Origin of the sequence: Sphingomonas sp. SORGH_AS_0950, from assembly GCF_030818415.1 — a bacterium.
Lineage (GTDB): Bacteria > Pseudomonadota > Alphaproteobacteria > Sphingomonadales > Sphingomonadaceae > Sphingomonas.
In genome coordinates this window covers 2,539,810-2,655,152 of sequence record NZ_JAUTAE010000001.1, presented here as the reverse complement: position 1 = coordinate 2,655,152, position 115,343 = coordinate 2,539,810, and the positions used below count along the sequence as shown (strand labels likewise).

The 115,343-nt window shown below is 66.2% G+C and carries 103 protein-coding genes, 3 tRNA genes and 2 pseudogenes; 54 read left to right on the top strand and 54 right to left on the bottom strand.

Features of this window, described 5'->3' with window-relative positions:
* Positions 1–38 precede the first annotated feature (38 nt).
* From gltB to QE385_RS11745, 4 genes are all read right to left on the bottom strand, one after another.
* The gene (gltB, locus tag QE385_RS11760) at positions 39–4,553 is read right to left on the bottom strand and encodes a glutamate synthase large subunit (RefSeq protein WP_373424722.1); all 4,515 of its coding nucleotides are present in this window, start codon (positions 4,551–4,553) and stop codon (positions 39–41) included.
* A gap of 47 nt (positions 4,554–4,600) precedes the next feature.
* The gene (locus tag QE385_RS11755) at positions 4,601–6,052 is read right to left on the bottom strand and encodes an NAD(P)-dependent oxidoreductase (RefSeq protein ID WP_307102023.1); all 1,452 of its coding nucleotides are present in this window, start codon (positions 6,050–6,052) and stop codon (positions 4,601–4,603) included.
* A 153-nt stretch (positions 6,053–6,205) separates the two neighbouring features.
* Positions 6,206–7,015 carry an undecaprenyl-diphosphate phosphatase gene (locus QE385_RS11750; RefSeq protein ID WP_307102021.1) on the bottom strand — a complete coding sequence of 270 codons (810 nt, stop codon included), beginning with the start codon at positions 7,013–7,015 and terminating at the stop codon, positions 6,206–6,208.
* A 93-nt stretch (positions 7,016–7,108) separates the two neighbouring features.
* Positions 7,109–8,041: a complex I NDUFA9 subunit family protein gene (locus QE385_RS11745; protein WP_307102020.1), complete on the bottom strand. Its 933-nt coding sequence runs from the start codon at positions 8,039–8,041 to the stop codon at positions 7,109–7,111.
* 106 nt (positions 8,042–8,147) lie between these two features.
* Between QE385_RS11745 and QE385_RS11740 the strand changes: the two genes are divergently transcribed.
* Positions 8,148–8,234 (top strand) — tRNA-Leu (locus QE385_RS11740).
* 519 nt (positions 8,235–8,753) lie between these two features.
* On the opposite strand, the pseudogene QE385_RS19865 reads toward QE385_RS11740, so the two are convergent.
* The 3 genes and pseudogenes from QE385_RS19865 to QE385_RS11725 form a co-directional block, all read right to left on the bottom strand.
* Positions 8,754–9,779 (bottom strand): annotated as a pseudogene (locus QE385_RS19865) (recombinase family protein); the annotation flags it as partial.
* 435 nt (positions 9,780–10,214) lie between these two features.
* The gene (locus tag QE385_RS11730) at positions 10,215–10,745 is read right to left on the bottom strand and encodes a hypothetical protein (protein ID WP_307102015.1); all 531 of its coding nucleotides are present in this window, start codon (positions 10,743–10,745) and stop codon (positions 10,215–10,217) included.
* 727 nt (positions 10,746–11,472) lie between these two features.
* Positions 11,473–12,117 carry a hypothetical protein gene (locus QE385_RS11725; RefSeq protein WP_307102013.1) on the bottom strand — a complete coding sequence of 215 codons (645 nt, stop codon included), beginning with the start codon at positions 12,115–12,117 and terminating at the stop codon, positions 11,473–11,475.
* 236 nt (positions 12,118–12,353) lie between these two features.
* Here QE385_RS11725 and QE385_RS11720 point away from each other — a divergent pair, with 236 nt between their 5' ends.
* Positions 12,354–13,031, top strand: a complete 678-nt coding sequence (locus QE385_RS11720) for an ion channel (RefSeq protein ID WP_307102011.1) — start codon at positions 12,354–12,356, stop codon at positions 13,029–13,031.
* Positions 13,032–13,140: 109 nt separating this feature from the next.
* Here the strand turns inward: QE385_RS11720 and QE385_RS11715 are convergent, their stop codons facing one another.
* Entirely contained in the window at positions 13,141–14,058 is a 918-nt protein-coding gene (locus QE385_RS11715) for a hypothetical protein (protein ID WP_307102010.1), read from the bottom strand.
* 67 nt (positions 14,059–14,125) lie between these two features.
* Entirely contained in the window at positions 14,126–14,848 is a 723-nt protein-coding gene (locus QE385_RS11710; protein ID WP_307102009.1) for a hypothetical protein, read from the bottom strand.
* Between the two features lie 328 nt (positions 14,849–15,176).
* Here QE385_RS11710 and QE385_RS11705 point away from each other — a divergent pair, with 328 nt between their 5' ends.
* The gene (locus tag QE385_RS11705; RefSeq protein ID WP_307102007.1) at positions 15,177–17,273 is read left to right on the top strand and encodes a hypothetical protein; all 2,097 of its coding nucleotides are present in this window, start codon (positions 15,177–15,179) and stop codon (positions 17,271–17,273) included.
* A 388-nt stretch (positions 17,274–17,661) separates the two neighbouring features.
* Here the strand turns inward: QE385_RS11705 and QE385_RS11700 are convergent, their stop codons facing one another.
* From QE385_RS11700 to QE385_RS11645, 12 genes are all read right to left on the bottom strand, one after another.
* Positions 17,662–18,402, bottom strand: coding sequence for an ImmA/IrrE family metallo-endopeptidase (locus QE385_RS11700; RefSeq protein WP_307102005.1), 741 nt, complete (start codon positions 18,400–18,402; stop codon positions 17,662–17,664).
* Positions 18,399–18,749, bottom strand: coding sequence for a hypothetical protein (locus QE385_RS11695; RefSeq protein WP_307102002.1), 351 nt, complete (start codon positions 18,747–18,749; stop codon positions 18,399–18,401). The genes QE385_RS11700 and QE385_RS11695 overlap by 4 nt, the downstream gene beginning before the upstream one ends.
* Complete coding sequence (locus tag QE385_RS11690) at positions 18,746–19,375, bottom strand: hypothetical protein (RefSeq protein WP_307102000.1); 630 nt, start codon at positions 19,373–19,375, stop codon at positions 18,746–18,748. Before QE385_RS11690 ends, QE385_RS11695 begins: the two co-directional genes overlap by 4 nt.
* 148 nt (positions 19,376–19,523) lie before the next feature.
* On the bottom strand, positions 19,524–20,018 hold the full coding sequence (locus QE385_RS11685) for a hypothetical protein (protein WP_307101998.1): 495 nt from the start codon (positions 20,016–20,018) through the stop codon (positions 19,524–19,526).
* 118 nt (positions 20,019–20,136) lie between these two features.
* On the bottom strand, positions 20,137–20,760 hold the full coding sequence (locus QE385_RS11680) for a hypothetical protein (protein ID WP_307101996.1): 624 nt from the start codon (positions 20,758–20,760) through the stop codon (positions 20,137–20,139).
* Positions 20,760–21,296 carry a hypothetical protein gene (locus QE385_RS11675; RefSeq protein ID WP_307101995.1) on the bottom strand — a complete coding sequence of 179 codons (537 nt, stop codon included), beginning with the start codon at positions 21,294–21,296 and terminating at the stop codon, positions 20,760–20,762. Before QE385_RS11675 ends, QE385_RS11680 begins: the two co-directional genes overlap by 1 nt.
* A gap of 202 nt (positions 21,297–21,498) precedes the next feature.
* Positions 21,499–21,924, bottom strand: coding sequence for a hypothetical protein (locus QE385_RS11670; RefSeq protein ID WP_307101993.1), 426 nt, complete (start codon positions 21,922–21,924; stop codon positions 21,499–21,501).
* Entirely contained in the window at positions 21,921–22,376 is a 456-nt protein-coding gene (locus tag QE385_RS11665) for a hypothetical protein (RefSeq protein WP_307101991.1), read from the bottom strand. Before QE385_RS11665 ends, QE385_RS11670 begins: the two co-directional genes overlap by 4 nt.
* 12 nt (positions 22,377–22,388) lie before the next feature.
* Positions 22,389–23,027 (bottom strand): hypothetical protein, encoded by a 639-nt coding sequence (locus QE385_RS11660; protein ID WP_307101989.1) that lies wholly within the window; start codon positions 23,025–23,027, stop codon positions 22,389–22,391.
* Positions 23,028–23,167: 140 nt separating this feature from the next.
* Entirely contained in the window at positions 23,168–25,012 is a 1,845-nt protein-coding gene (locus tag QE385_RS11655) for a S8 family serine peptidase (protein ID WP_307101988.1), read from the bottom strand.
* Positions 25,009–25,422: a hypothetical protein gene (locus QE385_RS11650; protein WP_307101986.1), complete on the bottom strand. Its 414-nt coding sequence runs from the start codon at positions 25,420–25,422 to the stop codon at positions 25,009–25,011. The genes QE385_RS11655 and QE385_RS11650 overlap by 4 nt, the downstream gene beginning before the upstream one ends.
* A 329-nt stretch (positions 25,423–25,751) precedes the next feature.
* A complete protein-coding gene (locus QE385_RS11645; RefSeq protein ID WP_307101983.1) occupies positions 25,752–27,794 on the bottom strand; it encodes a MobA/MobL family protein in 2,043 nt (680 codons plus the stop codon).
* Positions 27,795–28,010: 216 nt separating this feature from the next.
* On the opposite strand from QE385_RS11645, the gene QE385_RS11640 reads away from it, so the two are divergent.
* From QE385_RS11640 to QE385_RS11585, 12 genes are all read left to right on the top strand, one after another.
* Positions 28,011–28,676 (top strand): hypothetical protein, encoded by a 666-nt coding sequence (locus QE385_RS11640; RefSeq protein ID WP_307101981.1) that lies wholly within the window; start codon positions 28,011–28,013, stop codon positions 28,674–28,676.
* A complete protein-coding gene (locus tag QE385_RS11635) occupies positions 28,669–28,884 on the top strand; it encodes a hypothetical protein (RefSeq protein WP_307101978.1) in 216 nt (71 codons plus the stop codon). Before QE385_RS11640 ends, QE385_RS11635 begins: the two co-directional genes overlap by 8 nt.
* Complete coding sequence (locus QE385_RS11630; RefSeq protein ID WP_307101976.1) at positions 28,881–30,314, top strand: hypothetical protein; 1,434 nt, start codon at positions 28,881–28,883, stop codon at positions 30,312–30,314. The genes QE385_RS11635 and QE385_RS11630 overlap by 4 nt, the downstream gene beginning before the upstream one ends.
* Positions 30,315–30,472: 158 nt before the next feature.
* A complete protein-coding gene (locus tag QE385_RS11625) occupies positions 30,473–30,631 on the top strand; it encodes a type II toxin-antitoxin system Phd/YefM family antitoxin (protein WP_307101974.1) in 159 nt (52 codons plus the stop codon).
* A gap of 65 nt (positions 30,632–30,696) precedes the next feature.
* Complete coding sequence (locus tag QE385_RS11620; protein ID WP_307101971.1) at positions 30,697–32,313, top strand: DNA cytosine methyltransferase; 1,617 nt, start codon at positions 30,697–30,699, stop codon at positions 32,311–32,313.
* On the top strand, positions 32,313–32,729 hold the full coding sequence (locus tag QE385_RS11615) for a very short patch repair endonuclease (RefSeq protein WP_307101969.1): 417 nt from the start codon (positions 32,313–32,315) through the stop codon (positions 32,727–32,729). The genes QE385_RS11620 and QE385_RS11615 overlap by 1 nt, the downstream gene beginning before the upstream one ends.
* The gene (locus QE385_RS11610) at positions 32,729–34,204 is read left to right on the top strand and encodes an ATP-binding protein (RefSeq protein ID WP_307101967.1); all 1,476 of its coding nucleotides are present in this window, start codon (positions 32,729–32,731) and stop codon (positions 34,202–34,204) included. Before QE385_RS11615 ends, QE385_RS11610 begins: the two co-directional genes overlap by 1 nt.
* Positions 34,205–36,847, top strand: a complete 2,643-nt coding sequence (locus tag QE385_RS11605; RefSeq protein ID WP_307101966.1) for a Z1 domain-containing protein — start codon at positions 34,205–34,207, stop codon at positions 36,845–36,847. It begins immediately after the preceding gene.
* Complete coding sequence (locus QE385_RS11600; protein ID WP_307101964.1) at positions 36,840–37,802, top strand: PD-(D/E)XK motif protein; 963 nt, start codon at positions 36,840–36,842, stop codon at positions 37,800–37,802. The genes QE385_RS11605 and QE385_RS11600 overlap by 8 nt, the downstream gene beginning before the upstream one ends.
* Positions 37,799–39,856 carry an AIPR family protein gene (locus tag QE385_RS11595; protein WP_307101962.1) on the top strand — a complete coding sequence of 686 codons (2,058 nt, stop codon included), beginning with the start codon at positions 37,799–37,801 and terminating at the stop codon, positions 39,854–39,856. Before QE385_RS11600 ends, QE385_RS11595 begins: the two co-directional genes overlap by 4 nt.
* Positions 39,857–40,056: 200 nt before the next feature.
* Positions 40,057–40,359, top strand: a complete 303-nt coding sequence (locus QE385_RS11590) for a hypothetical protein (protein WP_307101960.1) — start codon at positions 40,057–40,059, stop codon at positions 40,357–40,359.
* A gap of 36 nt (positions 40,360–40,395) precedes the next feature.
* A protein-coding gene (locus QE385_RS11585) for an IS3-like element ISGbe2 family transposase (protein WP_307101958.1) occupies positions 40,396–41,603 on the top strand; the annotation gives its coding sequence in 2 pieces (ribosomal slippage) (positions 40,396–40,720 and positions 40,720–41,603; 1,209 coding nt in all).
* Positions 41,604–42,148: 545 nt separating this feature from the next.
* On the opposite strand, the gene QE385_RS11580 is transcribed toward QE385_RS11585, so the two are convergent.
* A tRNA-Gln gene (locus tag QE385_RS11580) sits at positions 42,149–42,222 on the bottom strand.
* Between the two features lie 160 nt (positions 42,223–42,382).
* Between QE385_RS11580 and QE385_RS11575 the strand changes: the two genes are divergently transcribed.
* Entirely contained in the window at positions 42,383–43,426 is a 1,044-nt protein-coding gene (locus tag QE385_RS11575; RefSeq protein WP_307101956.1) for a Ppx/GppA phosphatase family protein, read from the top strand.
* Positions 43,423–44,118, top strand: coding sequence for an RlmE family RNA methyltransferase (locus tag QE385_RS11570; RefSeq protein WP_307101954.1), 696 nt, complete (start codon positions 43,423–43,425; stop codon positions 44,116–44,118). The genes QE385_RS11575 and QE385_RS11570 overlap by 4 nt, the downstream gene beginning before the upstream one ends.
* 471 nt (positions 44,119–44,589) lie before the next feature.
* Here the strand turns inward: QE385_RS11570 and QE385_RS11565 are convergent, their stop codons facing one another.
* Complete coding sequence (locus QE385_RS11565) at positions 44,590–44,952, bottom strand: response regulator (protein ID WP_307101952.1); 363 nt, start codon at positions 44,950–44,952, stop codon at positions 44,590–44,592.
* Positions 44,953–44,988: 36 nt separating this feature from the next.
* Here QE385_RS11565 and QE385_RS11560 point away from each other — a divergent pair, with 36 nt between their 5' ends.
* From QE385_RS11560 to QE385_RS11545, 4 genes are all read left to right on the top strand, one after another.
* Positions 44,989–45,276: a DUF3572 family protein gene (locus QE385_RS11560; protein ID WP_307101950.1), complete on the top strand. Its 288-nt coding sequence runs from the start codon at positions 44,989–44,991 to the stop codon at positions 45,274–45,276.
* Positions 45,273–45,899, top strand: coding sequence for an HAD family hydrolase (locus tag QE385_RS11555; protein WP_307101948.1), 627 nt, complete (start codon positions 45,273–45,275; stop codon positions 45,897–45,899). The genes QE385_RS11560 and QE385_RS11555 overlap by 4 nt, the downstream gene beginning before the upstream one ends.
* Before the next feature lie 45 nt (positions 45,900–45,944).
* A complete protein-coding gene (locus QE385_RS11550; RefSeq protein WP_307101946.1) occupies positions 45,945–46,409 on the top strand; it encodes a RidA family protein in 465 nt (154 codons plus the stop codon).
* A 206-nt stretch (positions 46,410–46,615) separates the two neighbouring features.
* On the top strand, positions 46,616–47,746 hold the full coding sequence (locus QE385_RS11545) for a GNAT family N-acetyltransferase (protein WP_307101944.1): 1,131 nt from the start codon (positions 46,616–46,618) through the stop codon (positions 47,744–47,746).
* Positions 47,747–47,749: 3 nt separating this feature from the next.
* Here the strand turns inward: QE385_RS11545 and QE385_RS11540 are convergent, their stop codons facing one another.
* The gene (locus tag QE385_RS11540) at positions 47,750–49,414 is read right to left on the bottom strand and encodes a hypothetical protein (RefSeq protein WP_307101942.1); all 1,665 of its coding nucleotides are present in this window, start codon (positions 49,412–49,414) and stop codon (positions 47,750–47,752) included.
* 836 nt (positions 49,415–50,250) lie between these two features.
* Between QE385_RS11540 and QE385_RS11535 the strand changes: the two genes are divergently transcribed.
* The gene (locus tag QE385_RS11535) at positions 50,251–51,063 is read left to right on the top strand and encodes a PQQ-binding-like beta-propeller repeat protein (protein WP_307101940.1); all 813 of its coding nucleotides are present in this window, start codon (positions 50,251–50,253) and stop codon (positions 51,061–51,063) included.
* A gap of 87 nt (positions 51,064–51,150) precedes the next feature.
* On the opposite strand, the gene QE385_RS11530 is transcribed toward QE385_RS11535, so the two are convergent.
* Positions 51,151–52,371: an argininosuccinate synthase gene (locus tag QE385_RS11530; RefSeq protein WP_307101938.1), complete on the bottom strand. Its 1,221-nt coding sequence runs from the start codon at positions 52,369–52,371 to the stop codon at positions 51,151–51,153.
* Between the two features lie 160 nt (positions 52,372–52,531).
* On the opposite strand from QE385_RS11530, the gene QE385_RS11525 reads away from it, so the two are divergent.
* A complete protein-coding gene (locus QE385_RS11525) occupies positions 52,532–52,909 on the top strand; it encodes an EF-hand domain-containing protein (RefSeq protein ID WP_307101936.1) in 378 nt (125 codons plus the stop codon).
* A 282-nt stretch (positions 52,910–53,191) separates the two neighbouring features.
* On the opposite strand, the gene QE385_RS11520 is transcribed toward QE385_RS11525, so the two are convergent.
* From QE385_RS11520 to QE385_RS11505, 4 genes are all read right to left on the bottom strand, one after another.
* Positions 53,192–54,559 (bottom strand): ammonium transporter, encoded by a 1,368-nt coding sequence (locus QE385_RS11520; protein WP_307101934.1) that lies wholly within the window; start codon positions 54,557–54,559, stop codon positions 53,192–53,194.
* 16 nt (positions 54,560–54,575) lie between these two features.
* On the bottom strand, positions 54,576–54,914 hold the full coding sequence (locus tag QE385_RS11515) for a P-II family nitrogen regulator (protein ID WP_042488306.1): 339 nt from the start codon (positions 54,912–54,914) through the stop codon (positions 54,576–54,578).
* Between the two features lie 287 nt (positions 54,915–55,201).
* On the bottom strand, positions 55,202–56,632 hold the full coding sequence (gene tldD, locus QE385_RS11510; protein ID WP_307101932.1) for a metalloprotease TldD: 1,431 nt from the start codon (positions 56,630–56,632) through the stop codon (positions 55,202–55,204).
* A 283-nt stretch (positions 56,633–56,915) separates the two neighbouring features.
* Positions 56,916–57,149 (bottom strand): zinc-finger domain-containing protein, encoded by a 234-nt coding sequence (locus tag QE385_RS11505; RefSeq protein ID WP_307104697.1) that lies wholly within the window; start codon positions 57,147–57,149, stop codon positions 56,916–56,918.
* Between the two features lie 88 nt (positions 57,150–57,237).
* Between QE385_RS11505 and QE385_RS11500 the strand changes: the two genes are divergently transcribed.
* Positions 57,238–58,170, top strand: coding sequence for an ABC transporter ATP-binding protein (locus tag QE385_RS11500; protein WP_307101930.1), 933 nt, complete (start codon positions 57,238–57,240; stop codon positions 58,168–58,170).
* Between the two features lie 261 nt (positions 58,171–58,431).
* On the opposite strand, the gene QE385_RS11495 is transcribed toward QE385_RS11500, so the two are convergent.
* A complete protein-coding gene (locus QE385_RS11495) occupies positions 58,432–59,178 on the bottom strand; it encodes an energy transducer TonB (RefSeq protein ID WP_307101928.1) in 747 nt (248 codons plus the stop codon).
* 118 nt (positions 59,179–59,296) lie between these two features.
* Here QE385_RS11495 and nadB point away from each other — a divergent pair, with 118 nt between their 5' ends.
* The 5 genes from nadB to QE385_RS11470 all read left to right on the top strand — a co-directional run bounded on the left by nadB (position 59,297) and on the right by QE385_RS11470 (position 67,068).
* Complete coding sequence (gene nadB, locus QE385_RS11490) at positions 59,297–60,874, top strand: L-aspartate oxidase (RefSeq protein ID WP_307101926.1); 1,578 nt, start codon at positions 59,297–59,299, stop codon at positions 60,872–60,874.
* A gap of 146 nt (positions 60,875–61,020) precedes the next feature.
* Complete coding sequence (locus tag QE385_RS11485; RefSeq protein WP_373424721.1) at positions 61,021–62,160, top strand: serine hydrolase; 1,140 nt, start codon at positions 61,021–61,023, stop codon at positions 62,158–62,160.
* A 145-nt stretch (positions 62,161–62,305) separates the two neighbouring features.
* On the top strand, positions 62,306–62,614 hold the full coding sequence (locus QE385_RS11480; protein ID WP_307101924.1) for a DUF2251 domain-containing protein: 309 nt from the start codon (positions 62,306–62,308) through the stop codon (positions 62,612–62,614).
* Between the two features lie 127 nt (positions 62,615–62,741).
* Positions 62,742–65,516, top strand: coding sequence for a DNA polymerase I (gene polA / locus QE385_RS11475; protein ID WP_307101922.1), 2,775 nt, complete (start codon positions 62,742–62,744; stop codon positions 65,514–65,516).
* A 37-nt stretch (positions 65,517–65,553) separates the two neighbouring features.
* Complete coding sequence (locus QE385_RS11470; protein WP_307101920.1) at positions 65,554–67,068, top strand: lipopolysaccharide biosynthesis protein; 1,515 nt, start codon at positions 65,554–65,556, stop codon at positions 67,066–67,068.
* 138 nt (positions 67,069–67,206) lie between these two features.
* On the opposite strand, the gene purH is transcribed toward QE385_RS11470, so the two are convergent.
* From purH to QE385_RS11450, 4 genes are all read right to left on the bottom strand, one after another.
* The gene (gene purH, locus QE385_RS11465; RefSeq protein ID WP_307101919.1) at positions 67,207–68,826 is read right to left on the bottom strand and encodes a bifunctional phosphoribosylaminoimidazolecarboxamide formyltransferase/IMP cyclohydrolase; all 1,620 of its coding nucleotides are present in this window, start codon (positions 68,824–68,826) and stop codon (positions 67,207–67,209) included.
* Between the two features lie 271 nt (positions 68,827–69,097).
* The gene (locus tag QE385_RS11460; RefSeq protein WP_307101917.1) at positions 69,098–70,840 is read right to left on the bottom strand and encodes a heparinase II/III family protein; all 1,743 of its coding nucleotides are present in this window, start codon (positions 70,838–70,840) and stop codon (positions 69,098–69,100) included.
* Between the two features lie 5 nt (positions 70,841–70,845).
* Entirely contained in the window at positions 70,846–71,502 is a 657-nt protein-coding gene (rpe, locus tag QE385_RS11455; RefSeq protein WP_307101915.1) for a ribulose-phosphate 3-epimerase, read from the bottom strand.
* Positions 71,503–71,535: 33 nt separating this feature from the next.
* A complete protein-coding gene (locus QE385_RS11450; protein WP_373424658.1) occupies positions 71,536–72,882 on the bottom strand; it encodes an RsmB/NOP family class I SAM-dependent RNA methyltransferase in 1,347 nt (448 codons plus the stop codon).
* A gap of 66 nt (positions 72,883–72,948) precedes the next feature.
* Between QE385_RS11450 and QE385_RS11445 the strand changes: the two genes are divergently transcribed.
* On the top strand, positions 72,949–73,110 hold the full coding sequence (locus QE385_RS11445) for a DUF1674 domain-containing protein (RefSeq protein WP_307101913.1): 162 nt from the start codon (positions 72,949–72,951) through the stop codon (positions 73,108–73,110).
* 213 nt (positions 73,111–73,323) lie between these two features.
* Here QE385_RS11445 and argB read toward each other — a convergent pair whose 3' ends face one another.
* Positions 73,324–74,223 carry an acetylglutamate kinase gene (gene argB, locus QE385_RS11440; protein WP_307101911.1) on the bottom strand — a complete coding sequence of 300 codons (900 nt, stop codon included), beginning with the start codon at positions 74,221–74,223 and terminating at the stop codon, positions 73,324–73,326.
* Between the two features lie 49 nt (positions 74,224–74,272).
* Complete coding sequence (locus QE385_RS11435) at positions 74,273–74,926, bottom strand: queuosine precursor transporter (protein WP_307101909.1); 654 nt, start codon at positions 74,924–74,926, stop codon at positions 74,273–74,275.
* Between the two features lie 242 nt (positions 74,927–75,168).
* On the opposite strand from QE385_RS11435, the gene QE385_RS11430 reads away from it, so the two are divergent.
* Complete coding sequence (locus QE385_RS11430; protein ID WP_307101907.1) at positions 75,169–76,566, top strand: M20/M25/M40 family metallo-hydrolase; 1,398 nt, start codon at positions 75,169–75,171, stop codon at positions 76,564–76,566.
* Between the two features lie 79 nt (positions 76,567–76,645).
* Here the strand turns inward: QE385_RS11430 and QE385_RS11425 are convergent, their stop codons facing one another.
* Positions 76,646–77,674: a hypothetical protein gene (locus QE385_RS11425; RefSeq protein WP_307101905.1), complete on the bottom strand. Its 1,029-nt coding sequence runs from the start codon at positions 77,672–77,674 to the stop codon at positions 76,646–76,648.
* A 135-nt stretch (positions 77,675–77,809) separates the two neighbouring features.
* Here QE385_RS11425 and QE385_RS11420 point away from each other — a divergent pair, with 135 nt between their 5' ends.
* The 3 genes from QE385_RS11420 (at position 77,810) to QE385_RS11410 (ending at position 78,882) form a co-directional block, all read left to right on the top strand.
* On the top strand, positions 77,810–78,268 hold the full coding sequence (locus QE385_RS11420) for a GNAT family N-acetyltransferase (protein ID WP_307101903.1): 459 nt from the start codon (positions 77,810–77,812) through the stop codon (positions 78,266–78,268).
* 96 nt (positions 78,269–78,364) lie between these two features.
* The gene (locus QE385_RS11415) at positions 78,365–78,610 is read left to right on the top strand and encodes a BrnT family toxin (RefSeq protein ID WP_307101901.1); all 246 of its coding nucleotides are present in this window, start codon (positions 78,365–78,367) and stop codon (positions 78,608–78,610) included.
* Positions 78,607–78,882 (top strand): BrnA antitoxin family protein, encoded by a 276-nt coding sequence (locus QE385_RS11410; protein WP_307101899.1) that lies wholly within the window; start codon positions 78,607–78,609, stop codon positions 78,880–78,882. The genes QE385_RS11415 and QE385_RS11410 overlap by 4 nt, the downstream gene beginning before the upstream one ends.
* A gap of 145 nt (positions 78,883–79,027) precedes the next feature.
* On the opposite strand, the gene rpoZ is transcribed toward QE385_RS11410, so the two are convergent.
* Positions 79,028–79,372 carry a DNA-directed RNA polymerase subunit omega gene (gene rpoZ, locus QE385_RS11405; protein ID WP_042486773.1) on the bottom strand — a complete coding sequence of 115 codons (345 nt, stop codon included), beginning with the start codon at positions 79,370–79,372 and terminating at the stop codon, positions 79,028–79,030.
* Between the two features lie 92 nt (positions 79,373–79,464).
* On the opposite strand from rpoZ, the gene QE385_RS11400 reads away from it, so the two are divergent.
* A complete protein-coding gene (locus QE385_RS11400; RefSeq protein ID WP_373424657.1) occupies positions 79,465–80,709 on the top strand; it encodes a phosphatidylserine/phosphatidylglycerophosphate/cardiolipin synthase family protein in 1,245 nt (414 codons plus the stop codon).
* Between the two features lie 90 nt (positions 80,710–80,799).
* On the opposite strand, the gene QE385_RS11395 is transcribed toward QE385_RS11400, so the two are convergent.
* Complete coding sequence (locus QE385_RS11395) at positions 80,800–81,414, bottom strand: class I SAM-dependent methyltransferase (protein WP_307101897.1); 615 nt, start codon at positions 81,412–81,414, stop codon at positions 80,800–80,802.
* 147 nt (positions 81,415–81,561) lie between these two features.
* Between QE385_RS11395 and QE385_RS11390 the strand changes: the two genes are divergently transcribed.
* The gene (locus QE385_RS11390; protein ID WP_307101895.1) at positions 81,562–81,897 is read left to right on the top strand and encodes an antibiotic biosynthesis monooxygenase; all 336 of its coding nucleotides are present in this window, start codon (positions 81,562–81,564) and stop codon (positions 81,895–81,897) included.
* A gap of 239 nt (positions 81,898–82,136) precedes the next feature.
* Here QE385_RS11390 and QE385_RS11385 read toward each other — a convergent pair whose 3' ends face one another.
* Entirely contained in the window at positions 82,137–84,428 is a 2,292-nt protein-coding gene (locus QE385_RS11385; RefSeq protein WP_307101893.1) for a CDC48 family AAA ATPase, read from the bottom strand.
* 263 nt (positions 84,429–84,691) lie between these two features.
* Between QE385_RS11385 and QE385_RS11380 the strand changes: the two genes are divergently transcribed.
* On the top strand, positions 84,692–85,582 hold the full coding sequence (locus QE385_RS11380) for a LysR substrate-binding domain-containing protein (protein WP_307101891.1): 891 nt from the start codon (positions 84,692–84,694) through the stop codon (positions 85,580–85,582).
* Positions 85,583–85,855: 273 nt separating this feature from the next.
* On the opposite strand, the gene rpmG is transcribed toward QE385_RS11380, so the two are convergent.
* On the bottom strand, positions 85,856–86,023 hold the full coding sequence (gene rpmG / locus QE385_RS11375) for a 50S ribosomal protein L33 (RefSeq protein WP_007407030.1): 168 nt from the start codon (positions 86,021–86,023) through the stop codon (positions 85,856–85,858).
* A gap of 203 nt (positions 86,024–86,226) precedes the next feature.
* On the opposite strand from rpmG, the gene QE385_RS11370 reads away from it, so the two are divergent.
* The 3 genes from QE385_RS11370 to QE385_RS11360 all read left to right on the top strand — a co-directional run bounded on the left by QE385_RS11370 (position 86,227) and on the right by QE385_RS11360 (position 87,738).
* Entirely contained in the window at positions 86,227–86,565 is a 339-nt protein-coding gene (locus QE385_RS11370) for a hypothetical protein (RefSeq protein WP_307101888.1), read from the top strand.
* A gap of 12 nt (positions 86,566–86,577) precedes the next feature.
* Positions 86,578–87,129, top strand: a complete 552-nt coding sequence (locus tag QE385_RS11365; protein ID WP_307101886.1) for a TMEM165/GDT1 family protein — start codon at positions 86,578–86,580, stop codon at positions 87,127–87,129.
* 111 nt (positions 87,130–87,240) lie between these two features.
* Positions 87,241–87,738, top strand: a complete 498-nt coding sequence (locus tag QE385_RS11360) for a Dps family protein (protein WP_307101883.1) — start codon at positions 87,241–87,243, stop codon at positions 87,736–87,738.
* A 65-nt stretch (positions 87,739–87,803) separates the two neighbouring features.
* Here QE385_RS11360 and QE385_RS11355 read toward each other — a convergent pair whose 3' ends face one another.
* Positions 87,804–88,535: a Crp/Fnr family transcriptional regulator gene (locus QE385_RS11355; RefSeq protein WP_307101881.1), complete on the bottom strand. Its 732-nt coding sequence runs from the start codon at positions 88,533–88,535 to the stop codon at positions 87,804–87,806.
* Positions 88,536–88,686: 151 nt separating this feature from the next.
* Here QE385_RS11355 and QE385_RS11350 point away from each other — a divergent pair, with 151 nt between their 5' ends.
* Positions 88,687–88,872, top strand: coding sequence for a DUF1328 domain-containing protein (locus QE385_RS11350; protein WP_007407044.1), 186 nt, complete (start codon positions 88,687–88,689; stop codon positions 88,870–88,872).
* Between the two features lie 7 nt (positions 88,873–88,879).
* On the top strand, positions 88,880–90,472 hold the full coding sequence (locus tag QE385_RS11345; RefSeq protein WP_307101879.1) for a cisplatin damage response ATP-dependent DNA ligase: 1,593 nt from the start codon (positions 88,880–88,882) through the stop codon (positions 90,470–90,472).
* Here QE385_RS11345 and QE385_RS11340 read toward each other — a convergent pair.
* A pseudogene (locus QE385_RS11340) lies at positions 90,469–91,447 on the bottom strand (IS481 family transposase). The gene QE385_RS11345 and the pseudogene QE385_RS11340 sit on opposite strands and share 4 nt — an antisense overlap.
* 323 nt (positions 91,448–91,770) lie before the next feature.
* Positions 91,771–92,298, bottom strand: a complete 528-nt coding sequence (locus QE385_RS11335; RefSeq protein WP_307101877.1) for a DUF2306 domain-containing protein — start codon at positions 92,296–92,298, stop codon at positions 91,771–91,773.
* A gap of 152 nt (positions 92,299–92,450) precedes the next feature.
* Here QE385_RS11335 and QE385_RS11330 point away from each other — a divergent pair, with 152 nt between their 5' ends.
* Positions 92,451–93,224: a LytTR family DNA-binding domain-containing protein gene (locus tag QE385_RS11330; protein WP_307101875.1), complete on the top strand. Its 774-nt coding sequence runs from the start codon at positions 92,451–92,453 to the stop codon at positions 93,222–93,224.
* A gap of 135 nt (positions 93,225–93,359) precedes the next feature.
* On the opposite strand, the gene murA is transcribed toward QE385_RS11330, so the two are convergent.
* A complete protein-coding gene (gene murA / locus QE385_RS11325) occupies positions 93,360–94,640 on the bottom strand; it encodes a UDP-N-acetylglucosamine 1-carboxyvinyltransferase (RefSeq protein WP_307101873.1) in 1,281 nt (426 codons plus the stop codon).
* A gap of 208 nt (positions 94,641–94,848) precedes the next feature.
* Between murA and QE385_RS11320 the strand changes: the two genes are divergently transcribed.
* Positions 94,849–95,538 carry a Crp/Fnr family transcriptional regulator gene (locus QE385_RS11320; RefSeq protein WP_307101871.1) on the top strand — a complete coding sequence of 230 codons (690 nt, stop codon included), beginning with the start codon at positions 94,849–94,851 and terminating at the stop codon, positions 95,536–95,538.
* A 1-nt stretch (position 95,539) separates the two neighbouring features.
* Here the strand turns inward: QE385_RS11320 and QE385_RS11315 are convergent, their stop codons facing one another.
* Both QE385_RS11315 and katG read right to left on the bottom strand, forming a co-directional pair.
* On the bottom strand, positions 95,540–95,887 hold the full coding sequence (locus tag QE385_RS11315; protein WP_307101869.1) for a DUF393 domain-containing protein: 348 nt from the start codon (positions 95,885–95,887) through the stop codon (positions 95,540–95,542).
* Positions 95,888–95,946: 59 nt separating this feature from the next.
* Positions 95,947–98,208 (bottom strand): catalase/peroxidase HPI, encoded by a 2,262-nt coding sequence (katG, locus tag QE385_RS11310; protein ID WP_307101867.1) that lies wholly within the window; start codon positions 98,206–98,208, stop codon positions 95,947–95,949.
* 314 nt (positions 98,209–98,522) lie between these two features.
* Here katG and QE385_RS11305 point away from each other — a divergent pair, with 314 nt between their 5' ends.
* Entirely contained in the window at positions 98,523–99,464 is a 942-nt protein-coding gene (locus QE385_RS11305; RefSeq protein WP_307101866.1) for an NAD(P)/FAD-dependent oxidoreductase, read from the top strand.
* Positions 99,465–99,497: 33 nt separating this feature from the next.
* On the opposite strand, the gene clpS is transcribed toward QE385_RS11305, so the two are convergent.
* The 4 genes from clpS to QE385_RS11285 all read right to left on the bottom strand — a co-directional run bounded on the left by clpS (position 99,498) and on the right by QE385_RS11285 (position 105,722).
* Positions 99,498–99,854, bottom strand: a complete 357-nt coding sequence (gene clpS, locus QE385_RS11300; protein WP_307104689.1) for an ATP-dependent Clp protease adapter ClpS — start codon at positions 99,852–99,854, stop codon at positions 99,498–99,500.
* A 114-nt stretch (positions 99,855–99,968) separates the two neighbouring features.
* On the bottom strand, positions 99,969–103,262 hold the full coding sequence (locus tag QE385_RS11295; protein WP_307101864.1) for an error-prone DNA polymerase: 3,294 nt from the start codon (positions 103,260–103,262) through the stop codon (positions 99,969–99,971).
* Positions 103,263–103,516: 254 nt separating this feature from the next.
* On the bottom strand, positions 103,517–105,070 hold the full coding sequence (locus QE385_RS11290) for a DNA polymerase Y family protein (protein WP_307101862.1): 1,554 nt from the start codon (positions 105,068–105,070) through the stop codon (positions 103,517–103,519).
* Complete coding sequence (locus tag QE385_RS11285) at positions 104,961–105,722, bottom strand: ImuA family protein (RefSeq protein ID WP_307101860.1); 762 nt, start codon at positions 105,720–105,722, stop codon at positions 104,961–104,963. The genes QE385_RS11290 and QE385_RS11285 overlap by 110 nt, the downstream gene beginning before the upstream one ends.
* A gap of 131 nt (positions 105,723–105,853) precedes the next feature.
* On the opposite strand from QE385_RS11285, the gene QE385_RS11280 reads away from it, so the two are divergent.
* Positions 105,854–105,928: transfer RNA gene (locus QE385_RS11280), tRNA-Gly, on the top strand.
* Positions 105,929–106,123: 195 nt separating this feature from the next.
* Positions 106,124–106,606, top strand: coding sequence for a GNAT family N-acetyltransferase (locus QE385_RS11275; protein WP_307101858.1), 483 nt, complete (start codon positions 106,124–106,126; stop codon positions 106,604–106,606).
* Here QE385_RS11275 and QE385_RS11270 read toward each other — a convergent pair whose 3' ends face one another.
* On the bottom strand, positions 106,607–107,356 hold the full coding sequence (locus tag QE385_RS11270; protein ID WP_307101856.1) for an SDR family NAD(P)-dependent oxidoreductase: 750 nt from the start codon (positions 107,354–107,356) through the stop codon (positions 106,607–106,609).
* Positions 107,357–107,505: 149 nt separating this feature from the next.
* Between QE385_RS11270 and QE385_RS11265 the strand changes: the two genes are divergently transcribed.
* The 6 genes from QE385_RS11265 to ribA all read left to right on the top strand — a co-directional run bounded on the left by QE385_RS11265 (position 107,506) and on the right by ribA (position 113,091).
* Positions 107,506–108,177, top strand: coding sequence for a DsbA family oxidoreductase (locus QE385_RS11265; RefSeq protein ID WP_307101854.1), 672 nt, complete (start codon positions 107,506–107,508; stop codon positions 108,175–108,177).
* 21 nt (positions 108,178–108,198) lie between these two features.
* Complete coding sequence (gene msrB / locus QE385_RS11260) at positions 108,199–108,660, top strand: peptide-methionine (R)-S-oxide reductase MsrB (protein WP_307101852.1); 462 nt, start codon at positions 108,199–108,201, stop codon at positions 108,658–108,660.
* A gap of 112 nt (positions 108,661–108,772) precedes the next feature.
* Positions 108,773–110,167, top strand: a complete 1,395-nt coding sequence (locus QE385_RS11255) for a carbohydrate porin (RefSeq protein WP_307101849.1) — start codon at positions 108,773–108,775, stop codon at positions 110,165–110,167.
* Between the two features lie 67 nt (positions 110,168–110,234).
* Complete coding sequence (locus tag QE385_RS11250) at positions 110,235–110,867, top strand: outer membrane lipoprotein carrier protein LolA (protein WP_307101847.1); 633 nt, start codon at positions 110,235–110,237, stop codon at positions 110,865–110,867.
* Positions 110,868–111,211: 344 nt separating this feature from the next.
* Positions 111,212–112,045: an exodeoxyribonuclease III gene (locus QE385_RS11245; protein WP_307101845.1), complete on the top strand. Its 834-nt coding sequence runs from the start codon at positions 111,212–111,214 to the stop codon at positions 112,043–112,045.
* Positions 112,042–113,091 carry a GTP cyclohydrolase II gene (gene ribA / locus QE385_RS11240; protein ID WP_307101842.1) on the top strand — a complete coding sequence of 350 codons (1,050 nt, stop codon included), beginning with the start codon at positions 112,042–112,044 and terminating at the stop codon, positions 113,089–113,091. The genes QE385_RS11245 and ribA overlap by 4 nt, the downstream gene beginning before the upstream one ends.
* A gap of 117 nt (positions 113,092–113,208) precedes the next feature.
* On the opposite strand, the gene QE385_RS11235 is transcribed toward ribA, so the two are convergent.
* The gene (locus QE385_RS11235; protein WP_307101840.1) at positions 113,209–113,877 is read right to left on the bottom strand and encodes an HAD family phosphatase; all 669 of its coding nucleotides are present in this window, start codon (positions 113,875–113,877) and stop codon (positions 113,209–113,211) included.
* On the bottom strand, positions 113,874–114,533 hold the full coding sequence (locus QE385_RS11230; protein WP_307101839.1) for a YggS family pyridoxal phosphate-dependent enzyme: 660 nt from the start codon (positions 114,531–114,533) through the stop codon (positions 113,874–113,876). Before QE385_RS11230 ends, QE385_RS11235 begins: the two co-directional genes overlap by 4 nt.
* 22 nt (positions 114,534–114,555) lie before the next feature.
* Here QE385_RS11230 and QE385_RS11225 point away from each other — a divergent pair, with 22 nt between their 5' ends.
* Complete coding sequence (locus QE385_RS11225; RefSeq protein ID WP_307101837.1) at positions 114,556–115,065, top strand: thiamine phosphate synthase; 510 nt, start codon at positions 114,556–114,558, stop codon at positions 115,063–115,065.
* The last annotated feature ends 278 nt before the right edge of the window (positions 115,066–115,343 follow it).

Sequence of the window (115,343 nt, the reverse complement as noted above, 5' to 3'; positions counted from 1 at the left end):
ATCCCCCTCCCCTTGCAGGGGAGGAAAAATATGGTCCGTTACTCCGCCGCGACCGCCTCGACGCTGTCATCGAGCGGGTGCGCCAGGCGGGTCAGCATTTCCTTCGGGCAGACCTGCCAGAAATGCCCGGCGACCCGGTCCCAGTCCTCCAGCAGACCCTTGGACCATTTGCTGTCGGTCGCGGCGGCATGCTGTTCGACCAGGTCGCGCAGCACGCCTTCCCAATGCGCCGACGCCAGGCGCTGCCACACGATATTCTCGGGGTTGGCGCGGCGGGCGAAGCGATCCTCTTCGTCATAGATGAACGCCATGCCGCCGGTCATGCCCGCGCCGAAATTCGCGCCGACCTGACCCAGCACCACCGCGACGCCGCCGGTCATATATTCGCAGCCATTCGCGCCGCAGCCCTCGACCACCACGGTCGCACCCGAGTTGCGGACCGCGAAACGCTCGCCCGCCTGGCCCGCTGCGAACAGCTTGCCCGAGGTCGCGCCGTACAGGACGGTGTTGCCGATGATCGTGTTCTTCTGGCTGGCCAGCGGCGAGCTGACCGCCGGGCGCACGATGATGGTGCCGCCCGACAGGCCCTTGCCGACATAGTCATTGGCATCGCCGAACACTTCCAGCGTCACGCCCTTGCACAGGAACGCGCCCAGCGACTGGCCCGCGCTCCCACGCAGCCGCACGGTGACGTGGCCGTCGGCCAGCTTGCTCATGCCGAACTTGCGGGTGATCTCCGACGACAGGCGGGTGCCGACCGCGCGGTGCGTGTTGCGCACCGAATAGGTCAGCTGCATCTTCTCGCCGCGCGAGAAGACGGCGCTCGCGTCCTTGATGATCTGCGCATCCAGGCTGTCGGGCACTTCGTTGCGGAAGGTCGACAGGCTGAACCGCCGCTCGGCATCGGTCGCATCGACCTTCGCCAGCACCGGGTTGAGGTCGAGATCGTCGAGATGCTCGGCACCGCGGCTGACCTGGCGCAGCAGCTCGGTGCGCCCGATCACCTCGTCCAGCGAGCGCACGCCGAGGCGCGCCAGGATGTCGCGGACTTCCTCGGCGATGAAGGTCATCAGGTTGATGACCTTTTCGGGCGTGCCGGTGAACTTGGCGCGAAGCCGCTCGTCCTGCACGCAGACGCCGACCGGGCAGGTGTTGCTATGGCACTGACGCACCATGATGCAGCCCATCGCGACGAGGCTCAGCGTGCCGATGCCGAACTCTTCCGCACCCAGGATCGCCGCGATCACGATGTCGCGCCCGGTCTTGAGGCCGCCGTCCGCCCGCAGGCGGATACGCCCGCGCAGACCGTTCAGGGTCAGCGTCTGGTTGACCTCCGACAGACCCATTTCCCAGGGCGTACCGGCATATTTGATCGAGGTCTGGGGCGAGGCGCCCGTGCCGCCGACATGGCCCGACACCAGGATGACGTCGGCATGCGCCTTGGCCACGCCCGCCGCGACCGTACCGATGCCCGCCGAGCTCACCAGCTTCACGCAGACGCGCGCACGCGGGTTGATCTGCTTGCAGTCATAGATGAGCTGCGCGAGATCCTCGATCGAATAGATGTCGTGGTGCGGCGGCGGCGAGATCAATGTCACGCCCGGCGTCGCATGGCGCAGCTTGGCGATGAACTCGGTCACCTTGAAGCCGGGCAGCTGCCCGCCCTCGCCGGGCTTGGCACCCTGCGCGACCTTGATCTCGATCTCGTCACAGGCGTTCAGATATTCCGCCGTGACGCCGAAGCGACCGCTCGCGATCTGCTTGATCGTCGAGTTGGCGTTGTCGCCATTATCGTATGGCTGATAGCGCAGCTTGTCCTCGCCGCCCTCACCCGACACCGCCTTCGCGCCGATCCGGTTCATCGCGATCGCCAGCGTTTCGTGCGCTTCCGGCGACAGCGCGCCCAGCGACATGCCCGGCGTCACGAAGCGCTTGCGGATTTCGGTGATCGCCTCGACCTGGTCGACCGGCACGCCCTCGTTCGGGAAGTTGAACTGGAGCAGGTCGCGCAAATAGACCGGCGGCAGGTCGCCGACGCCGCGTGCGAATTGCAGGTACGTCGAATAGCTGTCGGTCGCGACCGCCGTCTGCAACAGGTGCATCAGCTGCGCCGAATAGGCGTGCGTCTCGCCGCCATCGCGCTGGCGATAGAAGCCGCCGATCGGCAGCGTCGCGACATGCTGGTCCCAGGCCGCTTCGTGACGGACCATCGCCGAGTAATGGAGCGAGTTATAGCCCTCGCCCGAGATCTTGGCAGGCATACCGGGGAACAGGTCGTTGACCAGCGCACGCGACAGGCCGACCGCCTCGAAGTTGTAGCCGCCGCGATAGCTGGAGATCACCGCGATCCCCATCTTGGCCATAATCTTGAGGAGGCCATCCTCGATCGCGGTGCGATGGTTGGCCAGGCACTGGTCGATGGTCAGGTCGCCGAACAGCCCGCGGCCATGCCGGTCGACGATCGCGGCTTCGGCCAGATAGGCGTTCACCGTGGTCGCGCCGACGCCGATCAGCACCGCGTAATAATGGGTGTCGAGGCATTCGGCCGACCGGACGTTGATCGAGGCGTAAGAGCGCAGGCCCCGGCGGACGAGATGCGTGTGCACCGCCGCCGCCGCCAGCACGCCCGCGATCGCGACGCGGTCTTCGGAGACATGCTCGTCGGTCAGGAACAGCTCGGAGCGCCCTTCGCGCACCGCCTGTTCGGCCTGGTTGCGGATTCGCTGGATCGCGGCGCGCAGCCGGTCGGGACCGCCATCGGCCTCGAAGGTGCAGTCGATTTCCGCCGCCGAGCGGCCGAAATGCGTCTTCAGCCTATGCCAGTCGGCGCCGGTCAGGACCGGGGACGGCAGCACCAGCACCCGCTCGCGCCGATCCTCGGTGTCGAGGATGTTGGCGAGATTGCCGAACCGGGTCTTGAGCGACATCACATAGCGTTCGCGAAGCGAGTCGATCGGCGGGTTCGTCACCTGGCTGAAGTTCTGGCGGAAGAACTGGCTGATCAGGCGCGGCTTGTCGGAGATGACGGCGAGCGGCGTGTCGTCGCCCATCGAGCCGATCGCCTCCTTGCCGCCCTCGGCCATGGGCGACAGGATCAGTTCCATATCCTCCATGGTCTGACCGGCGGCGACCTGACGGCGCAGCATTTCGGCACGCGGCATGCGCACCAGTGCTTCTTCTTCCGAAGGAGCGGGCAGCTGGTCCATGGTCAGGAACTCGCCGATCATCGCGGCATAGTCCTGTTCGCCCGCGATCTGGTCCTTGATCGCGCGGTCGTCGTACAGCTTGCCCTCGGCCAGATCGACCGCGATCATCTGCCCCGGCCCCAACCGGCCCTTGGCGGTGACGGTCGCCTCGGGCACCACCACCATGCCGCTTTCCGACCCGACGATCAGCAGCCCGTCGGCGGTCAGCGTGTAGCGAAGCGGGCGCAGCGCGTTGCGGTCCATGCCCGCCACCGCCCAGCGGCCATCGGTCATCGCCAGCGCGGCGGGGCCGTCCCACGGCTCCATCACCGAGGCGAGATACTGGTACATCTCGGCATGCGCCTTGGGCGTGTCGAGGTCCTTCTGCCACGCCTCGGGCACCAGCATCAGCTTGGCGGTCGGCGCGTCGCGGCCCGACCGGCAGATCGCCTCGAACACGGCATCCAGCGCGGCCGTGTCGGACGCGCCCGCCGGGATCACCGGCTTGATGTCCTCCGAATTGTCGCCGAACGCGATCGAGGCCATCCGGATCTCGTGGCTGAGCATCCAGTTCTTGTTGCCGCGGATCGTGTTGATCTCACCGTTATGCGCCAGGCAGCGGAAGGGCTGCGCCAGCCACCATTGCGGGAAGGTGTTGGTCGAATAACGCTGGTGGAAGATCGCCACCCGGCTCTCGAACCGGTGGTCCTGCAGGTCGGGATAGAAGACCGACAGGCTCTCGGCGAGGAACAGCCCCTTGTAGATGATCGAGCGGCAGGACAGCGAACAGATATAGAAGCCGCTGATCTGCGCCGCGATCACCCGCTTTTCGATGCGGCGGCGGACCAGGTACAGGTTCTTCTCGAACTCGGCGGCATCAACCTCGTCGGGCATCGGCCCGGCGATCATGATCTGCTCGATCTCCGGCCGGGTCGCCTGCGCCTTCAGCCCGATGACCGAGACGTCGACCGGCACCTGGCGCCAGCCATAGATGGTATAGCCCGCCTCGATGATGACGCTCTCGACGATGGTGCGGCAGGTCTCCTGCGCGCCCAGATCGGTGCGCGGCATGAAGATCATGCCGACCGCCAGCCGGTTGGGCAGCACCTTGTGCCCCGACGCGGCGATCGCATCGTCGAAGAAGCGGTGCGGCAGGTCGACATGCAGGCCCGCCCCGTCGCCGGTCTTGCCGTCCGCATCCACCGCGCCGCGATGCCACACGGCCTTCAGCGCGTCGATCGCCGACTGGACGACCCGGCGCGAGGGCTGGCCGTCAGTGGCCGCGACCATGCCGACGCCGCACGCATCGCCCTCGAATTCGGGGCGGTACATGCCATGCTCGGCGAGATATTGGCGCTGGTCGGTCATCATGTCTTGTCCTGCTGGAACGTCCTGCATCGGGGTGGCGTCGCGCATCATGCCGCCACCTTCTCGCGCGTCGCGGTCTTCGCCCGCGCCTTCAGCCACTTGTGCATCGCCTTGGCCACGTCGCGGCCGTCGCGGATCGCCCAGACCACCAACGAGGCGCCGCGCACGATGTCGCCCGCCGCGAACACGCCGTCCAGGCTGGTCATCAGCGTGCGGCCGTCGACCAGCACCGTGCCCCAGCGGCTGACGCCCAGTTCGGCGGTGCCGAACAGGCTCGGCAGGTCCTCGGCATCGAAGCCCAGCGCCTTGATGACCATGTCGGCCTCGAGCAGATGGTCGGCACCCGGCTCGGCCTCCGGCGCGCGGCGGCCGCTGGCGTCGGGCGCACCCAGCCGCATCTTGGCGGCGCGCACGCCCGTCACCGTCTCGCCGCCCTCGAAACCGAGCGGCGCGGAGAGCCAGACGAACTCGGCGCCTTCCTCCTCGGCGTTCGCCACTTCGCGCTGCGAGCCGGGCATGTTGGCCCGGTCGCGGCGATAGAGGCACTTCACCGACTTGGCGCCCTGGCGGATCGCGGTGCGGACGCAGTCCATCGCGGTGTCGCCGCCGCCGATCACGACGACATTCTTGCCCTCGGCATTGAGCGAGCCATTCTCGAACGCCTCGACCGTATCGCCAAAGCTCTTGCGGTTCGACGCGGTCAGATAGTCGAGCGCGGCGATCACGCCATTCGCGCCTGCGCCATCCACATCGACATTGCGCGCCTTATAGACGCCGGTCGCGATCAGCACCGCGTCATGGCGGCGGCGCAGATCCTCCAGCGTGGCATCCTCGCCGACTGCAAAGCCTTCGTGGAAGACGATGCCGCCCGCCTTCAGCCGCTCGACCCGGCGCATGACGACGGGCTTCTCCAGCTTGAAGCCGGGGATGCCATAGGTCAACAGCCCGCCCGCCCGGTCGTGCCGGTCATAGACATGCACCTCGTATCCCGAGACGCGCAGATATTCCGCCGCCGTCAGGCCCGCAGGCCCCGCGCCGATCACCGCGACCGACTGGCCGCGCGCGGGTCCGGGGACCAGCGGCTCGACCCAGCCTTCTTCCCAGGCGGTGTCGGTGATGAACTTCTCGACCGATCCGATCGTGACCGCGCCGTGGCCCGAAAACTCGATGACGCAATTGCCCTCGCATAGCCGGTCCTGCGGGCAGATGCGGCCGCAGATCTCGGGCATGGTCGAGGTGGCGTTGGACAGCTCATAGGCCTCGCGCAGACGCCCTTCGGCGGTCAGGCGCAGCCAGTCGGGGATATGATTGTGCAGAGGGCAATGGACCGAGCAATAGGGCACGCCGCATTGCGAGCAGCGCCCGGCCTGATCCTCCGCCGCCGGGGGCGCATAACGCTCGGCGATCTCGCGGAAATCCTCCGCGCGCGCCTCAGCCGCCCGCTTGGCCGGATAAGCCTGCTCGCGGCCTACAAACTTCAGCATAGAATCGTTCGCCATATGCGCCTCCGAAGATGCGGATATTGCGCGAACGACCCCATGTCACGGGCAAATCGACACATAGGACAGTAACTGCGCCCTATTTAACCCCTTAATTACGGCTGGCACGCCCTTATTGCGAGCGACCCGCAAGTAAATGGGTCCGATCCGGCATCAATGCAGCGTCAACAGCGCCAGCGCGATGCTGCCCGCGACGATTCGATACCAGGCAAAGGGGCCGAAGCCGTGCTTGCCGACGATGCCGACGAACCAGCGGACGACCAGCAAGGCGACCACGAACGACACGACGAAGCCGACACCGATCTCGATCGGCCCGACGCTGCTTCCGCTACGCATCGCATCCATATGCCCCGCCGTCTCGACCACGCTGGCGCCCAGCATGGTGGGGATGGCGAGGAAGAAGCTGAACTCGGCCGCCGTGCGCCGCTCGACACCCAGGGTCAGCGCGCCCAGGATCGTCGCGCCCGAGCGGCTGACGCCCGGAATCATCGCCAGACACTGGAGGAAGCCGACGCCCAGCGCCGTCCTGGCCGGGACGGCCGCGATGCCGCGCGTCGTGCCGGGCTTCACCAGCCGCTCGATCACCAGGATCGCGATGCCGCCGACGATAAGCGCGATGGCGACGACCTTGGGCTGGAGCAACAGCGCCTCGATATGCTTTTTCGCCAGCACGCCGATGACGGCGGCGGGGATGAAGGCGATCAGCAGGTTGCGCACGAAGCGGATCGAGCCCGGATCGCGCTTGAACAGCCCCTCCAGCACGGTCCAGAAGGTCCGCCAGTAGAGGACGACGACCGCCAGGATCGCGCCCAGCTGGATGACGATGTTGAACATCTGCCACCGCGCATCGTCATAGCCGAGCAGCGCGCCCGCCAGGATCAGGTGTCCGGTCGAGGACACCGGCAGGAATTCGGTGACCCCCTCGACGATACCGAGGATGATGGCGGCTAGCAGATCGTTCACGAGCGTCCCCAAAAAATTGGCCCCGCCGCCATAGGACGACGGGGCCGACAGGGAAACGCCTAAGCGGCGACCCGTGGGGCGTTATGGGACGGCTCAGGCCGCCAGCGTCTGCGCCCGCCGCCCGAACCGGCCCGCCTTGCGGAAACGGATCAGATATTCGGGCGCGACGGTCGCCAGCGGCGCCGGGGTGACGCCCAGCGCGGCGAGACCCGGCGCACCGGCGGCGGCGACATTGTCCTGCTGAAGCATCAGCCACTGGTCCCAGCTGATCGGCGATCCCGGCAGCCGGGCGAGCAGCGCGCCCGCAAAGTCGGGCAGTTCGACGAAGTTCGGCTTGCGGCCCAGCGTCGCGGCGATCCAGCGGACCAGCTCGCCCATCGACAGCACGTCCGGCCCGCCGAGCTCATAGGTGCGGCCGCCATGCGTCTCGCCGTCCAGGATCGCCGCGACGATCGCCTGGCCGACATCGCCCGCGAACACCGGCTGGAACTTCACGCCCGCGCGCAGGATCGGCACGATCGGCGCCGACACCATGCCCGCAAAGCGGTTCACGAACTGGTCCTCGCGCCCGAACACGATCGAGGGGCGCAGGATCGTGGCGTTCGGGAAAGCCTGGCGCACCGCATCCTCGCCCTGCCCCTTCGACCGGGCATAGGCCGCCGCGCCGTTCGAATCGGCGCCGATGGCCGAGACATGGGCCAGCGCCTCGACCCCCGCCGCGCGCGCGGCCTCGGCGACGGTGCGCGCGCCGTCGACATGGATGCGCTGCATATTGCCGCCCATCACGCCGACCAGATTGACGACGGCATCCGCGCCCTCGACCGCCCGCGCAACCGTGTCGGGCCGCGCGATATCGGCCGCGACGAACTGCGTCTGGCCCAGCCCGCCCTGCGTGCGCAGGAAATAGGCCTGACGCGGATCGCGCTGCGCGACCCGCACCCGCGCGCCCGTGCGCATCAACTCGCGTGCGACATAGCGGCCCAGAAAGCCCCCGCCGCCAATCAGCGTCACCAGCTTGTTCGTCATGACCGTCCCTATTTTTTCGAGAAAAATCGTCTTTCGCCCCTTTGCCTCGCAAAAAAGCCGTTGACAAGGATTCGAACCCTACCCTAAAGGCGCGGGCCTACCCCGTGCCCAGATGGCGGAATTGGTAGACGCACCAGCTTCAGGTGCTGGCGATCGCAAGGTCGTGGAGGTTCGAGTCCTCTTCTGGGCACCACTCCCGGTCAAAGATGGGCACTGCGCCCTCTTTGACGGGAAGTCCGACAGAGACGCCATTTTCCAGGCTCGACATAGGGCCCAAGATGACGACCTCGTGATCCGACACGCTGACGTTCGAGACGAACATCCTAAGGTAAGACGAACGGAGCGAACTGTCGTCGCCTCGCATTTTGTCACGCAGCATGTCGCCGAAACGATCGATCGTTTGCTCGTCGATCCTGCGCTTGCCCTTCGCCAGTTGCGCTTCAAGCACATCGATCCGGCTTGATACCGCCGCCAGTGCCGCTCGGTTGGCCGCCATGCGCTCGACAAACGCGGGATCTCGCGCGCTCATCGTCCCTTCTTCGATCAGGATAAGCAGATTGCTGATCGCGGTGTTCAACCGCGTCCGCTCAGAGCGGCTTCGGGTAAGCTCCGCCTCACGTTCCGCCTGCCGGCTTTGGGAGACATCGAGAACGCCCGCGAGCAATGTGCGCAGCCGATCTCGCGCCAGCAACCTCGCCTCGATCGCATCCAGAACCATGCCATCGAGCTTTTCGCGCCGGATGCTCGGACAGGCGCAGGTGCCGCCACGGTTCACCCGGTCGTTGCAGACGTAGTAGGTATAGCGGCCACCTTTTCCGGTGCGGATCGTCATACCGCTTGAACAGCCGGGCATACCGCAGCGGGCGACGCCGGTGAGTAGCGTGGTGCCGGCGGCGACATGCGGCGCCATTCGCCTGGGATTGCGTGTTGCCCGCATAGCGGCCACGCGATCGAACTGATCCCGGGCAATGATCGGGGGACAGGTGACCGCGATAGCATCTTCCACGTCCGGGGTGATCCCATCGTCGTCGGCAGTACGATCGTGATAGACGCCGGTATAGACCTCGCGAGCCAGAATGCCGGCAACATTGCTGTTGGCGAACCTCGCACCTCGGAGGGTCCGCCCCGCTTCGTTCAACTGCTTTACGATCCAGCGCCCGCCACGCCCGACATCGGCCCAATCGAAGATCTGGCGTACGATCGCCGCTTCGGCTTCGACGATCGCCAGCTTTCGCCGTTCCTTCTCGCCGTCCTGCCGGGCGACATAGGTTTGGTAGCCAAACGGCACCGGACCGCCATTGTAAAAGCCTTGCCGCGCATTCTCTCTGCGGCTCTTCCGGGTGAGGATTGCCGCGTCGCGCGCCTGCTCCTCGTTCATCATCGCCGTGATCGTCCGGCCGATCCGCTGGCCACGGCCTTGGCCGAAATCCTCGGTGATCGACCGGACCTCGACGCCTGCGTCGTCCAGCTTGCCCACTACGTCGAAGAACAGACGCATGTTTCTGGCCATACGGCTGAACATGAACATCAGTACCAGATCAACCGGATGATCGGGCGCGGTAGCCTTTTGCACCAGCCGCTGAAATTCGGGGCGCTTGTCGGTCTGGCCGCTGAAGCCAGCGTCGGCAAACTCCTCAACGATCATAATGTCATGCTTGGCCGCGTAGGCGAGAATGGCACTGCGCTGGGCATCGATACTCTGAGGTGCACCGCCCTCCTTGTCGACCGACAACCGCATATACGCGAAAGCCCTGGTCCGGCTGCGGGTGGCTTTTGCCAATTTTCCTGTCCCTATCTGTGTTCGAACAGTGAATCGAATTCACCGGCGAGCGCGTCGAGCACGAGCATGCATTCCCGCCGGGTGACGGCGGGTTGCCCAGACGAAGGCGGCATGTCGAGGCAGCATCGAAGCAGCGCTTCGACGTTCGCTACCTCTCGTTGTTCGTGATCGCTTTCGCCTGCCATCCGCTAGCGATGGCGGATCGCAGGATTCCAAGCGTCAACTTAGCCAGACTAAAAAACTGCTTCCGCTCGCGCCGTGTACAACGTCTCGACCGTACGACTTTATCGGAGTGAAAAAGACCCAGTTTTGGACATTCACCAGTCATTGGGGCTCGCTCAAATCTGGACGCTCGTTCAGCCGGTCGGAGCAGGCTCGCCTGCTCACTGCGACCTACCGCATCGCGCCTTCGCTGGTCAGCTGGTGCTCCCAGAAGATGATCGCATCCATTAGAACGCCACCCATCTTACGGGTTTCGTTGCCTGACACGACAACCGCATCGGCGACGAGCTGATTACCCTTGGGTCGTTCGGAGACATCCGGCGCGATCATCTCGGCGGTGACCGAGCGATCGGATATGACGTGCTTGGTGCCGTTGCAGATCGACTGGCAGACCGCGAGCGACGAGCATTCCCGGAGCGCCCACTTGACCACATCGTCTTTCTCCATGGGACGGCCGCTGACGCCGAGGATAGCCGCAACGGCCATCGAATGCCTGTCGTGCGCCGCGATGCCGGCCCAAACCCACTCGCTCATGTGCCACAGCGTGATGGCGCAGTTCAGCGCTGCGTCGATGCGGTCGCCGGTCGTCCTAGCGGCCTTGAACCGTTCATAGTCCCGCCACGCCTTGTGAGCCATAGCGGCGGCCGTGTTCAGGCCGAACGTCGAGGTCGCACTCCATAGCGTCGTGTGCATGACCGTCATTCGTTTCTCCCGCTGCTACCGCCGCGCCGTCGCAAGACCCGAGCCACCTCAAGCAGTAGACGGTCGTCATCAATCGCGTCGCCGCTAGGGCGACCCGGGCGGCGTGGGTTTTCGGTCATTGGCAACATCCTCAGTTCTCAACTGCCCTTAGTTCCGACATCCAGTGGCCGTTGCGCAATGCACTGAAGTTGGAAGAAAAGCTGTCGCGAGGTCGGTTGCCCAGAGGCCCGGTCGCTTCCGCGAGGAACTCGCGGAGAACCGGCTGCGACTTCTTCGACGCTTCGCCGGCGCGCAATGTGCGCCGCGCTCGAACTGGTGACGTACCCCTCTCGGCTGCCCGATCAATTGTTCGGCCGATACCAAGCCCCATAACCGGCCTTTCAGGTTGCACTTGTGGTTTGCCTAAAGCAGACGCCGGTTCAGGTGGATTTCCCCGCTTGCCAATAACAATCTCTAGGCTAGGCAAATTTCTCAAAATGATTGAGTACTATGGAATATTTAGGTATAATATAAAACGGCTCAAACTAGGGGTTTATGCGCTTGCAATCCCTGAACACGGTAGTGAGAATCTGGCCGCAACTGTTTTCTAGTAAGTCGAAAAAAGTGAATATTGCACGACGTCTCTAGGCGGCAGGCGGAAAGATCGGATCGGCTTGGGCACTTTATGAAAGCGTGCGTTTGCAATTACCATGTGCCGCTAGTGCAAAACGATGCACCAGGTAGCTCGTCAGAGTAGGTCCGCGTTCAATCGAACTTTCAGTCCGTCTGGACCGCCCGGTTCGGAAGCGACCCTTCCACCGCCTCCCCTATTCATCAGCCTCAGTCCGCTCGCCCGATCATATAGGGTCTCCTCCTCAACCTCGCGCAGCCATTGCAGCATGCGGGGGAAGTGCCGGTTGGCACCGACGTTCAAACGCCGCCGCCAACCCAAGCCGTCCATGGTCCGCGCGACGACGTTCCGAAGGAAGACGGTCAGGTCCATGTCGACAAACGCATCCTTTCGCGCTCGGTCGGCGGCTTCGGCGTAGATCGCGTCCTTGAAGACGTTCGGAGGGACGTCGTCGATGTCGTGCAGATCCTCGCCCTTCGTGACGGCGGCGCTGTCCGAGAGGAGGTCAGCCAGTGCGGGATCCGCGGCCGCCGCGGACTTAAGGTCTCCCTGTATGGTTCGACCGGCCTTGCCGCGTATCAGGTTTCCATACAGGCTGACCGCGTCTTGGTAACGCTGCTTTGGCGGACCCGACAAGGTGGGCATCTCCTGACCACCTTCCTTGAGATAGAGTTCTCCAATGAACCTCGTGGCCGCCCCGTAGGTGCGCACACACCCGTCGACGAAGTCGAGGCGACCACCTTGCTCATTGTTTGCCATCATCCGTCGATCCTGATCGTCATCGCCAATCCACTCCCGTCATCGTATGACCCTTATCTATGCTTGATCGGAGTATCTTGGGAAGTGCGCCGGAGGACACATCAGCGGCGAATTGCAGGTCGGACGCTCTATGCTGAAGTCGAACGAGACATGGCGGAAGGCGCTCGGCAGCGTCGTCGAGCGGCACGGTTGCGTGTATGGACCATGGATGCAGTTCGACGTGGAGACGATGCTTGGCAATGACTGACGAACCTGCCGAAGATCAAGACGGGCGGCCGCTACTAGCGTGGCTGGTCATCTTCATTTCCTGGACCTTTGCGCTCGCCGAGTTCCGGAAGGCGGGCCGCAAGGGTCCAGACCGGACGGCCGTAATCGTGCAGATGAACAGGATCTACTTCGTCGCCTCGGCGGCGTTGGTTGCGGCGATCATCGTCGCGTCGGGTAACACTATCGCGTGCCTGCAGTGGAACCCGTCGAACGACGGCACGATTTTCCGGAGCGCGACCTTCCTGCTCGCTACCTATTGCCTGTCGCGCTGCATCGAGGTCTTCTACGCCTTCTTCCGCGACGCCTTCGACCGGCTCGCGGACAGGGAGCCGGGCAGCGATCTCCAAGGCAGGCGACGCATTGGCCTCGCGCTCACGAGTTACGCCGAGATGATCCTGAATTTCGGCATGCTGCTGTCACTTGTGACGGCCGAGGCGTGGCAGACCACGAACGCCAATCCGCCCAAGCATATCACCGACGTGCTGTTCTACAGCGCCTCGACTATCACGACCAGCGGCGGTGGCGGGTTCGTGCCTAAGGGCGCGATCGTCCAGGCGCTAACCGTCTTCGAGATCGCGTGCGGCCTAATCCTGCTGGTCGTCTGCTTCGCCATCTATGCTGGCGGTCGGATGCAACGGCCGGAAGCCTGAAGCGGTGGCCAAACACCTTGCGCTCATTTCCAAAACGGGGACGACCTTTAGCTGCTCCGGCCGATCCGATCGGGCAACCTCGCCGCTAACCTCTCCGCGACATCATATCCTAGAGAAAGTCTAAGGAGGTATCGCGATTGGGAACCCCGGGCATGTCGTGGACGATCTCCTCGACGATGTTGCGCGAGGACGAGAACCTCAAGTGCTTCTCCCGCTGGAACTCCTCGATGAGCTTAGGCCGATCAGCGCGATAGAACAACGCTTCGCGCGCATAGATCTGAACGACCTTGTTCAGCGCCTCGGCCTCGTCGGCACCGATGACAAGCGTCGAGAGGCGCGGTTCGACGGTGTAGCTCCGCGGAATGGCATAGAGCACCGCTAGGCGCGGCGTGAGCGGCGCCAAGATCCGTGGCGATGACGGCGCCATGCCGCCCGACGTCATGTTGTGGTAGAAGCCGTCGCCAAAAACAAACTCCCGATCCGGTGAGAGAATCGCGGTCGCCTTGCCTCGCTCGCTCACCGCCTGCTTGGCTCGGCGATGCATGTCCCGCAGGTTGGCCGTAATGAGCGTGTTGCGCTCTCGCTCGGGCAGTGGTCCCCGTAGCCGCTCGGCGATCGACACGGCGGCCTCGCGTGTCATCGGGCTCCGGATCGCGAGCGACGTCAGCGACTCCACCATCCGGCGGAACTGCTCGTCGGTCGCCGGCTGCGGTACGAAGCGGTCGCGGCGGACTCTGTCTGGCCGAGCCTTGAAGTCGAGCCCCTCCAGCCAAGAGATGACCGCAGGGAACTGCCCATCGGCGTCTTGGAACTCGTCCTCGAAGTTCTGGTCCCACACCGTCGTCTCGCCCGCAGTGCGCGACAGCTTGATGTAATGGCCGTTGCCAATCACGCCGAAAGCGTCCGGTCGCGCGCGGCGCTCACTTCCGTCCGGCAGCAGCCACGTCACGCCGCCTGCACCGTCAGCCCAGCGCACCGATACGCATTCCGGCCACCAGTGGTGGCGCTCCGACTTGGTCTTTCCCATGCGGGACAGATAGGATTAGCACGCCCGATAGCCAACGCGTCGACGGTCGGAGTCGCATCGCGAGATGCTAATCTTTGGATGGTGGCCGACGCGGAAGACCCTTCGCCGCGCGATCCTCCTCCATCGATAGCTCATAGCTTGCCCGATCGAGTCCCTCGGAGGCCATCCTGCGGATTGGCAGGTTCAAGATATTAAGCGCCGAGGCTGCGCGCAGCAACACCACCTCGGGCGGGGCAAAGGCTGGTCGCCGTTTCCGCTTCACGATCTCCCACTGCGACCGCGTGATGGTGAACGCGGCGAAGTCCGCAAGTTGCAGGCCCGCGAGATCCGAGGATCGACGGAAGCAGGCCCTCGGCCCCGCGATCGCGGATTCCCAATTTGGCAACGGTCGGTCCCGCCCAGCGGGAAGCAAGCCTTCGTCCACAAAGAGCGGCAGGGGCAGGTCGAAGTCCGTCGGTCCCTTTGCCTTCAATTCGATCAAGTGCCTCGATACCATCGAACACAATGTGAGCAGACCAAAGTGGTCGATTCGGTCCAGTTTCCACTCCCCTGCGCGCGCACCGACGAGCGAACGTCTGAAGGCCGGATGGTCTTCCAGCGTATCATCGCTGATGGTCTGGTGGACGACAGGGAACGAAAATGCCTCCATGAGGTCCGCCATGATCCCGATCACCTTGGCGCGGTCGCCGGGATCGACTCCGTCCCACGGCCCGACTCCGCTCCATATCTCGGTAAAGTGCAGCTCGTCGGCACCGTAATCCCGGAGCACTCCGGCGAGGAAGATGCCCATCCTATCCTCGACCTGAGCGGCGACAGACGACGGCACGATCACGGCCGTCCACGACTTGCGCGTCGAAGGCAGGAAGTCCGACCCCGATTTGACGCCGGGGTTGCCGGAATCATCAACGTAGATCGCACCGTGCCCGCTAGGGTGAGGCGTGGCGCTGGCAGTTCTACTATTCATACCGCCATTTTCGCACACACTGATCAAGTTACCAACGATCAGGCTCGACTGCGGGTAGCCCTGCGATGAGTGAAGCCGAACCAATGATCAGCGGCCTTGGCCAGCACCAACCCCACAGCTAAAACAGCGCGGGCACATTGCTTTGGAGACGGAATTGCCGGCACTCACCCCAAATATCGAGAACCGCGTCCGGAAACTCCCAAAGCCGTCGAATGCGACGCAGAGCCTGCAGCCGCTGTTCGAAGCGGTTAGCAACGCGATGTTCGGGATCGAGGATCGCTACGGAGACGACGTCGGCAAGGGCCGGATCGACATCACAGTCTCGGAGCTGTCGAATCCCAGTGCGATCTCAATCGTCGTCGCGGATGACGGCATCGGCCTCGACGCCGACCGTTACGCGGCCTTCTGCGAGATCGACACCGACTTCAAGAAGAGCAAGGGCGGCAAGGGGGTTGGAAGGCTGTTCTGGCTCGATGCGTTTGACCAGATAGAGGTGGACAGCACCTACGGCCTCGCCGGCGCGACGGCCAAGCGGGCATTCTCTTTCGCTCTCAATAACACCGAGCAAGTCGTTCCGACCATCCAAGATCAGGTCGTTTTGCCTGAGGAGAACCGCGGCACGCGTGTGCACTTCCGGGGCATCCGGACGAAGGAATACGCGGACCCGTTCCCAAAGCGCGCCGACACGTTCTTGCGTTACTTCAGCGCGCACTTTATCGCCGACTTTCTGATGGGTAGCGGCCCGACGATACTGCTCGACGTCGATGGCGATGCCGCCGAATACCCCAAGGCGGTCTCCGATCTGGTGGTCGGCACGAAGATGGAGACCACGGCGGTAAGCGAGGAGTTCGGCGAACTACGCATCGTCGGATTCATCTGCCGCCCCGAAGCCAGCACCGGCTTGGAAGGGCTGCATCAGCTTCATCTGCTGGCGAACGGCCGGACGGTCGAGACTCGCAAGGTCGACAACCTGCTGGGCGTCGAGTCCCTAGAGCGCGACGGGGAGACGGACCTAGCCTTTCATGGGTGCGTCTCGGGCGACTACCTCGACCTGCGGGTCAACGAGGGGCGCACCGCGTTCAACCTGACCGAGCGCACACTCAAGCAGATCAGCCGACTTTGCATGGACGCAATCCGGGAGCGGATGCTTCCCGACCAAGTCCGCAAGTTCGTAGAAAAACGGCGCAAACGGTACGAGTCATTCGTCGAGCGCTACCCTACTTACGGCTTCGACGACGACGACACTCAACTCGGACGCGTCCCGCTCCATGCAACGACGCCGGAGGAATTCGCGTCCTATCTAGTCAAATTTCAGATACGGCGCGACGAGGAGCGGCAGGACACGCTGCAGCGGCTCATCGACGCTCTCGACAGCGACGGGCGCTTCAGCTTCCAAGACTCGATCGTTGAGGCGGCTCGCGGGATCCAAGCGTCAGAGCAGCTCGCCCTCGCCCAGCACGTGGTTCGCCGCAAGCTCGCGCTGGAGCTGCTGGAGAAGCTAATAGCCCGGATCCGCGTCCGAGAGGGAACTTCGGACGACTTCCATCTCGAGCGCACGCTCCACTCTTTCATCTGCCCAATGAATGTTCGCGGTGACGACCCCACCCGGCTCGAGGGCCGCGCCCACGAACTCTGGATCGTCGACGAGCGACTGGCGTTCACGCGTGCATTCTCGTCCGACAAGCGGCTCGACGACATCTTGGTAAGTGCGGGATCGGCGGACCGACCGGACCTCTTCCTGTGGGACCTCGCGCACGGACTAGGTTCAACAGACCCCGACCAGTCGGACGCCGTCGACCTATCGGAGCCCCTAAGCAGCGTGATGGTGGTTGAGTTCAAGAAGCCCGGCCGCCGGACCTACAGCGGCGCCAAGGACCAGATCGAGCAGCAGATCACACGCTACCTTGCCCAGCTTCAGGGCGGCGAGATCGAGTCGTTTGGCCGGACGCGCGTCAGGATAGCGAGGGACTGCGTGTTCCACTGCTACGTCGTCGCCGACATCGTCGGCGACCTCGTCCTCCAACTCTCGGGGTGGGACACGACCTCCAACGGTCAAGGACGCATCCGCCAACTGAAGGGTGACTACCGTGGTCAGATCGAGGTCGTACAATGGCAGGATCTCGTCAACGATGCCTGGATGCGCAACCGCGCCACGCTGCATGCCGCTGGGCTGAGCCGGAAGCGCCTGACGCCGCTCCAAACCCAGCCTAGCCATTCCGAGGCGATCGAAGACGGCGAGCCGGTCGATTGACGCTGGGATGATTGGCCTGCGTGATCCGGTCTGCGGCACGTGCCCTTGGGTTGCCAATGGCTCGCTGCTTGATCAGTCCCTCATCGCAGATGACGCTAAACATCGCGAGCGTCCCCCTTCGATCTCTATCGGTTGGTCTTCCCGAATCCCCCCATCGCGTGGCTGTCTTCGCGGATCAGCACGTCGCCGCAGCTCTCCCGCGCCCTGACGGCCTCGAATATTGCGCCGCCAGTCAGGCGTCGCCGACGCACGCACCCCTCAGGCTCGTCGACCAGAGTAAGGACAAAGGCGATCGACACACTCGGAACGAGCGTCCGCTAATGCGATCTGAATGCCGAAGCGGACTGGTAGCGTCCCACCAAGGTATCTTCTGTAGCTCACTCTCGGACTATATCACCAAAATAAGATGGATTGCCTGACCGCATGCCATCCGGTCGATGGCGTAGAGCGCTTGCGCGTCTTTAACGCCATGACCCAGGAACCATTGCTGCGCCCGTACGGCGAACGGGAAATTCGGAAGAGGCAATCCACGGTGATCGGCCGTCATGCTCATGTCTGAAACTGTCGACCGGACGAACCAACGATGATTCAGGGCGGCTGACCGTCTGAACCATCGGCGCCCGCCCACTTCTTCGACGACGAGGGCGAATGCCGCAGGATGAACTTCAGCAAGCCGCAAGGCAGCAGCCATCGTGCTGACGCCGAACATGGCGACAACTTGATAGACGAGATCGAATGACATCGGGATGTCAGCGACCAATGGTTCCAGCATAAAGCGAGGCATGAGCAGGCCGGCAGCATACCCGTCCGCCTCGCGCTCGCAGCCCGCCGCTCCGTCCTGTTGTTCGGCGGCGCCATGACAGATCAGCCGTTGGCCGCGATGATGGTGCCAATGACCGAGTTCATGCGCGACGGAGAAACGCTGCCGGACGCGGCTGGCCCGGTCGTCGACCGTGATGATCGCTCGGTCGCCCAGACCGACGATCCGCGCATCGCCAACGCCAAGACGACGATAGCGCACCGCCGCGCCCACGGCATGGGCGATGACCTCGACATCGATCTCGCCCGGTTCAGTGATGCCGAGGTCATGCAGCAGACGTTCGGCAGGCGGATCAACCGCGTCCGTCACGCAGGGCGGTCGCCTGCTTCGTGGTCGAGTTCGGCGAGATCATCGATCAGGTCGTCGATATCATGGTCATCGTTGCCACGGGCGGCGAGCGTCATGCGCAGGTCGGCATCGCCCGACATGGCTTGCTGCAGTTGTGCCCGGAGACGCGCCCGATCGATCGGGACGACCCGGGCGTCGGTGCCGGCATCGAGTTTGGCGCGGATCGCGCGCAGGTTCGCCTTCTTCACTGCCAGCTGTGCCTGGGCGATCTCGGCCTGCAGGTCGGCCAGTTCAGGTTCGACATCCTCACCGTCGAGGAAGTCGTCCAACAGGCGCAGCTGCATCAGTTCGTCCACATCGGTGGTCATGGTATGCTCCTGTCCTTGGCGGCGGCCGCCAGCTTGCGCTGCAATTGCTTGCGCAACGATGCGAGGCCCTTCGCGTCGAGCCCCAGCCGGTTCTGCAAGGCGATGCCCTTCTCGCCATCGAGCACCGCATCCAGTAAGGTGACCAGTTGCGGGTCGTTCCCGATCGACTGCTGGATCGCGGCCAGGGTCCGCCGGTAATGCAGCGCATCATGCCCGACCTGCTCCGGGCTGGGCGCCAATGAGGCCATCGCCAGCGTATCGTCGTCGAGGTCGAGCGGGACCGGGTGCAGGCCGTCGCGTTCGGCTTCGCGTTCCTGCGAGGTCAGGCTGCGCATGATCCCGATCAGGAAGTGGACGATTTGATAGCCTCGCCGACATTGGCGACGACCATCAAGCGCCCGGACGAACGCCTCCTGCCGCAGGTCACTGGCAAGCATGTAATGCCCCTGCGCCAGATAGAGAGACCGCCGCCGCAGGTAGCTGTGGTCGGTTGTCGTCATTGCCTCCAGCATCGCATTAACCTCGGCAGTCGAATAGACATCGGCGGGCGGCTGAACCGGTGTTGCTGTCGGTGTGACGGCTGAGATGACGGCCTCCCCTACTCTATAAAGCGGACGGCTCGGCATTCTCGGACAGAAGCATGAAATATTTATTGGCCGCTGTCCGAATTTGTGAGGTCGTCCGCTTTATAGGTAGAGAGGTTCTGTCACCGGGGTGTTGAGCCGTAAGGATCGGCCGACGCGATGATCGGCCGACAGTGTCAGTCAGTTTGGATCAGGCCGCCAGCGGTCGGGTCCGGACGGCAGCACGATCGGTGAAGATTGCGTCGCGAGCGACCAGCTTGGCGAGCCGCGCCTCGGCGCGGGCGATGCCCTCATCACGGTCAGCCGGCTGGTGGGCCAGTTGGATCAGTTCGCCCGGCGCCAGTCGGTACGCCTTGCGGATGCCGGGCTGCGGCAGAATGATCGCACGCGATCCATTGCGGCTCAGATACAGGCGGCAGTCGGTCTGCAGGTGGCAAATGCCGTCGCGAACGGCGCACAGCGTGATGCTGGACAGGTGATAGCCGTCTTTGCCATCGGCAAAATCCAGATACACCAGATCGTTGCCGCTGCTGTGCGCGATGGCGCCCATCCGCAGCCGCCCTTCGGCTCCGCCCATTTCGCCGGCGAGGATCGCCGCGCCGGGCTTCATCGTGCGGCTGCCGACCAGCATCTGAGCGACAGCTTCGGTGTAGCGGCGGATGATCGCGGTCTTGTCGGTCGTCATTATCGTCTTCTCCATTTTCATCCCCGGATCGGGGACCGTCCTCCTTCCTTCGTCTCTTGCCCCCGGCAGGCGGGCGGGACCGCTGCGGATCCCGCCCTCAAGGGGTCAGCCATCGCGGCTAGCGTGGCACCCAGATGTCGTAAAAAGCTTCCCATTCTTGCTGGAAGTCCAACTGCGCGTTATTGGCGGTGAGGTCCGGATGCACCTCGCCCCAGCCCGACGAGCGATGAACGCGCGACAGGCACACGACATGAGCGTGGGGCCGGCGGGCGGACAGTTCGTCGCCCGGCATATGGACGACCGTCAAGCTGGTCAGCCGCCGCTGCAGCGCCAGTTTTTCTAGCGCGTACGTGCCGACCAGCGACAGGATGTCGGCGGGTTGCCAGCTATGCGGGAAACGGTACGTCAGCACGACCGCCAGCAATTTCTGATGCGCTTTCGCTTTGGCGTCGTAGTCGTGGAAGATGCCCTCCAACACGCCGGGTTCGACCGCGACACCGGGCGCCGTGAAGATGCGGTGTGATGCGCAGGTGATCGGCCATAGGCCATCCGCTAGCCAGTCGTGGTCGTTCGGTTTGCTGGGTTGGAGTTTTGCGCGGGCCAGATCAGCGACTAAATTGGTCTTTCCCTTTGCCGTTTTGCGCAGCAAGGCGTAGCCAAAATCCGGCATCGACCCCATTGGATCATCGTAGAGCATGTCGTCGGCGTCCGACGGGCTGATCCAGGGCAGCGGCTTGCTCATCAGCAATCCCCCCATACGGCAGCGAGGAAAGCGTCGGCCCTCGCCAGTCCCGGCGCGAGATCGCAGACGCCATCGGCGGCGGACAGCCGGGCCGGCATCATCGGGCGAAGACGTCCGGGGGAAAGGCGGAAAACCGCGCCGCTCTCGTCCGGCTCCGCCGGGTCAGGCACCAGCCAACCGTCGTTGCTGCGTGACAGCCACAACCTACGCGCGTGGTGCCAGACGGTGCCGTGGCGCTGCCATTCGCCGACGGCACAGTAGATGGTCCGATGGCCGATACTCGACGCTTTCACCACCAGTGCGTCGCACCTGGCGACGCGGGTTCCTCGCTCGACGGTGTCGAGATCCCCGCGTGACGGCTCGATCGACGGCACCAGCAGCAATTCGGCGGCGGTGAAGTGAAGGAAATTTCGGAAAGGGATGGGCAGGATCGGCACCGAACGGTCGATCCGCCAACTGGCGCGCTCGGCGATGGCGAGCGCGGCGGATAGCGCGCGCGCCTTTGCGAGCTCGCGCTCTCGATTTACGATGTACATGGAAGTCCTTGATATTGTGCGGGAGCGGCGGGCTGCTCGCCGGCCCCGCACCATCATTTCGCCTCTACGGCACAGCCGCAGGCACCTTCCAAACCATCATCCCGGCCGGGCCGGCCGGTCTACCTTCGCCTTCGCGATGAAGGCGCATCGTCATTCGACCGAATGCAGGAAAAGGTTGGTCAAACCTTCGTGATCATCAGGATTACGAGCCGCAGATCATCGATCCGCGCAGCCGGATCGTCACGTTGCGATGGGTGACGATCAGTACCGCGTCGGTAGTGACCGTTTCGTAACCCATCGCCCGAATCCGGGCGGTATCCACGACTCGCATGGTCAGGTCATCGGCCCGCCAAGCGTCATGGGTGAACGGGAAAAGGGGCTTTGCATCGCGTCGTGGTTTCAGGATGACGATGCGACCGCCGACTTTGGTCATCGCCGTGTTACCGGCAGCGACGAAGTGGATCGGTCCGCCCCGACGCGGCGACCAGTAGCAACCGGTCCCGTCGAGTTTGGCCGACCGCCAGTCGGCCATCGTCGTTGCCTCCAGCACGACCGGTCGAGGTGCGGCAGCCACTGTGACGGTGGGTATCAATACCGCGACTATGCGCAGCGTCAGCTGATACCTCATGCGTCCACCTCAATGATGCTGCGCTCGCCCATGATCCGGTGCGAGCGGGCGACCTGCGCGCCGAGTGCCCGCTGCACCAGCCAGAAAAAGGCGGCAGTCGCCGCCTGCGGCCACTCGGCAGTCAGCCAGCGGTCGATACGGAACCCAGCCGCAACCAGACCCAGGACGAAAGCGATGCCGGCCCACCACATTGCCAGCCTGGCGGCGAGATAGACGCCGTCGACGATCCACAGCCGGAAGCGCGACGCCGCCGGATGCCAGATCGCCCAGCCGAACAACGCCAGAGGCGCAGCCGCCGCAGCGCCATGGGCCATCGTAGGGTCCAGGTTCGCCGCCACCAGACGATAGGCGAGGAACGCGACCCCGCCCAGCAGCAGCGCTGCGCCCGCCGCGCGGAAGAACCCGATCCGCCCGAGCACATCGCCGAGGATCATGCCGATGAGGTAGGGCATGTGCCGCTCCGCTTAAAAAGAGGTGCCGACCGCGCCGAGCCGGGCCGTCACCGCCCGGTCGACCAGCGCGCGGGCTTCACGGTCCGCCGCGCTGCTTGGCGACAGCGTCAGGCGCATGCCGGTCGAGTCCACCTCGAGCGACATCGTCTCGCCGAGCTTGCCCTGCGGTGCGATCAGTACCCGTTGGCGCGGGCCATAGATCGACGGTCCGTAGCGCGCGATCACCCCGGCGCGGATCTGCTCGTGACTGCGGCCAGCTTGCGGCGCCCGATATTGGACCAGGCCGACCCGGCCACCGTCCGGCGTCGGGGTGACATTGAGCGAGACGCTCTCTTCGCCCTTGCCGGCGCTATAGCTATACACGCCGGATCTTGCGGAGTTCGGCGGCATCTGATCGCGCCGTCGGGCAACCGCGTCCGCTACGACCTCTGCCCAGCTGTCGCCAGGATTGGCACGCACTGTCCACCCCGTCCGCTGCAGCAGCGCCACTGCGTCGGCCGTCTTCATGCCGGGGCGGATGCCGGCAATGTCGAGCGTCTTGGCCGGCTTGGGTGCCATCTTCACCGGCTGTGCTGCGCTCGATACGCTGACCGTACCGCCTATCGCCAGCAACATCATGGTCGGGATCGCCATCGTTCTGATCATCGTCATCTTCACTTTCCTCGTTCGTTGGACGCGCGACATCGTTCGCTGGGAAGCCGTGCCGACGTCGCAAGTTTTGGTGGTGTTCGGCTTTGTCGCCGACTGGCGGCGTCAGCCCCCGGGCGGTGCGCGTGCGGCGAGGTGGCAGGTCATCGCAGCACCAGCATCACGTATCCTGCCGTGTCCGTCGCACCTGCGATATGTCCGGCATCGAAAGCGCGGGCGATGCCGAAGCGCAGCGACGACATCGGCGAAAGTGCCGCCGACCAGCCCAGTTCGATGTCGAGTTCACGCGCCGATGGGACCAGATCGACCACCGCCATCCGCGTTGCCAGTGCTCCCGACATCAAGTCGTAGGTCACCGGTACCAGCATAGTGGCCCGCGCGCGTTCAACACGAAGGGGTGAGGACAGACCGAGCGTTGCCATACCACCGAGCAGGCCGCGCGAGCCTTCGAATGCGAAGGCAGTGCTCAACAGTGGCTGGTCAAAGCGCATCATGGACGATCCGCCCGAAACGTGGGTGGTGGCAGCCGTTGACCGCACCGAAAGCGCCACCCCCGCGATGGTATGCCGCATCGTCAGCGTCGCCATCGTCGTCGTGGCACCCTCCAGTCCGAGGTCCAAGCCGCCGCTCATCCCCAGCGCCCGGCCATGCTCGGCAAGGTTGGTCAGCTCCACGCCGATCCCAAGCGGCGTCGTCACTGCGATAGTGCGCTGCCCGGTACGACGATCGCGCGAGATGCCGGAGGCGAACGATGCCGACCAGCCCGAGCCGCTCCAGCTCGACGTCATTCCGACCGGTGTCGCGCCGATCCCGCGCAACGGCGTTCCGGTAAGGCTGGCACCTCCGTCAATCGCGACGTTCGCGCCCAGCGTGACCATCTGCCCCCGTGCCGGAGAAAAGGAGGCAAAAGCCGGGCGGTTGGATCGCGCGCCCTGCCAATAACCCGTGGTCGTCGCCGGCGATACAAAGCCGAACCTTGCATCGGTCGGGTTAGGCGTCAGCCAAGGCGGATCGACCGGCGTCAGCATCGCACCGGCCAAGAGCCCAGAGCTCTGCGCGCGGATGCCGGATGCACCCGTCATGTGGAAGTCCCGGCCATAACGGTCGAGCACTGTCATGCCGGAAACCTTGTCGCCCAACGCCGCCGCACCGGCGCCACCACCGAACGGACCCGAGACGGTAAGCGAGGAGTAGCGGGCCAATACGGTCTGCGCGGCCGCGAAGGCAGCAGCAGGCGCCTGCGCCTGCATCGCTTTTTCGATGTTGAGAATGCCAGCGCCAAAGATCGGATCGACGCCCGGCGCACCGGCGTCGGTGGCGGTGTCGAGCAAGATGCGGCTGATCGCCTTGCCGCCAAGCTGCGGCCAATATTGCTTGAGTAGCGCCGCCGCACCGGCGACTGCGGGAGCAGCGAAGCTGTTGCCGGTCACCGTCACGATCGCGCCGTTTTCATCCATGGTCTGCACGGCGTTACCGCCCGCTGCGATCATGCGATCGGCGAGCGGGCCTGGGTTTCCGTTGGCGCTACGCGGATCGCCGTTGCGGTCGACGCCGATCGCGAACAGGAACCAGTCCTTGTTGGCACGATCAGCGCCAATGAGGTTCTCGGCGAATTGACCGGTGAAGCTGTCTTCGTCGGTGAAATTCGAGATGGACTGCACGAACAGCCGATCGGCCTGTCGCACGGCGTCCATCGCTGCACGCTGGTCGATCGCCTGCTGTCCGGCGACGCTCCCGTTGGCGCTCAGGTTGATGACGAACGCCCCCTTGTCGAGAGCGTAGCGGATGGCGGGCGCAAGCAGCGCGGGGTTCGGCCCACTTCCTTCCGGCACGGCGCCGGATGTGGGCGTCACGTTCGACATGTCCGGCCCGCTGATCTTGAGCGCCAGGATCGTGGCATCAGGCGCCACACCCTGAATCCCATTGCCGTCGCGGGCACCGGCGGCGACGCCGGCAACCCTCGTGCCGTGACCAATCACATCCTTCACTTCGAAGCGGATCGTCTCAGCGGCGCAGGTGCCGCAGCGGGCATCTTCTGGTCGAAGGCCGTACTATCCGCCGAGATGCGGCCGGAGAATTCACGGCCGGAGGTATCGATGCCGGTGTCAAGGATCGCGATCGTCACGCCCTTGCCGGTGATCCCTCGATCATAGGCATAGGCGGCTTTGGCGGACACAACCGAACCCGACGCCTGATATTCTGCGCTGCTGGCGGAGGATGTTGGCGTCGGCGACGGCGTGGGGGTCGGCGATGGCGTCGGACTGGGCGAAGGCACCGTCCCGGACGAATTGATGCCGCCGCCTCCACCGCATGCGGCGAGAAGCACCGCCACGGAAGCGGCCGTCGAATTTTTGATGATGGCAAGCCGCCTATTGCGGCTTTCAATAAGTCCACCCACGCCCGAACCCCCGTCCGCGTGGTACCGATCGGCGTTCCCAGCCGGCGGCACCGCCCTGTAAAAACGAGGCGGTGCCGGCCCGTGAGCCGGAGATTGGAAACCTGCGGAAAGACAGGCGCGAGCGTCTTTAGGCCCCGAAGAGCCTTGGACATACACGCCCGCTCCCCGGCCGAATGAAATTCGGGCCGGGCATACGGCGACTTTCCGACGAGGTTTCCACGCCTCGGTCCGCCTGCTGGCGAACGCTTCGACTCTACCCTGGGCAGGTTAACAATCTCAAGCGACGATCGTACCGCCTCGCTGATCGCGAACAAAATGGTCCGCCAGAATCACCGTTCGTGTTCGGACTTTTGGGGGATCGCCGGTGTTTGGCCCTTATCGCCTCCCTTCGGTCGAGCGCGTGCCTGCTCGGGGTCGACGCTCTCCGCCTGCGCGAACACCCCACGCTGCTTGGTCGCCGTGGAGACTGGCAACAGGTCATCAGGCGGCGAAGCTGGTTCGGCTTCCGGAATGGTGGGATCGAGCGGGGCGGTCGCTGACGGCAGCGGAGATGCGCCCGTTACTCGTTCAACCGCATCTACATCGAGTACCCCCGTCAAAACCGACTGCTGTTGCACTGTATGGAGGTCCGCCAGATCGCTTTGCGCTTTCACAGTGGATTTGAGGCGCTGCCACACGCCCCGTTCGCGGGTCGGCAGGTCAGCATCGTCGATGTCGTACCGACCGTCGGCGTCCAGCCACACGCGACCGCGTTTTCTCCGCAGCATCGCCAGCGCCTCATCATAGATTTCGCGCTGACGGCGCAGAGCGGCTTGATGTCGCGCCGCCTGCATCTCGCCGACGATTGGACTTGGCGGGGGCGTCGGGGTCACGAAGGTTTCGCCATCCGTGCTCGAAGTCCGGTCGCCGCCGACCGTTCGCCCGGTATCGTGCTCGATAGCGATGGGGTGCTGCGGGATCGCTGCAACCGATGTGGCGATGTCGGCGACCGTCTGCACGGTGTGCGACCGCATACCCGCAAGATGAGTTCCCAGGACCTCACGGCGATTTGCCAACTCGGATGCGCCCGCGGTTGCGCCGAGATCATGGCGCATCGACGTCAATCTCTGGCTGACTGCCGATCGCGCAGGCGTGAGTTTGGCTCGAGCAGCGCGGGTCGCCTGATCGGCGACGGACATTTGTCGTTCGAGATGATCCCGCATCTTCGCTTTCAACGCGGCGGGCGATGGCATGATCGCCTCAGCATCCGATAGCTTGATGGCCATGCCCAAGCAACGGCGCCGCACGATCGCCCCGGCGCTGCCGAGCCATTTGGCGGCGTCGACCAAGCCGGTGCGGACCTGCCGGAGCTGATCCTGCAGGATCAGAAGCGAGGCATGACGGTCGTCAGCGGCCGCCAAACGCCGCGCCGCCCAGGTTGCTTGCTGTCCGACCTTGCCCCGGATCGGCTGCGCCATACCGCGGTCGCGATTGGACAGCGGCGTGTAGCGCTTGTCGATGCCGGCTTCCCGCAGCGTCTCGTTGATCGCGACCACCACGGCACAACGACGGTGCATGATCCCGGCCGGGGTGTTGATCTCGGTCCGCTTGGTGACGGCGAACTGCCATTCATAGGGTGCCACCCGCTGACAGGGCCGCATCGAATAGACCAGGTGCAGGTGGAAATTGCGTTGATCGCCTGCTGCGTCGGGCAGGTGAATGCCGACGGTATAGGCCAGCCCCAGCCTGTCCAGCTGGCGGCAGATGCGCTTGACCGCCTGCCGCCGTTGCTCGGCGGTCAGTTCGGCGGGAAGCGCGATGACCTCGACGAGATAGACGTTCGCATTGGCCCGGTCGTGTGCCTCGAGCGCCTCCGACGCGCGGTAATGGGCGACGAGTTCGTTGCGATCGTCAGCGACATTCGACCACCAGCCGAGTTCGCCACCCTCCAGCGCTTCCTCGCGCACGCTATACAGCACGGCGCGCGCGGCTTCGCCAGCACGCCAGCGACGACCATTCTTCGAGCTGAATCCTCGTGCGGTGAAGGCGAAGTGGATCGAGTGACGGCCATCGGGCCCGCGCGCGTTGGTCACACCGACCGTCCCCTTTAGCATCTGCTCCACCATGCGGGTGTACAGTTTGCGCGGCGTGCGTAATCTCGTGCGCGGGCGGTCACCTTCGGGCATTTTGATGTGCAGGCGGCGGCTGAGAAACGCCTCAGCCTCGCGGTCGCTCATCGCCTTGCGCCGCCGCCTGGCACCTTCGTCTGCACGCTCGGCACTCACTTCTTCACGCTTGCGGCGACTGGTCAGATGTCGAGCACTGCGGGCATCGGCAAGCGCTTGGGCGGCTTCCCTGTTACCTGCCTTCAGCTCCGCATAGTCGATCGCCACTGCCACACTTCCATCGTTCAATCAGGAGGGGGTGGGCGGGTCGTTGTTCGGCTTTGGCCGAACAACACTTTATCGCGCACCACCCCCTCTAACCTGTCACCTTCTGCCTTGCTCCTGCTGGTGTCTCGTCAACTCAGCCCCGGAAAGATGCGCGCGGCGTCGATCAACTTTGTGCCACTAGGTTGACGCTTGGCGGCGACGGTCGTGGGTACCGCGATGGGCATGACCACCGCCCAAACCACTGCTGATCGCCTCCGCGATCTGGCTACCAACCTTGCCGCGAGCGAAGATCGCATTGCGGGCGAGGTCGCGATCGCGGCCATCAGCGCCGCCGAACTGCGGCGGCAATATCGCGCAGCGGACAAGCGGCGCGGCGGGCCGGGATCGGCCGATGCCCGGAAGTACGCCCTCGGCTCGGCCCTCGTGCTGGTCGGGATCGACGGCAGCGACGACACCGCCTTGCTCGGGCTGATGGCGCATCCGGAACGGATGGCGCGCTGGATGCAGTCCGCCACGGCGGCCAGCGCCGGGCCAACGTTCGGCGATATCGTCCGCTGGATCTTCAGCGATCCCGCACGCCTGACCTGGTGCCAACAGTGGGGCGTGATCCTGCAATGGCGCAGGCGCGCCGCGCTCTACGAACAGGAAGTGCGGCGCTTTATCGAGACCGGGCCACTCGACCCGCGCGCGTCGTGGCGGCGCAAGCCGATCACCATCGGGCAGGCCGCGCTCATCGATGCGCTGGTCGGCCTGCTCGGCGAACCCGCCCCCGATCTCGCAACCCGTGGCGCTGCTTTCGAATGGCTCCGCGCGCGCGGCGGCAATCCCACTTTCTGGCGCGAGCCTGCGCTCCCGCCCCATCTGGAGGAAGACGATGAATGACGAACATCAATCGATAGACGAGGCATATGCTGCCCACCTGCACCTCGAACGGCAGTTCAAGGACGCCATGGCCACGTTCGACGCGGAGATCGCCGCAAAGCGGACCGGCCATGACGCCTATCGTCACGCCGAGGGACTGTGCAGGCAACTGGCGGAAAGCGCCGCGGCGCTTCTGGCGCAGATCGACGATATGGTCGGCAAGCTGTGACCCAAGTCCGGGTCAGCCGCAAGGAGCGGCGCAAGCAGCAGGCGGCCTTCGGCCAGCAACGCTACGAAGGAAGCTATCGTCAATTTCTCGACACCGCGGGACGCAAGACTGACGTCGATACGCTGCTCGCCGGTGCGATCGCCAGTGATGGCGACCTCACCAAGCTGGTCAGCGACATGCATGGCCGGATCTATGCCGAAGGCATCGCAGAGGCAGATTACGGCCGACGTCTGTTCGCGCCCACCCTCAACGACATCCGGTCGCTGCCCGCAGCGATCCTCGACGCCAAGGAAGAACTGCCCCCGCTCGATCTGATCCCGACCGATCGCCCAGCGCTTCAGGCATTCCTGCGCGGGCTGATAATGCGCAATGGCGCAACCAACAATACCGACGTCATCGTCAGCGGCTGGGCAGGGAAGGTTGCGCCGGAAAAGGCGTTCAACCTTCATGTTCAGGCATTGGCGACTCTGCGTGATCACGACCAGCAACTCTACAAAGCCTTGGTGGGTGGGCGATTTGGTTCGGTGATCCGCCGCTTGCGGATTCTGGCAAGCAACGATCCTGCCTCCATGCCGAAGTTGCGCAATCTGCTCGTCGTACAGGCGTTGATCTGGTGTGCGCATGACGTGCAAATGGTCGGCGCGCGGCTGATGAAGGCCCCGTCGTTCGGTTATTTGGTGCCTGGGTCCAGCCAGTCGATGGCACCAGAACGGGCGCTCAACCAGATGCGGGCGCGTCGCACGGCGATAGAGACCGCGCTCGACCTGTACTTTGGCTCGGGCGACTGGCGCGTTGGCGAAAGCGCATGCGTGCCGAGCGGCGTAAACCTGCCGCTGACGAAGCACGCCGATCCGCTCATCCGGATGATTGCGAAGCGAATTCGCAAGCATCCCGATATGCCGGAACACAGCGGCGAAAGCCTCGATCTGCCCCGCCTAATGCAGCACGTCGCGGGACGTCTTCGCGAAGACGATGCGCTGATGGCGCGAACCGCGACGCCGCAGACGCGCGGCGCTGGGGCCAGGGTGTTCGCAACCGAGTGGTATGGACTGCCGCTGCTCGCGGCCTTGGCCGTTACCATCCGCCGCTTCATCCAGGCAGAGCAGCAACTGCCGGCAATGGTCGACGCCCTGATCGCCGGCACCGTACTCGCGACGCCGTTGGGCCCGTATGACGGTGAACGACAGGTTCGCGGGTCCGTGAGCCGGTTCGAAGACCTACTGGTATTCTATCGAGAAACGCTGTTCGGTTATGAAGGGGACTGCCGGGATACCGCCACCCGACCTTGGAAAGCCACCAAGGCGTCACGCGATTTCCTTGTAGAACGAGGGGATCGCGCACTGGGAGATCATCATGGCGCTTCAACGGACTCGCGACGGCCGTTTTATTTGCTTGATGTAATCCCCGAACATCGCTTTTCGATCGGCTGACGGTTTCCTTCTCTATCCATCATGCTCGCGGTTCAACTTAGCATGCAGCAAGGGTTCGAGCTGGCAGATGCCGACGAAGTTTGCCTCAGTTCCAGATATGTTTCCTGTTGCGCCAACTGGCGGTGTAGCTAAAATAGCCACAAGTCGGGGGAATGAGCATGAAGACGATGTCGGCGAAGGAGGCGAAGAACAGCTTCGGCGTCCTGCTTGACGCCGCTCAGGCCGCCCCCGTGCAGGTGCAGAAACACGGTAGGCCGGTAGCCGTGGTCATGAGCATTGAAGAGTACCGCAGGCTGTCCCGTCAAGGCACGGAATGAGAAGGGAGAGCTGGCGCAGGCGAGTCGCTTCGCTAGCCAAAACGCGAATGGCTGAAAGAAAATTGTTGCGCCTGAAGGGAACAGTTGCCGCCACTAGGCCAACGCCAGAGGCGTCGCCGGCAGCACATGCCGGCCATCTTTCGTTGCCGTATCCGGTCATCGACCTGTTCGCCGGCCCCGGCGGCCTCGGTGAGGGCTTCTCGTCCCTTGTTGACGAAAAGGAACGCAACCGGTTCAGAAGCGCCGTAGCGATCGAGCGGGACGAGTTCTCTCACAAAACGCTCCTGATGCGGCACTTCCTGCGGTCCTTCCCTGACGGAGAGGCTCCGGATGATTACTACGATTTCCTCGCCGGCGACCTGACGGCGGTCGAACTCGCGTCGCGCTACCCAAAGGAATGGATAGAGGCGGAGCACAGCGCCCTGAGGATCTCACTTGGTAGCGAGTCCCACGATCAGGTCAGGGGCATCATTCGGAAGCGGCTGGGGCGCACGCGGAAATGGGCTCTCGTGGGAGGCCCCCCCTGCCAAGCGTATTCGCTGGTCGGGCGCGCGCGCATGATGGGGCGGCCCAACTTCGAGAGCGATGAGCGGCATACACTGTATCTGGAGTACCTCCGGATCATCGCAGACCACGAGCCGCCGATCTTCGTCATGGAGAACGTCAAGGGGCTCCTGTCGGCAACCATCGAGGGCAAATCGGCCATCACGCGCATCGTCCAAGACCTTTCGCGGCCGGCGAACGCAATACCTGGCGCGAAACAGGACCTCGCCTACCGTCTCTTTTCCCTTTCCGAGGAAGAGATGGCGGAGGGGGAAGTTGATCCGCGCCTGTTCATCGTCCGAGCCGAGGAACATGGGATACCCCAAGCCCGTCACCGGATGTTTATCGTCGGCATCCGGTCCGATCTGGATGTGAAGCCGGGTACGCTGCGCAAAATGCGCGCGCCCAGCGTGCGGGAAACCATTGGTGGCCTCCCCGCCGTGCGTAGCACCCTCTCCCGGGGGCTAGACAGCTTCGCGGACTGGATCTCGGAAATCCGCAAGGTCTCGGGAATGAACCTAAGACAGCAGATGAACGGCGCTACCTATGCCGGCGCCGTCGCAAAGGGCATCGAACTGGACAGCCTGATTGCCCTGCAAGCCCCGCGTCTCAGTTCGTCCACCCGCTACACTCTAAGAACACCGAGTCACGAGGTTTTGCGCAAACTGTACGACGCACGTCTGTCGACGCTTACCGGGCACGAGGCCCGGGGCCACATGGCCTCGGACCTTCGGCGTTATGTATTTGCCGCCGTGTTCGCGGAAAACACGGGCCGCAGCCCGAAGCTCTGCGACTTCCCGGCGTCGCTTCTGCCGGATCACCAGAACGTCGGGCCGGGCAGGAATCGCGCGATGTTCGCGGACCGGTTCCGTGTTCAGTTGGCCGACCGGTGCGCGACCACCATCACCTCCCATATCTCGAAGGACGGCCACTACTTCATCCACTACGATCCGGCACAGTGCCGCAGCCTGACAGTCAGGGAGGCTGCGCGACTGCAGACCTTCCCAGACAACTACTTCTTCGCTGGGCCGCGAACCGCGCAGTATCATCAGGTCGGAAACGCTGTTCCCCCGCAGTTGGCCCGGCAGATCGCGGAGATTGTCAGCGAGGTTCTCGACGCCATCCCGGGTGAGGCGTGATGGTCGATACGATCAGCGCAGAACGACGCAGCTGGAACATGTCCCGAATACGGGGCCGGAACACCGGCCCGGAGGTTCGCCTGCGCTCCCTTCTGCACCGCGCCGGCTTGCGCTTCCGCATTCATGTAAAGGACCTTGCCGGCAAGCCGGATATCGTGCTTCCGCGCTATCGCACGGCGATCTTCGTGCATGGCTGTTTCTGGCACAGGCATGAAGGCTGCCGGAACTGTACCACGCCCTCCACCAGGCCCGAATTTTGGCAGGAGAAGTTCGCCGGCACCGTCGCGCGCGACAGCCGGAACGAGATTCGGCTGCGTGAGGAGGGCTGGACCGTGCTGACTGTCTGGGAATGTGAACTTGAACGCGATGCCGATGCCGTCGTCGCTCGTATTAGAGACTCGTTGAGGGAGGCCTGATGGCAAGGTCGTATCCCCTTCCGCCCAGCGCCGCCAGCCTTTCAGCTTCCCTGCGCGACCTAGGCTACTCGCTGGAAACGGCCGTCGCCGATCTGATCGACAACAGCATCTCCGCGGGTGCGACGGACATCCGCATAGTCTGCGACGTGGCCCGGAAGGAGCCCGCGCTGGTGATTGCGGATAACGGTCACGGAATGACGGAAGAGCGGCTCATCGCCGCGATGCGCCACGGTGCGACGCATCCCAATGCAAAGCGCGCCTCCAGTGACCTTGGGCGCTTCGGCCTAGGCCTAAAGACCGCCTCCTTCTCGCAATGCCGGCGGCTGACCCTGATCAGCGCGCGGGATGGACAGAGGTGCGGCGCCGAGTGGGACCTGAACAAGGTCGAAGCGGACGATGATTGGTCCATCTCGATCCTCGATCGGGACGAGATCGCGGGCCTGCCTTTTGCCGATCTGCTCGGCGAGACTGGCACGCTCGTCATCTGGCGCGATCTTGACCGGCTGTCCGAGGATGAAACCGGCCAGAAGCGTGACGAGATCGTCAGCGACAAGCTTGTTACGGTCGAACGGCACCTAGCGCTCGTGTTCCACCGCTTCCTATCAGGCGAGATCAAGGGGCGGAAGAAGCTCGCCATCAGCGTCAACGGTCATCCAGTGGCACCATTCGATCCGTTCTGCAGAAAGAATGCGGCGACGCAGGTTTTGCCAACCGAGACGGTCTGGGTCAATGATGCGGCGATCACGATGCAGCCGTACATTCTACCGCATCACAGCCGGCTGTCGCCGACCGAGTACGACTACTATCAAGATCGCAGCGACTTCATATCGAACCAAGGCGCCTACATCTACCGCAGCGGACGTCTGATGGCATGGGGCGACTGGTTCAGGCTCGTTCCGAAGGGGGAGGCGACCAAGTTGGCCCGGGTGCAGATCGACTTCCCGAACGGTTTGGACGAGGCGTGGACCATTGACATCAAGAAGTCGCGCGCACGACCGCCGCATGCTGTGCGGGAGCGGCTGCGGCAGATCATCAACAAAATCACCGCCCGCAGCGTGAGTGTCCATCGCGGCCGGGGCCAGAAGCTGTTTCAGGACGCGGCGGCCCCGCTCTGGGAACGCTATGCCGACCACGGTGGTATCCGGTACGCGCTGAACCTCCAGCACCCCCTCGTGACTTCGCTCGCCGGCATGCTGCCGGCGGATGGTGGTGCGTCTCTTGAGCTTCTTCTGAAAGCTGCGGCAGCAGCCCTGCCGGTGGAGATGATCTATTCCGACTACTCCACCGCGCCGCGCGAAATTAGGCAGTTGGACACGGACGAGGCGGATACGCTGAAGAGCCTGCACGTGCTCAGGACGCTCCTGTACGGAGAAAGCGGGGGCACGGCTCAGCAGTTCCTCGAATTGGTCCGTTCGACGCGTCTGTTCGAGGGCCGGCAGAAAATTGTTGAGGACTATGTGGGAGGGGCTTTCTGAATGGGAAATCCGGCTGATATCGAAAACAGCGTCGTCACCGCGCTCGTAAACGTACTCGGGAACAAGGAGCCCGTTCCGACGAGGGAAGAGGTTCAGACCGCCGCTGGCGTGATCGGGCCGATGAGCGGCTGGAACGGGCCCCTTGACGGTATCATCGATCAGGTGCTGATCAGGATCGACACTCGGATGGGCGCGGGCGTTTCGCTGGTCGACATCGACGCCGGGCATGACGACCAGTGGGTCGCGAAGCGGGACAACATCACTTGGACCTACGCCCAAGCGTATGAAGCCTTCCTGAGGGGGGAAGGCTGGGCGCCCCGCCTCGTCCAGTCGCTGAGCGACGTAACGACCCGCGTTTTAGGGCACCTACAGGACCCGACCAGCGAGGGCACCTGGGACAGGCGCGGCCTCGTGATCGGCCATGTTCAGTCAGGCAAGACCGCGAACTACACCGGCCTGATCGCGAAGGCAGCCGACGCCGGCTACAAGTTCATCATCGTCGTGGCTGGCATCCACAACAACCTGCGCAAGCAAACGCAAGAGCGGATCGACGAGGCCTTCATCGGCCGGTCGAGCGATCCGGACGACCGCCAATCTATCGGGGTCGGGCTGGAACCCGGCTATCCGAACCCGGCGACACTGACGAACATCCGCGAGGACTTCAACAAGGACACGGCCGGCAAGAGTGGCTGGAAACTGAATGACTTCAGCAAGCCCGTCATTCTGGTCATCAAGAAAAATGTCACCACCTTGAAGGCACTACACAAGTGGCTGAAGGAGATGAACGCACAGGGTACAGGTCAGATCTCTGATGTCCCGATGCTCATGATCGACGACGAGGCCGACAATGCATCGATCAACACGAACAAGGAGGATGTGAACCCGACGCAGACGAACGCGATGCTGCGCCGGATTCTTAGCCTGTTCGCAAAATCGTGCTATGTGGGCTATACGGCAACGCCGTTCGCCAACATCTTTATAAATCCCGAAGCATATGACGATGATGTGCGGGAGGAATTGTTCCCACGCGACTTCATCTATTGCCTCGATGCGCCGACGACCTATTTTGGCGCGGAAAAAGTTTTCCTGAACGACGATAGCAGCCGGGTCATTCTTGAGGAGATCCAAGACTGCGAGGACTACATTCCGTTCTCGCACAAGCGGGACGACAACGTCCCCGAACTGCCGCCCAGCCTGTATCGCGCGCTCGACGAGTTCATTGTGGCCCGTGCCATCCGCAACCTGCGCGGCCAAGCTGGCAAGCACTGTTCCATGATGGTCAACGTGTCCCGCTTCGTCTCTGTCCAGAAGACGGTGCGGGACTTCCTGAGCCTGCGCATCAGCAAGATCAGGGATGCGGTCCGCGCGAACTACGCCATGCCGGAATTCTCATCCTCACAGAACGGGTACATGCAGCGGCTGAAAGCCGCATGGTCCGCGGAGTATTCAGACACCGGGCATGCGTGGGACGAGGTCAAGGCTGCTCTCAACAGCGTATTCGATCACCTGAACCTGTTCGTCATCAACAGCAAAAGCGACGAGGTTCTGGACTATACGAGGTACGAGAAGGAGGGCGTCGGCCTGACTGCAATCGCGGTCGGTGGTCTAAGCCTGTCGCGCGGTCTGACCATCGAAGGCCTGACTGTCAGCTACATGTATCGGAACACGAAGATGTACGATACGCTGATGCAGATGGGCCGCTGGTTCGGATACCGGCCCGGCTATGAAGATCTGTGCCGCGTCCACCTCTCGCGAGACTCGATCAACTGGTACGCTCATATCGCGCAGGCGGCCGAGGAGCTGACCCAGCAGGTCAAGCGGATGCGCCGCGACGGGATGAGCCCGAAGCAGTTCGGTCTCTACGTTATGTCCCATCCGGACACCCTACTCATTACGGCATCCAACAAGATGCGGACGGGCGAGAAGGTCATGTTCCGCCAAAACTTCAGCGGCCGGCTGCTCGAAAGCTATATCGTCTCCACTGACCCGGACGTGAATACTGAAAACTTCGGCTTGATCCAGCGTTACTGGCAGGAGGGCTTTGGCGGGCACGAGGCCGACGATACCGGAAAGGGCCTGATCTTTAGGGATGTCCGGGTCGAGCAGATCGAAGACTTCCTGACTGCTTTTCAGGCGCACAGCCAGTTCAATGACCGCAAGTCCGACACCATAGCCTATCTGCGCACACTCACCGACCGCCATCCTGTCGGCGACGTGCTGTTAATCTCTCCCGGGGGCATCGAGGAGGACTGGACGCTCAACCGACAGGTCCGCATCGCGGCCGGCGTTGCGGGCACGGCGTGGCGCCTGAACAAGGATCGCGTAGCATCGCGGGGTGACGAGAAGCTTGGTCTATTTCCTGAACAGCAGCAGGTGGCCGAAGACTTGGCGCTGAACGGCGAAAAAGCGGGCGCGGTATCGGACTATCACTACCGCGAGGTCCGGAAGAAGCCACTTCTGATGATCCACAGCCTGCAGCCGCGCGACAATCCGGCCGTGACGGGCCCAGTCGCGGCTTTCGGCATCAGCTTCCCGCCCGGCCACTACGATAAGGAAATCGAGGTTGTCGCCAACAAGGTCTGGCTCGACGCGATGCAGGGCGCGCCAGACGATCCGGACGAGGATGAGGATTACGATGCCTGAGTCGACACCGTGGGACGACATCGCCGTACCGGATACCGACTTTAATGTCCGCCAGGTGGGCGGCCAGCGCGCCGTGCCCTGCAACTGGGGCCGCAATACCGACGGCGAATGCCTCTTCCTGATCGATCTGCTGGGCGACCACACCTCGCAGTACCGGCGAAACGTCGCGACTGTGAAAGGCATCGGCGTCGATCTGCGGTCGGCCGGTCTAGGGCTGCAGCGGCTTGTGCTGACCCTCGAGCGGCATGTTGACCGCGACCTGTTCGCCGGGCTCTGCCGTACGCTGTCCGCTTCGCTCGCGGACGCGCCAGATTCCGCGAGTGCGCTTGGCATAGCCCTGACCCACATTCGCCGGTGGAAGCACTTCTTGTCGGGCCGGGGCTCGCACCTGTCTCCTGAGGAGGTGCGCGGGCTGTTCGCGGAGCTTCAGTTCTTGAGCGAACTGATCGGCCGGCAGGGCGCGGCCGTGGCCGTGGCGGCTTGGCTCGGCCCCGAGCGATCACATCAGGATTTCATATTTGGCAACACGGCTATTGAGGTCAAATCCCTTTCGGGCACGGAGCGGAACAGCGTCAGGATATCGTCGGAGGACCAGCTGGAGTCCCTGAACGACCGGCTGCTCCTGAGGATCTATCGGCTCAGCAGCGGGTCCGGCGGACCTCAACTCCTGTCGCTCAACGGGATGGTCGCCCGGGTGCAGGGTCTGATCACTGATCCGGACGCAGCCGACACATTCGAGCGCAGGCTGGTAACGCACGGCTACGCGCCGCTACCAGAATACGACGAGCCGGCCTTCGTCGTCAGTAAAACGACCACCTATCACGTGCGCGAGGGCTTTCCGAGGATGACCCGTTCGGGACTGCCCGACGGAATCATGAATGTCGGCTACGAGATAAAGCTTGAAGCCATCGCCGATTATGAGTGCGATGAGCGCGCGGCTCTGGAGGGGGCATGACGGAACAGACGACTGAAGAGTTTTTCCACGACTTCCGGCAGGAGATGCTCGCCGAAGCCGACAGCACGTTTCAGCTGGAGGCGTTCATGGAGATCGTCTCTGGCGAGCTGATCGAGACTGGATTCATTGAGGGATTCGAGCACTGCCCCTTCAAGGCCCCGCGCGGCATGCGGGTGGACGGGTACTGGTTCAACGACGAGGGCACGATAGACATTTTCGTCGCGGACTTCGACTGCCGGCGCGATCTTCAGACCCTGACCAAGACGGAAATGGACGCCGCTTTCAGGCGCGTCGTCAACTTCTTCGAGGCAAGCCTCAAGGGGGCACTTGAACCGGACGTGACAACGCCTGAATACGGGCTGGTGCGCCAGCTTATGGACCGGCGGCCGCTGCTCCAGCAGGTCAATTTCTTCCTCGTTTCGGAACGGGTCCTGAGCGACCGGATTCAGGCGCTTCCGGACAACGAGGTCAGCGGCATCCGGGCAACCTATCATATCTGGGATATCGCACGCTTCCAGCGCCAGCGCAGCTCGCGCGGGCACAAGGAGGCGCTTGATATCGATTTCGTGAAAATGTTCGGCCACGGCATCAAATGCCTGCCCGCCAATCTCGGCTCTGACTCGTACCAGTCCTATCTGATCGTCATGCCGGCAACAGTTCTGGCGAAGCTCTATCATGAATATAGCGCTCGCCTGCTGGAGCAGAATGTCCGCACGTTCCTGCAGGCCCGGGCGCAGGTCAACAAGGGCATCCGCGCCACGATTATAAACGAGCCACGGATGTTCTTCGCCTACAATAACGGCATCACCGCGACAGCGCAGGACGTCGAAACCGTGCTGACGGACGGCGGTCTTGAAATCCGCCGGCTGACGGACCTGCAGATCGTCAATGGCGGGCAGACCACGGCATCGCTGTTTCACACGCAGCGCAAGGACAAGGCCGACCTCTCCGACATCTTCGTGCAGATGAAGCTGTCAGTGATCGACAGCGAACAGAGCGAGATGGTCGTTCCCCGCATCTCGGAATACGCTAACACACAGAACCGGGTGAACGCGGCCGACTTCTTTTCCAACCATCCCTTCCACGTTCGCATGGCAGAGTTCTCGCGCCGCATCTGGGCGCCCGCGCTGCAGGGCGCGCAGCGCGAAACTAAGTGGTTCTACGAGCGCGCGCGCGGGCAGTATATCGATGCGCAGTCCAAGCTCAGCCAAGCCGAGCAGAAGCGGTTCAAGGCGGAATACCCCAAGACACAGATGTTCACCAAGACCGATCTCGCCAAGTTCGAGAACGTCTTCGATGATCATCCAAGGTGGGTGAATCTCGGCAGTCAGAAGAACTTCGCCCGCTACGCGGCGCGGATTGGTAAGGAGTGGGACAAGTCGGCCGACACCTTCAACGAGTTCTACTACAAGCGGGCGATTGCGCGGGGTATCCTGTTTCGGGCAACTGAGAAACTCGTATCGGCGCAGCCTTGGTACAATGGCGGGTACAGGGCCAACATCGTGGCCTACACGCTTTCAATGCTGGGGAGGATCGCCGCCGACCGCAAGCTGTCGGTCGACTATCAGCGCATCTGGAATGCGCAGGCCGCGGACGAAACGCTGTCCGGCGCGCTGGCAGTCATCGCAAAAGCGGTCAGTGACGACATCACGCAGCCGCCCGCCGGCATCTCCAACATCTCGGAATGGTGCAAAAAGGAAAGCTGCTGGGGCCGTCTCTCCGAGCGGTCGTCGCACATCGCCGACCTGCTGGACGACGCGTCCTGGTCCGCGCTGATCGGCGCGGACGACAACCGCGAGGAAGCGAAAACCGCGCGGCAGACCCAGAAGATCGACAACGGAATCGAGGCTCAGAAAAGGGTCTTTGAGACGCCCACTGCGTACTGGTCAAAGATCCTACGCGAGGCGGGGCTGCGCAAAATACTGACTCCCAAGGACATCGGCATCCTGAAGATCGCGGAACAGATACCGGCGAAAGTCCCGACGGAGCGGCAGAGCGCGCTACTGGTTCAACTTCTCGACAGGGCGCAGCAGGAGGGCATCCTTCCGGATTGAGACTGCCTCGCACTGATTACGACGCCGGCCCGCAATAGCACAGCTAGACTGGTATCCCGCCCTCGCAGTCTTTGCCGATGTTCCCGGCCCCGTCTCTTCGGTCAAAGAAACTTCAACTGCGTGGAATGGAAATTCTCCAATGATCTGAGTGCCCACCTTCGTTCTTTGTGGGGCACCACTTTCCAACATTGGTGGAAAATGTGAGGCGGCTGTCGAAAGACAGCCGCCGACACGTGTTTGCCCCGATGCTTTGGCATATCGCGCGAAATCATCGCGCCGTCTTTTTCGATCCCGACCGCCATGCCGATGACGCCGAGACTTTGCTTGCCGATATTCGACCCTTGGGGACGATTGTCTTGGAGGAAGCGGCCTCGAACGGCAGCCCCCTGCCTCCATCACGCATCGCGACGATACGCGACGCCACCCACGCCGGGCGCACGACCGGATTTGCGAAGAAGCCACCTGAGCTGGCCCCCATTTCGACCGGACGGATTCAAGCCTAAGAAGGAGGCTTGGGGCTATCCCCTAAGCATAGGCTTATGTCCGTGTCCGAAATCATCACCGACGGCGGTCGTCGCCGTCACTGGAGCACGCCTGAGAAGCTGAGGATCGTCGAGGAGACGCTCGATGGTCGCGAGAGCATATCGGTGGTGGCACGCCGCAACGGCGTGGCGCCGAACCTGCTGTACCGCTGGCGGCGGCTGATGCTGGAGGGCGGGAGCGTCGCGGTCGCCGGCGACAACGACGTGACCAGCAATCGCCAGGTCCGCGAGATGGAGACCCGCATCCGCGAACTGGAGCGCCAGCTCGGCCGCAAGACGCTGGAGGTCGAGATCCTGAAGGAGGCGCTGGAGCGCTCACGCCCAAAAAAAGCGAGCTTGCTCATGCACTCGCCGTTGCCGGAGACTATCCGGTGAGCCTGGTCGCCAAGACGCTCGGGGTCGGGCGCTCGACGGTGTACGACCGCCTGACCGGCCGCACCCGGACGCGCGGGCCGTACGCCAAGGCCGACGACGCGGACCTGCTGCCCCGCATCCGCCAGATCGCCGCGCAGCGGCCCACCTACGGCTACCGCCGCATCGCGGCGGTCCTCAATCGACAGCTTCGCGCCGAAGGACTGGCGCCGGTCAATCACAAGCGCGTCTACCGCATCATGGCAGCGGACCGCCTGCTGCTGGCGCGGCGCTACACCGAGCGGGCCGACTATGGCCATGACGGCGTCGTGGTGGCGATCCGCTCGAACCTGCGCTGGTGCTCGGACGGCTTCGAGTTCACCTGCTGGAACGGCGAGGTCGTGCGCGGCGCCTTCATCATCGACGCCCATGACCGCGAGATCATCGCCTGGCGCGCGATCGCCAATGCGGGCATCAGCGGCTCGGACGTGCGCGACATCATGCTGGAAGCCGTGGAAACCCGCTTCGGCGGTATGCGCGCGCCCGTGCCGGTCGAGATGCTGTCCGATAACGGCTCGGCCTATACTGCCCGCGAAACACGCACCTTTGCCCGGCAGCTGGGCCTCAAACCCTGCTTCACGCCCGTTCGCAGCCCGCAGTCCAACGGCATCTCGGAGGCCTTCGTTCATACCCTCAAGCGCGATTACGTCCGCGTCTCGCCGCTGCCTGATGCTCCCACCGCGTTGACATCGCTTGCCGGATGGATCGAGGACTACAACGACAACCACCCCCATTCAGGGCTCAAAATGCGTTCACCGCGCGAACATCGCGCACTGGTTTCTGCAACCGCCTGAATCCGTCCGGTGAAACGGGGGCCAGATCACCACCCCGGCAAATGATCGACGACGGGAAGCGCACGGCGACGTCCAGGATTCGCGCGCGACCCGTGTCGATGGTGGGGTAGAACGATTCGCTACGAAACAGGCCGAGACGGCCGACATGCTCGCCTAGGACCGATCGACATTCAGCGATGCCTTGTCCTTCCCTCGCCCCTCGCAGAGGGGAGAGGGTTGCGCAGACTTGGTCTTTGCGTAGCAAAGGCTTAGTCGGAGCTGGGTGAGGGGTGCATGCGCGCAGCGCGCGAGCCTTTGGGCTCGCTCAACCCCTCACCCAAGCTGCGCTAGCCAGCAGGCTGGCAAGCTTCGCTAACCCTCTCCCCTGTCCAGGGGAGAGGGGAAGAAGAAGCAATTCCGAATGTCGATCCGACCTAAGTCATCATCCACAGCCGTGCGAAGCGATGGCAGGCGGCGCCGATCATCAGCGTAACATTTTATAGCAGGGAAATGGGGCGGGTGTTTGCCCGGCCTGTGGATCAGATCGCCTGATCCCGGCAAATGTCTGGATGCCCCGTGAGGATTCGAACCTCAATTAACGGAGTCAGAGTCCGTGGTCTTACCTTTAGACGACGGGGCACCGAACAGGGGCGTGCCTCTAGGCGGGCTAGCGGGGCTTGTCAACAGGCTTTGATGCGGTGCGTCTTGTCGCACGGGCACCGACCCGCTACCTTGGGGACCAAGCACCGGCGGACGCTCATGTCCGTGACGGATAGAACAGAATAAAGCGAGATACGGCGATGGGGGATCAACCCACCCGACGGCCGTACCGGCAGGCCAAGCCCCCTGCCCGTCCGGCACCGCCCCGGCCCCAGCGTGGCCGGTGGTCCGATGCGCAGGCTTATGCCGCGCTCGACCTTGGCACCAACAATTGTCGGCTGCTGATCGCGCGGCCACAGGGCGGCGGCTTTGCCGTGGTCGACGCCTTTTCGCGCATCGTCCGGCTGGGCGAGGGGCTGGCCACCACCGGCCGCCTGTCCGACGCCGCGATCGACCGCACCATCGCGGCGCTGCGCGTCTGCGCCGACAAGCTGCGGCGCCGCAACGTCACCCTTTCGCGCGCGGTCGCGACCGAGGCCTGCCGGCGGGCGGCCAACGGCCCCGCCTTCATCGCGCGCGCGCTGGCGGAGACGGGCATCCATCTGGACATCATTTCGGCCGAGGAAGAGGCACGGCTCGCCGTGCTCGGCTGTCACGCGCTGATCGAGCCGGGCGAGGACCCCGCTCTGGTCTTCGACATCGGCGGCGGTTCGACCGAACTGGTGCTGGTCGACACGCGCGGCCCCAGCCCCCGCATCCTCGACTGGCATTCGGCCCCCTGGGGCGTCGTCTCGCTCACCGAAAGTGCGGGCGGCGGCGAGGGCGAGGCGGGGCGGCTGGCGGCCTATGCGCGGATGCGCCAGATCGTCGCGGACAGCTTTGCCGGTTTCGCCGCACGCCTGCCGCGCGACCTGAAGCGCCCCCGGCTGCTGGGCACCAGCGGCACGGTGACGACGCTGGGCAGCGTCCATCTGGGGCTCAGCCAATATGACCGCGCCGCGGTCGACGGGCTGATCGTGCCGACGGCGGCGATGCGGGAAATCAGCACCAGCCTGTCGCGCAAGAGCCTGGCCGCGCGCGGCAAGGTGGCGTGCATCGGCCCCGAGCGCGCCGACCTGGTGGTCGCGGGCTGCGCCATCCTCGAGACGATATTGGACCTCTGGCCCGCCGAGCGGCTAGGGATCGCCGACCGTGGAATCCGCGAGGGGATTTTGCGGCGTTTGATGGGAATCACCAGACCGTGAGCAGAGGAAATTCGGGGCTGCACCAGCGCGTGCGCACCGCCCGGAACCGCACCGCGCAATCGACCCGCTGGCTGGAGCGCCAGTTGAACGATCCCTATGTCCGCCGCGCCAAGGCGGAGGGGTATCGCAGCCGCGCGGCCTATAAGCTGATCGAGCTGGACGAGCGATTTGGCTTCCTGCGCGGCAAGAAGCGGATCATCGACCTCGGCATCGCGCCGGGCGGCTGGAGCCAGGTGGTGCGGCGCAAGGTGCCGAACGCCAGCGTGGTCGGCATCGACCTGTTGCCCGTCGACCCGATCGACGGCGTCACCATCTTCGAGATGGACTTCATGGACGATGCGGCACCCGACAGGCTGATGGAGGCGCTGGGCGGCGCGCCCGACCTCGTCATGTCGGACATGGCGGCCAATACGGTCGGCCATCCGCAGACCGACGCGCTGCGCACCATGGCGCTGGTCGAGACGGCGTTCGCCTTTGCCTGCGACGTGTTGTCGCCCGGCGGGGTGTTCGTGTCGAAGGTCTTTGCGGGCGGCGCCGATTCGCAGCTGGTTGCCGAGATGAAGCGCCACTTCGCCACCGTGAAGCACGCCAAGCCGCCGTCGAGCCGCAAGGGATCGGTGGAATGGTTCGTCGTGGCGCAGGGGTTCAAGGGGCGCAAGGCCGCGCCGGTCGGGGACGATTCGGAGGATTGAGCCCGGAGCGTCGGGGGGCGCTCGCGCCCACTAACGGACATGGTTGTATCCATTGGCAGGGGCGGGGCTTGGGGGTAGATTGCTCACGTAATGAAGCGGAGCACTCTCTTCTGGCTTATAGTGGCCGTGGTGTTTTGGGGCTTAATGTTCGCCTCGAACGCTCGCCAAGCTTCTATAGCATTTGTATTTTCAGCAATCCTCGGGATTGTTGTTGCGATCGGGCTGTTGGGCTTTCACATCATCCGGGCAAGGCGTGGTCGGTAGACGCGCTACGCGAACGTTCCGAAGCGCGTCAGCGTCCGATGACCACCAAAAATAGACATCTCGCTCGCCCCTTTCTCCGTTCAGCCTGAGCGAAGTCGAAGGCCACGGGATGACGCCCGTGGCAGAGGTTCGGGGCGTGCACTTCGACTTCGCTCCGTGCGAACGGAGGGCGGGGAGCGGGGCGAACGGAGGTGGGGTCCAGCCCCCTCACAGCAACGCGTTCACCGCCTCCATGAATCGCATCAGGCTGATCGGCTTGGAGACATAGGAATCCGCCCCCGCCGCGCGGATCCGGTCCTCGTCCTCGCGGCCCGCATAGGCGGTGACCGCCATCACCGGGATGCGGCGCAGTTCCTCGTCCGCCTTCAGCTCCAGGATCAGCTCATAGCCGGTCACGTGCGGCATCTGGATGTCCATGATGATCAGGTCGGGTTCGACCTCGCGCGCGCGTGCGACCGCCTCGCGCCCGTCGCGGACCGGCTCCGCGATGAAGCCGTGCGCGCGCAGGAGGTCGCAGAAGAGTTTGAGGTTGAGTTCGTTGTCCTCGACAACGAGCACCTTTCTTGTCACGCCCGTTCCACCATTGACCATGAGTGACGATAGGCAATGCCCGGACCGGATACAATCGAACCCGCACGCATCGAGACGGCCGGGGCGCTGGCGTTGCAGGCGCTCGTCTGGACGCTGCAAAGCCAGAGCCGCGCCGAACGGCTGCTGGCGCTGACCGGCCTGTCGGTCGAGGAACTGCGCGGCGGGGCGGGCGAGCCCGGCGTGCTGGCCGCCATCCTGTCCTTTCTGGAGGGGCATGAGGCCGACCTGATCGAATGCGCCGATTCGCTGGGCGTGCGTCCCGAGGCGCTGGTCGCCGCGCGGCGGACGCTGGAGGCCGCATGAAGCCGCTGCTGATCTGCGACTGCGACGAGGTGCTGGTCCATATGGTGCGGCACTTTCGCGACTGGCTGGACGAGGCGCACGACATGGAGTTCGCGCTGGACCGCCACGACTTTTTCGGATCGCTGTCCCGGCGCGGCGGCGGCCCCGCCCCTACCCATGACGAAGCCTGGGAGCTGCTGCACGGCTTCTTCCCCGGCCAGATGGAGCGCCAGACCCTGGTGCCCCACGCCGCCGAGGCGCTGGCCGCGCTGGCGAAACAGGCCGACATCGTCATCCTGACCAATCTGGTCGAGGAATGCCGCCAGCCCCGGATCGAGCAGCTGGCGCGATTCGGCATCACCCACCGCGTCCAGTGCAATTCCGGCCCCAAGGGCGTGCCGGTGGCGAGGCTCGTCGCCGAGCATGGCCATCCCGTCACCGTCTTCGTTGATGATCTGGCGCAACACCATGCCTCGGTCGCGGAGCATGCGCCGCAGGTCCACCGGCTGCACATGGTGTCGGAGCCGGAGATGGCGCCGCACGTGCCGCCCGCGCCCGCCGCGCATGCCCGGATCGACGACTGGCGCCGCGCCGAGACCTGGATCGCCGCGCGATTCGCCGAGGGGCACGCCGCGCCGGGCTGACGGGATACTTGACCGGCGGGGCCGCGCCGCGCCATGTCTCGCGCCATGACCACCCATATCGATCGCGCGCTCGAGCAGCTCGGCCTCACCCTGCCGGAGGCCGCCGCCCCCGTCGCCGCCTATGTCCCCGTCGTCGAGGCGGGCGGGCTCCTCCATATCTCGGGCCAGCTGCCCTTCATCGACGGCCAGCTCGTCACCGGGCGGCTGGGCGAGGGCGTCTCGCTGGAGGACGGGCAGAAGGCGGCGCAGGCGTGCGGCCTGATGCTGGTGGCGCAAATCAAGAAATATCTGGGCGGCGACCTCGGCCGCGTGAAGCGGATCGTGAAGCTGGGCGTGTTCGTCAATTCGGCGGGCGACTTCACCGACCAGCCCAAGGTCGCCAATGGCGCGTCGGAGCTGATGGTGACGCTGTTCGGCGAGGCGGGCCGCCATGCACGCTCGGCCGTCGGCGTGCCGGTACTGCCCCTGGGCGCGGCGGTCGAGGTGGACGCGATCGTGGCGCTGGCCTGATCCTTTCGGGCGGGGTCGCCTGTGGCCCCTGCCCTCCCCCACCCCCTCCCGCCTGCGGGAGGGGAGCGGCCAGAAGTTAGCGAGGAATCCTATAACTCGCCCCATCGCACGCCCCTCCCGCAAGCGGGAGGGGATGGGGGAGGGAAAGCCACAAGCGAACCGCCAGCCCTTGTCCCGCCCCGCCCCAAACCGCATATCCCACCGCGATGACCACCGCCGTCGCGCGTATCCTGTCCGGCGTCGCCGCCCTGTCCCCCGACCAGTGGGACGCCTGTGCGGGCACCGCCAATCCCTTTGTCAGCCACGCCTTCCTGAGCGCGCTCGAAACCTCGCACAGTGTCGGCGGCCGATCGGGATGGACCCCTGCCCCCATAGTGATCGACGGCCCGGACGGACAGCCCGCCGCGATCGCGCCCGCCTATCTGAAGGCGCATAGCCAGGGCGAATATGTCTTCGACCATGGCTGGGCCGATGCGTGGGAGCGCGCCGGGGGCCGCTATTATCCCAAGCTCCAGATCGCCGCGCCCTTCTCGCCCGTGCCCGGCCCTCGCCTGCTGCTGCGCGACCCGGCGCTGGCGCCCGCGCTGATCGCCGCGATCGAGGCGGTGACCGACCAGAACGCGCTGTCCTCGGCGCATGCCAGTTTCGTCGCGCCCGAGCAGGTGCCGCATTTCGAGGCGGCGGGGTGGCTGATCCGCGAGGGGGTGCAGTTCCACTGGCGCAATGACGGCTATGCCACCTTCGACGATTTCCTGGATGCGCTGGCCAGCCGCAAGCGCAAGGCGATCCGCAAGGAGCGCGCCGCCGCCGTCGAAGGGCTGACCATCCGCCATCTGACCGGCGACCAGATCCGCCCCGAACATTGGGACGCGTTCTGGACCTTCTATCAGGACACGGGCAGCCGCAAATGGGGCCAGCCCTATCTCACCCGCGCCGCCTTCGACCGGATCGGCGAGCGGCTGGGCGACAAGGTGCTGCTGATCCTCGCGATGCGCGAGGGGCAACCGATCGCGGGGGCGCTGAACCTGATCGGCGCGGACACGCTCTATGGCCGCTATTGGGGCGCGGTCGAGGACGTGCCCTTCCTCCATTTCGAGCTATGCTATTATCAGGCGATCGATGCCGCCATCGCGCGCGGGCTGTCGACCGTGGAGGCGGGTGCGCAGGGCGAGCACAAGCTGGCGCGCGGCTATGCCCCGGTGCCGACCTACTCGGCGCATTACATCCCCCACCCCGCCTTTCGCCGCGCCGTCGCCGAGTTCGTAACCCGCGAGCGCGAGGCGATGGCGGCGGAGAGCGAATATCTCGGCGAGCTGACCCCGTTCCGCCGGGGTTAGCCCCTATCGGTCGTCCTGATCGGCGGTCGCCTTGCGCCGGGCGGGGACGCGCTTTTCCTCTTCGGGCGAAGGGCGGCTGAGCAGCTCATAGGCCGCCGGGTCGATGATCGGACGGCGATCGTCGATCCGGTACAGCACGTCGCGTCCCGACCGCCAGATCGGCGTCAGCCCGCGGGTCAGCCGCTCGTCATAGCGCGGCGGATGGACCAGCCAGACATAGTCGAACGCATCGCGCGGCAGCAGCTTGAGCGCAGTGTCGATCGGCCGCCACCATTGCCCGCGACAGCGGCGCGCGGTCACGATCTCGGACGGGTCGTGCGCGAAACGCTTGGCGGGGGCATAGCGCACGGTCAGCAACTGGCCGCCCGCCATCGACCATTGGTCGTTGGCATAGGCCAGCTTGCGCTCCAGCGCGAGGCCCGCAACATGCTCCAGCCGGCTCGACGGCCAGACATCGGCGCAATATTGACGGCCCACAAAGGTCAGCAGCCGCGCGCGCGGCGGGACATGATCGAGCGCGGTCAGCACCCGGTCGTAATCGTTGCTGTACATCACATAGCTGACCGTGGTGGCGCCGATCCGCACGACGAAGAACACCAGCCCGATCACCGCCAGCGTCGACGCGCCGCGCAGCGACAGCCCGCGCCGGGGCCTGAGCGCGATCAGCGCGATCGCCAGGACATAGGGCGCCAGCCGCATATCGGCATAGGCCGAACCGAACACGATGCGCGGCAACAGCAGATAGACGACCGCCAGGAACGCCGCCGTCAGCACCAGATTGCGCGAATATTCCACCCGCTCGTCGCGCACGCCCTTGAGCAGCACGAGGAACAGCACCGTGACCGAGGCCAGGTCGAACGCCATCCAGCGATCGCGCAGGACCATCGTCACCCAGTTGATCTTCCACCGCCAGTTGAACCAGTCGGTGGTCTGCCCGGTGACATGCTCGCCCGAGCGCCACAGCACCATCAGCACCATCGGCAGCGCGAGCGGGATACAGCCGATCCCGGCATGGATGGCGGATTCGATCCACCCCTTCACCCCATGCGCGCCCCTGGCGCGGCGCATGTCATGCTGGCGGATCAGCTCGGCCGAAAAGGCCAGCACGCCCAGCACGCCCCAGCCGAAGGTGTGCGCGACCCAGAGCAGGCAGGACAGCGGCACGAAGACGATGCCGCGCAACCGCACCGCGCCCAGCCGACCCATGCGCAGCCACAGCGCGAACAGGTTCAGCGCCAGCGCCATCGCCAGCGCGAAGTTCACGAACCCGAACTGGAAGGGATAGCTATAGGCCAGCGGCAGCGCGAACAGCGCGGTGGCCGGGATCCGCCCCTGCACCTCGCGCGCGATCCAGAGCAGGCCGGTGACGGTCAGCACGGGGATGGCGATGACGATCAGCTTGACCGCCAGCTCCAGCCCGAAGATCGGCGCCAGCGGCTCGATCAGCAGGTCGATGCCCAGATTGCCGATCATCTGCCATTCGAAATGATACCAGTTGGCGAGCCAGGGCTGCGCGGCATAATCGAGCTGGACCCGGTAACGGCCCATATGGCCCGGCAGGTCGACCAGCGGCGGCACCGTCGGCCAGAGCAGCGGCACGGCCGCGAGCAGCGCCATCGCCGCCACGAACCACCGCGTCTGCCACCAGTTGAGCTTTCCCCCATTCATGGCGATCGGCCTAGCGGATCGAAGGGGGCGAGGACAAGCATCCCCCTTGCTGCGGTGCGGCGAGTTGTTGAAATCAGAAAGGGCTCTCGTCAAACGGGAGCGGGTGATCGTTTCGCCGCCATTGAACTTGCTCGGCGGGCTGGCGCGAAAATCACGATATGGGAAAATGTCGATGCGCTTTCGCGCAAGGCATGAACCAATCGCGATACGCTTGCCGCCAGTCTTCTTTTCATATTACGAACTTCTCATCGGCAATCTATTACAGATACCGGGGTGGGGGACATCATGAAGCGATCGACCTGGTCGACAATTGCATTTTTGCTTTTTCCAGGGGCCTGCGGCGGTGAGGGCGGCGGATCTGGGGGGACCGGGAATGTCGTCGTGACGCCAACGCCGACGCCGACGCCGGCTCCGACGCCAACACCCACACCAACGCCCATCGCCACGCCGACGCCAACACCGGCTCCCTTCATCCTGCCGACGCCGACCCCACTCGCAGACGACGGCAACTGGTCGACGCTGCAACGCGATCCCGGACACACCGGCTATGTCCCGGCCAGCTTTGCGACGGCGAGCTTTGCCGATGCGTGGACCATTGGTACGCCCAATCCTCCCAGCACGGTCGCGGCGCGCGCGGGCACCATATTCTACAATGTCGTGCGCGGGGACGGCCACATCTACACCCAGGCGGTATCGAGCGCGAACGGCGCGTCCGTCTGGGGGGCTTCGATCTGGGCGCGGCCAGCCTGGGGCGGGGACGGCGACCCTATGGCCCATCCTATTCCAACAATATGGTCGCGTCGATCACGCCGAATACGACGTCCACGGCATCCCCGATGCAGGTCATCAACGCATCCACGGGCGGGTATGTCAGCACGCCAACCTATGACGCACAGTTCAGCGACGGCAGCGTGCCGACCCCCGTCGGCAACGAGCTGTTCTATGCGGCGGGCTATTATGGCAATGTCGTCTATGACGCCAGCGCTCCGACCGGCGACCGGCTCTGGCGGACCGAGGCCGTCGGTCAATATGGCGGTTACGTCATGCAGGGCGAAAGCGTCGCCGTCGACCAGAGCTATGTCTATTATTTCAAGGCCGGCTCGCTGGTGGTAATGACAAGAGCCGGGGCGGTGGTGAAATCCATCCAGAACCCGTTCTTCTCGAAAAACGGCATCAGCTATTCGGGTGAATATGTCGGCGCACCGATGCTCGACGCCAACGGCCATGTTTTTACCTACACGGATAATTATTCAGACGGAAATTCGCTGCCGATCGCGGCTTTCTCCTTCGCCAGCGAAAAGGCACTTTGGCGGACGGGCTATAGCTATACCGGCCAGCCCGCCGTTCGAGGAAGCCGCCTCTATGCCATTCGCTCGGCGAGCACGATCGTGGATCTGATCGATACGTCGACCGGATTGCTGGCGGGATCGATCGATGTCGGCGGGACCGAGAATCTGGCAGGCAATGTTGTAATCTCGGACAGCCATATGTTCGTCGCCGGCACCTCGACCACCTATGCGGTCGACCTGACAAAGGCAGGCTATCCGGTCGTCTGGAAGACCGGGTTCGCCGGGCCGCTGACCGTGACGCCGGACGGCTATCTGATCATCGCCACCACCAGCAGCCTGCACGGCGTGAAACTGAAATAGGCTTCGCTCCACCTGCGGCGAGGCCCCATGAAAAAGGGCGGACGGGTTGCCCCGTCCGCCCTTTCAGCATTCGGCTCCGAACCCGGATCAGATCCGGTCGCGGCGGCCCAGCAGGCGCAGGCGCAGCGCGTTGAGCTTGATGAAGCCCGCCGCGTCGCGCTGGTCATAGGCGCCCTGATCGTCCTCGAAGGTCACGACCTTCTCCGAATACAGGCTGTAGGGCGACTTGCGCCCCGTCACGATCGCCTGGCCCTTGTACAGCTTCAGGCGGACGGTGCCGGTCACCTTCTCCTGGCTGTAGTTGACGGCGGCCTGGAGCATCTCGCGCTCGGGCGAGAACCAGAAGCCGTTATAGACCAGCTCGGCATAGCGCGGCGCCAGTTCGTCCTTCAGATGCGCGGCGCCGCGATCGAGCGTGATCTGCTCGATACCGCGATGCGCCAGCGCATAGATGGTGCCGCCCGGCGTCTCGTACATGCCGCGGCTCTTCATGCCGACGAAGCGATTCTCGACCAGATCGAGGCGGCCGATGCCGTGCTTGCGGCCCAGCTCGTTCAGCTTGGTCAGGAGCGTGGCGGGCGAGCAGGCCTCGCCGTTCAGCGCGACGCCGTCGCCACGCTCGAAATCGATGGTGATCGTCTCGGGGACGTCGGGCGCGTCCTCCGGGTTGACGGTGCGCGAATAGACGTAATCGGGGACCTCATCCCACGGGTCCTCCAGCACCTTGCCCTCGGACGAGGTGTGCAGCAGGTTCGCGTCGGTCGAGAAGGGCGCTTCGCCGCGCTTGTCCTTCGACACCGGGATCTGGTGCGCCTCGGCGAATTCGATCAGCTTGGTGCGGCTGGTCAGGTCCCATTCGCGCCACGGTGCGATGACCTTGATATCGGGGTTCAGCGCGTAATAGCCCAGCTCGAAGCGGACCTGGTCGTTGCCCTTGCCGGTCGCGCCGTGGCTGACCGCGTCGGCGTTCACCATCTTGGCGATCTCGATCTGGCGCTTGGCGATCAGCGGCCGCGCGATCGAGGTGCCGAGCAGGTACAGCCCCTCGTAGAGCGCATTGGCGCGCATCATCGGGAAGACGTAATCCTTGACGAACTCCTCGCGCAGATCGTCGATGAAGATATGCTCGGGCTTTACGCCCGCCATCTCCGCCTTCTTGCGCGCGGGCTCCAGCTCCTCGCCCTGGCCCAGATCGGCGGTGAAGGTCACGACCTCGCAGCCATAATGCTGCTGCAGCCACTTGAGGATGACGCTGGTGTCGAGGCCGCCCGAATAGGCGAGGACGACGCGCTTGATATCTTCGCTCACGGCAAAGTCCTTCGAGGATAGGGGATGGATTTGCCCCGGCCCCTATGCGCTGTGGCGGCCTCACGCAACCTTCGGTTGGGCCCGTTCCCCCGCTTGTTCATTGCGGCGACAGCCAAAGCCGGTCAGGAGCGGCCATGATGTTCCGTTCAGGAGTTCCCGCATGACCCGTTTCCTCGTCACCGGCCTGATCGCCGCGACCCTTGCCGTGCCCGCCATGGCGCAGGATACTCGCGCGTCCGCCGCCGCGAAATTCTCGCGCGAGTTCAAGGCGCGCGACACCAATCACGACGGCGCGCTGACCAAGGCGGAGGTCAAGGCCGCGATCATGAAGATGGGCAACGGCCAGAAGAAGATCGACGACGTCCATGCCGGGCGTCTGGCCGATCTGTGGTTCGGCAAGGCCGATGCGAACAAGGACGGCAAGGTGACCGAGGCGGAGGCGCAGGCGCTGCTGTCGCGCACCTTCGACGAATATGAGGCGGCCAAGGCGGCGCGGGCGCAGCAGGCGGGGCCGGCGGCGGGGCCGAAGGGGCGGTAAGGGGCGCCCCCTTCTCCCCTCTATCCCCCCCGACCCACCTCCGTTCAGCCTGAGCGAAGTCGAAGGCCACGCCCCACCCCGGCTGCGAGCGTCACCCCGTGCACTTCGACTTCGCTCAGTGCGAACGGAGGGTGATACGATTCCGTGACGTCCCGGCAGAGGCGGAGGCAGCCCCCGCCCCCCGCCAACACAAAAAAAGGCCCGGTGCGTTGCCGCACCGGGCTTAGGTCGTCCGCAGGAGGAACGTCGTGGGGTGCGGGGGTCTGTCGCCCCCGCTCCCGATCAGTTGTAGGCGCGCTCGCCGTGCTCGCCGAGGTCGAGGCCTTCCTGCTCGACTTCCTTCGAGACGCGCAGGCCGGTGACCGCCTTGGCGATGTACATGGCGATGACGGTGCCGATGGTGGCCCAGACGATGGTCGTGGCGACCGCGCCGAGCTGGACCAGCAGCTTCGAGCTCATGACGTAATCCGCCGCACCCGGACCGCCCAGCGAGGGGGCGTAGACCACGGCGGTGCCGATCGCGCCGATCATGCCACCGATGCCGTGCACGCCGAAGGCGTCGAGCGCATCGTCATAGCCGAGCTTGGGTTTCAGGACCGACACCGCATAGAAGCAGATCACGCTGGCGATGGCGCCCAGCACGATCGCGCCGAACGGACCCGAATTGCCCGCCGCCGGGGTCACCGCGACCAGACCCGCGACGATGCCCGAGCAGAAGCCCAGAGCCGAACCCTTATGCCCCGCCAGACGCTCGGCGAGCATCCAGAACAGGCCGCCCGACGCCGTCGCGACGAAGGTGTTGATCATCGCCAGGCCCGCCGAGCCATTGGCCTCCAGCGCGGAGCCCGCGTTGAACCCGAACCAGCCGACCCACAGCAGGCCGGTGCCCACGCCGGTCAGCGTCAGCGAGTGCGGGGGCATCGGGGTCGTCGGATAGCCCATGCGCTTGCCCAGGATCAGCGAGGCGACCAGCGCCGAGACGCCGGCGTTGATGTGCACCACCGTGCCGCCCGCGAAGTCGAGCGCGCCCGCCTTGAAGAACAGGCCCGACGATGCCCACACCATGTGCGCGATCGGGAAATAGACGATGGTCAGCCACACGGCGGTGAAAGCCATGACCGCCGAGAACTTCATCCGCTCGACGACCGAGCCCAGCACCAGCGCGGCGGTGATCGCGGCGAAGGTCATCTGGAAGCAGATGAAGACATATTCGGGGATTTCGACGCCCGCGGTGAAGGTCGCCGCCTGGCTGGCGGGCGTGACGCCCTTCAGGAAGGCCTTGCCCAGCCCGGAGATGAAGTTGGACGCGCCCCCCGACACGTCCGGCCCGAAGGCCAGGCTATAGCCGTACATCACCCAGATCAGCATCGCGAGGCACGCGGCCGCGCCGATCTGGGTCATGGTGGACAGCATGTTCTTCGCGCGGGTCAGACCGCCATAGAACAGCGCCAGGCCCGGCAGGATCATCATCATGACCAGCACGGTCGAGGTGAGCATCCAGGCGGTGTCGCCCTTGTTCACGGTCGCGGCCGGCGCGGCGGCGGCGGGCGACTGGAGCGCGGCGGCATCCTGGGCCCAGGCGGGCAGCGAGACGAACAGCGTCAGGCCGAGGCCCGCCGCGCCGGTCGCCAATTTGGTGACATGCTTCATCGAAATCCCCCCTTGCTCAGAGTGCCGATTCGTCGGTTTCGCCGGTGCGGATGCGCACGGCCTGGCCGACATCGAGCATGAAGATCTTGCCGTCGCCGATCGCGCCGGTGTTGGCGGCGGCCTGGATCGATTCGACGACGCGGTCGGCGATCTCGGACGCGCAGACGACCTCGATCTTGATCTTGGGCACCATGTTGGTGCTGTATTCGGCCCCGCGGTAGATTTCGGTCTGGCCCTTCTGCCGCCCGAAACCCTTCACCTCGGTCACCGTCATGCCCGCCACGCCCAAAGTGGTGAGCGCCTCGCGCACCTCGTCGAGCTTGAACGGCTTGATGATAGCGATGATCAGCTTCACCTGCGCCCCCTTTGCGTTTCCCGCCGACAAGCATTGCAAAGGGTGTGCCAGTTACGTTTTCGTGACTTTTGCGCGCTATGATCGCGCGGCGCGATCCGTTTGGCCTGCCGGGCGGCATCAATTTTTAGGCATTGGTAAGGATATGCCCAAATTTTGGGCAGCTTCCCCTCCCCTGCAAAGGGAGGGGACCAGCGAAGTTGGTGGAGGGGTGTCCCGCTATCGAGAGGGTGACACCCCTCCGTCAGGCCTATGGCCTGCCACCACCCCTTTCAGGGGAGGAAGGGAAATCACGCCGCCAGCGCGGTTCCGCCGACGGTCAGCCCTTCGACCAGCAGGCTCGGCTGGCCGACGCCCGCAGGCACGCTCTGCCCGCCCTTGCCGCAGACCCCCACGCCCTCGTCCAGCGCGAAGTCGTTGCCGATGCCCTTCACCTTGGTCAGCACGCTCGGCCCGTCGCCGATCAGCGTCGCGCCCTTGATCGGCGCGCCGAGGCGGCCATTCTCGATCCGGTACGCCTCGGTGCAGGAGAAGACGAACTTGCCCGACACGATGTCGACCTGCCCGCCGCCGAAGGACTTGGCGAAGATGCCGTTCTTCACCCGCGACAGCAGCTCGGCCGGGTCGTCCTGCCCGCCCTTCATGAAGGTGTTGGTCATGCGCGGCATCGGCGCATGGGCAAAGCTCTCGCGGCGGCCATTGCCGGTCGGCGCGACGCCCATCAGCCGCGCGTTGAGCCGGTCCTGCATATAACCCTTCAGGATGCCGTCCTCGATCAGCACGACCTCGCGCGTCGGCGTGCCCTCGTCATCGATCGACAGCGAACCGCGCCGGTCGGCCAGCGATCCGTCATCGACCACAGTGACGCCGGGCGCCGCGACCCGCTCGCCGATCCGCCCCGAAAAGGCCGAGGTGCCCTTGCGGTTGAAGTCGCCCTCCAGCCCGTGCCCGATCGCCTCGTGCAGCAGCACCCCTGGCCAGCCCGGCCCGAGCAGCACGGTCATCTCGCCCGCCGGGGCCGCCACCGAGTCCAGATTGACCAGCGCCTGGGTCAACGCGACGTCGATGCCGCGCTCCCACGTCTCGCGCGCCACCAGCCGGTCGTAGAGATAGCGCCCGCCGATCCCGAAGCTGCCCGTCTCGCGCCGCCCATTCTGTTCGACCACGACCGAGATGTTCAGCCGCACCAGCGGCCGGACATCGGTGGCGACGAAGCCGTCGGCCCGGACGATCTCGACCACGCTCCAGCTGCCCGACAGGCCGACCGACACCTGCACGACGCGCGGGTCACGCGCACGGGCGGCGGCGTCGATCGTCTGGCAGAGCGACACCTTCTCGGCAAAGGGGATCAGGTCGAGCGGGTCGGTCGCGGTATAAAGGTGCCGGTTGGTCCCCTGCGGCGGCGGCGCGGCGGCGCCCTTGGCGGGGTCGATCAGCGCCATGGTCTGCGCGGCGCGCCGGATCGCGGCCTCGGACAACTCGTTGGCATGGGCAAAGGCGGTCATCTCGCCCGACACCGCCCGCAGGCCGAAGCCCGAATGGGTGTCGTAGCTGGCCGTCTTCAACCGCCCGTCGTCGAATCCGAAGGCTTCGGACCGCTTATATTGGAGGTACAGCTCGCCATCGTCGGCGCGGGACAGGGCGTTGGCGGTGAGGCGCAACGCCGCCTCGGGGTCCAGCGTGTCGCGGTAGAGGAACGAGCGGGGATCGGTGACGGTCATCACGAGGATATAGGATGCCCGGCCGAGGTTTGAAATCTCCCGTCGGCGGGATTCCGACCTTGTTAAGCCCCGGCCGCATGCCGCAGCTCTCTCTTAAGCCCCTCCCGCAAGCGAGTTTCAGGTCGGTCATGCCCCCGGCATGACCTAAACGATGCGGGGCATCGTTTACCTGAAACTGGTTTGGGGAGGGCAAGGAGTCTCACCGAGACCTACGCTCGCGGCTTTTCCCTCCCCCATCCCCTCCCGCTTGCGGGAGGGGCGTGAGTCTCATTCGTGTTGGGGGTTAGCGCCCGGCGCCGTCGCCATGATCCGGCAGCGCCGCCTGGTCCGCGCCATCCGCCGGGCCGCCGATCAGCACGAAACGGCGATCGCAATAGCCGCAATCGACATAGCCGGTCTCGTCGATCTGCAACCACACACGCGGATGACCGAGCGCAGCGCCGCCGGGAATGTCGGTGGCACCGTCGCAAGCGACGCGGGTCTGGGTGACGCGGGTGGTTTCGGGCGGCGGCAACATAGGCTCGCGCGATAGCAAGGCATGGAGCCCCGTGCAATTCCCGAAAACCGGCTTGGCCTGTCCGCCCCACACGCCTATCTCGGGCGCCATGACCGCCAGCACCGAAGCCGCCATCTCGATCCAGGGCATCGCCAAGACCTATCAGGGCGGCAAGCGCGCGCTCGACGGGGTCAGTTTCGACGTGCCGCGGGGGCAGATTTTCGGGCTGCTGGGACCGAACGGTGCGGGCAAGTCGACGCTGATCAACATCCTGGCGGGCCTGGTGATGAAGACCGAAGGATCGGCGTCGATCTGGGGCTTCGACATCGACCGGCATCCGCGCAATGCCAAGGCGTCGATCGGCATCGTCAACCAGGAAATCCTGTTCGACCCCTTCTTCACGCCGCTGGAGACGCTGGAGATCCAGGGCGGGCTGTACGGCGTGCCCAAGGGCCAGCGCCGCTCGATGGAATTGCTGCGCGCGGTGCATCTGGAGGACAAGGCGAACGCCTATTCGCGCACCCTGTCGGGCGGCATGAAGCGCCGCCTGATGGTCGCCAAGGCGATGGTGCATTCGCCGCCGGTGCTGGTGCTGGACGAGCCGACCGCGGGCGTCGATATCGAACTCCGCCAGCAGCTCTGGGCCTATGTCCGGCAATTGAACGAACAGGGCGTGACGGTGGTGCTGACCACCCATTATCTCGAAGAGGCCGAGGAGTTGTGCGACCGGATCGCGATCATCAACCATGGTCGCCTGGTCGCCAATGAGCCGACCCGCGAACTGGTCGGCAAGGCGCAGGAAAAGATCGTCGCGGTGACGGTGGACCGCGATGTCGCGGCGGTGCCCGACCATGCCAGCTTCGGCAAGATCGTGCTGAAGGGCAGCCGCACGCTGGAGATCACCTATGCCAAGGACAAGGTGAATGCGGGCCAGGTGCTGGCGGCGGTGCAGGCGGACGGATACGGGATCGTCGACGTCTCGACCAAGGAAGCCGATCTGGAAGACGTGTTCCTGTCGTTGACGCGGAGTGTTGGGGCTTGAGGGATTCGCTTGGCCTTCGACTTCGCTCAGGCTGAACGGGGTTCTGGGGAGAAATTTTGGGTTCGCGCGGAGGCGCAGAGCACGCGGAGGTGTAATTCTACAGTCCGCCCCAACAGGCCATGATAGGTAAGAGATGCGCTATCCGCGCACCGAACATCTCCGCGTCCTCCGCGCCTCTGCGCGAACCCAGATATCCCAACCTCCGTTCAGGCTGAGCGAAGTCGAAGCCCACGCCCGGCGCTCCCCCCAAAGCCCGACCTATCACCGCTCCGCAGGCAACCGCTCCAGCACCCAATCCTGATTCACCACGATAATCGACCGCACCGGCCGCCCATCGGCATCGCGGGACGGGTCGTAACGGTATCGCTGCTCGATCAGGCGGCAGGTCGTCTCGTCCAGCGCGGCATTGCCGCTGCTCTTCGTCACCACGCACCCGCTGACCCTGCCATCGACATTGACGAAATAGCGGACCTGCACCGTCCCGCTGGCACCCGCATCGGCGGCGGCCTCGGGATAGTCCGAATCCTTGATCCGCCCCTTGATCCGGCGCGGCGGGGTTTCGTCGCCATAGCCGTCCCCATCCCCCGACCCGCCGCTGCCCGTACCATTGCCGATGCCGCCCGCCCCGGTGCCGGGGCCGGGCTTGTCGGAGGCGCCCTGGCTCGGGTCCGCGCCCGTGCCCGCGACCGGTGCCGCGATGACGGGCGATACCGGGGGCAGCACGACCAGCGGCGGCGGGGCGACGACCGGGGTGGCCTGCGACCGGATATTGGGGGGCGCGGCGGCACCGCGCGGCCGGTGGCTCTCGATCCTTTTGGGCCGGACCGGCGGCGGGGGCGGCGGCTTGGGCGGCGTCACGTCGAAACTGTCGAGCGCCTCGGACGGCCCGGACGGGGACGGCGCGATCCCCAGCCCCAGGACTAATGCATAGCCCAGGCCGCCCACGATCACCCCCGTGGGGATCGCCGCGCGCAGACGGTCGCGCCAATCGGATCGGACCAACGCCATGACGGGCAAGTGGGAAGGCGCGCGCACCAAGGCAAGGCGTTACCCCCTGTCCCCCGCCCCGCGTCCGTGCCACAGGGTGCGCCATGACCCCTGCCCCCGCGCCCGAAGGAGACCGCGCATGACCGATTCCGATATCCTGATCGTCGGATCGGGCGCGGCCGGGCTGACCGCGGCGCTGAACCTGGCCGACCGGTTCAAGGTGACGGTGCTGGCCAAGGGCAAGCTGAACGAGGGCTCGACCGCCTGGGCGCAAGGCGGGATCGCCGCCGTTCTGGAACCCGGCGACACCTTCGACAGCCATATCGAGGATACGATGGTCGCGGGTGCGGGGCTGAACGACCGCGCCACCGTCGAATTCGTGGTCGAGAACGCCCCCGCCGCGATCGAACGCCTGCAAAAGCTGGGCGTCCCCTTCGCGACCGAGGGCAATATGCTCCACCTGACGCGTGAGGGCGGGCATTCGCACCGGCGCATCGTCCATGTCGCGGACGCGACCGGCTGGGCGGTGCTCGACGCGCTGCTGAAGGCCGCGGACGCGCATCCCAACATCACCATGGTCCCCGATCAGGTCGCGATCGACCTGGCGACCAGTCGCCACGAGATGCGCTATTCGGGTGCGGGCCATGTCTGGGGCATCTATGCCGTCGACCGGCGGACGGGCCGCGTGGTGGTGCACAAGGCGCGCGCGACGATCCTGGCGACCGGGGGCGCCGGGCGCACCTATCAATTCTCCACCGCACCCAAGGGGGCGACCGGCGACGGCATCGCGATGGCGTGGCGCGCGGGCGCGCGCGTGTCGAACATGGAATTCATGCAATTCCACCCGACCTGCCTGTACAACACCCAGGTCAAGAATTTCCTGATTACCGAAGCGGTTCGCGGCGAAGGCGGGCATCTGAAGATTCCCGAGACCGGGCACCGCTTCATGCCCGACCTCGACCTGCGCGCCGAACTCGCCCCCCGCGACATCGTGGCGCGCGCGATCGACCATGAGATCAAGCGGCTGGGCCTGGACTATGTCCATCTCGACATCAGCCACCAGCCGCCCGCCTTCGTCCGCGAGCATTTTCCCAATATCCACGAAAAGCTGCTGAGCCTCGGCATCGACATGACGGTGCAGCCGATCCCGGTCGTGCCCGCGCAGCATTATACCTGTGGCGGCGTCATCGTGGACCGCGACGGGCGCACCGACCTGCCCGGCCTCTATGCGGCGGGCGAGGTGACCCAGTCGGGGCTGCACGGCGCCAACCGGCTGGCCTCCAATTCGCTCCTCGAATGCTTCGTCTATGGCGAGGCGTGCGCGAACCATATCGCGGCGCATTGGGACGAGCTGCCCCCCGCCCCCGCCATCCGCCCCTGGGACGAGAGTCGCGTCACCGATTCGGACGAAGAGGTGGTCATCAAGCAGAACTGGACCGAGATTCGCCGCTTCATGTGGAATTATGTCGGCATCGTCCGCACCACCAAGCGGCTGGAGCGCGCGCAGCACCGCATTCGCATGCTGACCGACGAGATCAACGACTATTACGGCCATTTCCGCGTCACGCCCGACCTGATCGAGCTGCGCAACCTGCTCCAGACCGCCGAGCTGATCGTCCGCTGCGCGCTGCATCGCAAGGAGAGCCGGGGACTGCATTACACGCTCGATTATCCCGAGACCTTGCCCGAGGCGGTCGACACGATCCTGATTCCGTGAAGCAAGCCCTGACTCCTCCCCTTGTAGGGGAGGAATTTAGAATGTTTCACATCTTATCGTGTGGTTGCGGCCTTTCGTCGCAAGCCCCGGACACGGGGATTTCCCCCACTCGGTCAAGACGTAAGGATACCCCTGTGTTGCGGGGTATTGCGGTGACGAAGCGAGTATCGAGCGGCGGGCTGCGTTCATGGCCTGCCGGGTTTCTTCTCTTGGGGCTCGCAGGCTGTGGGGCGGATTCACGCCCCGGCGCGACGTCCCATGCTCCCAGCGTGCCCGATCCCCAGGTTTCGGTGTCGATGCCGCTCCCCCCGCCCCGCCCCAGCCGCGCCCCCGCCGCGCCCGCCGGGCTGGTCAGCACGATCGAACGGCTGTCCGCCGGTTTTTCGGGCAAGAAGGGCATTGCGGTGCGCGCGGTCGATGACGGCTGGACGGTCGAGGTCGGCGGCCGCCAGCGCCTGCCCCAGCAATCGGTGTCCAAGCTGTGGGTCGCGATCACGCTGCTCGACCTGCGCGACAGGGGCCGCGCACGGCTGGACGAGCCGATCGTCGTGCGGCGCGAGGACCTGACCCTGTTCCACCAGCCGATCGCGATGCTGGTCAAGGGCGACGGATACCATACCACGGTCGGCGAACTGCTGACCCGCGCGCTGACCCAGAGCGACAACACCGCCAATGACCGGCTGCTCACCTATGTCGGCGGGCCGCAGGCGGTGCGCGCGATGATCGCCAACAAGCGGCTGGGCGATATCCGCTTCGGCCCCGGCGAGCGGCTGCTCCAGGCGAAGACGGCGGGCCTGACCTGGCAACCCGCCTTCGCCATGGCGGGGGCGTTCCAGGCGGCGCGCAACCGGCTCGATCCCGCGGCGCGGGCGGCGGCGCTCGACGCCTATGTCAGCGATCCGCCCGACGGCGCGGCGCCGATCGCCATCGCCGATGCGCTGGCCCGGCTGGCGCGCGGCGAGCTGTTGTCCGAAACCTCGACCCGCATCCTGATCGACACGATGGAGGCCTCGCGCACCGGCCATGCCCGCCTGCGCGCCGCCGTGCCGAGCGGCTGGACGATCGCGCACAAGACCGGCACCGGCCAAGACCTGGGCCGCCGCAATGCGGGCTTCAACGATGTCGGCCTGCTGACCGCCCCCGACGGCCGCCGCTTCGCCATCGCGGTGATGATCGGCGACACGACCGAGGATATCCGCAAGCGGCAATTGCTGATCCAAAATGTCGCGGCGGCCGTGGCCGATGCGGCGGGGCCGCCACGCGGGCCGGTGGCGGTGGCGAACTGATCCATCTTCCTCCCCTGCAAGGGGAGGTGGCAGGCCGCAGGCCTGACGGAGGGGTGTCCCGCTCTCGATAGGGCGACACCCCTCCACCAGCTTCGCTGGTCCCCCTCCCCTTGCAGGGGAGGAAGATTTGCCGCACCATTTCGTGGTGATCGACATCTATGAAAGCGCCATCCAAGCCACGGGACAGTTTGGCGTCGTTTTCGAGCGCGATGATGAAAGCGCATATTTCTACCTGTTGGACATGCGCAAACCCGCAGGGAATGCGATCATCGCTGCATTGGATGTCGGCCCTGCGATCCCGCTTCGGTCCGATGCTCCTGTGCGGGTGCGGTGGAGTGCGGTTTCTTCCGTTGCAGGCCTTTTCGTGGACGACGTTCTGACGGCAATCTTCGAAACGCATGGTGATGAACCGAAAGGGCGCTTTGTGATGAACGAGGATTTTCGGTTGTTCTGACCGAATGTGACATTTGCGAGGCAGAGATCGAAGTCGCCCCCGCCGTGGCCCATCCGCCACAGCCATCGAAAACCGGTGCGATCAGGGGCTGTTTACCCTCTCTCTGTTCCGCTAAACCGCGCGGATCATGCCCCATCTCTATCTCGTCGACGGCTCCGGCTATATCTTCCGCGCCTATCACCGCCTGCCGCCGCTGACGAACAAGCATGGCGAGCCGGTCGGGGCGGTGTACGGCTATACCACCATGCTCTGGAAGCTGGTGGACGAGATCAACGCCGCCGACGGGCCGACCCATATGGCGGTGGTGCTCGACAAGTCGTCCAAGACCTTCCGCAACGACATGTACGACCAGTATAAGGCGCACCGGCCCCCGCCCCCGCCCGATCTGGTCCCCCAATTCCCGATGATCCGCGACGCCACCCGCGCCTTCTCGCTGCCCTGCATCGAGGAAGCGGGGCTGGAGGCCGACGACCTGATCGCCTGCTACGCCCGCGCCGCGATGGCCGAGGGGTGGCAGGTCACGATCGTTTCGGGCGACAAGGACCTGATGCAGCTGGTCGAGGATGGCAGCCTCGACATGCTCGATACGATGAACAACCGGCGTCTGGGCGAGGCGTATGTTCAAGAGAAGTTCGGCGTGGGCCCCAAGCAGTTGGGCGATGTGCTCGCGCTGATGGGCGACAGCGTCGACAACGTGCCGGGCGTGCCGGGTGTGGGTCCCAAGACCGCCTCCAAGCTGATCGTCGAGCATGGCGATCTGGAATCCGTCCTCGCCGCCGCGCCCGAGATGAAGAAGGGCAAGCTGCGCGACAACCTCATCGAACATGCCGAGAATGCGCGGCTGTCGAAGCGGCTGGTCACGCTGGAATGCAATGCACCGCTGCCCCAGCCGCTGGAGGAACTGGCGCTGCATCCGACCATCCCGGATGCGCCGCTGCGCGCGTTTCTGGAGCATCACGGCTTCCGCTCGCTGATCGCCAAGATGGGGCAGATCACCGACGACGCCGCGCCTGCCCCCGTCGCCGGAGAGGCCGCGCCCGCCGCAGCGATGGACGATGACGAGCCGTGCAATCTCGACGGCTATACGACGGTGCAGGACCTCGCCACGCTCGACCAATGGGTGGCCGAGGCGAAGGCCCAGGGTTTCGTCGCGATCGATACCGAGACGAGCTCGACCGACGCGACCCAGGCCGAACTGGTCGGGGTCAGCCTGTGCCTGGCCCCCAACAAGGCGTGCTACATCCCGCTGGGGCATGGCGGCACCGACCTGCTGGCCGAAGTGCCGGTGCAGATTCCGGTCGGACCGGCGCTCGAGCGGGTCAAGGCGCTGTGCGAGGACCCGTCGGTCCTCAAGATCGGCCAGAATCTGAAGTTCGACATGATCGTGCTGGGCGAGCGCGGCATCGCCATCGCGCCGCATGACGACACGATCGTGCTGAGCTTCGACCTCGACGCGGGCCTGCACGGCCATGGCATGGACGAACTGGCCGCGACGCATCTGTCGCACACCTGCCTCGCCTTCAAGGAGGTGGTCGGCACCGGCAAGAAGCAGCTCGGCTTCCACGAGGTCGATCTGAAGACCGCCACCCGCTACGCCGCCGAGGATGCCGACGTCACGCTGCGGCTATGGAAGCGGTTCAAGGCGCGACTCCCCATGGAGCAGGCGACGCGCGTGTACGAGATGGTCGACCGCCCGCTCGTCCCCGTCATCGCGAGCATGGAGCGGCGCGGGATCAAGGTCGATCGCGAGCGCCTGTCGCAGCTCTCGACCGAATTCGCCGGGCAGATCGCCGCGCTGGAGGGTGAGATCCATGCCATGGCGGGCACCCCCTTCACCATCGGCAGCCCCAAGCAGCTGGGCGAGATCCTGTTCGATCGGCTGGGTCTCAAGGGCGGGCGCAAGGGCAAGTCGGGCGTCTATTCGACCGACGTGACCGAACTCGAACGCCTGGCCCGTGACGGTGGCGAGGCGGCGGAGATCGTCCGCAAGATCCTGGAATGGCGCCAGCTGTCCAAGCTGAAAAGCACCTATACCGATGCGCTCCAGGCGCAGATCAACCCCAAGACGGGCCGCGTCCATACCAGCTACAGCCTGACCGGCGCGCAGACCGGGCGGCTGTCCTCGACCGAGCCCAATCTCCAGAACATCCCGATCCGCACCGAGGTCGGGCGACAGCTGCGCGAGGCGTTCATCGCCGAGGACGGCCATGTCCTGATCGCCGCCGACTATTCGCAGATCGAATTGCGACTCGCCGCGCATATGGCGGACGTGCCCGCGCTGCGCGACGCGTTCGCCAATGGCGACGACATTCACAGCCTGACCGCCAAGGAGCTGTTCGGCGAGGTCAATCGCGACACGCGCGGCCGGGCCAAGACGATCAACTTCGCCATCCTCTACGGCATTTCGCGCTGGGGGCTGGCGGGTCGCCTCGACGTGTCGGCGGACGAGGCGCAAGCGATGATCGACCGCTATTTCGAGCGTTTCCCCGGCATCAACCGCTATATCGCCGAGACGCTGTCGAGCGTCCGCGAGAAGGGCTTTACGAGCACGCTCTTCGGCCGCAAGACGCATTTCCCGCGCATCGCCTCACGTAATCAGGGCGAGCGCCAGGGGGCCGAACGCGCCGCGATCAATGCGCCGATCCAGGGGACCAGCGCCGACATCATCAAGCGCGCGATGGTCCGCATGGAACCCGCGCTCGCCGCCGCCGGGCTGGGCCATGTGCGGATGCTGCTCCAGGTGCATGACGAACTGGTGTTCGAGGCGCCCGAGGCCGATGCCGAGGCGGCCGGGGCGGTCATCCGCGAAGTGATGGCGGGCGCGGCCGAACCGGCGGTCACGCTGTCGGTGCCGCTGGGCGTCGAGATCGGGTTCGGCAAGAGCTGGGGCGCGGCGCATTGACCTGTCCGCGCCCCCTCGCCCGAAATCGTCGCGGCTGATGGCCGAGAGCAAGGACATCGATACGCTCGCCAAGGGCGGGCGGACCAATATCGCGGGCTTCGCGCTGCGGCTGGCGGCGCGCATCCCCTTTCTGTTCATCGCGGGGCGCATGTACGGCCCCGATCTGGTCGGCCGCTTCGCGATCGCGGTGGTCGTGGTCGAGCTGGCGGCGCTGATCGCGACGCTGGGCATGAAGCGCGGGCTGGCGCAGGCGCTGTCCTCGACCGAGCGGCCGCATGTCCATGTCGTGTGGGACGCGATGGCGCTCGCCTTCCTGGCCTCGGTCCTGGCGAGCGCGGTGCTGTGGACCTTTCCCGAGCTGCTCTATCCCAACAGCGCGATCACCGGGCTGGACCGGTGGCTGCCCTGCATCATCGTCGCCATCGCTTGGTCGGACGTCAGTCTCGCCGCGCTCGCCTATCGCCTGAACGTCAAGGCGACCGTCACCGCGCGCGCGGTGGTCGAGCCCTGGACGATCTCGATCGCGGCCTGGGTCTTTTCCTTCTTCACGATCCGCGACGGCCTGGTCCTGTCCTATGTCGCATCGATGACGGCGGCGCTGATCGCCAGCCTGGTGCCGTTCCTGCGCAGCTATGGCCTGCCGCATGGCTGGAGCCCGCGCCTCGCCCGCGTCTTCGCGCTCGCCCGCGCCAATGCGCCGCTGGCGGGGGCGGACGCGCTGGAATGGGGGACGCGTAACGTCGACCGATTCATCCTGGGCGTGATGTTCGAGCCGCGCATCGTCGGCATCTATTATATGGCGCAGCAGGTCGCCTCGCTGCCGCAGAAGCTGAAGACCAGCTTCGACCCGATCCTGGGCCCGGTCATCACCCAGAGCCTGGCCAATGGCGATATGGGCGCGATCGCGCGACAGGTGCGGCAGGTGGCGTTCTGGATCATGGCGGCGCAGGGCTGCCTGGCGCTGATGGGCTCGATTCCCGGCGAGGGCGTGATGGGCGTGGTCGGCCCGCAATTCGTGTCGGGCACCGCCGCGCTGGCCTTCCTGCTGTTCGCCGAGGTGCTGGCCTCGACCGGCGCGGTGTGCGAATCGGCGCTGGTCTATACCGCGCGGCATCGCAACCTGATGATCTCGATCGCGATGCTGGGGGTGCAGATCGGCCTCAGCTTCGCGCTGATCCTGGGCATGCGTGCGCTCGGCTGGCCGCAGACCTGGGCGGCGGCCGGCCCGGCGGTGGCGCTGGCGATGAGCGTGACGATGACCTCGGTCATCAAGGCGCGGGTGCTGTCGGGCATCCTGAATGCGCCCGTCTCGCCCTTCCGCTGGCCGCTGCTCTGGGCGGCAGGCGCGGCGATCGTCGTGGGCGGGGCCTTCACGCTGCTGCCCAAGCGGCTGGAATGGGCCGAGCTGCTGTTCGGCGAGCCCGCCATCGCGGCGACCTATCTGCTGGTGCTGTGGCGCTGGGCCTTCGGTCCGGCGGACCGCGCGCTGTTCGGCAAGGCGCCGAGCGCGGAGGAAGCCACCTTGCCCCATGCGGGCGGGATCACGCGGTAACGCCTCAACGCCCGTTCAGCCTGAGCGTAGTCGAAGGCCATGGGATGACGCTTCGACTACGCTCAGCGTGAACGGTTGGGCTATGGGTCGGGCATAAGAAGGCCCCTTCCGAACGCTTCGGAAGGGGCCTTTTTCGGATCAATGCCGGAAGTGGCGCATGCCGGTGAACACCATCGCCAGCCCGGCTTCGTCCGCCGCCGCGATCACTTCGTCGTCGCGGATCGAGCCGCCCGGCTGGATCACCGCCGTCGCGCCCGCTTCGACCGCCGCGAGCAGGCCGTCGGCGAAGGGGAAGAAGGCGTCCGAGGCGACCGCCGAACCGATGGTGCGCGGCTCGGCCCAGCCCGCCTTGTCGGCGGCGTCCTTGGCCTTCCATGCGGCGATGCGCGCCGATTCCAGGCGGTTCATCTGGCCCGCGCCGACACCGGCGGTCGAGCCGCCCTTGGCATAGACGATCGCGTTCGACTTCACATGCTTGGCAACCGTCCAGGCAAAGCGGCAATCGGCCAGTTCCTGTGCCGTCGGCGCGCGCTTGGTGACGACCTTCAGCATGTCGTCGGTCAGGCGGCCATTGTCGCGGCTCTGGACCAGCAGGCCGCCCGCGATCGACTTCATCATCAGGCCGGGGCGCGACGGGTTGGGCAGCTCGCCCGACAGCAGCAGGCGCAGGTTCTTCTTCTTGGCGAAGATGGCGCGCGCCTCCGCGCTCGCGTCGGGTGCCACCACCACCTCGGTGAAGATGCCCGAGATCGCTTCCGCCGTCTCGGCGTCGAGCGGGCGGTTGCAGGCGATGATGCCGCCGAACGCCGACACCGTGTCACAGGCGAACGCCGCCTGATACGCCTCGAGCAGCGTCTCGCCGCTCGCCACGCCGCAGGGATTGGCGTGCTTGACGATCACCACGGTCGGCGGGCCGTCGATGAATTCGCTGACCAGCTCCAGCGCGGCATCGGCGTCGTTGAGGTTGTTGTAGCTCAGCGCCTTGCCCTGCAGCTGCTCGCCCTGGGCGATGCCCTGACCGCCCTTTTGCGGCAGATAGAGCGCGGCGACCTGATGCGGGTTCTCGCCATAGCGCAGCGTCTCGGGGTGGCGGGTGAAGGCGAGCGGCAGGGTGGCCGGGAAGGCCTCGCCCTGATCGGCGAAGGCGAACCACTGGGCGATCGCCGAGTCATAGGCGGCGGTGGCGGCAAAGGCCTTGGCGGCGAGGCGCTGGCGGGTCTTCAGCGTCGAGGCGCCGTCATTCGCGGCGAGTTCGGCCAGGAAGTCGGCATAGTCCGCCGGATCGGTCAGGATCGAGACATAGCCATGGTTCTTGGCCGCCGAACGGACCATCGACGGGCCGCCGATATCGATATTCTCGATGATCTCGGGCCGCTCCGCCCCCTTCGCGACCGTCTGCTGGAAGGGGTAGAGGTTGACCACGACCAGGTCGATCGCGCCGATGCCATGCTCGGTCATCGCGGCGGCATGTGCGGGGTCGTCGCGCACCGCGAGCAGGCCGCCATGGACCATCGGGTGCAGCGTCTTGACCCGGCCGTCCATCATCTCGGGGAAGTTCGTCACCTCGGAGATGTCGCGGACCGGCAGGCCGGCATCGCGGATCGCCTTGGCGGTGCCGCCGGTCGAGACGAGATCGACCCCGCGCTCGGCCAGCGCGCGCGCCAGGTCGATGACGCCGGTCTTGTCGGACACCGACAGCAGCGCGCGGCGGACCGGCACGGTGTCGACGGAGGGAGCGGAGGGGAGCGAAACGGCCATCGGGCTGCGGGTCCTACATGCTGGGGAGAGTTTGCGGCCCCGATAGACTCCGATTCGCCGAAGCGCAAAATGTGATTCGGGGAAGCATGATTCCTCCCCTGCAAGGGGAGGTGGCAGGCCGCAGGCCTGACGGAGGGGTGTCACCGCTCGTCAGGGCAGGCTTCCTCTCTAATGGGGACACCCCTCCACCATGCTTCGCATGGTCCCCCTCCCCTTGCAGGGTAGGAATTTGCTGGTTCGACTGGGCCCCGGTCTTCGCCGGGGCGAGCGCTCAGAGCGCCCGCTTGAACGCCCAGCTGACATGCGCGCCGCCCGCCGGGGTTTCGCCCGTCACGACCAGCTGCTGAGTCGCGACCGGGCGGCCGGTGCCGTCGATCCACAGCGACTCCTCGATCGCCAGCGTGCCGCCGCGACAGCGGAACTGCCACAGCGCGCCGTCGTCCAGCCGCAGGATCGCCTGCCCGCTCTCGGCGGTGATGACCGCCTCGACCCCGTCGCCCAGATGGAAGCGCAGCGCGAAATGGGTCGATCCGGCCTGGCGCTTGCGCCCCTGCGGCAACAGCGCATCCTCGCCGCGCAGCTCGCGCCCGTCACCGGTCAGCAGCAGCTGGCGGCGGTGGAGAAAGCCATAGCGGCGGACATAGCCGTCATGGCTCGCCTCGATCCGGCTGGCCGCGTCCGATTCCTGGCGGCTGAGCTCGACCTCGGCGACGCCGCGCCCCAGCGTGCCGTCGGCATGGATCGCGGTGGAGTTGGAATCGCCCAGGACCAGTGTCGAATGCGCCGCCGTGGTGCGCAGGCCATGCGCGAGGCTGGCGGGGACCTGTGCCACGGTCGCGCCCGCGCCGCCGCAATTGACGACGATCCGCTGCGCCCCGTCCGAAAACTCGAAGGCCAGCGTCGAGGCGCAGCCCCCCTCGATCGCGCGCGCGATGGGCGGGGGCGCGGCGTCCATGACCAGCACGGTCTGCGCCGCCGCCAGCCGCTGATAACCCCAGTCGCCCGCCTGGCGCAGCGGCCGGGTGCGCACGCCCGACGCCTCGATGACGGCGGCGATCTTCTCGGGCGTCTCGGGCCCCGATCCCTGCCAGCTCGACAGCGCGCGGTCGCCATGCATCACGCCGAGCAGCGCCGAGATCATCTTCTGCAACCGCGCCTGGAACGCTTCCGGGAAGGCCAGCCCGCGCGCGTCATAGACCTCGCGCATCATGGTCAGCAGCATGACCGCGTCGAGCTGCACCGCCGGGCTGCGCGCGATGACGCCGCCATCGGCGAACAGGCCGGTGTCGAGCGCGCGGTTCAGCCCCGCCTCGCCGAACGCCTGGCGCGGATCGCCCCCCGCCAGCAGCAGTCCCGCCGCGACGACGCCGCACCAGGCCGCGATCCGCGCGACTCCGGCGGGCGCCTTGTCCGCGCCGCGATCCAGATGCCGCGCGCCCCGCGCCAGCGTGTTGAGCACGCGCGAGCGATAGACGAGATCGGTCGACGACAGGATCAGCGGCGCATGCGCGGTCCAGAACAGGATGCGGCGGCCCCACAGATCGGGCCGCCACGCCACCGGATCGACCTTGTCCCCGAACGCGTCGAGCCAGCGACCCATCAGATATTCGGCGATCGGCGCCCCCTGCGCCCGCGTCGCGACGCTGGACAGGTCGCGCAGCCAGGCAAAGCCGTGCAGATGGTCGGCAAAGCCGCTCGACCAGTCGGGATGCGCGAAATCGATCGATTCGACCCCGCGCTCCTCGCCGCGCCAGTCGAGCACCCCGCCGAGCAGCGCATGACCGCGCTCGATATCGCCCAGGATCGGATCTTCGGGAACCGCCATCAGCTTGAGCGGATGCCGCCCCTTCAGCCGCAGCGAATGCAGCGGCGTGCGCCAGGTCAGCCGGTGGAGATGCTCGCTCAGCCGGTCGGCGAGCGACAGCCCGCCGGTGCCGACACGGACCAGCCGCTTGCCTTCCTCGATGCTGTCGGCAGCCTGCGGGGTGGACCCGCCCTCGATCCCGCTCCGCATCGCGCTCAACCGCGCAGGGCGGCGATATTGGCGGCGTAGTGGTCGGGACCGCCCCGGAAGGCCGCCGTTCCCGCGACCAGCGCATCGGCCCCCGCCTCGATACAGCGCTTCGCCCAGGCCGGATCGACGCCGCCATCGACCTCCAGATCGATGGCGCGGCCCGAATGCTCGATCATCTTGCGGATCGCCGCGATCTTCTTGAGCTGGCTTTCGATGAAGCTCTGGCCGCCGAAACCGGGGTTCACGCTCATGACGAGGACCAGGTCGACCATGTCGATCAGATAATCCAGCATCTTGGCGGGCGTGGCGGGGTTCAGCACGACCCCGGCGCGCTTGCCCAGCCCCTTGATATGCTGGATCGTGCGGTGGATGTGCGGCCCCGCCTCCGGATGGACGGTGATGGTGTCCGCCCCCGCCTCGGCAAAGGCGTCCAGATAGGCGTCGATCGGCGAGATCATCAGATGCACGTCGAACGGCTTGTCCGTATGCGGGCGCAGCGCCTTCACCACCGCCGGGCCGATGGTGATGTTGGGCACGAAATGCCCGTCCATCACATCGATATGGATCCAGTCGGCGCCCGCGGCGTCGATGGCCCGGACTTCGTCGCCCAATTTGGCGAAATCGGCGGACAGGATGGAGGGTGCGATACGGACGGGGAGCATGGCATTTGTCCTTAACGTCCTATCGCGCCCAAGTCAGCCTTTGCGTTGCAGCCGCGCGATGAAGAACCCGTCGAGCCGCCCTTCCCTTGCGAGCATCGTCGGCAGGGTGCGGATCGTGCCCTGGTCGGTGATCCCCGGCCATTCGCCCGCGATCGGCGACAGCGCGTAATCGGGCCGCTCGGCCAGGAACGCCGCGATCTGGCGCTCGCCCTCCTCGGGCTCCAGCGAGCAGGTGGCATAGACCATCGTCCCGCCGGGTTTCAGCCAGTCGGCGGCGCGGGCCAGGATCACCCGCTGCAACTCCGCCATCTCGGCGATGATCGCGGGGCGGACGCGGTAGAGGACGTCGGGGTGACGGCGGAAGATACCGCTGGCGCTGCATGGCGCATCGACCAGGATCGCGTCGACCTGCCCCTTCGGGCTCCATTCGCGCAGGTCGGCGGTGACGACCTCGGCCGACTGGCCGGTGCGCTCGAGATTCTCGGCCAGGCGGGCGAGCCGCGATTCGGACTGGTCGATCGCGGTGACGGTCCAACCGGCGGCGGCGAGCTGCAGCGTCTTGCCCCCCGGCGCGGCGCACAGGTCGAGCACATGGCCCGGCCCCTGCCCCAATAGTCGCGCGGGGATCGAGGCGGCGAGGTCCTGCACCCACCAGGCGCCCTCGTCAAAGCCCTGCAATTCCATCACCAAATTGCCCGAGGGCAGGCGGACATGACCCGACAACAGGCTGACCCCGCCCAGCTTTTCCACCCACTGCGCGGTCGCGGACGGATCGGCCAGCGTCAGGTCGAGCGGCGGCGGGGCGGCGATGGCGTGGGCGGCGGCCTCGACCATGTCCTCCCCCCAATTCGCCTCCCAGCGTTCCTCGGTCGCGGGCGGCAGCGCGGGGATTTCGGGGAGCAGCACGCCGCTCTTGGTGATGGTGCTGAAAACGCCGTGGACCAGCTTGCGCGGGCCGCCATCGACCAGCGGCAGCACAGTCGCGATCGCGGCATGCGGCGGCGTGCCCAGCGCCAGCACCTGGACCAGCGCGATGCGCAGCGCGAAACGCGCCTTGGCATCGTCGGGCAGCCGCTGCTTCGTCGCCGAGTCGATCAGCGCGTCCAGATCGGGCAGGCGGCGCAGCGTCTCCGCCGCGATGGCATGCGCCAGGCCCCGATCCGGTCCGCCCGCCAGCGCACGGGTGGCCGAGGCGAGCGCGGCCTCCAGCGGTTCGCCCCGGCGCAGCACCGCATCGAGCAGACGGATGGCGGCGCGGCGGGTGGCGGTGCCCAGCGGCTCGGAGGGGCGCTGCGGTCCCCCGCGCCGGTCACCGCCCTTGGGCGGCCCGCGACGATCGGGGCGGCCGGGGCGCGAAGGCGATTGGGGGGGGCGTGTCACTTGGCAAAACTCCTGTCAGCCCCGACATGGGCTGCAATCATTGCCCCTTAGTCGAAAGGACCGCCCATGGGCCAGCGCCCCGACCATGTGAAGCCGCCCGCCTATCTGTCGCAGAATACCCCGGTGCCGCAGCCCGAGGCCAAGCCCGAGCCGCAGGACGACCCGTTGGGGAAGAATCCGGTGCGATACGGGGATTGGGAATTGAAGGGGGTGGCGGTCGATTTTTGACCTGAAGCCCGTCATCTTCTTAAGCCCCTCCTCCCGGTAGGGGGGAGGGGTTTGGGGTGGGGGTTTGGCCACGGGCGACGGTCTCTGTGAGACTCCGTGCCCTCCCCCACCCCCTCCCGCCTGCGGGAGGGGAGCGGCCAGAGGCTAGGTTAGACCGCTCAACCACCGTTCAGCCTGAGCGAAGTCGAAGGCCACGCCCCGACCTCACCCCGATCACCGGCGCACTAACGTCCCCGCACCCTGCTTGGTGAAGATCTCCAACAGCATCCCGTGCGGCACGCGCCCGTCCAGGATCACCGCCGCGTCCACCCCGGCCTCGACCGCCGAGACGCAGGTCTCCAGCTTGGGGATCATCCCCCCCGAAATCGTCCCGTCGCTACGCAGCTCGGCGATCCGTGCCGGGTTCAGGTCGGTCATCAGCTCGCCCTGCTTGTCGAGCACGCCCGCGACATCGGTCAGCAGGAAGAAGCGCGACGCGCCCAGCCGCGCGGCGATCGCGCCCGCCATGGTGTCGGCGTTGATGTTATAGGTATGGCCGTCCAGCCCGATACCGACCGGCGCGATGACCGGGATGATCCCGTCGGCGCACAGGCTCTCGATCAGGCGCGGGTCGACCGCGACCGGCTCCCCGACAAAGCCCAGATCGACATGCCGCTCGATCCCCTTCAGCGGATCGGCCTCGCGCCCCTGCACCTTCTCGGCGATAACGAGCCCGGCGTCCTTGCCCGAGATGCCGACCGCGCGGCCCCCGGCGGCGGAGATCCAGCTGACGATTTCCTTGTTGATCGATCCCGCCAGCACCATCTCGGCGATCTGCGCGGTTTCCTTGTCGGTCACGCGCAGGCCGTTGACGAACTGCGACTCGACGCCGAGGCGCTTGAGCATCGCGCCGATCTGCGGCCCGCCGCCATGCACGACCACCGGGTTGATCCCGACCGCCTTCAGCAGGACCATGTCCTCGGCGAAATCCCGCTGCCGCTCGGGGTCGCCCATGGCGTGGCCGCCATATTTCACCACGAAGGTCTTGCCCGCATAACGCTGGAGATAGGGCAGCGCCTCGGTCAGCGTCTCGGCCTTGGCAAGCAGGGCGGCGTCGGGATCGTGGTTGGTCATGAGCGGCCCTTTATCGCGGGTCGGGAACGGGGAAAACCGGCAATATGGATCAGGCGCGATCGAGCCGCCGCCCCAGCCCCACGAACAGATAGATCAGCGGCGGGACGAGAACGGCCGACAGCGTGACCTTGGCGATCATTTGTCCCACGATCAGCTGGCCGATGGGGAAAGCGCCGTAAAAGGCGATGGTGACGAACAGCAGCGTGTCGACCACCTGGCTGAGCATGCTGGCCACCGCCGCGCGCAGCCAGAGCAGCTTGCTGCCCTCCTTGCCCTTCAGAGCGGCGAAGATGGTGACGTTCAGCGTCTGCGACACGCCATAGGCGACGATGCCGCCCAGCCAGATCCGCCAGGTCGATCCCAGCACCAGCTGGATCGCGTCGCGATTGGCCGGGATCATCTCCGGCGAGGGCGGCAGCATCCAGACGATCCACGACAGCGCCAGCGACACCAGCAGCGGCACGAAGCCCACCCGCACCAGCCGCCCGGCGACCTGCGGCCCATGCAGCTCGGCCACCGCGCTCGACGTCACGACCAGCAGCAGGAAGGCGAAGATCCCCGCCTCGACCGCCAGCGGCCCCAGCGCGACCTGCTTATTGCCCAGCACGCCCGCGATACACACCATGCCGCCGTAGAAGATCGACAGCGCGAACAGCGAGGGAGAGATCAGGCGCGAGCGGGAAACGGCGTCGGGATGGTCCATCGGCGACTGCTAGCGCGAAATCGCGCCGGGGCAAAGGATTAGGCGAACCCCTTTCCTCCCCTGGAAGGGGAGGTGGCAGGGCGAAGCCCTGACGGAGGGGTGTCGCCCTATCGAGAGCGGGACACCCCTCCGACGCGCTACGCGCGCCACCTCCCCTTCCAGGGGAGGAACATTCCGTCGCTTGCGCCGCCTCCCGCAACACGCTCTATTCCCCACCGAAACGATAATCAGGGGGATCAGATATGCGGTTGGCGAAATGGCTTGGCGGGGTGGCCGCGACGCTGGCGATGATGCCGGGGCTCGCGGCGGCGCAGACCCGTCCCGACCAGAAGGCGTTCTTCGACCTGTACAAGCAGCTGGTCGAGACCAACACCAGCCTGTCGGTGGGCAGCTGTACCCAGGCCTCCGCCCAGATCGCCGACCGGCTGAAGGCCGCAGGCTACAAGGACGCCGACATCACCCTGTTTTCGGTGCCCGAGCATCCCAAGGACGGCGGCATCGTCGCGGTGCTGCCCGGCACCGACAAGCGGCTGAAGCCGATGCTGCTGCTCGGCCATCTCGACGTGGTCGAGGCCAAGCGCGAGGACTGGACCCGCGATCCGTTCAAGCTGATCGAAGAGGACGGCTTCCTCTATGGCCGCGGCACCGTCGACGACAAGGCGATGAGCGCGATCTGGGCCGATACGCTGATCCGCCTGAAGAAGACCCCGCCCAAGCGCACGATCAAGATGGCGCTGACCTGTGGCGAGGAAACGACCTTCGCGTTCAACGGCGCGGAATGGCTGGCCAAGAACAAGCCCGATCTGGTCGCGGCCGAGTTCGTGCTGAACGAGGGCGGCGGCGGGCGGCTCGATTCGGACGGCAAGCGCGAGCTGCTGGCGGTGCAGGTCGGCGAGAAGGCGGCGCAGAACTATACCTTCCTCGCCACCAATCCGGGCGGTCACAGCTCGCAGCCGACGCCCGAAAACGCGATCTACGAACTCGCCGACGCGGTGAAGGCGGTGCAGGGTTACGAGTTTCCGATCCAGCTGACCGACACCACCCGCGCCTTCCTGACCGCGACCGCGCAGAAGGTCGGCGGGCCGCTCGGCGATGCGATCACCCGGCTGCTCGCCGATCCGAACGACAAGGCCGCCGACGCCGTCGTCAGCCAGGACAAGGCGCTGCACTCGACGCTGCGCACCACCTGCGTTGCGACGCTCCTTCAGGCGGGTCATGCCGAAAACGCGCTGCCCCAGCGCGCGACCGCCAATATCAACTGCCGCATCTTCCCCGGCGAGACGGTCGAGGGCACGCTGGCCAAGCTGAAGGACCTGGCGGGACCGAAGATCACCGTCACCGCCAACCAGCCGGTGCGCCCGACCGCCATCCCGCCGAAACTCGACCCCAAGATCATCGGCCCGATGAAGACGCTGGCCGCCAAGCACTTCCCAGGCGTCCCGCTGGTCCCGATGATGTCGACGGGGGCGACCGACGGCATCTTCTTCCAGACGATCGGCATCCCGGTCTACGGCGCGCCGGGTATCTTCATCGAAAAGGACATGTCGGGCATTCACGGCCTGAACGAGCGGATCCGGGTGAAGTCGCTCTATGACGGGCGGGATTATCTGTACGATCTGGTCCGGGCCTATGCCTATTGAACGCGACATCGCCGCCCGTCTCCGGCGGGCGGCGAGGCCTCAGCGGCTATAGATACGTTTCAGCGGTACCGGCCCGCTCTCAGGCGGGCTGGTGCACCGGCGGCAGGCGCAGGCGCATCGGCTGCGACAGCCAGCCGACGACCATCCGCCGCATCGGCTGCCAGAAGGCGGACAGCGTCAGCAGCGCCGAGCCGATGACGAAGGCGGTGAACGCCGCGCCCAGTTCGACCGCCCCGGCGCTGCGGAACAGCGAATAGAGCGCGTAGAGCACATAGACGAGGCTGGAGACGAGCAGCGCCCGCCGGTCGACCGCCAGCGCGATCCCCGCGAACAGCAGGTAGAGCGCCAACACGATCACCGCGACGCCCGCGCCGATCTCTCCGTCGAACACGCCCAGCATCTGGAAGATCGGATGCGCGATCATCGGCGCGGCGGCCAGGTGCAGCCAGAAGGCGACATCCGCCCGGCGCGTCTCGCGCCTGGGGTCCGACATGTCCCAGCGCATCGCCAGCGCGAACACGCCGATCCCGCAGACCAGCAGGATCGGCCACATGCCCTGCTTGATATCGGGGAACGCCGCCATCAACAGCCCGATCACGACCGCGACCAACGCCGCCGCCCCCGCCGCCACGGTGATCGGCACCATGAACCGGCGCCAGTGCAGCCATGCCGCTCCGGCGGAGACCAGCCCCACCCCGGACATCGCCAAGGCGCCAGCCGTGCCGTTGATGTTCGACCAGAGGGTCTCGATGAACCCGATCAGCCCCCCCGCCACACCGCCGACAAAGGCGAGCAGCAACAGGATGCTGGGCAAGGCCATCCGCCGCTTGCCCGTGAAATAGAAGGCCAGCATCCACGCCGCCGCCGCGACGAAGGCACCGCCCAGCCCATGGCTGATGCTGAAACCAATCTGCCCCAGCGCGGCGAGCAGCAGCGCGATCGCGATCGACACGAAGATGTCGTTGAACCCGGTGAGCAGCCGGAAATGCTCCTCGTCGACGGCCGGTGCGGCATGGACCGTCGCGACGTGCCGTCGCAGCGCCGCCGCCGCATCGGACGAAATCGCCCCCGCCGCCACCGCACCGTCGATGTCGCTTTCGCTGTACATGGACCTTCTCCCCATTGAGAAGCGGAGAGGATCGCTCATGTGTATTATTGTGTCAATACACGCTCGACAATCCCGCGAGCGGGCGCCAGACGGGTGGGCGTGATGATCCTTGCCCTTGAAGGAGCCGTTCCTCGAATGCGTATCGAACCCGCCGACCCCACCGATCCGGCGTCGTCCCGGCTGCTCGACCGGCTTTCCGACGCGCTGGAGGCGATAACCGGGGACAGCGGCCGAGCATCCTTCGATCCCCTGGACGTACAGGGTAACGGCGCGTCGTTCGTGCTGGCGTATGACGACGAAGGAAGGCCGCTCGGCTGTGGCGCGTATCGGCCGCTGGCGGAGGGCGTGGCGGAGCTCAAGCGGATGTTCGCCCTGCCCGGAACCAAGGGTGTCGGCGCGGCCATCCTCGCCTGTCTCGAAACCCGCGCGCGGGCCGATGGATATCGCCAGCTTTGGCTGGAGACGCGACGGGTCAATGAAAGGGCCGTGCGATTCTACGAGAAGAACGGCTATTGGCGCATCCCAAATTTCGGGAAATATGCCGGGCGGCCCGAGGCCGTCTGCTTTGCGAAGATCCTGTCGGAGTCGGTCTAGCGGAGTGGTAATGGCGGCTCTGCGACCGATCGCACGACGCATATTGTAAGTACGATTTGAGTTGGCGATTCGGCTTTTCGTACTTACAAAAAGATCATGACGATCGTTTGGGACGAACCGAAGCGCGCCGCGAACCTCGCCAAGCACGGCATTGATTTTGCCGATATCGACGATGCGTTCTTCCTGTCCGCAATGATCGGTGAAGCGAAACAAGGCCGCTGGTTCGCGGTTGGTCGCCTGAACGGCGTCATCACCGTCATTTTCGCCACGCTGGGCAGCGAAGGACTTTCGATCATCTCCGCCCGCCCCGCGAGCGCCAAGGAAAGGAAACTGGTCGAATGACGAAACCCTACACCCAAGCCGATATGGATGCCGTGTCCGACACCCCGGAACTGACCGACGCGCAACTGGCCAGCGCCCGGCCGTTTTCGGAAGCGCTGCCCGCCTTGGCGGAAAAAATGCAGCGCGTCCGTGGCCCTCAAAAGCGCCGCACCAAGATTCCCAAGACCATCCGCCTATCGCCGGAGGTGGTGGACTATTTCGAAGCTACGGGTCCGGGCTGGCAGACCCGCATGGACGATGTGCTGAAGCGATACGTCATCGATCATCGCTGATCGGCCCAGCACCGATCCCCGCGCTGCGCGTTCACGCAAGGTTTCCACCTCGCCAACCGGCGGGTGCCATTGATCGTGCCGCGCAAACGAAAGGGGCCGGCGCGAGGGTTCGCACCGGCCCCTTTTCGCATGATCGCGGGCGCGATCAGCCGTCGTAATCGGCACCCAGATTCTGGTTGCGCGGCGGCGCGGCGGCGGTCAGGCGCAGCGCCTCGGCCGAAGCCTGCAGGCTGCCGACATCATCCGCCTCGTCCTCGTCGTCGATCTGGACGCGCTGCAGGCTGTTGACCACGGCTTCTTCCAGATGGGTCGGGCGAACCGTTTCCTCGGCGATCTCGCGCAGCGCGACGACCGGGTTTTTGTCGCGATCGCGGTCGACGGTCAGATCCGCCCCGCCCGAAATCTGACGGGCCCGCTGCGCCGCGAACAGCACCAGATCGAAACGGTTGGGAATCTTGTCGACGCAATCTTCGACGGTGACGCGCGCCATGCGTGTGTCCTTCGCAAATAATGCTGGGATGAAAGCGGGCCACCTAGCAGCAAAGGGCGCACAAGTCAAAAGCCGCCGCGCGTGCAACGCATATGTCGCTTGGCTCGTTACGCTTTCGTCAGGATCACCGGGCCTTTCAGGAGTTCGCCATTTCGTCACCCGCCCCGCCCGAACAGCCCGTCTTTCCGGTCGATGGCCACCGGCTGACCCTGCTCGACACCGGCCCGCGACGGCTGGCGGCGTTGCTGGCACTGATCGAGGGCGCACGGATCAGCCTGCGCATCCTCTATTATATCTATGCCGACGACGCGACCGGGCGCCGGGTGCGCGATGCGATGATCGCGGCGGCGCGACGCGGGGTGGCGGTGTCGGTGGTGGTCGACGGATTCGGCGCGGGCGCGGATGAGGCGTTCTTCCGGCCGCTGGTCGCAACCGGCGCGCGGCTGTCGCGCTTCGAGCCGCGCTTCGGCCGCCGCTACCTGCTGCGCAACCACCAGAAGCTGGCGCTGGCGGATGCCGAGGGCCCCTCGCCCTCCATCATCATCGGCGGCTTCAATATCGAGGACGATTATTTCGGCACCCCCGCCGAGCAGAGCTGGCGCGACCTGGGGCTGGTGGTCGAGGGACCGGCGGCGGCGCGGATGGCGGGCTATTTCGATGCGCTGTTCGCCTGGACGCAGGATGCCAAGGGGCGGCTGCGCGACCTGAACCGCGCGCTGGCCGATTGGAGCGAGTCGACGGGGGCGCTGCGCTGGCTGATCGGCGGGCCGACGCGGCGGCTGTCGCCCTGGGCGCGCACGGTGCGCGACGATATGCGGCGGGGGCGGCGGATCGACGTGATCGCGGCCTATTTCACCCCCAGCCCGACCATATTGCGGCGGCTGGACCGTGCCGGGCGTCGCGATGCCGAGGTGCGGATCGTGACGGCGGGCCAGTCGGACAATGAGGCGACGATCGCGGCGGCGCGCTTCACCTATGCGGGGCTGCTGCGCAAGGGCGTGCGCATCTATGAATATCAGCTCACCAAGCTGCACACCAAATTATATGCGATCGACGATGCGGTGCATATCGGCTCCGCCAATTTCGACATGCGCAGCCTGTTCGTGAATCTGGAGCTGATGCTCCGGATCGAGGACCGCGCCTTTGCCGACCATGTCCGCGCCTATGTCGATGCCGAAATCGCCCGGTCGGAGGCGATCACGCCCGAATGGTACAAGCGGAACACCGGCTGGTTCCAGCGGCTGCGCCAGTTCGCGGCCTATCTGCTGATCGCGGTGATCGATCCGTCGGTGTCGCGCGGGCTGAATTTCGGGATCGAATCGCCCGACGGGGATTAGGACGTCATCCCGACAAGGGCGGGAATATGGACGACCGTCGCCCCGTCGCATGAAAGGCCCCGGCCTGCGCCGGGGCGACGCCCCGGCCGATCAGTCCTTCCAGGCCCAGTAAAGCTGCGCCGGGGGCACGTTCCACCATTCCATGTCGTGGTCGATATTGTCCCAGTGCGGGGTCAGGAAGTCCTTCACCTTGGGGCTGAACTGATAGACCAGGAACGCGCCGCCGGGACGCAGCACGTCGTGCGTGCCCTGGGCGATGGCGGGGCCGACGCCGGGCGGCAGGGTCGAGAAGGGCAGGCCCGACAGGACATAATCGGCATGGTCGAAGCCATGGTCGCGCACGATCTTCTGCACGTCCGCCGCCGAGCCGTTCACCGCGGTGAAGCGCGGGTCGATGATGGTGTGGCGCAGATAGTCGCAGAAATCGGCATTGGTATCGATCGCGATCAGCTTCGCATCGGGCGCCATCCGGTCCAGCACCGGGCGGCAGAAGGTGCCGACGCCGGGGCCATATTCGACGAACAGCTTGGTGTTGGCCCAGTCGACGGGAGCCAGCATCTTGCGGATCAGCTTGCCGGACGAGGGGATGATCGAGCCCACCATCACCGGATGCTTCAGAAACTGCTGAAAAAACATCTGGCCGGGCGACGGATAACCCGTGGCTTCGGTGCGGGACTTGCGCGCGGCGGTGGTCGAGCTGGGCATCGAGTTCCTGTCGTTCGTGATCCCCGCGAGGAGGAGACGCGAGGGAAACCCCCTCGTCGCACAGGTGCCGAACGACTTTCAAGCTATTGGGTTGCGCCGGGGCGGTGCATTCCACCGCAAAGCGATGGGGCGAACGGAGCAGCGGCGATGGATCGGACGGGGCAGATAGCGGTAATCTTCGTGTCGCAACGGACCGAGAACGACGCGGCGGGCTATGCGGCCGCGGCGGAGGCGATGGATGCGCTTGCGGCGGAGCAGCCGGGTTATTGCGGCGTCGACAGCGTGCGCGGAGCGGACGGGCTGGGGATCACCATCAGCTGGTGGGCGGACGAGGCGAGCGCGCTGGCGTGGCGGGCGCATCCGGAACATGCGGCGATCCGGGAATATGGGCGGGCGGAGTGGTATTCGCGATACGAGGTCGCGGTGTCCGAAGTGGGGCGGAGTTATGGGTGGGATAGCGACTCTTCCGCCCCAAAGCGCTGATCTCGCAGACTTGGTCTTTGCGAAAGCAAAGGCTTAGTCGGAGCTGGGTGAGGGGTGGGCGCTCGCGAAGCGAGCGCGCGAGCCTTTGGGCTCGCTCAACCCCTCACCCAAGCTGCGCTAGCCAGCAGGCTGGCAAGCTTCGCTAACCCTCTCCCCTGTCCAGGGGAGAGGGCAAGAAGAAGCAATGCTGAATGTCGATCCGCCGTAGCCCCCTCCCCGCCGGAAGGAGGGGCTTTCCCTCAAGGCTGCTTGTCGCCCCTTGGCGTCAGCATTCCCGGCGTGATGAAACCGATCGGCTGAATCGCCGCCGCATCCTGTTTCAGCCGGGCGGCGATCTGTTCGTAATCGCGCTCCATTTCGGGGGTCACGCTGGCCCGCGCCTCGGTCAGCGCCTCGTCGAACGCCGCCATGTCGACCTCCTGCGCGCCCAGCGACTTGCGGAGCGCGATCAGGCCCGCGCGGCGGACCACGTCGCCCAGGTCCGCGCCGGTGAAGCGATCGGTCCGCGCCGCCACATCGTCCAGGTCGACATCAGGTGCGAGCGGCATCTTCGCGGTCTGGATGCCCAGGATCCGCCGACGCCCCGCCTTGTCGGGCACGCCGACATAGATCAGCTCGTCGAACCGGCCCGGCCGCAACAGCGCGGGGTCGACCAGATTGGGGCGGTTGGTCGCACCGATCACGACGACCGACTGCAATTCCTCCAGCCCGTCCATCTCCGCCAGGATGGTGTTGACCACCCGCTCGGTCACCTGCGGCTCGCCCAGGCCGCCGCCGCGCGCGGGGACCAGCGAATCGAGCTCGTCGATGAAGATGACCGTCGGCGCCACCTGCCGCGCGCGGGCGAACAGCCGGGTGATCTGCTGCTCGCTCTCGCCATACCATTTGGAGAGGAGGTCGCTCGACTTGGTGGCGATGAAATTGGCCTGCGCCTCGCGCGCCACCGCCTTCGCCAGCAGCGTCTTGCCGGTGCCGGGCGGGCCATAGAGCAGAAAGCCCTTGGCGGGCCGGATACCCAGCCGCCGAAAGGCGTCCGGGTCCTTCAGCGGCAGCTCGACGCCTTCCTTCAGCTTCATCTGCGCGGTGTCGAGCCCGCCGACATCCTCCCAGCGGACGGTCGGCGCCTGCACCATCACCTCGCGCATCGCCGAGGGCTGGACGCGCTTGAGCGCCTCCATGAAATCCTCGCGCGTCACCGACAGCGTGTCGAGCACCTCGGCGGGGATCGTCCGCTCCTCGAGATTCAGGCGCGGCATGATCCGCCGTACCGCCTCGATCGCCGCCTCGCGGGTCAGCGCGGCCAGATCGGCGCCGACGAACCCGAAGGTGGTGCGCGCCAGCTCGGCCAGATCGACCTTGTCGCCCAGCGGCATCCCGCGCGTGTGGATGCCCAATATCTCGCGCCGCCCGCGCTCGTCGGGGACGCCCACCACGATCTCACGGTCGAAACGACCCGGCCGCCGCAGCGCCTCGTCGATCGCCTCGGGCCGGTTGGTGGCGGCGATGATGACGAGGTTCGCGCGCGCCTCCAGCCCGTCCATCAAGGTCAGGAGCTGCGCAACGAGCCGCTTCTCCGCCTCGCCCTGTACCCGGTCGCGCTTGGGGGCGATCGAGTCGATCTCATCGATGAAGACGATCGAGGGAGCGGACTTGGTCGCCTCCTCGAAAATCTCGCGCAGGCGCTGTTCGGATTCACCATAGGCCGAACCCATGATTTCGGGCCCGTTGATCAGGAAGAATTGCGCGTCCGATTCATTGGCGACGGCGCGGGCGAGCCGCGTCTTGCCGGTGCCGGGCGGGCCATGGAGCAGCACGCCCTTGGGCGGCTCGACGCCGAGGCGCTCGAACAGCTCGGGATAGCGCAGCGGCAGTTCGACCATCTCGCGCAGCTGATCGATGGTCGAGGCCATGCCGCCGATATCGTCATAGGTGACGTCGGCACGGCGAGCCTCGCGCGGCTCCTCATATTCGGGGCGCAACTCGACCTCGGTATTCTCGTCGATATGGACGACGCCCTTGGGGCTGGCCGCGACGACCGCGAGGCGGATTTCCTGGAGCGCATAGGCGGGCGCGTTCATGAACTGCGCGACGCCCGGCGGCATGTTGGTCACACGCTGCTGCCCCGCCGTCGCCACCACATCGCCCTGGCAGAGCGGCCGGTTGAAGAAGGTGCGCTTCAGCGCCTGCGCCGAGCCCTGGAGCCGCAGATTCTCCTGCGCGGGGGCGAAGACGACGCGGGTCGCGGGTTTCGATTCGACGCGGCGCACCTCGACGAAATCGCCCGAGCCGACGCCCGCATTGGCCCGCTGCAACCCGTCGATGCGCAGCAGGTCGAGGCCCTCATCCTCCTGATAAGGGGCGACGGCGCGCGCCGGGGTCGCCTGCTTGCCGACGATCTCGACGACATCGCCCTCGGTGATGCCCAGCGCCGCCATCAGCGCGCGCGGCATATGCGCCAGCCCGCGCCCCGAATCCTCGGGACGGCTATTGGCCACCTGTATCTTGCGGGTCGGCGCGTCGCTGTCGGCCATGATGATCCCTTGGCTTGAGTGTTCAACACGAAAGCGCGGGACGTGGGGGCGGGTTCCGGGTCGCGAAAGGGCCGCCCGACGGAGCGAGGCAAAAAAAAGGGCCGATCGAAACGACCAGCCCGTAAAAGTTTTTAGGAGAGGATGCCTGAAAGGCCCGTTCCTTTTGCGCCGCAGCACGCTATGTTGCAAGTGCGAAAAGCTTGGTTAAGGTTGCAGTTTATGCAATCCTCTGATCGAGAGGATGTCACAACAACAGGTGCGAGATGCGCAGGCTTCCCCCGCTGGGTGCGATCGAAGCATTCGTCCAGGTCGTCCGCCTGGGCTCCATCAAGGCCGCCGCCGAGGAACTGGCGCTGTCCGCCCCTGCGCTCAGCCGCCGGGTCCAGACGCTGGAGCGGTTCGTCGGCAAGCCGCTGTTCGCGCGGCGGCATCAGGCGATGGTGCCCAATGAGGACGGCCAGACGCTGATGGAGCAGATCGCGCCGCTGCTCGACCAGTTGAGCGACGCGGTGGAGGCGATGACCAGCGGGCACGAGGTGCTGCGCCTGCGGCTCGGCGTGCTGCCGCTCTATGCGGCGCAGCGGCTGTTCCCGCATATGGGGATGCTGCGCGCGGCGCATCCCGAACTGCATCTCGACATCGACACCGCCGGACACGGCATCGCGCGACTGGGCGAAGGGCTGGACGCGGTGATCGCGCTGGGCCGCGACATCGATCCCTCGCTCTATGCCAAGCGGCTGGATCGCAACAAGGTCTATGTCATCGGGTCGAAGCGGCTGATCGAAGGCTCCAACCCGCTGGTCCGCCCGTCGCAGATGAACGGCATGACCGCGCTGCTCCACCGCGAAATGCCGGATGCCTTCACCGCCTGGTGCCAGGTGGCGGGGCTGACCAACATCAAGCCCAAGGCGATCGACTATTTCGATTCGGGCGGGCTGATGCTGGAGGCGGCGGCGCAGGGGCTGGGCATCGCCTTCATGCATGCCAGCCATTTCGAACATGCGCAGGACCCGCGCCTCGTCCGGCTGTTCGATATCGAGGTGGACAGCCCGTACAGCCACTGGTTCGTCTGCCGCCCCCGCGCGCTCCAGCAGAAGTCGGTGCGGCTGTTCCACGACTGGCTGATCCGCACGCTGTATCCCGAAGCGGCGTAAAGACCACTCCCCCTCCCGCAGGCGGGAGGGGGTCGGGGGGAGGGAACGGTTCTAGGCACTGGTCTCGGTGAGACTCCCTGCCCTCCCCCCAGCCCAGTTTCAGGTAAACGATGCCCCGCATCGTTTAGGTCATGCCGGGGGCATGACCGACCTGAAACTCGCCTGCGGGAGGGGGAGCGTCATGCCAACGACAAAAAGCCGCGCGTCCATCAGGACGGCGGCTTCACGCCTTCAAGCCATTACGGGGCGACCCTGGGGGTCGCCGCCCGCAAATTACTTGATCTTGGCTTCCTTGAACTCGACATGCTTGCGCACGACCGGGTCGTACTTGTTGAAGCTCAGCTTCTCGGTCTTGGTGCGCGGGTTCTTCTTCGTGACGTAAAAGAAGCCGGTATCAGCCGAGCTGACGAGCTTGATCTTGACGGTGGTCGGCTTGGCCATGACCTGGTTCCTGTATGCGTGAAAAAGCGAAAGCGGCAGCCGGAGCCGCCGCTATATAAGCGCCGCCCATGGCCCATGGGCCCGCCCGAGTCAAGTATTGCGGGCCATTTAAGCCCCTCTTTACGCGCCCGCGACTATGCTTACACCCCCCGATCCCGGCGGGCCGCCGGACAGGGACGGGTGGAAGGAACAGGCGCAAGGCCATGGGTACAGGCGATTCGCCCGGCGACAAGGGCATGGACGGCGCGATTCGCGATCAGCTCTGGGCGCGCATCGCCGCGCTCGACGTCCGAGCGCCCTATGCCCCCGTCGCGGATCTGGCGGGGGGCGTCGAGGCGATTCGCCGAATCGCCCATGCCCATGGCCTGGCCCCGGCGGTCACCGTCACCCATTTCATCGACCGCGCCCTGTCGCGCAGCGGCGGCACGGCGACCGTGCATGGCTGGCTGACCATGCTGACCGACGCGGTGGCGAGCGAGCGGCAGGATTTGGAGACGGCGAATCACTTCGCCACGGTCTGTTCGGCGCGGCTGGCGGGCTGAATGGATGCGCTGATGATCGTGCTGGTCGCGGTGCTGGGCGCACAGGCGGCGGGGCGATGGAGCGGCTTCGTGGTCCATCTGGCCGAGCATAGCCGACAGCCCGGCCGGGTCGTTCTGGGCGCGATGCTGGTCCAGGCGGTCATGGCGAGCCTGGCGATCGCGTTCGGCCGGACGCTGGCACCCGAGGTGACACCCGACACCCGCAGCTTGTTGCTGGCGCTGGCGCTGCTCGTCCTGGGGATCGGGCTGTTCGGGCGGATGAGCGCGCCGCGCACCATGCCGCCGCGCTGGAGCCCGCTGGTCGCGGCGGTGATCGGCAGCGGCGCGATCCAGCTTTCCGATTCGACGACGCTGGTCATCGCGGCGGCGGCGGCGCGGTCGCCCCTGCCCTGGGCCGCATTGCCCGGCGCGATGCTGGGCCTTGCGGGGGCGATCCTGCCCGCGCTGCTGCTCGGCGAGCGGGAATGGCGCCGCCTGCCGCTACGGGCGATACGGATCGGCGTCGGTTGCGCGATGATCCTGGCCGGAATCACCATCGCCCTGTCGATCCGGGGACTGATCTAGGGGATCGATCAGACTGCACGGTCTTTGTACATGGACAGGCGGGGAGCATTTGCGCCATCGGATCGTTTACGCAACGATCCAGACAGCAACGACAGATAGCGGGAGCATGTCATGTCCGATATCAATCCGGCGCTCGATACGCCGACCGACCTCAGCCGCAACGCGACCGCCAGCGTCGCCGACGCACTCAACGGCGCCCTGGCGGACTGCTATGCGCTGTACCTGAAGACCAAGAATTTCCACTGGCACGTCTCGGGCCCGCATTTCCGCGACTATCACCTGATGCTCGACGACCAGGCGACGCAGATCCTGGGCGTGACCGACGCGATTGCCGAGCGGGTGCGCAAGACCGGCAATGTGACGCTGCGGTCGATCGGCGATATCGCGCGGCGCCAGACCATCGTCGACAATGACCGCGAATTCGTGTCGGCCGCCGACATGCTGGTCGAGCTGCGCGACGACAATCTGAAGCTGGTCGAGCGGTTCCGCACCGTCAAGGACGCCGCCGAGGAGGCCAAGGACAATGCCACCAGCGGCATCGTCGACGAATGGACCGACCAGGCCGAGGAACGCGCCTGGTTCCTGTTCGAGGCCGGTCGCAAGGGCTGATCCCCCCCACCCCTGCCCCATGATGCAAAGGGCCTCGGCGAAAGCCGGGGCCTTTTGTCTGGGCGTCAGACCGCCGCGGCGGGCAGCCAGGGGGCCTCGAACCGCGGTCGCCGGGGGGGCAGCGGGGAGAGCTGGCGCAGCGCGGGCAGATCGAGCAGGCGGAAGCGATGGCCCTGTCGCGAGATCAGCCCCTCGGCCTCCATCGCCCGGATCGTCCGGTTGACGTGAACGGCGGTCAGGCCGACCAGATCGCCGATGATCTCCTGGGTCAGCGGCAGGTGGAAGCTGTCGTCCTGCACCATGTCGATCGGGGTCAGCCGCGTGTGCAGATCGACCAGCAGGCGCGCCAACTGCTCCTTGGCCGAGGCGTTGCCCGTGATCGCCAGCATGTCCATCAGCGCCAGCCGCTCCATCTGCGCCGCCGTGGTGAACAGCGCGCCGAGGCGCGGCATCTCGGTCCAGAGTTGACCGATCCGTTCATAGGGCACGAACGCCGTCACCGCCTCGGTGATCGCGGTCAGCGTGTCGGCGGCATGCGGCAGGACCATGCTGGGCGTGGCCAGCATGTCGCCGGGCAGATGGACCTTCTGGATCAGCCGATCGCCGTTGCGCAGCACGATCGAGGAACTGATCCACCCCCGGATATGCAGGTAGAAGCCGCTGACGACATCGCCTTCGCGCTGGAACGTCTGGCCGCGACGGCGCACCACCTCGGCATCGCCCAGGTTGATCAGCGCATTCTCTTCGGCCGGGGTCAGGTCGCACAGGGCACGATAGCGGTGGGTCGGATAAGGCATAGGATCGCCTTGTTCCATTTCCCCAACCCTTTTGCCAACCGATCCTTGCATTTAGCGGGCACGCCCGCCCCCTTTCGGTTTCGCCCATCCGTAATCGGAACACCAACCGTCCTGGCCGGTTGACCCCCTATCAGGTCAGGAGAATCGTCCCATGCTCAAGCTCGCCATCACCTTTCTCGTCGTCGGACTGATTCTCGGCGCACTGGGGTTCGGGGGAATCGGGGGCGCCTTTGTCGGCATCGCCAAGATCCTGTTCTTCATCGCGATCGCACTGTTCGTGATCTTCCTCGTGCTGGGACTGGTCGCGGGCAAGTCGGTGAAGAACGCCATCGACTGATCCGCCGATGCGCGAATTCGCGGCGTTGCTCGATGCGTTGATCTATACCCGGTCGCGCAACGCCAAGCTGAAGCTGGTCGCGGATCACCTCGCCGCCACGCCCGACCCCGACCGGGGCTGGGCGATGGCGGCGTTGACCGGCGATCTCGACCTGCCCGGCGTCAAGCCCGCGCTGATCCGCGCGCTGATCGAGCAGCGGGTCGACCCGGTGCTGTTCCGCATGAGCCGCGACTATGTCGGCGACACCGCCGAGACGGTCGCGCTGCTCTGGCCCGCGCCCGACCGGCCGCTGGACCCCGAACCCCTTTCGGTCAGCGCGGTGGTCGAGCGGTTGCGCCACCTCTCCCGCTCGGACGCCCCCGCCGTGCTGGCCGACATGCTCGACCGGTCGAGTGCGGAGGAACGGTTTGCGCTCCTCAAGATGGCGACCGGCGGCCTGCGCATCGGCCTGTCCGCCCGACTCGCCAAGACCGCCTTCGCGCTGCATTTCGGGCTGGACGTCGACGCGGTGGAGGAGGTCTGGCACGGCCTGTCGCCGCCCTATGCCGAACTGTTCGCCTGGGGCGAGGGCAAGGGCGCGCAGCCGACGCCCGCCGACGTGCCGGTCTTCCGCCCCTTCATGCTGGCGCATCCACTGGAGGATCTGCGGGTCGACCTGACCGACTATGCCGCCGAGTGGAAATGGGACGGCATCCGGGTGCAGATCGTCCATGTCGCGGGCCAGACCCGACTCTACAGCCGGACCGGCGACGATGTGACCCACGCCTTTCCCGATGTGGCGAGCGCCTTCGACGCGGTGGGCGCGGTCGATGGCGAGTTGCTGGTCAAGGGCGAGCATCAGGGGGGCACGCTGGAGGATGGCGGCGGCGCGGCCAGTTTCAACGCGCTGCAACAGCGGCTGGGGCGCAAGACGGTGTCGGCCAGGATGCTGGCCGATTACCCCGCCTTCGTCCGGCTCTATGACATATTGGTCGACGGGACGGAGGATGTCCGCGCCCTCCCCTGGACCGGGCGCCGCCAGCGGCTGGAAGCGTTCGCGGCCAGACTCGACCCCGACCGATTCGACGTCAGCGCGGTGATCGAGGCGGAGGACTTCACCGCGCTGGAGGCCCTGCGCGCCACCGCCCGCGATGCCGCGATCGAAGGGGTGATGCTCAAGCGCCGCGATTCGCCGTATAGCGGCGGGCGGCGGGTCGGCCTGTGGTACAAATGGAAACGCGATCCGCTGACCGCCGATTGCGTGATGATGTATGCGCAGCGCGGCAATGGCCGCCGGTCGAGCTATTATAGCGACTATACCTTCGGCTGCTGGACCGAGGAGGGCGAGCTGCTCCCGGTCGGCAAGGCCTATTCGGGGATCACCGACGAGGAGTTGCGGCAGCTCGACCGTTTCGTGCGCGCGCATACGGTGCAGCGCTTCGGCCCCGTGCGCGAGGTCGAGAAGACGCTGGTGCTGGAGATCGCGTTCGATTCGATCCACGAGTCCAAGCGGCACAAATCCGGCGTCGCGATGCGCTTCCCCCGCATCGCCCGCATCCGCACGGACAAGCCCGCCGAAGAGGCCGACCGGGTGGACACGCTCAAGCGGCTGGTGACCTAGGTGTTCAGTCCCGGCATCTGGTGGATCGGGTTGACGATGAACCGGTCTGGCTCTGACGTCCAGATCTTGGCGATGTATTCGTAGGGTGTGAGCCCGCTGAGCGTCTTGAGCCGTCGGGCGAAGTTGTAGGCGGCCATGAAGTCGGCGAGGTGCGTCCGGAGCTGGTCGTGGCTCTCGTAATGGAAGCGTTTGACGGTCGCCTCCTTGATGGTGCGGTTCATCCGTTCGACCTGTCCGTTGGTCCACGGATGGTTCGGTTTGGTGAGCCGGTGCTCGATATCGTTTGCCTCGCAGATCATGTCGAAGCGCATTTGGCGGGACCAGGCGGTGTTGCGGTTGCGGGGCTGCTCGGCGAACTGGATGCCATTGTCGGTCAGGATAGTGTGGATGCGGTACGGCACGGCTTTCAGCAGATGTTCGAGGAACTCCCACGCTGTGCGTCTGGCAGCCTTGTCGACCAGTTGAGTGACCGCGAACTTGCTGGTGCGGTCTATGCCGACGAACAGGTAGAGCTTGCCTTCGGCAGTCTGCACTTCGGCAATATCGATGTGGAAGAAGCCGATCGGGTAGCGTTTGAAGCGTTGCCGCTTCGGTTTGTCGCCTTCGATGTCCGGCAGCCGGGAGATCCCGTGCCGCTGGAGGCATCGGTGCAGCGCTGAGCGCGTCAGATGCGGGAGCGACGGTTGCAGGGCGTAGAGGCAATCCCCCGCCTACGCGGGGGCAGGCTGGCGGCAGCAGCGTGTGCCGCCGGAACGCCACAACCATTGCCTCCTCGGCCTCGGACAGGGTTGTCGAATGAGGGGCCTTCGGCCCTGTCTTCATATCCTCGACCGTCGCCCGCTTACGCCACTTCGCGACCGTCTTCGGGTTGATCCCCAACTCACGGCTCAGCGTCGAGAGCGAAGCTTGCGATCGCTGTATTGCTGCTCGGACGGCGTGCGTGGTCGTGGCGCTTCCGTGACGTACCTGTCCCATACGGCATCCTTCCATTCCAACGAAAGGATCGCACCATCAAACCGTGGGATCAAACACCTAGGGCCGGTCGCCATTCAGCGATGCCTTTCCTTCCCTCGCCCCTCGCAGAGGGGAGAGGGTTGCGCAGACTTGGCCTTTGCGAAAGCAAAGGCCTAGTCGGAACTGGGTGAGGGGTAGGCGCTCGCTCGGCGAGCGCGCGAGCCCTTGGGCTCGCTCAACCCCTCACCCAAGCTGCGCTAGCCAGCAGGCTGGCAAGCTTCGCTAACCCTCTCCCCTATCCAGGGGAGAGGGGAAGAAGACGCAATACCGAATGTCGATCGGCCCTAGCCGAACAGCCACGTCCCCATGACACGACCGGGCAGGAAGGCGAAGGAGCCCGCGCCGATCAGCCCGGCCAGATACAGGCCGACCATGACCTTGCGATGCGTATCGATCCGCCCCGCGCGGGCGGCCGTGATCGCGCGCCACAGCCCGATCAGCGTAACCGGCACGAAGAGGTGGATGACGCTGAACTGCCCGTGATTCAGGTCGCGCAACGCCAGCGCCGACAGCGCCGCGACCGCCATCAGCCCCGCCCACAGCTTGCCCAGCATCCGGTGCCGCGCATCGCCCTTGCGCGCCAGCAGCACATACAGCCCCAGCGGTAGTGCAGGCAGTACGGAACCGAGGTGAATCCACACCGCCACGTCATGCGCCCGCGCCAACGTCGGTGACAGGCCGAGCGCCCCCCGCGCCATGGCGGCCACCGCCATCAGCGACAAGGTGCCGCCCGCGACCAGAATCGCGAGGCGCAGCGCGGGGGATATATCGGAACGGCGGCAGTTCGGGGCGGCGATCGAAAGGCTGGTCATCGGTCGATATCCTGATCGGGAACGGGTTCGTCCCTTCCTGCCCTCGCGCCGCCGCTTCGCCAGCGGTCTTGCGCGGATCGACGGTTTCGCTTCGTGGAGCGGCCGATTTGCCATTTCGCGAAGCGCCAATTGGCCATAGGCACAAGGCCGTGATGCCCCGTTCGCGCCGCCTAGTGATCGATATCGCGCTGATGATCGGCGTGGGGCTGCTGCTGGCGGTGCTGGGACCGTTCGGGACCTTCGATGCGCATTTCGCCCATCGGCTGATCTATTGGGTCGCGCTGATGCTGGCGGGCTATGCGCTGTACAAGCCGATGATGGCGGGCGCGCTGGTCATGGCGGCGCGGCTGCATCTGCCCGAAATGGCGGGCTGGGCTGCCGCCGCGATCCTTGCCAGCGGGCCGATGAGCGTCATCGTCTGGTGTGTCGGTCGGCTGGGCCTGCCGCCGCGCTGGCCCGACGGGGATCAGGCGCTGCTGCTCTATGGCAATGTGCTGGTGATCGGGGGACTGGCCAGCCTGTTGCTGTGGTACGGCCAACGGCGGCGGCGTGTCGCGCCGGAGCCCCCCACACCCGAACCCGTGTCCGAACCCGCGCTATCCGTTGCCGATCCCCGCCCCGCGCTGCTGGGCCGCCTGCCTCCGGGCTTCGGCCCCGACATCGTCGCGCTGGAAATGGAGGACCATTATCTGCGCGTCCACGGCGCCCATGGGTCGGAACTGATCCTGCTCAGGATGCGCGACGCGGTGCAGGAGGTCGCACCCCTGGTCGGCGCGCAGGTGCATCGCAGCTGGTGGGTGGCGCGCGCGGCCGTCCGCGAGGCGCATCGCGAAGGTCGCGGCGTGCGACTGGTCCTGACCGGCGGGGTCGAGGCGCGAGTCTCGCGCGCGATGGTGCCGGTGCTGGAGGCCGAGGGCTGGTGGTAGCGGCTTTAAATTCCTCCCCTGCAAGGGGAGGTGGCAGTCCGTAGGACTGACGGAGGGGTGTCAACGCTGCTGCTGACACCCCTCCACCACCGCTTCGCGGCGGTCCCCCTCCCCTTGCAGGGGAGGAACAAGTTGTTAGTCGCCGACCCGCTCGATATCCGCGCCGACCGCCGACAGCTTCTCTTCGAGGCGCTCGTAACCCCGGTCGAGGTGATAGACGCGCGACACCGCCGTCTCGCCCTCGGCGGCCAGACCCGCCAGGATCAGGCTCATCGAGGCGCGCAGGTCGGTCGCCATCACCGGCGCGCCGGTCAGCTTCTCGACACCCTTCACCATCGCGGTGCGGCCATGCACCTGGATGTCCGCGCCCATCCGCGCCAGCTCGGGCACGTGCATGTAGCGATTCTCGAAGATCGTCTCGGTCAGCGTGCTGGTGCCCTCGGCCTTGCACAACATCGCCATGAACTGCGCCTGCATGTCGGTGGCGAAGCCCGGATAGGGCGCGGTCGACAGGGTCAGCGGCTGGAGCGGGCCGTTGGCGGCGACGCGGATCGAATCGCGGCCTTCCTCGACCGTCACCCCCGCCTCGGTCAGCGCCGAGAGCGTCGCGCGCATGTCGTCGGCACAGGCACCGACCAGCTCCAGGTCGCCGCCGGTGATCGCCGCGGCACAGGCATAGGAGCCCGCCTCGATCCGGTCGGGCATGACCGAATAGGTGGCACCGTGCAGCCGGTCGACACCCTCGATGGTCAGCGTCTCGGTGCCGACGCCGTCGATTCGTGCGCCCATCGCGATCAGCAACCGGCACAGGTCGACGATCTCGGGCTCACGCGCGGCATTGCCCAGCACCGAGGTGCCCTTTGCCGTGACGGCGGCCATCAGCGCATTCTCGGTCGCGCCGACCGACACCACCGGGAAGGTATAGCGACCGCCCGACAGGCGACCGCCCGGCGCGCTGGCCTTCACATAGCCGGCGGTCAGTTCGATCTCCGCGCCGATCGCCTCCAGCGCCTTCAGGTGCAGGTCGATCGGACGGTTGCCGATCGCGCAGCCGCCGGGCAGCGACACCCGCGCCTCGCCCGCGCGCGCCAGGATCGGGCCCAGCACCAGGATCGACGCGCGCATCTTGCGCACGATGTCATAGGGCGCCTCGGTCGAGAAAAGCTGGCCCGCCCGGATCGTCATGACCCGGCCGAAATCCTCGGGCCGCGTCCCCTCGACCCGCGTCGACGCGCCGATCTGGTTCAGCAGATGGCCGAACCCGTCGACATCGGCCAGCCGCGGCAGGTTGCGCAGCGTCACCGGCTCGTCGGTCAGGATCGCGCAGGGCATCAGGGTGAGCGCGGCGTTCTTCGCGCCCGAGATCTTCAGGCGGCCCGACAGCCGGTTGCCGCCGCGAATGAGGATACGGTCCATAGACCCGCCCTCCTAGCGGACACGCGCGCCACCGCCAAGGGTCGCGCGCGTCCGGACCGTCGAAACCCCCGACAAGCAAGAATAGGGCCGGTTGATCGATATTAATGCGAGGGATCGGCCTTGATGGCTAAGGCATTCCACCGCTTGGGGGGATGGAGTGTCAGTGTCAAAAAGCGGCCTTGCTGATCGCCTCAATCGTTGGGTTACGTTGACCCCGGCGGAACGCCAGACCCTGGCGCGTCTGGAAGAGCGGCCCCGGTCGATCAAGCGCGGCGGCGTGCTGATGGACGAACAGGCGCGCAGCGAGGAATTGTACATCGTCCAGCAGGGCATGCTGATGTGCTATGTCCTGCTCGACGACGGCAGTCGCCAGATCGTGCGCTTCCTGTTTCCCGGCGACCTCTTCGCGCTGTCGACCCTGGTCTATGGCCGGTCGCCCGATACGATCGTGGCGGTGTCGAACGCGGTCGTCTGTTCGTTCGACCGGACGCTGGTCACCTCCATCGCCGCCGAGCATCCCCGGCTGCTCAGCCTGTTCCTGGTCCTCAACCAGATCGAGCGGGTCATCACCACCGACCGGCTGGCGGGGCTGGGCCGCACCACGGCGCGCGCGCGGGTCGCGACGCTGCTCCTGTCGCTGCGCGCGCAGATGCGCCAGGCGGGGATCGATGTCTCCACCTCCTTCACGCTGGGACTGACCCAGGAGGAGATGGGCGATGCGATCGGGCTGACCGCCGTGCACGTCAACCGGATGCTGCGGCAGCTGGAGGATGAGGGGCTGATCCGGCGCGAGGGCGGCCGGGTGTTCCTGCTCGCCGAGCAGCGGCTGGTGCGCGAGGCGGGCTATGTCGACCGGTTCGAGGGGCTGGACCTGAGCTGGCTGCCCCCCGGCCGATAGGTCAGCCGCGCCCGCCCGCCAGACGTTGCAGATGCGGGCGGACCGTCAGGAAGCGCAGATAGGCCGCCTCCAGCACCCCCAGCGCGACCCGATTGCGCGCGGCGAGCCCCAGCGGGCGCAGCAGCGGAATGGCCCGCCACATCGCGGCGAAGGCCGCCGCGCCCGACAGCATCCGCCCGTCCTCGCGCGCATGGAAACGGGCGAGCATCGCCTCGCGATCGATCGGACAGGACGAACCTTCATCGATCGCGACGAACGCGATCCGCCCGCGCCGGTCGAGCCGCCGCATCATCGCGATCTCGCGACGGCACAGCGGACAGGCGGCGTCGTACCAGACGGTCAGGCTCATGCGATCCTCGCCTCGGTGGACGGCGGCGGCCCCGACCTGTCCGGGGCCGCCGCCTGCCATCAGAAAAGATCGGCGGTCATCACCTTGTTCCACACCGCGATGAAGTCGCGAACGAAACGGCGCTGGCCGTCCTCGGCGGCATAGACCTCGGCGATGTTGCGCAGCTGCGAATTGGCGCCGAAGATCAGGTCGTTGCGCGTCGCGGTGAATCGCGTCTCGCCACTGTCGCGGTCGTCGAGCGTGAATCGCAGCCCGGCATCGTCGCGCCTGGTCCAGACATAGTCCATGCTGGTCAGCACGCGGAAGAAATCGTTGGTCAGCACGCCCACCCGGTCGGTGAACAGCCCGTCCTGCGATCCGTCCCAATTGGCGCCCAGCACCCGCAGGCCACCCGCCAGCACGACCCATTCGGGCGCGCTGAGCGTCAGCAGCGCCGCCTTGTCGAGGAACAGCTGCTCGGGCGACACGCGGCCCCGGGTGATCGTCGCGAACTGATCGTCGACATAGTTGCGGAAGCCGTCGACCACGGGCTTGAGCCATTCGAAGCTGTCCGCGTCGGTCAGTTCGTCGGTGGTGTCGCGCCGTCCCGCGCCGAACGGCACCGCCTCGGCGAAACCGGCATCCGCCGCCGCCTTTTCGACCGCCGCGCAACCGCCCAGCACGATCAGGTCGGCCAGCGACACGCGCTTGCCGTCCATCGCCGCGTCGTTGAACGCCGCCATCAGTTCCCGGAGCCTGGCGATCACGGGCACGGTGCGGCGATTGACCACCCAGTCCTTTTGCGGGGCCAACGCGATTCGCGCGCCATTGGCGCCGCCCCGCTTGTCGCTGTCGCGATAGGTTACGGCCGCGGAAAAGGCGGTGAAGACCAGGTCCGACACCGACAGGCCCGAATCCAGGATCTGCTGCTTGAGCTGCGCGATCTCGGCCCCGTCGATCAGCGGATGGTCGCGGACCGGAATCGGGTCCTGCCACAGCAGGTCGGGCTCGATCGTCACCTCGGGTCCGACATAGCGTTCGCGCGGGCCCATGTCGCGGTGGGTCAGCTTGTACCACGCCTTGGAGAATTGCTCGGTGAAATAGTCGAAATCGGCCAGGAACCGCTCGCAGATCGGGCGATAGACGGGGTCGACCTTCAGCGCGATATCGCTGGTCATCATCATCAGCTTATGGGTCTTGCCCTCGATATGCGCATCTGGGGTGCGCGGCGCGTCACCGTCGACCGGCGTCCATTGCAGCGCGCCCGCCGGGCTGCGCGTCTGTTCCCATTCCAGGCCCAGCAGATTTTCCAGATAGCTGTTGTCCCACTGGGTCGGGTTCTGGGTCCAGCTGCCCTCGATGCCGTTGGTCATCGTGAACTCGGCATTGCCGGTGCCTTCGGGATTGTGCCAGCCCAGCCCCATTTCCTCGATCGGGGCGATTTCGGGCGGCGCGCCGATCCGGTCGGCCTTCACCATGCCATGGCTCTTGCCGAAGGCATGGCCGCCCGCGATCAGCGCCACCGTCTCCTCGTCGTTCATCGCCATCCGGGTGAAGGTGATGCGGATGTCGCGCGCCGAGGCCATCGGATCGCCGTTCGCATAGGGGCCTTCGGGGTTCACATAGATGAGCGACTGGTGCGAGGCGGCGAGCGGCTGTTCCAGGTCGTAATCGGCGTCGCCATTCTGCCCGCGCCACCGCTTGTCGCGATTGACCATCTCGTCGAACGAATCGACCTGGGTCATGTCGAAGACCTCCGGCCCCCAATAGGCCGCATCGTCGGCCTCCCACGCATCCTCGCGCCCGCCGCCGAACCCATAGGTGGGCAGCCCCATGATCTCGAGCGCGCAATTGCCGGTCAGGACGATCAGATCGGCCCAGGACAGCGCCGCGCCATATTTCTGCTTGATCGGCCAGAGCAGGCGACGCGACTTGTCGACATTGCCATTGTCCCACCAGCTGTTGATCGGCGCGAAACGCTGCATCGCCTCGCCCGCGCCGCCGCGTCCGTCGGCGATGCGATAGCTGCCCGCCGAGTGCCAGGACATGCGGATCATCTGCGGTCCGTAATTGCCGTAATCGGACGGCCACCAGGCGACCGAGCTGGTCAGGAACTGCTTGATCTCGGCCTTCAGCGCCTCGAAATCGATCCGGGCAAAGGCGGCGCGATAGTCGAACGCCTCGCCCAGCGGATTGGCGCGCGGGCCATGGCGGTGAAGCTGCTCGACGCGCAGGCGATTGGGATACCAGTCCGCCAGCGTCGGCGGGGTGGTGAAGGCACCGCCGATCCGGTCCCCGCCAAAGGGGCACTTGCCTTCAAGAACCGTCTTATAGTCTTCCATGCCTTGGCCTCATGCGTGTCGGATCGGGAAAGAAAATCACTGAAACACAGCGACATGCTGGCAAGATGAAGGTCAGTCCCCATCCCCGCCATGCGATGGCGCCGGCGGCATGTCGTCCGCGACCGGCGGACGAGCCCGCCGATCTTCGCGCGCAACAACGTCGCGATGGAGCGGTCGATCCTTTCGCGCGGGCGGTGGCGGTTAAAAAAATCATCATGGATCAAGTCGGTTGCTTGCTCCGCTGATGCGGATCATTTGCGGCCGCGATGCGTAACCGCACGGAGCCCGTGCGATCGGGCAGGCCGCAATGGAGAATGGCGACGATGCGATCGATGGCGATCATCGGGGCGGGCATGGCCGGGCTGTCCTGCGCCGCGCGGGCCGCAGAGGCGGGATGCGACGTCCGGCTGTTCGACAAGGGGCGCCGCCCCGGCGGCCGCCTGTCGAGCAAGACGGTTTTCGCCGAAGGGCTCGACTTCGCCTTCGATTACGGCGCGCAGTATCTGACCGCGCGCGATCCGCTGTTCAGGGCCCAGGTCGCCGACTGGGAAAAAGCGGGAATCGTGGCGCGCTGGCCCGCCGCCGGGGCGGATGCCTGGGTCGGCACGCCCGCCATGGCGACGATCCCGGCGCATATGGCCGGGGCGCATCAGGTCCGCTGGTCGACCCATATCCGATCGGTCGCACGCGACGCGACGGGCTGGACGCTGGTCCATGACGAAGGCTGCGAAGGACCGTTCGACGCGCTGGTGCTGGCGATCCCGGCCGAGCAGGTCGGCCCGCTGATCGCCGCGCACGACCCCGGACTGGCGCAGCGCGCGGCCGCCTGCCCTTCGGCGCCCTGCTGGACGGTGATGCTGGGGTTCGACACCCGGCTGTCGGTGGCGGACGTGCCCGCCCTTCGCGATCCGATCGACTGGGCGGCGCGCAACCCCGCCAAGCCGGAGCATGGCGGCGGCGAGGCCTGGACGATCCACGCGACCGAGGACTGGTCGCGACGGCATCTGGAACGCGATGCCGCCTCGGTCACCGCGTCGCTGTTGCGCGCTTTCGAGGAGCAGACGGGATCATTGCCGCCGCCGGTCCATGCCGCGGCGCATCGCTGGCGCTATGCCCGTTCGGCCAAGGGCGGGACGGGCGCGCATGTCCGGCCCGACATCGCGCTGGCGGCGTGCGGCGACTGGCTGATCGCGCCGCGCGTGGAGAGCGCCTGGATGTCCGGTCGGCAGGCGGCGGACGGTCTGTCGTCGGGATAGCGAGCGGGGGGCATCCCCCTCACCCGCGCGCGGTCACGCCTTTTCGAGCGTGCACTGAAGCGGATGTTGGTTGGCGCGCGCAAAGTCGATGACCTGCGCCACCTTCGTCTCGGCGACTTCATAGGAGAAGACGCCGCACACCCCGACCCCGCGCTGGTGCACATGCAGCATCACGCGGGTCGCATCGTCCATGCTCATCCGGAAAAACCGCTGAAGGCACAGCACGACGAATTCCATCGGGGTATAGTCGTCGTTGAGCATCAGCACCCGGTACGGTGTCGGCTGCTTGGTCCGCGCGCGGGTGCGGGTCGCGACGCCCAGGCCGGAACCGTCATCGTCGCCATGATCGGGCCCCTGGCCGGGCCCGCGCCCCGGCCCATTGCCGGTCATCCCCGAAGGCGGGGTGAGGAGATCGTTGTTCAGGGCCATGATGAGGTAAAATATGGCATGGCGGGGGGTGGGCACAAGTCCTTCGGCGGGTCGCCGTCGCAGAAATTGCCGCCTTCAATGAAAATCACGCGAGCGGGGGAGCAGGCGGACGTCGCGCGGGTGCACCCCGCGCGGCGCGACCGGCCCGCGCGGATCGGGCGAGCGGGTCGGCACGGCGGGCACATCCTCCAGCCGGGCGAGCATCGCGCTGCGATCCTCGACACCGGCGGTCATCAGATGGACGACGCCCTCCTCGCTGCGCTGGACCACGCCGTGGAGCAGCATCAACCGCGAGGCCATCACCGCGCGCCGATTCGCCTCGAAATCGCGCGCCCAGAGCAGCGCGTTGACGATTCCCGTCTCGTCCTCGATCGTGACGAAGATCGCATGGCCCTTGCCGGGCCGCTGGCGGACCAGCACCACCCCCGCCACCTTCGCCCGCCGCCCGTCGCGCAGATTGTGGAGGTCGGCGGCGGACAGCACCCCCTCCGCCGCCAGTTCGGCGCGCAGGAACGCCATCGGATGCCCCTTCAGCGACAACCGGGTCGCACGGTAATCGGCGCTGACCTGTTCGGACAGCGTCATGGGGGGCAGCGTCACCTCCGGCTCGGCGGCCATTTCGGGGGCCTGCATCGCGGCGAACAGCGGCAGTTGCGCCGCCTTCATCCGCCGCGCCTCCCACTGCCCCTCGCGCCGCCCCTGCCCCAGCGAGCGATAGGCGTCCCCCTGTGCCAGCAGGTCGAGCGCACGACGGGGAAGCTGCGCGCGGATCGCGACCGATTCGATCGTCTCATAGGGGGCGTGGGTGGCGATGGCGTTGCCCCAGTCCTCGCGAAACGCATCCAACTGGCGAAAGCCGAGCCGCAGTGCAAAGGCGCCGTCGCCACGCCGCTCCAGCCGATTGTCCCAGCCGCTGTGATTCACATCGACCGGCCGCACCTCGACCCCGCCATTTTCGCGCGCATCGCGGACGAGCTGGGCGGGGGCATAGAATCCCATGGGCTGGGCGTTGAGCAGCGCGCAGGTGAAGATCGCGGGCTGATGGCATTTCAGCCAGGCCGAAACATAGACCAGCCGCGCGAAGGACAGCGCATGGCTTTCGGGAAAGCCATAGGAGCCGAAGCCCTCGATCTGCTTGAAACAGCGCTCGGCGAAGTCGGGTTCGTATCCGCGCCGGACCATGCCGCCGATCATCTTCTCGCGGAAACCCTTGATGGTCCCCACATTGCGGAACGTCGCCATGGCGCGGCGCAGGCCATTGGCCTCGTCCGGCGTGAATCCCGCTGCCGTGATGGCCAGCTTCATCGCCTGTTCCTGGAACAGCGGCACGCCATAGGTCTTGCCGAGCAGCGTCCGCAATTCGTCCGCCGGGCCTTTGGTCGGGGACGGATAGCTGACCGGCTCCTTGCCCGCGCGGCGGCGCAGATAGGGATGGACCATGTCCCCCTCGATCGGCCCCGGCCGGACGATCGCGACCTGTACCACCAGGTCGTAGAATTCCTTCGGCTTCAGCCGGGGCAGCATGTTGATCTGGGCGCGGCTTTCCACCTGGAACACGCCGATGCTGTCCCCCTTTTGCAGCATCGCGTAGACGCGATCATCCTCCTCCTGCGCCAGATCGGTGAGGTCGGGGCGCGGCATCCCGTTGGCCTCCATCAGGTCGAACGCCTTGCGGATGCAGGTCAGCATGCCGAGCGCCAATATGTCGACCTTCATGATCTTCAGCTCGTCGATATCGTCCTTGTCCCATTCGATGAAGGTCCGCCCCTCCATCGCGCCGTTATGGATCGGCACCGTCTCGTCGAGCCTTCCTTGCGTCAGCACGAAGCCGCCGACATGCTGCGACAGATGCCGCGGCGCCCCCAGCAGCCGGTCGACCAGGGTCCGCAACCGCGCGATCTCCGGATTGTCGGGAGAGAAGCCGGTTTCGTGGAACCGCTTCTCCTCGAACTGCTTGGAAAAGCTGCCCCAGACGGTGCTGGTCAGCCGCTGCGTGACATCCTCGCTCAGCCCCAGCGCGCGGCCGACCTCACGCACCGTGCTGCGCGGGCGGTAATGGATGACGGTCGCGGCGATCGCGGCGCGGTGGCGACCATAGCGGTTGTAGATATACTGGATCACCTCTTCGCGCCGCTCATGTTCGAAATCGATGTCGATATCGGGCGGCTCGCCCCGCTCGGCCGATACGAAGCGCGAGAAGAGCAGGTCATGCCGGGTCGGATCGACCGAGGTGACGCCCAATATCCAGCACACCGCCGAATTGGCTGCCGAGCCGCGTCCCTGACAGAGGATCGGCGGCTTCAAGCCGCGCGCATGGCTCACCACGTCATGCACGGTCAGGAAGTAATGCGCATAGTGGCGCTCGCGGATCAGCGCGAGTTCCATGTCCAGCGTATCCCGCAACCGGGCCGGAACGCCCTCGGGGAACCGCGCGGCGGCCTCCCGCCGGACCAGTTCGTCCAGCCAGTCCTGCGCCTCCCATCCTTCGGGCACCGGCTCATGCGGATAGTCGTAGGACAGGTGCTCCAGCCGGAATGTAATCCGGTCGAGGATCGCGATACTCTCGTCCACCGCCCCCGGCCGGTCGGCGAAGAGCCGTGCCATTTCGGCGGCGGGCTTCAGGTGCCGCTCGGCATTGGCCGCCAGCCGCCGTCCGCCGGTGCGGATGGTCAGCCCCTCGCGGATACAGGTCAGTATATCCTGTACCGGACGGTCACCGGGTTCGGCGAACAGCGCATCGGTGGTCGCGAGCAGGGGCACGCCCCGCGCCTCGGCCAGCGCCGCCTGCGCCACCAGCCGTCGTCGGTCCGCGCCCCCTCTCGGCATGGTCACGCCCAGCCACACCCGCCCCGGCGCCGCCGCGACCAGCCGGTCGAGCGTCGCCGCCAGCCCTGGATCGGCACGCCGGGGCGGCAGCATCGCATCCGGCATCGGCTCGCAGGCGCGCGCGGAGGATTCCGGCAGCGCGATCAGCAGCAGATCCTGGGCATGGCGGACCAGATCGCCCAGCCCCAGGATGCAGCCGCCTTTCCTCGCGCGCTTGTTGCCCAGCGTCAGCAACCGGGTCAGCCGCCCCCAGCCGGTGCGGTCGACCGGATAGGCGACGATGTCGGGCGTGCCATCGGCAAAGACCAGCCGAGCGCCGACGACCAGGGTCGGCGGCGGGGGGGCGCCGATCTCCGCCGCTGACGCGCAGGCCTTTCGCCAGGCCTTGAGGGCGCGCACGACTCCTGCGACGGTGTTGCGATCGACGATGCCGATGCCGTTGAGGCCCAACTCATAGGCTCGGGCCACCATATCCTCGGCCGGACTCGCGCCGTCGAGAAAGGAATAATGCGTCGCCGCGACCAGTTCGGCGAAGGCGGGCATTTACCGTTCTGCCCGTGCTGGCGGGATCGTGGCGAAACTCGACCTTCCCTGCCCCACACACCCCACCCCGGCGAAGGCAGGGGTCCAGTTTCGCACCGATGGGAATGATGGGCCGACGTCACCCCAACTGGATCGCGGCCTTCGCCGGGATGGTGCGTTACAGAAATATCGTTCTTCTCGAAAGCGCGACACCCCTCCGTCAGCGCTATGCGCTGCCACCTCCCCTTGCAGGGGAGGAATTGGAATGGGGCTCCTCATGCGAACAGCCCGTGCACATACCAGCGCGGCCGCTCGGTCTCGCTGTAGAGGCCGTGGCGGAAGATCCAGAAGCGCCGCCCGCGCACATCCTCCACCCGGTAATAGTCGCGGGTCGGCGGCGCCATGTCGGCGCGGCGCCACCATTCGCCCGCGATCCGCTCGGGCCCTTCCGCGCGCGCCACGTCGTGCAGCTTGCGCCGCCAGCGAAAGCGCGCGGGCGGGCCGTCGGGCGTTTCGGCGGCGAGCGACTCGATCGGCTGGGGCGGATCGAACAGGTGGATGGGGCGCGACGGCGGCTCGCCCGGCTCGGGCCGGGTCCATTCGGCCCTGGGGGTCGGGTCGGTCGCGGGGAGCAGCAATTCGGCCTGTTCGGGCATATGGCTGTCGCGCGGATGGATTCGCCGCACCCGCTCGCGCCCCAGCCTTGTGCCCAGCCGGTCGATCAGCGCGGCGACCGCCTCGGTCCTGGCCTCGCCCCCCTCCAGCCGCAGCTGCACCGCGTCCAGCTTCTCGGCCAGCCCCACGTCCAGCCGGATCAGGTCATAGCCGAAACCGGGGTCGAGCGGATCGGCCAGCGCCTCGATCCGCTCGCGGAACAGCCGCAGCAGCACCGCCGGGTCGCGCGTCGGCTGCCCCGTCTCGACGCGCAAGGCCTGCACCTCGCCATCCGCGCGGAACAGGCGCGCGTCCCAGCGGCGGCCGCCCTCATGCCGCTCTTCCAGCGCGCGCGCCGCCTCTCCCGCCAGTTCCTCCAGCACCGCCAGCATATGCTCGGTCCGCGCCACCGGCTCGGCAAAGCGGCGCTCCACCGCGATCGGGGTCGCGACGACGCGCGGGGTCAGCGGGCTGTCCTCCTCGCCGGTCAGCCGCCGGAGCGCGGTGGCCGCCTCACGCCCGAATCGCGCGGCGATCGTCGCCATCGGCCGCGCCAGCACATCGCCGACCGACTTCAGCCCCGCCGCCACCAGCGCCGCACAGCCATCCTCGTCCAGTTCCAGCGCGGCGACGGGCAGGCGGCGGATCGCGCCCATCTCGTCCGGGGCGGGTGCCCCCGCATGCCGCGCCAGCGCGCGCGCCGCCTCGGGCGTGTCGCCATAAGCCAGCCGGACGGTGATGCCGCGCCTGGCCATCCGCGTCTCGATATCCTGGGCCAGCCCGCGCTCGCCGCCGAACAGATGGTCCGCTCCGCCCGAATCGAGCACCAGCCCCTGTGGCGGGTCGAGCGCCACCGCCGGGCTGTACCGCCGCGCGCCCTCGGCCAGCCGTTCCAGCCAGTCGGCGTCCGCCGCCGGATCATAGGGATACACCTCGACCTCGGGCACCCGCGCGCGCGCATCGGCCAGCGTCAGCCCGACCGACAGCCCCGCCGCCACCGCCGCCGGGTCGAGCGCGGCCAGGCGCATCGCCCCGCCCACCGATTCGGCAAAGGCAATCGGCGCGTCACCCCGCGCCACGAACAGGTGCGGGCGGCGTGCCCGCAACCGCTCGATCGGCAACCAGGGGAAGACGAGGGCCAGATAGCGGCGCGGGATCGAAGCTCTGCGTGTCACGGTTCCACTCCACACGCCACCGGGCGCCCGCGGGCCCTCCCCGTCGGCGCAGCAATTCCAGATCATAGGCGGGCGCCCCCGGCGCATCGGCGGCGAGCGCGCGCGACGGGGCGGGCGCGACCGACCAGCGGGTCGCGGCGGCGCTGGGCACGACCTGCCCGCCCACCCGCAACAGGATCATCATCACGCCCGAGGCTTCGGCGGCCAGCATCAACCGGCGCGAGGCGGTGAGGTCGAGCCCGCGCATCGCCCCCCAGCCCTCGGCGATGACGCTGCCCAGCCCCGGACAGCGCGCGCCATCGGCGGCGGCGCGGAGCAGCGCGGCATCGTCGGCGACCACCACCACGACCAGTTCGGCGGGGTCGAGCCCCATCGCGATCAGCCCCGGCCCATGGAGTCGCCCGCCCTGCCGCTCCGCCGCCTCGGTGCGCAGCCACAGGGTCGGCCGCGCCGCGCCGGCCAGCACGCATCCGATCGCGAACCCTGCGCCGCTGGCCGCCGATTCCTGGGAAAGCGCATGAACCTCATGGAGTTGCGCCCGCGCCAGCCGGGGTGGCACGCCTTTTCCTTTCCCCTCTTCGCCGTCACGCGCCTGCTCCACCAGCGCAGCCGCGCGGCGCAGACGATCGATCAGGGCAAAGGGCTCCTCCATATATGTTCTTGTAATGTTCTGTTGGCGGAGTCGCCAGCCGTAAAAAAATTGAAAAAAGTGCTTGCCGGATTCGAAACCCACATCTAATAGCCCGCCTCACCCCAGCCGGTCAGCCGGTTCGGAACGCCAGAGCGGGCGTAGCTCAGGGGTAGAGCACAACCTTGCCAAGGTTGGGGTCGAGGGTTCGAATCCCTTCGCCCGCTCCAGCGATCTCTCGGAAGAGATCGCCTTCGTCGTCAGCGACGATCCCATAAAATCTCACATTACCTGCATATCGTCCCTTGCATGGAAGCGCCAATCTGCCGTGCCGTTCAGCGGTCGAGAGCAGCTCCTTCGCTCGTTTGGGGACCATGACCGCCATATCGCGCGACCTGATCGTCATTCGGCCTTAGATCCGCCCCATGCCGATTCGCCCTGCCTCCCCCGCCGATGCCCCCGCCATCGCCGCGATCATCCTGCCGGTGATCCGCGCGGGCGAAACCTATGCGCTCGACCCCGCCATGTCCGAAGAGGCCGCGCTCGCTTACTGGTTCGGCGGGGACAAGACGGTCTTCGTCGCGGAGGAGGATGGTGCGATCCTCGGCACCTATTATCTGCGCGCCAATCAGGCGGGCGGCGGGGATCATGTCGCCAATGCGGGCTATATGACCGCCCCGGCCGCGCGCGGCAAAGGCGTCGCGCGGGCGATGGCGCTCCATTCCTTCGACCAAGCCCGCGCGCGCGGCTTCACCGCGATGCAGTTCAACTTCGTGGTCGCCAGCAACGCCGCCGCCGTGCATCTGTGGACCGCGCTGGGCTTTGCCACGGTCGGCCGGGTGCCGGGGGCGTTCCGGCACCCGGCGCTGGGGCCGGTGGAGGCGCTGGTCATGCACCGGCCGTTATAATCAACTCTCGCGCGCGACCTGGAAGCCCGCAAAGGACTGGCTGACCGGCATCAGTTCCAGCCGGTTGATGTTGAGATGCGGCGGCAATTCGGCGACCCAGAGCAATGTCGCGGCGATGTCCTCACCCGTCATCGGGTTGGACCCGGCATAGAGCGCGTCCGACGCCGCCTGGTCGCCGCCGGTGCGAACCGTGGTGAACTCGGTTTCGACCATGCCCGGCTCGATCGAGGTGACGCGCACCCCCTTGCCGTGCAGGTCGGCGCGCAGGTTGAGCGAGAATTGCTTCACGAACGCCTTGGTCCCGCCATAGACGTTGCCGCCGGTATAGGGATAGTTCGCCGCCACCGAGGACAGGTTGATGATCCCCCCGCGCCGTTCGATCAGCCGGGGCAGCAGCCGATGGGTGATGGTGACGAGTGCGTCGATATTGGTCGCGATCATCGTGCGCCACTGGGCCAGGTCGCTGTTCTGGGCGGGCTTCGTGCCCAGCGCCAGCCCGGCATTGTTGATCAGCAGGTCGATCCCCGCGAAGTCGGGCGGCAGGTCGCCCAGCGCGGCGTCAAGCGCCGCCTCGTCGGTGATGTCGAAGGCGAGCGGATGGAAGGCCCCGCCCAGTTCCTCCGCCAGCGCCTGGAGCCGGTCCGCCCGGCGCCCGGTGCCGATCACCCGCCAGCCGCTCGCGACGAACGCACGCGCGGCGCTGGCGCCGATTCCGGCGGTGGCGCCGGTGATAAGGGCTGTCTTGGTCATGCAGTCATCTCCTTGGAGCAGGCCGGTGTCGTAGCGGCTGCGACCCGTCGATGGCAAAGACCCGCCGGGGGCTTTGCGTTCCGCCCCCCTTTCGAAGCCGGACGGCATCCCCACATAAGGGCCCTTCCCGCCCGCCATCAGGACCGCCCATGCCCCGCCCCCTCCGGATCGATTTCGTCTCCGACATCTCCTGCCCCTGGTGCATCATCGGCCTGCGCGGGCTGGAGATCGCGCTGGAGCGGCTGGCGGACTCGTCGGGCGCGGCGGTGGAGGTCGATCTGCACTTCCAGCCATTCGAGCTGAATCCCGCCATGGCGCCCGAGGGCGAGAATATCGTCGCGCATATCGGCCGCAAATATGGCGCCACCCCCGAACAGTCGGCGGCCAACCGCGCGACGATCCGCGAGCGTGCGGCGGCGGTGGGCTTCACCATGGCGATGGGCGACACGTCGCGAATCTATAACAGCTTCGATGCGCACCGCCTGCTCCACTGGGCGGGGATCGAGGGGCGCCAGGCCGCGCTGAAGCACGCGCTGTTCGACAGCTATTTCACGCAGGGACAGGATATTTCGAATCGCGAGATCCTGGCCGCCGCCGCCGTCCGTGCCGGTCTGCCCGAGGACGAGGCGCGCGCGATCCTGTCTTCCGACCGCTATGCCGCCGAGGTGCGCGAGGCGGAGCGGCTGTGGCAGGGGCGCGGTATCCAGTCGGTGCCCGCCATCGTGATCGACAACCGCTATCTCATCTCGGGCGGACAGCCGCCCGAATCCTTCGAGCAGGCGCTGCGCCAGATCCTGGCCGCCGAACCTGCCGACGCCTGAATCTTTGGGAAAGGACACGCCATGACCGACACCCGTTACGCCAAGACCGAGGAAGCCCTGGCCAGGCTGACCCCCGAGCAATATTATGTGACCCAGCAGAGCGGCACCGAGCGCCCCGGCACCGGCGAATATCTCCACACCCGCGAGCCGGGCCTGTATGTCGACATCGTCTCGGGCGAGCCGCTGTTCGCCTCCGCCGACAAGTTCGATTCGCATTGCGGCTGGCCCAGCTTCACCCGGCCGATCGAGCCCGCCCATGTCAACGAGCTGCGCGACACCACGCATGGCATGATCCGCACCGAGGTCCGCTCGGCGCATGGCGACAGCCATCTGGGCCATGTCTTCCCCGATGGCCCGCGCGATCGCGGCGGCCTGCGCTACTGCATCAACTCGGCCTCGCTGCGCTTCGTGCCGCTCGGCGAGATGGAGGCGCAAGGATATGGCGACTATGTCGACCAGGTCCGCGCGGCGGAGCACGGCTGACCCGATCCTCCCCGGCGCGGGGGAGGATTGACGTTTACGGCACCTTTTGCCCCCCGGATCGTTAGGCCCGCGCAACGATAAGTCTTGGAAAACGGGGGGCTATAGGATGGCGATGATCTGGGGATGGGCGCCGTTGCTGCTCGCGGCCCCGCTGTCGCCGCAACAGACCACCGACCCCGTCCCCACCGCCGCGCGCATCACGCCCGATGCCGCCACCGGCGATACGCAGCAAATCCCGACCCGCCGCCGCGCGGTCCGCCCCTCCGACAGCGCGCCGTCGGCGATCACCGCCGATACGCGTCGCACCCCGCCGCCGGGGATCATCGGCGACTGGCACAAGATCCGCACGCGGCTGAACGAACGCGGCATCACCGTCACCGCGCGCTATGCCTCCGAAAGCGCCGCGAACCTGACCGGCGGGCGCAAGACGCTGTTTCGCGAAACCGGGCAGTTCGATGCGGGCGCGCTGTTCGACCTGGAAAAGGTAATGGGGCTGAAGGGCGGGGCGTTCCAGGCCACCCTCACCTATCGGCGCGGCCGCAACCTCAGCGACGACGCCAATCTGGGCACGCTGCAACAGGTGCAGGAGGTCTATGGTCGCGGCCAGACGCTGCGCCTGACCCAGTTCTGGTACGAGCAGCGGATCGGCGAACGGTTCGAGCTGAAGCTGGGCCGCACCAATCCGGGCGAGGATTTCGCCATCTTCTCCTGCCATTTCATGAATCTCAGCTTCTGCGGCGCACAGCCGGGCAATCTGGTCGGCGACACTTGGCAGAACTGGCCGGTCAGCCAGTGGGGCGCGCGGCTGCGCTACGAACCGCGCGACGACCTGTATGTCCAGGGCGCGGTCTATGAGATCAATCCGCGCAACCTGGATACCGACTTCTTCATCGGCCATTTCAAGGGCGCGACCGGCGTGCTGGTCCCCGCCGAGATCGGCTGGATCCGCAACCCGACCGCCGGGCGGATCGGGTCGTACAAGCTGGGCGGCTGGGTCGCGACGGCGGATGCGGCGGACGTCTTCCTGGACATCAACCGTCGTCCGATCGCGATCACCGGCCTGGCCCCGCTGGAGCGGAGCAGCCGCTACGGCGTCTATATCAATATCCAGCAGCTGCTGACCGGCGCGACCAAGGACGGCAAGGCGGAAAACGGCCTCAGCGTCTTCCTCAACGCGACCCAGGCCGACCGTGCGACCAGCGTCACCGACAATCAGGTCGCGGTGGGCCTGTTCTACAAGGGGCTGGTCCCCGCCGTGCCGGGCGACGTGCTGGGCTTCGGCGTGGCGCGGACGCATGTGAACGGGCGGGTGGCGCAGGGCCAGCGGCTCGATCCCGCCCGGCCCGCAGTGCAGGGATCGGAATATGCCGCCGAAGTCTATTACAGCATCCACCCCGCCGAATGGCTGGAGATGCGGCCCAACGTCCAGCTCATCCACCATCCGGGCGGCTATTCGCAGGCCGACGACGTCACCATATTGGGGCTGAAGGCTGCCTTTACGCTGTAACACCCGCGATTCACGACCCGTTCAATAGACGGCGCGCAAGGACAGGCGTGCCCAAAGGAGTGTTTTGATGATCCGTTCGATTGTGGCGTCCGCCCTGCTGGCGCCGACCGCCATGGCGATGGTCGCCGCCCCCGTCCCCGCGCTGGCCCAGGCCAATGGCGACCTGGCGGCGGTGCAGCGCCACCTGCAATCGGTGCAGACGATGACCGCCGACTTCACCCAGACCGACCGCGCGGGCAAGGTCCTGACCGGCACACTGACCATGAAGAAGCCGGGCAAGATTCGTTTCCAGTATGAAAAGGGCGTGCCCCTGCTGATCGTCGCCGATGGCGGCGCGCTGACCTTCATCGATTATTCGGTCAAGCAGGTGCAGCGCTGGCCGATCAAGAACTCCCCGCTGGGCGTGCTGCTCGATCCCAGCCGCGACATCGGCCGTTATGCCAAGGTCGTGCCCAGCGCCGATCCCCGCCTGCTCTCGGTCGAGGCGAACGACCCCAAGCATCCCGAATATGGCAAGATCACCCTGGTCTTCGCGCGCGACGCCGCCGCGCCGGGCGGGCTGATGATGCAGGGCTGGGTCGCGCTCGACAGCCAGAATAACCGGACCACGATTCGCCTATCCAACCAGCGCTTCGGCGTGCCGGTGGACGACAAGGCGTTCCGATTCAACGACCCGCGGAGAGCGGCGGCACGAAACTGAACGGTCGCGGACTATTTCATTCATCCAGGCGACAGGTTTCCTGTCCTATCAGGGCCTTGCGGTTGAGGGGCGTTCGAGATTCCCCCCTGTTGCTCGGACAGGCACCCTCATCCCGCCTGCGTGACGAACGCTAGGTCGGCCCTCGCTCCATGCCCCCGGAGCGGGGGCCTTTCTTTTTCTGCATCCCTTCTTCTCGACCCCGGCGAAGGCCGGGGCCCAGTCGCCATGTCGCTGATGGCGCGCATCACGTTGCGTGGGAGGCAAAGACGCCGCGCCCCCGATGATCCGCCGTATCTGGACCCCGGCCTCCGCCGGGGTGGTACGGAGATATGCAACGCCACCCCATGAAGCGGGTAATCTTGTCTCCCCCCCCTGCCCCCGCTACATCGGCGCTCGTGAAAATCGCCTCCTGGAACATCAATTCGGTGCGCTTCCGCGCCGCTATCGTCGAGCAATTCCTGACGGAAGCCGCGCCCGATGTGCTGTGTCTTCAGGAGACGAAGGTCGTCGATGACGACTTCCCCTTCGATCTGTTCCGCTCGCTCGGCTATGAGCATATCATCATCCATGGCCAGCGGATGCACCACGGCGTCGCGATCGTGGCCCGTGTCCCCATCACCGAGGACGACCGCCTCGACTGGCAGGCCAATGCCGAGGCGCGGCATGTCGGCATCCGCCTGCCGAACGGCGTGCGGCTGGAGAATGTCTATATCCCGGCGGGCGGCGACGTGCCCGACCGCGAGGTGAATCCGAAATTCGGCCAGAAGCTCGATTTCCTCGGCCGCATGATCGACTGGTCGGGCAAGCTCGACTGCCCCACCATCCTGACCGGCGACTTCAACATCGCGCCGCTCGAATCGGACGTGTGGAGCCACAAGCAGCTGCTCGACGTGGTGAGCCACACCCCCATCGAGGTGGAGACGCTGGCCAGGCTTCAGGCGTCGAACGACTGGGTCGATCTGGGCCGCCACTTCGTCCCCGCGCCCGAGCGGCTCTATACCTGGTGGAGCTACCGCGCGAAGGACTGGGCGGCGTCGGATCGCGGGCGGCGGCTGGACCATATGTGGGCGACGCGCGACGTGGCCGAGAAGGCGGTGTCGCATCGGGTGTTCGAGGGGTGCCGCAGCTGGCTGAAACCCTCCGACCATATCCCGATCATGACGGAATTCGATTTTTGAGCGCTGATGCCAAGGCCGCCGCACGCGCGATCGATGCGCTGCGCCGGGGCTGGCCGATCGCGATTGCGGGCCAGCCGCTGCTCGCGGTCGAGACGGCCGATCCGTTGCGGCTGGCCGCCTTCGATCCTGGGGCCCGCGCGCCGGTGCTGATCTCGGCGGGGCGGGCCGCAACGCTGAAGCTGACCAACCAGCTCGACGCCGCCGATCCCGACGCCGCCGTACTGGTCGAGCGCGCGCCGTGGATCGACTTCGCCGCCGCCACCGCGCTCGCCGATCCGCAATTCGACCTCGCAACCCCGCTCAAGGGCCCCTATCGCGCGCTGCCCCTGCCCGATCCGGCGGTCGCGGCGGCGGCGGTGCGATTCGCGCGCATCGCAGGGATGCTGCCCGCCTTCTTCGTCGGTGGGACCGGCGTCGAGGCCGAGCTGTCGCTCGCCGATATCGCCGCGCATGAAAATGCCGAGGCGCTGGCCATCGCCACCCGCGCGCGGCTGCCCGTCGCGGGCGCCGAGAATGCCGAGATCGTCGCCTTCCGTTCGCCCCATGCGGCGGGCGAGCATGTCGCCTTGCAGATCGGCCAGCCCAATGGACAGCCGCCTTTGGTGCGGCTGCACAGCGAATGCCTGACCGGCGACGTGCTGGGCAGCCTGAAATGCGATTGCGGGCCGCAGCTCCATGCCGCGATCCAGGCCATTGCCGAGGCAGGCTGGGGCATCCTGCTCTATCTGCGGCAGGAAGGGCGCGGGATCGGACTGGTCAACAAGCTGCGCGCCTATCAGCTTCAGGATCAGGGTTTCGACACGGTCGACGCCAATACCCGGCTGGGCTTCGCGATCGACGCGCGCGATTTCGGGGTGGCGGCGCGGATGCTGACCCTGATGGGGCAGGACCAGGTGCGGCTGCTGACCAACAACCCGGCCAAGGTCGCGGGGCTGGAGGCAGCGGGGGTGCGCGTGGTCGAGCGCGTCGCGCACAGCCTGCCGCCCAATCCGCACAATGAACGCTATCTGGCGACCAAGCGCGACCGGACCGGGCACCAGCTTTAACGCTCTGCCTATCCTCCGTTCGCACTGAGCGAAGTCGAAGTGCACGCCCCGCGCTCAGCCACAAGGGTCATTCCCGTGGCCTTCGACTTCGCTCAGGCTGATCGGAGCGTTGGGCGCTCAGAACCCCAGTTCGCGCCGCACATCGGCATAATCCTGCGCGATCGCCGCGACGCCGATCTCGCGCAGCCGCTGGTCGTGGCCGACGCCGCAATGCGTCCCCATGCACATGCCGATGACATGGCCGCCGCTGGCCACCGCGCCGGTCGCGCCGACGGGGGAGTCCTCCAGGATCGCGCAATCCTCGATCCGCACGCCCAGCCGGTCGGCGGCAAAGAGATACAGGTCGGGCGCGGGCTTGCCGCGCGTCACATGCTCGCGCCCGCTATAGACATGATCGCCGAACGCCTCGCGCAGGCCCAGATGGCGCAAATGCCGGTCGAGCCAGACGGTCGGGCTGGACGACACCACCGCGCGTGGGAAATCGGCGGGCAGCGAGCGGACGAAATCGACCGCCCCCGCGATCGCCGCGACGCCCTCTTCCATCGCACGGACATCCTCGACGCGGCGCGCCTCGTAAAAGGCCTCGGGCAGCGTGTGGCCGATCCGTGCCTCGATCGTCGCGACGAAGTCCTTCCCCGCCAGCCCCATATAATGGTGCATCGCCTCTTCGGGCGTATGCGGATGGCCATTGGCGGTCAGCCATTCGGCGAGGTGGCGATTGCCCTCATATTCGCTGTCGATCAGGACGCCGTCGAAATCGAACAGCAATGCGGCGAAGCGGTTCATCCGCGTGCTCCGAACAGCGCGCTGCCGACCCGGACATGGGTGGCGCCCAGCATCGCGGCGACCTCATAATCCTCGGACATGCCCATGCTGAGCTTCGCCAGCCCCAGCTCGCGCGCCATCTTGGCGAGCAGCGCGAAATAGGGCGCGGCGTCCAGCCCGTGCGGCGGGATCGCCATCAACCCGACGATCGGCAACCCGGCGGCGCGCGCCGTCTCCAGCATGGCGGGGGCTTCCGCGATGGCGCAGCCGCCCTTCTGCTCCTCCTCGCCGATATTGACCTGAAGGAAACAGTCGGGCCGCCGCCCGCTCTTCTCCATCGCCTCGGCCAGCGCGGCGATCAGCGAGGGACGGTCGACGGTGTGAATCGCATCGAACAGCGCGACCGCGTCACCGGCCTTGTTCGACTGGAGCTGGCCGATCAGATGGAGTTCGACGCCCGCATAATCGTCGCGCAGCGCGGGCCATTTGGCCGCCGCCTCCTGCACGCGATTCTCGCCGAAGACACGGTGGCCGGCATCCAGCAGCGGGCGGATCGTGTCGGCATCATGCGTCTTGGACACCGCGATCAGCGTCGGGCTGGGGTGATCGCCTAGCTTCGCGGCACGCTGGAGCTGGGTGGAGACGGTGGAGAGGCGGGAAACGCTGTCGTCGGTCATGCCCCGCGCTATAGTGCCCGCAATGGCCGACCGATACCCCGAGACATGGCTGATGACCGACGAGCGATTGGGGGACGGGCTGTGGGCCGCCTTGCGGCGGCTGCCGCCGGGATCGGGGGTGGTCTTTCGCCACCATGCCACCCCCCCGGCCGCGCGGCGGGCGATTCACCGGCGGGTGTTCCGAATCGCGCGCGCACGGCGGCTGCTCCTGCTGGTGGCGGGCGGTGGCCTGCCTGGCGACGGGGTGCACAAGCGCGGCCGGGGTCCGGGTCTGCGGAGCTGGCCCGCACATGACCGGGCGGAGGCGGTCGCGGGATGGAAGGCCGGGGCCGACCTGCTGTTCGTATCGCCGCTATTCCCCACCCGCTCGCATCCCGGCGCGCCGAGCCTGGGTCCGGCGCACGCCGCGCGGATCGGGCGGGGGCTGGACCTTCCCCGAATCGCGCTGGGCGGGATGACCGCGAAACGCTTCCGCCGGTTGCGCGGGCGATTCGAGGGCTGGGCCGCGATCGACGCCTGGGTTGCGGTTTAACGCAGCGAGCCGCCTCGCCATATGATCCGTTGCGGCTTTCATATTTGGTTCGCGCGGAGGCGCAGAGGACGCGGAGAAGGGCATCCCTCTCATTCCTGCTTGTTGGGCAGAGTAATAACGCGTCGTCCGAAGCGTCGACGGGACAGCCAATCCGAAGATCCCAGCCTTTGCTGGGATGACGAACAAGGGCCGATGACTATTTAGCGCTGCCTTTCCTTCCCTCGCCCCTCGCAGAGGGGAGAGGGTTGCGCAGACTTGGTCTTTGCGTAGCAAAGGCC

Coding starts and splice junctions, on each gene's coding strand:
- gltB (WP_373424722.1), bottom strand. CDS start 4,553: ATGACCGACCAGCGCCAATATCTCGCCGAGCATGGCATGTACCGCCCC.
- QE385_RS11755 (WP_307102023.1), bottom strand. CDS start 6,052: ATGGCGAACGATTCTATGCTGAAGTTTGTAGGCCGCGAGCAGGCTTAT.
- QE385_RS11745 (WP_307102020.1), bottom strand. CDS start 8,041: ATGACGAACAAGCTGGTGACGCTGATTGGCGGCGGGGGCTTTCTGGGC.
- QE385_RS11730 (WP_307102015.1), bottom strand. CDS start 10,745: ATGACGGTCATGCACACGACGCTATGGAGTGCGACCTCGACGTTCGGC.
- QE385_RS11725 (WP_307102013.1), bottom strand. CDS start 12,117: ATGATGGCAAACAATGAGCAAGGTGGTCGCCTCGACTTCGTCGACGGG.
- QE385_RS11720 (WP_307102011.1), top strand. CDS start 12,354: ATGACTGACGAACCTGCCGAAGATCAAGACGGGCGGCCGCTACTAGCG.
- QE385_RS11715 (WP_307102010.1), bottom strand. CDS start 14,058: ATGGGAAAGACCAAGTCGGAGCGCCACCACTGGTGGCCGGAATGCGTA.
- QE385_RS11710 (WP_307102009.1), bottom strand. CDS start 14,848: ATGGGCATCTTCCTCGCCGGAGTGCTCCGGGATTACGGTGCCGACGAG.
- QE385_RS11695 (WP_307102002.1), bottom strand. CDS start 18,749: ATGACCACCGATGTGGACGAACTGATGCAGCTGCGCCTGTTGGACGAC.
- QE385_RS11690 (WP_307102000.1), bottom strand. CDS start 19,375: ATGCCGAGCCGTCCGCTTTATAGAGTAGGGGAGGCCGTCATCTCAGCC.
- QE385_RS11685 (WP_307101998.1), bottom strand. CDS start 20,018: ATGACGACCGACAAGACCGCGATCATCCGCCGCTACACCGAAGCTGTC.
- QE385_RS11680 (WP_307101996.1), bottom strand. CDS start 20,760: ATGAGCAAGCCGCTGCCCTGGATCAGCCCGTCGGACGCCGACGACATG.
- QE385_RS11675 (WP_307101995.1), bottom strand. CDS start 21,296: ATGTACATCGTAAATCGAGAGCGCGAGCTCGCAAAGGCGCGCGCGCTA.
- QE385_RS11670 (WP_307101993.1), bottom strand. CDS start 21,924: ATGAGGTATCAGCTGACGCTGCGCATAGTCGCGGTATTGATACCCACC.
- QE385_RS11665 (WP_307101991.1), bottom strand. CDS start 22,376: ATGCCCTACCTCATCGGCATGATCCTCGGCGATGTGCTCGGGCGGATC.
- QE385_RS11660 (WP_307101989.1), bottom strand. CDS start 23,027: ATGACGATGATCAGAACGATGGCGATCCCGACCATGATGTTGCTGGCG.
- QE385_RS11640 (WP_307101981.1), top strand. CDS start 28,011: ATGGGCATGACCACCGCCCAAACCACTGCTGATCGCCTCCGCGATCTG.
- QE385_RS11635 (WP_307101978.1), top strand. CDS start 28,669: ATGAATGACGAACATCAATCGATAGACGAGGCATATGCTGCCCACCTG.
- QE385_RS11625 (WP_307101974.1), top strand. CDS start 30,473: ATGAAGACGATGTCGGCGAAGGAGGCGAAGAACAGCTTCGGCGTCCTG.
- QE385_RS11615 (WP_307101969.1), top strand. CDS start 32,313: ATGGTCGATACGATCAGCGCAGAACGACGCAGCTGGAACATGTCCCGA.
- QE385_RS11610 (WP_307101967.1), top strand. CDS start 32,729: ATGGCAAGGTCGTATCCCCTTCCGCCCAGCGCCGCCAGCCTTTCAGCT.
- QE385_RS11605 (WP_307101966.1), top strand. CDS start 34,205: ATGGGAAATCCGGCTGATATCGAAAACAGCGTCGTCACCGCGCTCGTA.
- QE385_RS11600 (WP_307101964.1), top strand. CDS start 36,840: ATGCCTGAGTCGACACCGTGGGACGACATCGCCGTACCGGATACCGAC.
- QE385_RS11595 (WP_307101962.1), top strand. CDS start 37,799: ATGACGGAACAGACGACTGAAGAGTTTTTCCACGACTTCCGGCAGGAG.
- QE385_RS11575 (WP_307101956.1), top strand. CDS start 42,383: ATGGGGGATCAACCCACCCGACGGCCGTACCGGCAGGCCAAGCCCCCT.
- QE385_RS11560 (WP_307101950.1), top strand. CDS start 44,989: ATGCCCGGACCGGATACAATCGAACCCGCACGCATCGAGACGGCCGGG.
- QE385_RS11555 (WP_307101948.1), top strand. CDS start 45,273: ATGAAGCCGCTGCTGATCTGCGACTGCGACGAGGTGCTGGTCCATATG.
- QE385_RS11550 (WP_307101946.1), top strand. CDS start 45,945: ATGACCACCCATATCGATCGCGCGCTCGAGCAGCTCGGCCTCACCCTG.
- QE385_RS11545 (WP_307101944.1), top strand. CDS start 46,616: ATGACCACCGCCGTCGCGCGTATCCTGTCCGGCGTCGCCGCCCTGTCC.
- QE385_RS11540 (WP_307101942.1), bottom strand. CDS start 49,414: ATGAATGGGGGAAAGCTCAACTGGTGGCAGACGCGGTGGTTCGTGGCG.
- QE385_RS11535 (WP_307101940.1), top strand. CDS start 50,251: ATGCAGGTCATCAACGCATCCACGGGCGGGTATGTCAGCACGCCAACC.
- QE385_RS11525 (WP_307101936.1), top strand. CDS start 52,532: ATGACCCGTTTCCTCGTCACCGGCCTGATCGCCGCGACCCTTGCCGTG.
- QE385_RS11520 (WP_307101934.1), bottom strand. CDS start 54,559: ATGAAGCATGTCACCAAATTGGCGACCGGCGCGGCGGGCCTCGGCCTG.
- tldD (WP_307101932.1), bottom strand. CDS start 56,632: ATGACCGTCACCGATCCCCGCTCGTTCCTCTACCGCGACACGCTGGAC.
- QE385_RS11505 (WP_307104697.1), bottom strand. CDS start 57,149: ATGTTGCCGCCGCCCGAAACCACCCGCGTCACCCAGACCCGCGTCGCT.
- QE385_RS11500 (WP_307101930.1), top strand. CDS start 57,238: ATGACCGCCAGCACCGAAGCCGCCATCTCGATCCAGGGCATCGCCAAG.
- QE385_RS11495 (WP_307101928.1), bottom strand. CDS start 59,178: ATGGCGTTGGTCCGATCCGATTGGCGCGACCGTCTGCGCGCGGCGATC.
- nadB (WP_307101926.1), top strand. CDS start 59,297: ATGACCGATTCCGATATCCTGATCGTCGGATCGGGCGCGGCCGGGCTG.
- polA (WP_307101922.1), top strand. CDS start 62,742: ATGCCCCATCTCTATCTCGTCGACGGCTCCGGCTATATCTTCCGCGCC.
- QE385_RS11470 (WP_307101920.1), top strand. CDS start 65,554: ATGGCCGAGAGCAAGGACATCGATACGCTCGCCAAGGGCGGGCGGACC.
- purH (WP_307101919.1), bottom strand. CDS start 68,826: ATGGCCGTTTCGCTCCCCTCCGCTCCCTCCGTCGACACCGTGCCGGTC.
- QE385_RS11460 (WP_307101917.1), bottom strand. CDS start 70,840: ATGCGGAGCGGGATCGAGGGCGGGTCCACCCCGCAGGCTGCCGACAGC.
- rpe (WP_307101915.1), bottom strand. CDS start 71,502: ATGCTCCCCGTCCGTATCGCACCCTCCATCCTGTCCGCCGATTTCGCC.
- QE385_RS11445 (WP_307101913.1), top strand. CDS start 72,949: ATGGGCCAGCGCCCCGACCATGTGAAGCCGCCCGCCTATCTGTCGCAG.
- argB (WP_307101911.1), bottom strand. CDS start 74,223: ATGACCAACCACGATCCCGACGCCGCCCTGCTTGCCAAGGCCGAGACG.
- QE385_RS11435 (WP_307101909.1), bottom strand. CDS start 74,926: ATGGACCATCCCGACGCCGTTTCCCGCTCGCGCCTGATCTCTCCCTCG.
- QE385_RS11430 (WP_307101907.1), top strand. CDS start 75,169: ATGCGGTTGGCGAAATGGCTTGGCGGGGTGGCCGCGACGCTGGCGATG.
- QE385_RS11425 (WP_307101905.1), bottom strand. CDS start 77,674: ATGTACAGCGAAAGCGACATCGACGGTGCGGTGGCGGCGGGGGCGATT.
- QE385_RS11420 (WP_307101903.1), top strand. CDS start 77,810: ATGCGTATCGAACCCGCCGACCCCACCGATCCGGCGTCGTCCCGGCTG.
- QE385_RS11415 (WP_307101901.1), top strand. CDS start 78,365: ATGACGATCGTTTGGGACGAACCGAAGCGCGCCGCGAACCTCGCCAAG.
- QE385_RS11410 (WP_307101899.1), top strand. CDS start 78,607: ATGACGAAACCCTACACCCAAGCCGATATGGATGCCGTGTCCGACACC.
- rpoZ (WP_042486773.1), bottom strand. CDS start 79,372: ATGGCGCGCGTCACCGTCGAAGATTGCGTCGACAAGATTCCCAACCGT.
- QE385_RS11400 (WP_373424657.1), top strand. CDS start 79,465: ATGTCGCTTGGCTCGTTACGCTTTCGTCAGGATCACCGGGCCTTTCAG.
- QE385_RS11395 (WP_307101897.1), bottom strand. CDS start 81,414: ATGCCCAGCTCGACCACCGCCGCGCGCAAGTCCCGCACCGAAGCCACG.
- QE385_RS11390 (WP_307101895.1), top strand. CDS start 81,562: ATGGATCGGACGGGGCAGATAGCGGTAATCTTCGTGTCGCAACGGACC.
- QE385_RS11385 (WP_307101893.1), bottom strand. CDS start 84,428: ATGGCCGACAGCGACGCGCCGACCCGCAAGATACAGGTGGCCAATAGC.
- QE385_RS11380 (WP_307101891.1), top strand. CDS start 84,692: ATGCGCAGGCTTCCCCCGCTGGGTGCGATCGAAGCATTCGTCCAGGTC.
- rpmG (WP_007407030.1), bottom strand. CDS start 86,023: ATGGCCAAGCCGACCACCGTCAAGATCAAGCTCGTCAGCTCGGCTGAT.
- QE385_RS11370 (WP_307101888.1), top strand. CDS start 86,227: ATGGGTACAGGCGATTCGCCCGGCGACAAGGGCATGGACGGCGCGATT.
- QE385_RS11365 (WP_307101886.1), top strand. CDS start 86,578: ATGATCGTGCTGGTCGCGGTGCTGGGCGCACAGGCGGCGGGGCGATGG.
- QE385_RS11360 (WP_307101883.1), top strand. CDS start 87,241: ATGTCCGATATCAATCCGGCGCTCGATACGCCGACCGACCTCAGCCGC.
- QE385_RS11355 (WP_307101881.1), bottom strand. CDS start 88,535: ATGCCTTATCCGACCCACCGCTATCGTGCCCTGTGCGACCTGACCCCG.
- QE385_RS11350 (WP_007407044.1), top strand. CDS start 88,687: ATGCTCAAGCTCGCCATCACCTTTCTCGTCGTCGGACTGATTCTCGGC.
- QE385_RS11345 (WP_307101879.1), top strand. CDS start 88,880: ATGCGCGAATTCGCGGCGTTGCTCGATGCGTTGATCTATACCCGGTCG.
- QE385_RS11335 (WP_307101877.1), bottom strand. CDS start 92,298: ATGACCAGCCTTTCGATCGCCGCCCCGAACTGCCGCCGTTCCGATATA.
- QE385_RS11330 (WP_307101875.1), top strand. CDS start 92,451: ATGCCCCGTTCGCGCCGCCTAGTGATCGATATCGCGCTGATGATCGGC.
- murA (WP_307101873.1), bottom strand. CDS start 94,640: ATGGACCGTATCCTCATTCGCGGCGGCAACCGGCTGTCGGGCCGCCTG.
- QE385_RS11315 (WP_307101869.1), bottom strand. CDS start 95,887: ATGAGCCTGACCGTCTGGTACGACGCCGCCTGTCCGCTGTGCCGTCGC.
- katG (WP_307101867.1), bottom strand. CDS start 98,208: ATGGAAGACTATAAGACGGTTCTTGAAGGCAAGTGCCCCTTTGGCGGG.
- QE385_RS11305 (WP_307101866.1), top strand. CDS start 98,523: ATGGCGACGATGCGATCGATGGCGATCATCGGGGCGGGCATGGCCGGG.
- clpS (WP_307104689.1), bottom strand. CDS start 99,854: ATGACCGGCAATGGGCCGGGGCGCGGGCCCGGCCAGGGGCCCGATCAT.
- QE385_RS11295 (WP_307101864.1), bottom strand. CDS start 103,262: ATGCCCGCCTTCGCCGAACTGGTCGCGGCGACGCATTATTCCTTTCTC.
- QE385_RS11285 (WP_307101860.1), bottom strand. CDS start 105,722: ATGGAGGAGCCCTTTGCCCTGATCGATCGTCTGCGCCGCGCGGCTGCG.
- QE385_RS11275 (WP_307101858.1), top strand. CDS start 106,124: ATGCCGATTCGCCCTGCCTCCCCCGCCGATGCCCCCGCCATCGCCGCG.
- QE385_RS11270 (WP_307101856.1), bottom strand. CDS start 107,356: ATGACCAAGACAGCCCTTATCACCGGCGCCACCGCCGGAATCGGCGCC.
- QE385_RS11265 (WP_307101854.1), top strand. CDS start 107,506: ATGCCCCGCCCCCTCCGGATCGATTTCGTCTCCGACATCTCCTGCCCC.
- msrB (WP_307101852.1), top strand. CDS start 108,199: ATGACCGACACCCGTTACGCCAAGACCGAGGAAGCCCTGGCCAGGCTG.
- QE385_RS11255 (WP_307101849.1), top strand. CDS start 108,773: ATGATCTGGGGATGGGCGCCGTTGCTGCTCGCGGCCCCGCTGTCGCCG.
- QE385_RS11250 (WP_307101847.1), top strand. CDS start 110,235: ATGATCCGTTCGATTGTGGCGTCCGCCCTGCTGGCGCCGACCGCCATG.
- QE385_RS11245 (WP_307101845.1), top strand. CDS start 111,212: ATGAAGCGGGTAATCTTGTCTCCCCCCCCTGCCCCCGCTACATCGGCG.
- QE385_RS11235 (WP_307101840.1), bottom strand. CDS start 113,877: ATGAACCGCTTCGCCGCATTGCTGTTCGATTTCGACGGCGTCCTGATC.
- QE385_RS11230 (WP_307101839.1), bottom strand. CDS start 114,533: ATGACCGACGACAGCGTTTCCCGCCTCTCCACCGTCTCCACCCAGCTC.
- QE385_RS11225 (WP_307101837.1), top strand. CDS start 114,556: ATGGCCGACCGATACCCCGAGACATGGCTGATGACCGACGAGCGATTG.